The organism is Lampropedia puyangensis (genome assembly GCF_004833285.1).
GTDB lineage: Bacteria > Pseudomonadota > Gammaproteobacteria > Burkholderiales > Burkholderiaceae_C > Lampropedia > Lampropedia puyangensis.
In genome coordinates, this window is record NZ_STFG01000006.1 from 1 (window position 1) to 115,343 (window position 115,343).

At 53.9% G+C, this 115,343-nt stretch carries 93 protein-coding genes, 1 pseudogene and 1 riboswitch (1 of these 95 running past the window's edge); of the genes and pseudogenes, 36 read left to right on the plus strand and 58 right to left on the minus strand.

The genetic code is table 11. From position 1 onward, the window contains the following. A partial coding sequence (locus E9531_RS07270; RefSeq protein WP_158291735.1) for a transposase occupies window positions 1-358 on the plus strand: 358 nt, incomplete at its 5' end. A 57-nt stretch (window positions 359-415) separates the two neighbouring features. On the opposite strand, the gene E9531_RS07275 is transcribed toward E9531_RS07270, so the two are convergent. Further along, entirely contained in the window at window positions 416-1,099 is a 684-nt protein-coding gene (locus tag E9531_RS07275) for a PepSY domain-containing protein (protein ID WP_136573098.1), read from the minus strand. Between the two features lie 116 nt (window positions 1,100-1,215). Here E9531_RS07275 and E9531_RS07280 point away from each other — a divergent pair, with 116 nt between their 5' ends. The 3 genes from E9531_RS07280 to E9531_RS07290 are packed head-to-tail and all read left to right on the plus strand — an operon-like array spanning window position 1,216 to window position 4,067. Further along, complete coding sequence (locus E9531_RS07280; RefSeq protein ID WP_136573099.1) at window positions 1,216-1,962, plus strand: PepSY domain-containing protein; 747 nt, start codon at window positions 1,216-1,218, stop codon at window positions 1,960-1,962. A 60-nt stretch (window positions 1,963-2,022) separates the two neighbouring features. Then, complete coding sequence (locus E9531_RS07285) at window positions 2,023-2,715, plus strand: response regulator transcription factor (RefSeq protein WP_136573100.1); 693 nt, start codon at window positions 2,023-2,025, stop codon at window positions 2,713-2,715. Then, complete coding sequence (locus E9531_RS07290; RefSeq protein ID WP_136573101.1) at window positions 2,712-4,067, plus strand: sensor histidine kinase; 1,356 nt, start codon at window positions 2,712-2,714, stop codon at window positions 4,065-4,067. Before E9531_RS07285 ends, E9531_RS07290 begins: the two co-directional genes overlap by 4 nt. Here the strand turns inward: E9531_RS07290 and ygiD are convergent. Then, window positions 4,056-4,997 carry a 4,5-DOPA-extradiol-dioxygenase gene (gene ygiD / locus E9531_RS07295; protein ID WP_280177181.1) on the minus strand — a complete coding sequence of 314 codons (942 nt, stop codon included), beginning with the start codon at window positions 4,995-4,997 and terminating at the stop codon, window positions 4,056-4,058. The two genes, E9531_RS07290 and ygiD, sit on opposite strands and share 12 nt — an antisense overlap. 216 nt (window positions 4,998-5,213) lie before the next feature. Beyond that, a complete protein-coding gene (locus tag E9531_RS07300; RefSeq protein WP_244610025.1) occupies window positions 5,214-6,140 on the minus strand; it encodes a DMT family transporter in 927 nt (308 codons plus the stop codon). Window positions 6,141-6,395: 255 nt separating this feature from the next. Between E9531_RS07300 and E9531_RS07305 the strand changes: the two genes are divergently transcribed. Further along, window positions 6,396-7,277, plus strand: coding sequence for a CoA transferase (locus E9531_RS07305; protein WP_136573102.1), 882 nt, complete (start codon window positions 6,396-6,398; stop codon window positions 7,275-7,277). On the opposite strand, the gene E9531_RS07310 is transcribed toward E9531_RS07305, so the two are convergent. The 6 genes from E9531_RS07310 to E9531_RS07335 form a co-directional block, all read right to left on the minus strand. After that, on the minus strand, window positions 7,278-8,516 hold the full coding sequence (locus E9531_RS07310; protein ID WP_136573103.1) for a YeeE/YedE thiosulfate transporter family protein: 1,239 nt from the start codon (window positions 8,514-8,516) through the stop codon (window positions 7,278-7,280). Window positions 8,517-8,641: 125 nt separating this feature from the next. Continuing rightward, entirely contained in the window at window positions 8,642-9,583 is a 942-nt protein-coding gene (locus E9531_RS07315; RefSeq protein ID WP_136573104.1) for a sulfurtransferase, read from the minus strand. Window positions 9,584-9,813: 230 nt separating this feature from the next. After that, complete coding sequence (carB, locus tag E9531_RS07320; RefSeq protein WP_136573105.1) at window positions 9,814-13,071, minus strand: carbamoyl-phosphate synthase large subunit; 3,258 nt, start codon at window positions 13,069-13,071, stop codon at window positions 9,814-9,816. 35 nt (window positions 13,072-13,106) lie between these two features. After that, on the minus strand, window positions 13,107-13,478 hold the full coding sequence (locus E9531_RS07325; protein WP_136573106.1) for a hypothetical protein: 372 nt from the start codon (window positions 13,476-13,478) through the stop codon (window positions 13,107-13,109). 92 nt (window positions 13,479-13,570) lie between these two features. Next, window positions 13,571-14,749 (minus strand): glutamine-hydrolyzing carbamoyl-phosphate synthase small subunit, encoded by a 1,179-nt coding sequence (gene carA, locus E9531_RS07330; protein ID WP_136573107.1) that lies wholly within the window; start codon window positions 14,747-14,749, stop codon window positions 13,571-13,573. Window positions 14,750-15,030: 281 nt separating this feature from the next. After that, entirely contained in the window at window positions 15,031-15,789 is a 759-nt protein-coding gene (locus tag E9531_RS07335; RefSeq protein WP_244610026.1) for an HAD family hydrolase, read from the minus strand. Window positions 15,790-15,864: 75 nt separating this feature from the next. Here E9531_RS07335 and dapC point away from each other — a divergent pair, with 75 nt between their 5' ends. The 5 genes from dapC to prmB all read left to right on the plus strand — a co-directional run bounded on the left by dapC (window position 15,865) and on the right by prmB (window position 21,806). Further along, window positions 15,865-17,079, plus strand: a complete 1,215-nt coding sequence (dapC, locus tag E9531_RS07340) for a succinyldiaminopimelate transaminase (RefSeq protein WP_136573108.1) — start codon at window positions 15,865-15,867, stop codon at window positions 17,077-17,079. Between the two features lie 225 nt (window positions 17,080-17,304). Continuing rightward, window positions 17,305-18,138, plus strand: coding sequence for a 2,3,4,5-tetrahydropyridine-2,6-dicarboxylate N-succinyltransferase (gene dapD / locus E9531_RS07345; RefSeq protein ID WP_136573109.1), 834 nt, complete (start codon window positions 17,305-17,307; stop codon window positions 18,136-18,138). A gap of 203 nt (window positions 18,139-18,341) precedes the next feature. Continuing rightward, entirely contained in the window at window positions 18,342-19,514 is a 1,173-nt protein-coding gene (locus tag E9531_RS07350; RefSeq protein ID WP_136573110.1) for a PilT/PilU family type 4a pilus ATPase, read from the plus strand. Between the two features lie 170 nt (window positions 19,515-19,684). After that, window positions 19,685-20,872: a succinyl-diaminopimelate desuccinylase gene (gene dapE, locus E9531_RS07355; protein ID WP_136573111.1), complete on the plus strand. Its 1,188-nt coding sequence runs from the start codon at window positions 19,685-19,687 to the stop codon at window positions 20,870-20,872. A gap of 37 nt (window positions 20,873-20,909) precedes the next feature. Continuing rightward, window positions 20,910-21,806: a 50S ribosomal protein L3 N(5)-glutamine methyltransferase gene (gene prmB / locus E9531_RS07360; RefSeq protein WP_136573112.1), complete on the plus strand. Its 897-nt coding sequence runs from the start codon at window positions 20,910-20,912 to the stop codon at window positions 21,804-21,806. A gap of 63 nt (window positions 21,807-21,869) precedes the next feature. On the opposite strand, the gene E9531_RS07365 is transcribed toward prmB, so the two are convergent. From E9531_RS07365 to E9531_RS07380, 4 genes are read right to left on the minus strand one after another with little or no spacing between them, the layout of a single operon-like run. Further along, complete coding sequence (locus E9531_RS07365; protein WP_136573113.1) at window positions 21,870-23,285, minus strand: sensor histidine kinase; 1,416 nt, start codon at window positions 23,283-23,285, stop codon at window positions 21,870-21,872. Continuing rightward, window positions 23,282-23,992, minus strand: a complete 711-nt coding sequence (locus tag E9531_RS07370) for a response regulator transcription factor (protein ID WP_136573114.1) — start codon at window positions 23,990-23,992, stop codon at window positions 23,282-23,284. The genes E9531_RS07365 and E9531_RS07370 overlap by 4 nt, the downstream gene beginning before the upstream one ends. Window positions 23,993-24,034: 42 nt before the next feature. Further along, window positions 24,035-25,567 carry a tripartite tricarboxylate transporter permease gene (locus E9531_RS07375; RefSeq protein WP_136573115.1) on the minus strand — a complete coding sequence of 511 codons (1,533 nt, stop codon included), beginning with the start codon at window positions 25,565-25,567 and terminating at the stop codon, window positions 24,035-24,037. A gap of 23 nt (window positions 25,568-25,590) precedes the next feature. After that, entirely contained in the window at window positions 25,591-26,037 is a 447-nt protein-coding gene (locus tag E9531_RS07380; protein WP_136573116.1) for a tripartite tricarboxylate transporter TctB family protein, read from the minus strand. Window positions 26,038-26,321: 284 nt separating this feature from the next. Continuing rightward, a riboswitch (S-adenosyl-L-homocysteine riboswitch) is annotated at window positions 26,322-26,448 on the plus strand. Between the two features lie 107 nt (window positions 26,449-26,555). On the opposite strand from E9531_RS07380, the gene ahcY reads away from it, so the two are divergent. The 13 genes from ahcY (at window position 26,556) to E9531_RS07445 (ending at window position 39,066) form a co-directional block, all read left to right on the plus strand. Then, window positions 26,556-28,004: an adenosylhomocysteinase gene (gene ahcY / locus E9531_RS07385; RefSeq protein WP_136573117.1), complete on the plus strand. Its 1,449-nt coding sequence runs from the start codon at window positions 26,556-26,558 to the stop codon at window positions 28,002-28,004. 246 nt (window positions 28,005-28,250) lie between these two features. Continuing rightward, complete coding sequence (locus E9531_RS07390; RefSeq protein ID WP_136573118.1) at window positions 28,251-28,601, plus strand: phage holin family protein; 351 nt, start codon at window positions 28,251-28,253, stop codon at window positions 28,599-28,601. Between the two features lie 80 nt (window positions 28,602-28,681). Further along, window positions 28,682-29,539, plus strand: coding sequence for a methylenetetrahydrofolate reductase [NAD(P)H] (gene metF, locus E9531_RS07395; protein ID WP_136573119.1), 858 nt, complete (start codon window positions 28,682-28,684; stop codon window positions 29,537-29,539). Window positions 29,540-29,796: 257 nt separating this feature from the next. Continuing rightward, complete coding sequence (locus E9531_RS07400) at window positions 29,797-30,450, plus strand: septal ring lytic transglycosylase RlpA family protein (protein ID WP_244610027.1); 654 nt, start codon at window positions 29,797-29,799, stop codon at window positions 30,448-30,450. A gap of 152 nt (window positions 30,451-30,602) precedes the next feature. Continuing rightward, complete coding sequence (gene dusB / locus E9531_RS07405; RefSeq protein WP_136573120.1) at window positions 30,603-31,688, plus strand: tRNA dihydrouridine synthase DusB; 1,086 nt, start codon at window positions 30,603-30,605, stop codon at window positions 31,686-31,688. A gap of 42 nt (window positions 31,689-31,730) precedes the next feature. Beyond that, window positions 31,731-31,973, plus strand: a complete 243-nt coding sequence (locus E9531_RS07410) for a Fis family transcriptional regulator (RefSeq protein ID WP_136573121.1) — start codon at window positions 31,731-31,733, stop codon at window positions 31,971-31,973. Window positions 31,974-32,125: 152 nt separating this feature from the next. Further along, complete coding sequence (locus tag E9531_RS07415) at window positions 32,126-33,115, plus strand: TRAP transporter substrate-binding protein (RefSeq protein WP_170181417.1); 990 nt, start codon at window positions 32,126-32,128, stop codon at window positions 33,113-33,115. Between the two features lie 345 nt (window positions 33,116-33,460). Then, window positions 33,461-33,967 carry a TRAP transporter small permease gene (locus E9531_RS07420; RefSeq protein WP_136573123.1) on the plus strand — a complete coding sequence of 169 codons (507 nt, stop codon included), beginning with the start codon at window positions 33,461-33,463 and terminating at the stop codon, window positions 33,965-33,967. A gap of 46 nt (window positions 33,968-34,013) precedes the next feature. Next, complete coding sequence (locus E9531_RS07425; protein WP_136573124.1) at window positions 34,014-35,288, plus strand: TRAP transporter large permease; 1,275 nt, start codon at window positions 34,014-34,016, stop codon at window positions 35,286-35,288. A gap of 23 nt (window positions 35,289-35,311) precedes the next feature. Then, complete coding sequence (gene aat / locus E9531_RS07430) at window positions 35,312-36,058, plus strand: leucyl/phenylalanyl-tRNA--protein transferase (protein ID WP_136573125.1); 747 nt, start codon at window positions 35,312-35,314, stop codon at window positions 36,056-36,058. 71 nt (window positions 36,059-36,129) lie between these two features. Continuing rightward, window positions 36,130-36,927, plus strand: coding sequence for an arginyltransferase (locus E9531_RS07435; RefSeq protein ID WP_136573126.1), 798 nt, complete (start codon window positions 36,130-36,132; stop codon window positions 36,925-36,927). Window positions 36,928-37,017: 90 nt separating this feature from the next. Next, window positions 37,018-37,800, plus strand: a complete 783-nt coding sequence (locus tag E9531_RS07440) for an IclR family transcriptional regulator (RefSeq protein ID WP_136573127.1) — start codon at window positions 37,018-37,020, stop codon at window positions 37,798-37,800. 96 nt (window positions 37,801-37,896) lie between these two features. Then, window positions 37,897-39,066: a hypothetical protein gene (locus E9531_RS07445; RefSeq protein ID WP_136573128.1), complete on the plus strand. Its 1,170-nt coding sequence runs from the start codon at window positions 37,897-37,899 to the stop codon at window positions 39,064-39,066. Window positions 39,067-39,089: 23 nt separating this feature from the next. Here E9531_RS07445 and E9531_RS07450 read toward each other — a convergent pair whose 3' ends face one another. The 5 genes from E9531_RS07450 to E9531_RS07470 form a co-directional block, all read right to left on the minus strand. Continuing rightward, the gene (locus tag E9531_RS07450; protein ID WP_425293567.1) at window positions 39,090-39,950 is read right to left on the minus strand and encodes a hypothetical protein; all 861 of its coding nucleotides are present in this window, start codon (window positions 39,948-39,950) and stop codon (window positions 39,090-39,092) included. A gap of 103 nt (window positions 39,951-40,053) precedes the next feature. Next, complete coding sequence (locus tag E9531_RS07455; protein ID WP_425293568.1) at window positions 40,054-40,635, minus strand: flavin reductase family protein; 582 nt, start codon at window positions 40,633-40,635, stop codon at window positions 40,054-40,056. A gap of 45 nt (window positions 40,636-40,680) precedes the next feature. After that, a complete protein-coding gene (locus E9531_RS07460; protein ID WP_136573129.1) occupies window positions 40,681-41,988 on the minus strand; it encodes a tryptophan--tRNA ligase in 1,308 nt (435 codons plus the stop codon). A gap of 52 nt (window positions 41,989-42,040) precedes the next feature. Continuing rightward, the gene (locus E9531_RS07465; protein ID WP_136573130.1) at window positions 42,041-42,703 is read right to left on the minus strand and encodes a site-2 protease family protein; all 663 of its coding nucleotides are present in this window, start codon (window positions 42,701-42,703) and stop codon (window positions 42,041-42,043) included. Window positions 42,704-42,796: 93 nt separating this feature from the next. After that, window positions 42,797-43,438, minus strand: a complete 642-nt coding sequence (locus tag E9531_RS07470) for an L-threonylcarbamoyladenylate synthase (RefSeq protein ID WP_136573131.1) — start codon at window positions 43,436-43,438, stop codon at window positions 42,797-42,799. A 188-nt stretch (window positions 43,439-43,626) separates the two neighbouring features. On the opposite strand from E9531_RS07470, the gene dcd reads away from it, so the two are divergent. Further along, on the plus strand, window positions 43,627-44,193 hold the full coding sequence (gene dcd, locus E9531_RS07475; protein WP_136573132.1) for a dCTP deaminase: 567 nt from the start codon (window positions 43,627-43,629) through the stop codon (window positions 44,191-44,193). Window positions 44,194-44,295: 102 nt separating this feature from the next. Here dcd and E9531_RS07480 read toward each other — a convergent pair whose 3' ends face one another. Further along, window positions 44,296-44,664 (minus strand): RnfH family protein, encoded by a 369-nt coding sequence (locus E9531_RS07480; RefSeq protein ID WP_211343395.1) that lies wholly within the window; start codon window positions 44,662-44,664, stop codon window positions 44,296-44,298. An 8-nt stretch (window positions 44,665-44,672) separates the two neighbouring features. Beyond that, complete coding sequence (locus tag E9531_RS07485; RefSeq protein WP_136573133.1) at window positions 44,673-45,131, minus strand: type II toxin-antitoxin system RatA family toxin; 459 nt, start codon at window positions 45,129-45,131, stop codon at window positions 44,673-44,675. 164 nt (window positions 45,132-45,295) lie between these two features. On the opposite strand from E9531_RS07485, the gene smpB reads away from it, so the two are divergent. Then, window positions 45,296-45,772 (plus strand): SsrA-binding protein SmpB, encoded by a 477-nt coding sequence (gene smpB, locus E9531_RS07490; RefSeq protein WP_136573134.1) that lies wholly within the window; start codon window positions 45,296-45,298, stop codon window positions 45,770-45,772. Between the two features lie 105 nt (window positions 45,773-45,877). Here the strand turns inward: smpB and E9531_RS07495 are convergent, their stop codons facing one another. The 3 genes from E9531_RS07495 to E9531_RS07505 all read right to left on the minus strand — a co-directional run bounded on the left by E9531_RS07495 (window position 45,878) and on the right by E9531_RS07505 (window position 52,033). After that, on the minus strand, window positions 45,878-47,071 hold the full coding sequence (locus E9531_RS07495; protein ID WP_136573135.1) for a YncE family protein: 1,194 nt from the start codon (window positions 47,069-47,071) through the stop codon (window positions 45,878-45,880). 160 nt (window positions 47,072-47,231) lie between these two features. Then, a complete protein-coding gene (locus E9531_RS07500) occupies window positions 47,232-49,808 on the minus strand; it encodes a TonB-dependent siderophore receptor (RefSeq protein WP_211343396.1) in 2,577 nt (858 codons plus the stop codon). A 332-nt stretch (window positions 49,809-50,140) separates the two neighbouring features. Next, window positions 50,141-52,033, minus strand: coding sequence for a phosphoenolpyruvate carboxykinase (GTP) (locus E9531_RS07505; protein ID WP_136573136.1), 1,893 nt, complete (start codon window positions 52,031-52,033; stop codon window positions 50,141-50,143). A gap of 364 nt (window positions 52,034-52,397) precedes the next feature. On the opposite strand from E9531_RS07505, the gene E9531_RS07510 reads away from it, so the two are divergent. Further along, a complete protein-coding gene (locus tag E9531_RS07510) occupies window positions 52,398-53,021 on the plus strand; it encodes a YqiA/YcfP family alpha/beta fold hydrolase (protein ID WP_136573137.1) in 624 nt (207 codons plus the stop codon). Between the two features lie 118 nt (window positions 53,022-53,139). Here E9531_RS07510 and E9531_RS07515 read toward each other — a convergent pair whose 3' ends face one another. The 3 genes from E9531_RS07515 to E9531_RS07525 are packed head-to-tail and all read right to left on the minus strand — an operon-like array spanning window position 53,140 to window position 58,971. Further along, window positions 53,140-54,588: an efflux transporter outer membrane subunit gene (locus E9531_RS07515; RefSeq protein ID WP_136573138.1), complete on the minus strand. Its 1,449-nt coding sequence runs from the start codon at window positions 54,586-54,588 to the stop codon at window positions 53,140-53,142. A 7-nt stretch (window positions 54,589-54,595) separates the two neighbouring features. Beyond that, window positions 54,596-57,754: an efflux RND transporter permease subunit gene (locus E9531_RS07520; RefSeq protein ID WP_136573139.1), complete on the minus strand. Its 3,159-nt coding sequence runs from the start codon at window positions 57,752-57,754 to the stop codon at window positions 54,596-54,598. Window positions 57,755-57,768: 14 nt separating this feature from the next. Continuing rightward, window positions 57,769-58,971 (minus strand): efflux RND transporter periplasmic adaptor subunit, encoded by a 1,203-nt coding sequence (locus tag E9531_RS07525; protein ID WP_136573140.1) that lies wholly within the window; start codon window positions 58,969-58,971, stop codon window positions 57,769-57,771. 499 nt (window positions 58,972-59,470) lie between these two features. Here E9531_RS07525 and E9531_RS07530 point away from each other — a divergent pair, with 499 nt between their 5' ends. Then, a complete protein-coding gene (locus tag E9531_RS07530; RefSeq protein WP_136573141.1) occupies window positions 59,471-60,130 on the plus strand; it encodes a TetR family transcriptional regulator in 660 nt (219 codons plus the stop codon). Window positions 60,131-60,159: 29 nt separating this feature from the next. Here E9531_RS07530 and dld read toward each other — a convergent pair whose 3' ends face one another. From dld to lldP, 4 genes are all read right to left on the minus strand, one after another. Further along, window positions 60,160-61,956 (minus strand): D-lactate dehydrogenase, encoded by a 1,797-nt coding sequence (gene dld / locus E9531_RS07535; protein WP_136573142.1) that lies wholly within the window; start codon window positions 61,954-61,956, stop codon window positions 60,160-60,162. A gap of 22 nt (window positions 61,957-61,978) precedes the next feature. Beyond that, the gene (gene lldD / locus E9531_RS07540) at window positions 61,979-63,118 is read right to left on the minus strand and encodes an FMN-dependent L-lactate dehydrogenase LldD (protein ID WP_136573143.1); all 1,140 of its coding nucleotides are present in this window, start codon (window positions 63,116-63,118) and stop codon (window positions 61,979-61,981) included. Window positions 63,119-63,192: 74 nt separating this feature from the next. Beyond that, the gene (gene lldR / locus E9531_RS07545) at window positions 63,193-63,966 is read right to left on the minus strand and encodes a transcriptional regulator LldR (protein ID WP_136573228.1); all 774 of its coding nucleotides are present in this window, start codon (window positions 63,964-63,966) and stop codon (window positions 63,193-63,195) included. Window positions 63,967-63,986: 20 nt separating this feature from the next. Then, complete coding sequence (lldP, locus tag E9531_RS07550) at window positions 63,987-65,669, minus strand: L-lactate permease (RefSeq protein ID WP_136573144.1); 1,683 nt, start codon at window positions 65,667-65,669, stop codon at window positions 63,987-63,989. Window positions 65,670-66,331: 662 nt separating this feature from the next. Here lldP and E9531_RS07555 point away from each other — a divergent pair. Both E9531_RS07555 and E9531_RS07560 read left to right on the plus strand, forming a co-directional pair. After that, window positions 66,332-68,770 carry a membrane-bound PQQ-dependent dehydrogenase, glucose/quinate/shikimate family gene (locus E9531_RS07555; RefSeq protein WP_136573145.1) on the plus strand — a complete coding sequence of 813 codons (2,439 nt, stop codon included), beginning with the start codon at window positions 66,332-66,334 and terminating at the stop codon, window positions 68,768-68,770. Window positions 68,771-68,782: 12 nt separating this feature from the next. After that, a complete protein-coding gene (locus E9531_RS07560) occupies window positions 68,783-69,472 on the plus strand; it encodes a TetR/AcrR family transcriptional regulator (protein WP_136573146.1) in 690 nt (229 codons plus the stop codon). A 118-nt stretch (window positions 69,473-69,590) separates the two neighbouring features. On the opposite strand, the gene E9531_RS07565 is transcribed toward E9531_RS07560, so the two are convergent. The 6 genes and pseudogenes from E9531_RS07565 to phnD (E9531_RS07590) form a co-directional block, all read right to left on the minus strand. Continuing rightward, the gene (locus tag E9531_RS07565; RefSeq protein ID WP_158291736.1) at window positions 69,591-71,771 is read right to left on the minus strand and encodes a TonB-dependent receptor family protein; all 2,181 of its coding nucleotides are present in this window, start codon (window positions 71,769-71,771) and stop codon (window positions 69,591-69,593) included. A gap of 195 nt (window positions 71,772-71,966) precedes the next feature. Further along, window positions 71,967-72,815: a phosphonate ABC transporter, permease protein PhnE gene (gene phnE, locus E9531_RS07570; RefSeq protein WP_244610028.1), complete on the minus strand. Its 849-nt coding sequence runs from the start codon at window positions 72,813-72,815 to the stop codon at window positions 71,967-71,969. Window positions 72,816-72,833: 18 nt separating this feature from the next. After that, window positions 72,834-73,670, minus strand: coding sequence for a phosphonate ABC transporter, permease protein PhnE (gene phnE, locus E9531_RS07575; RefSeq protein ID WP_136573148.1), 837 nt, complete (start codon window positions 73,668-73,670; stop codon window positions 72,834-72,836). 182 nt (window positions 73,671-73,852) lie between these two features. Beyond that, window positions 73,853-74,593: pseudogene (phnC, locus tag E9531_RS07580) on the minus strand (phosphonate ABC transporter ATP-binding protein); the annotation flags it as partial. 57 nt (window positions 74,594-74,650) lie between these two features. After that, entirely contained in the window at window positions 74,651-75,676 is a 1,026-nt protein-coding gene (phnD, locus tag E9531_RS07585; RefSeq protein ID WP_136573150.1) for a phosphate/phosphite/phosphonate ABC transporter substrate-binding protein, read from the minus strand. 147 nt (window positions 75,677-75,823) lie between these two features. Beyond that, on the minus strand, window positions 75,824-76,810 hold the full coding sequence (gene phnD / locus E9531_RS07590) for a phosphate/phosphite/phosphonate ABC transporter substrate-binding protein (protein ID WP_244610029.1): 987 nt from the start codon (window positions 76,808-76,810) through the stop codon (window positions 75,824-75,826). Between the two features lie 124 nt (window positions 76,811-76,934). Between phnD (E9531_RS07590) and E9531_RS07595 the strand changes: the two genes are divergently transcribed. Together E9531_RS07595 and E9531_RS07600 are read left to right on the plus strand one after the other, a co-directional pair. After that, the gene (locus E9531_RS07595; protein WP_136573151.1) at window positions 76,935-77,579 is read left to right on the plus strand and encodes a fused MFS/spermidine synthase; all 645 of its coding nucleotides are present in this window, start codon (window positions 76,935-76,937) and stop codon (window positions 77,577-77,579) included. A gap of 17 nt (window positions 77,580-77,596) precedes the next feature. Next, complete coding sequence (locus tag E9531_RS07600) at window positions 77,597-78,577, plus strand: spermidine synthase (protein ID WP_158291737.1); 981 nt, start codon at window positions 77,597-77,599, stop codon at window positions 78,575-78,577. 144 nt (window positions 78,578-78,721) lie between these two features. Here the strand turns inward: E9531_RS07600 and E9531_RS07605 are convergent, their stop codons facing one another. Continuing rightward, window positions 78,722-80,002, minus strand: a complete 1,281-nt coding sequence (locus E9531_RS07605; protein ID WP_136573153.1) for an anhydro-N-acetylmuramic acid kinase — start codon at window positions 80,000-80,002, stop codon at window positions 78,722-78,724. A gap of 108 nt (window positions 80,003-80,110) precedes the next feature. Between E9531_RS07605 and E9531_RS07610 the strand changes: the two genes are divergently transcribed. Then, on the plus strand, window positions 80,111-82,099 hold the full coding sequence (locus tag E9531_RS07610) for an ABC-F family ATP-binding cassette domain-containing protein (protein WP_136573154.1): 1,989 nt from the start codon (window positions 80,111-80,113) through the stop codon (window positions 82,097-82,099). Window positions 82,100-82,521: 422 nt separating this feature from the next. On the opposite strand, the gene E9531_RS07615 is transcribed toward E9531_RS07610, so the two are convergent. Next, on the minus strand, window positions 82,522-84,678 hold the full coding sequence (locus tag E9531_RS07615) for a RelA/SpoT family protein (protein ID WP_244610037.1): 2,157 nt from the start codon (window positions 84,676-84,678) through the stop codon (window positions 82,522-82,524). A 251-nt stretch (window positions 84,679-84,929) separates the two neighbouring features. Continuing rightward, window positions 84,930-85,895 carry an alpha/beta fold hydrolase gene (locus E9531_RS07620; RefSeq protein WP_244610030.1) on the minus strand — a complete coding sequence of 322 codons (966 nt, stop codon included), beginning with the start codon at window positions 85,893-85,895 and terminating at the stop codon, window positions 84,930-84,932. Between the two features lie 198 nt (window positions 85,896-86,093). Between E9531_RS07620 and E9531_RS07625 the strand changes: the two genes are divergently transcribed. Together E9531_RS07625 and tgt are read left to right on the plus strand one after the other, a co-directional pair. Continuing rightward, on the plus strand, window positions 86,094-86,879 hold the full coding sequence (locus E9531_RS07625) for a 3-hydroxybutyrate dehydrogenase (RefSeq protein ID WP_136573156.1): 786 nt from the start codon (window positions 86,094-86,096) through the stop codon (window positions 86,877-86,879). A gap of 267 nt (window positions 86,880-87,146) precedes the next feature. Further along, window positions 87,147-88,319, plus strand: coding sequence for a tRNA guanosine(34) transglycosylase Tgt (gene tgt, locus E9531_RS07630; RefSeq protein WP_136573232.1), 1,173 nt, complete (start codon window positions 87,147-87,149; stop codon window positions 88,317-88,319). Between the two features lie 48 nt (window positions 88,320-88,367). On the opposite strand, the gene recR is transcribed toward tgt, so the two are convergent. From recR to rimP, 17 genes are all read right to left on the minus strand, one after another. After that, window positions 88,368-88,961: a recombination mediator RecR gene (gene recR / locus E9531_RS07635; RefSeq protein ID WP_136573157.1), complete on the minus strand. Its 594-nt coding sequence runs from the start codon at window positions 88,959-88,961 to the stop codon at window positions 88,368-88,370. A gap of 110 nt (window positions 88,962-89,071) precedes the next feature. Then, window positions 89,072-89,410, minus strand: coding sequence for a YbaB/EbfC family nucleoid-associated protein (locus E9531_RS07640; RefSeq protein ID WP_136573158.1), 339 nt, complete (start codon window positions 89,408-89,410; stop codon window positions 89,072-89,074). Between the two features lie 85 nt (window positions 89,411-89,495). Then, window positions 89,496-91,589, minus strand: a complete 2,094-nt coding sequence (dnaX, locus tag E9531_RS07645) for a DNA polymerase III subunit gamma/tau (RefSeq protein WP_136573159.1) — start codon at window positions 91,587-91,589, stop codon at window positions 89,496-89,498. A 215-nt stretch (window positions 91,590-91,804) separates the two neighbouring features. Beyond that, entirely contained in the window at window positions 91,805-92,998 is a 1,194-nt protein-coding gene (tolA, locus tag E9531_RS07650) for a cell envelope integrity protein TolA (RefSeq protein ID WP_136573160.1), read from the minus strand. Between the two features lie 59 nt (window positions 92,999-93,057). Continuing rightward, entirely contained in the window at window positions 93,058-93,498 is a 441-nt protein-coding gene (locus E9531_RS07655; RefSeq protein WP_136573161.1) for a biopolymer transporter ExbD, read from the minus strand. Between the two features lie 44 nt (window positions 93,499-93,542). Beyond that, window positions 93,543-94,241, minus strand: coding sequence for a protein TolQ (tolQ, locus tag E9531_RS07660; protein WP_136573162.1), 699 nt, complete (start codon window positions 94,239-94,241; stop codon window positions 93,543-93,545). Next, window positions 94,238-94,636 carry a tol-pal system-associated acyl-CoA thioesterase gene (gene ybgC / locus E9531_RS07665; protein ID WP_136573233.1) on the minus strand — a complete coding sequence of 133 codons (399 nt, stop codon included), beginning with the start codon at window positions 94,634-94,636 and terminating at the stop codon, window positions 94,238-94,240. Before ybgC ends, tolQ begins: the two co-directional genes overlap by 4 nt. A 244-nt stretch (window positions 94,637-94,880) precedes the next feature. After that, window positions 94,881-95,276, minus strand: coding sequence for a cytochrome o ubiquinol oxidase subunit IV (gene cyoD, locus E9531_RS07670; protein WP_136573163.1), 396 nt, complete (start codon window positions 95,274-95,276; stop codon window positions 94,881-94,883). Then, window positions 95,273-95,923 (minus strand): cytochrome o ubiquinol oxidase subunit III, encoded by a 651-nt coding sequence (gene cyoC, locus E9531_RS07675; RefSeq protein ID WP_136573164.1) that lies wholly within the window; start codon window positions 95,921-95,923, stop codon window positions 95,273-95,275. The genes cyoD and cyoC overlap by 4 nt, the downstream gene beginning before the upstream one ends. 21 nt (window positions 95,924-95,944) lie before the next feature. Continuing rightward, window positions 95,945-97,972 (minus strand): cytochrome o ubiquinol oxidase subunit I, encoded by a 2,028-nt coding sequence (cyoB, locus tag E9531_RS07680; RefSeq protein ID WP_136573165.1) that lies wholly within the window; start codon window positions 97,970-97,972, stop codon window positions 95,945-95,947. Between the two features lie 17 nt (window positions 97,973-97,989). Next, on the minus strand, window positions 97,990-99,246 hold the full coding sequence (locus tag E9531_RS07685) for a ubiquinol oxidase subunit II (RefSeq protein WP_136573166.1): 1,257 nt from the start codon (window positions 99,244-99,246) through the stop codon (window positions 97,990-97,992). Between the two features lie 304 nt (window positions 99,247-99,550). Continuing rightward, window positions 99,551-101,383, minus strand: a complete 1,833-nt coding sequence (gene typA / locus E9531_RS07690) for a translational GTPase TypA (protein WP_136573167.1) — start codon at window positions 101,381-101,383, stop codon at window positions 99,551-99,553. A gap of 35 nt (window positions 101,384-101,418) precedes the next feature. Beyond that, complete coding sequence (truB, locus tag E9531_RS07695) at window positions 101,419-102,387, minus strand: tRNA pseudouridine(55) synthase TruB (RefSeq protein WP_136573168.1); 969 nt, start codon at window positions 102,385-102,387, stop codon at window positions 101,419-101,421. A gap of 4 nt (window positions 102,388-102,391) precedes the next feature. Continuing rightward, window positions 102,392-102,772, minus strand: a complete 381-nt coding sequence (gene rbfA, locus E9531_RS07700) for a 30S ribosome-binding factor RbfA (RefSeq protein ID WP_136573169.1) — start codon at window positions 102,770-102,772, stop codon at window positions 102,392-102,394. Window positions 102,773-102,792: 20 nt separating this feature from the next. Then, on the minus strand, window positions 102,793-105,642 hold the full coding sequence (gene infB, locus E9531_RS07705) for a translation initiation factor IF-2 (protein WP_136573170.1): 2,850 nt from the start codon (window positions 105,640-105,642) through the stop codon (window positions 102,793-102,795). A gap of 26 nt (window positions 105,643-105,668) precedes the next feature. Continuing rightward, window positions 105,669-107,171: a transcription termination factor NusA gene (nusA, locus tag E9531_RS07710; protein WP_136573171.1), complete on the minus strand. Its 1,503-nt coding sequence runs from the start codon at window positions 107,169-107,171 to the stop codon at window positions 105,669-105,671. 97 nt (window positions 107,172-107,268) lie between these two features. Beyond that, window positions 107,269-107,877 (minus strand): ribosome maturation factor RimP, encoded by a 609-nt coding sequence (gene rimP, locus E9531_RS07715; protein ID WP_136573234.1) that lies wholly within the window; start codon window positions 107,875-107,877, stop codon window positions 107,269-107,271. Window positions 107,878-108,378: 501 nt separating this feature from the next. Here rimP and E9531_RS07720 point away from each other — a divergent pair. Beyond that, on the plus strand, window positions 108,379-108,948 hold the full coding sequence (locus E9531_RS07720) for a DUF2889 domain-containing protein (protein WP_136573172.1): 570 nt from the start codon (window positions 108,379-108,381) through the stop codon (window positions 108,946-108,948). Window positions 108,949-108,961: 13 nt separating this feature from the next. Here E9531_RS07720 and cphA read toward each other — a convergent pair whose 3' ends face one another. Both cphA and E9531_RS07730 read right to left on the minus strand, forming a co-directional pair. Continuing rightward, a complete protein-coding gene (gene cphA, locus E9531_RS07725; protein ID WP_136573173.1) occupies window positions 108,962-111,535 on the minus strand; it encodes a cyanophycin synthetase in 2,574 nt (857 codons plus the stop codon). Window positions 111,536-111,761: 226 nt separating this feature from the next. Then, entirely contained in the window at window positions 111,762-114,101 is a 2,340-nt protein-coding gene (locus tag E9531_RS07730) for a cyanophycin synthetase (protein ID WP_136573174.1), read from the minus strand. 334 nt (window positions 114,102-114,435) lie between these two features. Here E9531_RS07730 and E9531_RS07735 point away from each other — a divergent pair, with 334 nt between their 5' ends. Further along, window positions 114,436-115,343: the 5' end (the start) of a cyanophycin metabolism-associated ABC transporter gene (locus tag E9531_RS07735; protein ID WP_136573175.1), read on the plus strand. It continues 1,345 nt past the right edge of the window; only the first 908 of its 2,253 coding nucleotides appear in the window; the start codon lies at window positions 114,436-114,438; the stop codon falls past the right edge of the window.

The window sequence follows — 115,343 nt, forward strand, 5'->3', positions numbered from 1 at the left end:
TCATGCGATCTCGGTAACAACGGCCAACATCACCGACCGCAAAGGGGCATTGCAAGCGCTTGCCCATAACAAAGCTCGCTTGGATTGCGTGCAAAAGCTATTGGTGGATGCTGCTTATCGTGGCGCACCTTTTGCACTAGCTGCTACTGGTTTGCTTCACGCTTGCACAGAGGTGCAAGTGGTGAAACGAGATCAACTACACACCTTCGCTGTTTTGCCAAAGAGATGGATTGTCGAGCGCAGCTTCGCGTGGTTAGAGAAGAATCGAAGGCTCTGGAAGAACTGTGAGCGATGGCTCAACACCAGCTTGCAGTTCATCCATCTCGCCTTCATCGGATTGTTGTTACGAAGATCGTAAACACGTTCTCAGAATCTTCTTTAGTAGATCCCCTCAATATCCTACGTGCGGCTCACGTTAATCATCCAACTTTTCACGCAACACAGCGCCCGTTTTGGAATCCAGGCGCAACTCAACGCGCTGGCCGACTGGGTTTGTGGCATCCGCGTCCCAGTAGCCATCCTCAAAGTCCAGATCGTGGATACGGGTATAGCCAGCTGCCTCCAACACGCTACGCACTTGTGCAGCAGATAGTACATCGTTGCCCACACCGGGCACCGCCTGCCCCATGCCGTCGACCACTTCACTGAGTACCGCTAAGCTAACAGGGTGCAACGTCAAATCCACTTCAAAGCCAGCGAGGTTATTGGCCTCTGCTTCCCAAAAACCATCATCGAGCTCCACATCACGCACGCGCTGATACCCCAAGTTTTGTAGGTGTTGCACAACTTGTTGGGCTGTGGCCAGATTGTGCTGGGCTTCGGGGCGCCCCACTTCCAGCAATTGGTCATTGGCATCAAGCATCAAGTGCACACGTTTACCATCCCAAGTGGTGCCTTTGGCAGTCCACAAACCATGCTCACGCTTGAGATCATCAATCGCAACATAGCCTTGCGCATTGAGCGTATCCCAAGCTTGGCGTGCATTATCAGCAGCCCATGTTGCACTGCCCAGACCCAATGTGGCAGCAACCAGGCCAACAGCCAACGGCTTGAAGCGATTTACAGAACGAATAGATGCAGTTTTTAGATTGAAATTCATCACGTACCTCTTGGTGGTTGATTAAAACGTGATGCAGTATTTCAAACCTGACTTAAACAAACTCTGAAGCGCCTGTTCATGCTGTGTTTAAGATGTGCACTACAGAATGAAACCTCATGAAAACACTGCGACACCCCTTTTTGGTATGCACCCTGTGCATCGGGCTTTTCGCGCCTGCATGGGCTGACGAGCAACGCAACGTGCGCCAAGCCGTCTCCAGCGGACAATATTTGCCATTGGCCGAAATTCTGAAAATTGTGGAGCAGCATGTCCCGGGTCGCGTGCTGGAAGTGGATCTGGAGGCAGACCGGCAGCAGGGCGCGGTATACGAAGTGGAAGTACTCGATAGTCAAAACCGCAAACGCGAAATCAAGGTGCATGCCGAAACGGGCCAACTGCTCGAACTGGATGATGTTCCCGCCGCCGCGCAAGCCTTGATTCCCTTGCCGACGCTTTTGCGGCAAATTCTGGCCCAGTACCCGGGTCATATCGAGGACGTGGAGCTTGAATCAGGCAGCAACCATCTGGCCGTTTATGAGATTTTGCTGATTCAACACAATGCGCAGCGCTTGGAGCTGGTCGTCGACGCAACAACTGGCCAAATACTACAAGGAGCGCCCAAGGTTGAAAACGCTGTTCAAAGCATGATGGCTTTGCCCGATATTCTCGATTTGCTGCTCAAAACCTATCCTGGCATCGTGCTAGAGGCGGAATTGGAACGCGAGCGCCACCAGCGCAGCAACAGTTGGTACTATGAAATCGACATTCGTCTTAACGACGGCCGCCAGATGGAATTGCATGTGGATACCCACACCGCCAGCGTTCTGCGCGAAAAGATCAAAAATGAGCCCAAGGCGCCTTAAACGTCTTTACTCCTTACTCTTGCCCGGGCGCCATCGGCGCACTCACCTGCTTTTAATTTCATGCGTATTTTGCTCGTTGAAGACGACACTCAATTAGCCCAAAGCCTGCAAGCGCTGCTGCAAGAAGCGGGGTTTGTTGTCGATGTGGCAACTGATGGCAATGACGCCATTTTTGTGGGCGAAACCGAGAGCTACGATGCTGCCGTGCTGGACTTGGGTTTGCCCGGTCTGGACGGTATTTCAGTTCTGCGCCATTGGCGCGAACACGGCAGCCATTTCCCGGTGCTGATTCTCACTGGACGCAGCCGCTGGAGCGACAAGCTCGCAGGCTTTCAAGCCGGGGCAGACGACTACCTCACCAAGCCCTTTATTCACGAAGAAGTCGTGCTGCGCTTGCACGCCCTGTTGCGTCGTAGTCTGCAAGGCAGCGGCGATACGGTGCTCAATGTCGGAAACTTAAGCTACGACACTATTAACCAGCGCTTCACTATAGGGGACGCAGCCATTACGCTAACTGCGCAAGAACACAAAATTCTGGTGTACTTGATGCACCGTCCGGGGGCGACCGTGACACGCACAGAAATCAATGAACACGTTTACTCTCGCGATCTCGATCCTGACTCCAATTCCGTTGATGTACTGATTGGGCGAATCCGTCGCAAAATTGGCAGTGACCGCATTGAAACACAGCGTGGTCTTGGCTTTCGCCTTGCTACGCACCCGTTCTCGGCATCATCATCAACGGCCGCATGACACAAGGCCGAGGCTTAGGGCTCACCACCCGTCTGCTTTTGCTGGGACTGGTGCCCAGCATCATGCTGACGCTGACCTTGGGATGGTTGCTGGACAATAGCATTCGCGAGAGCCTCTATGGCGGCCTTGAACAACGCCTGAATGATCGCGCTGACCGCATTCAAGCCAACATGGTTTTTATGCCCACACAGCAATGGCGCTATGAGGCGGGTCGCAGTAGCGACGAATTTACCCACATTTTTTCTGGCTGGTATTGGGTCTTACAAACACCGGATCAGCAACTGGTATCACGCTCGTTATGGGACGGCACATTGCCCGCCCCACACCATACCGCACCACGAGACATGCTGACCAACACCGACCCTCGTGGCCAAGCCTTGCTCGGCATCACACGCACCATCACACAAGAGCATGGTGCCAGTGCCACACTGTATGTGTATGGCTTGGCTCAAGAAGTCACCAATGACCTCAGCCGCGTGCGCCGTAACCTATGGCTGGGGCTTGCAGCGTTATTGTTCAGCATCACCGTCACGACGCTGATTCAGGTGCGTGTGGGCTTGAAACCGCTACAGTTGCTGCGGCAGCGCCTAGCCGCCTTGCACGACACCCAAACCAATAACACACAGCTTGGCCAAGGTTATGGCCCAGATCTAGACCCGCTGGCCTCCGAAGTAGATGCCCTGCTTGAACGCAATGCGCGGATGGTGGCGCGAGGGCGTGCACATGCTGCAGACCTGAGCCACGCCTTAAAAACCCCATTGGCACGCTTGAGCGCAGAAGCTGCACGCACTGCGCAAGTACCCAGCAGTATGGTGTTAAACCAAGTAAAAAGCATCGATGGTTTGATTGAACGGCACCTCAGTCGCACCAGCGCAGCAGGCGATCACGCCCCTAGCCTTCAAAGCACCGTGCTGTTGCAAGACGTCATTCGCCCTTTGGCACAACTGATGCAGCACATTCGCCCGGAAAAACAACTGGAATGGCAACTGAACATTCCTCCCACATTGCACTGGCGTGGCGACCGTTCAGACTTGGAAGAAATGCTGGGCAATCTAATGGACAACGCCAGTAAATGGGCGCACGCACGCGTGCGCGTTCAAGCCACAGCCTTGCCGCAGAAGAGCCCACAGCACAACCAACTTGTAATGACAGTTGAAGACGATGGCCCAGGAATTGCCACGCACCAACTCGCGCAAGCTGGGAAACGTGGCGAGCGCTTTGACCAAAACACCCCAGGCACAGGACTGGGCCTGTCGATCGTGGCTGATATTGCCCATACCTGGGGCGGCACCCTACTGCTTCACACCAGCGAGCTTGGTGGCTTACGCGCACAAATCACCTTACCGACTTAATCCCCACACGATCGACTGCATAGAAATAGATGCAGCCTGAAAGCCTTCATTAAACACCATGGGCTTTTCTCCCTCATGCACAGCTGCAGCTGCGTACAACAGAGGTAAATAGTGGTCATGGGTGGGGTGCGCCTGTTGCATGACAGAACCCAATTGCTGCACGTTTTGTAATGCGGCCAAATCGCCTTTATCCACCAGCGCATGGACATGACGGTCAAATTCAATCGCCCAATCATAGGCTTGGTTGGCTGCCGCGTCGCGCTGCGTGAGGCGCAGGTTATGCACGATGTTGCCGCTGCCCACAATCAGAACGCCGCGCTCACGCAGAGCGCGCAACTGCAGACCGATTTGGTAATGCTCGTTCAACGGCCTTGCGTAATCCATGCTTAGTTGCACTACTGGGATACGCGCTTCTGGAAACATGGGCAACAGGACGGACCAGGTGCCATGATCCAAACCCCACTCGCTGTGGTCTACCCCTACATCAGGCACCTCAGGTGCGGGGACATGAATGCTACGCGCTAAATTTTTCGCAAAATTTGGTGCCCCTGGCGCCGGGTATTGCATGTCATACAAGGCTTTGGGGAAACCACCAAAGTCATGGATGGTGCGGGGTTTGTCCATGCCGGTCACAAACCAACCACCACGAGTGAGCCAATGGGCTGAGACGCAGAGAATCAACTGCGGTGTCTCTGCCTGCTGCATCAATGCCCGGCCCAACTTTTCCCATTCACTGCGCCACGGGTTGCCGGGCAAGACATTCATAGGACTACCATGGCCCATGAACAGCACAGGCTGGCGTGCAGAAGGCTGGAGACTGGCAAAGGTTTTGTCTAGCCCAGCGGCAGAGACTGGCTGAACCCACTGAGAGCCCAAAGCCATGCCCGCCAAGCTAGGCCAAGAAGCGAGAAGATTGCGGCGAGTCATCATCGGGGGCCTTGTCGTTCGGTTTAATGGGAAAAAATTATAAAAATACGAACGGCATAAACCAAGCCAGTTACTCGCGACGACGTGTTACGAAAACAGCAACAATGCGCTTAATCTTCCGTAATGAATACGCGGCTCTAGGCTCTAGTTTGCGTTGTTGCACGACTGTTCCATACGCCACTTATCGGTGGGTTGTGCATAGTTTGCTCACCCGTTTTTCTAGCGCTTTCGCCCCCAATGCATGACCAGCATTCCAACCACAGCGAAAGCACCGCCAACCGCAAGCGAAAGATCAATCCGCTCCCCCAGCCATAGACTGGAAAAAAGCACTCCAAAAATAGGCACGAGCGAGATGAAAGCGGCCGCTGCACTGGCCCCCAAGGTTTTGACACCATCCAAGAACCAAGCATAAGCCAACACCGTAGCCCCCAGCGCCAGACCGACAATGGACAGCCAAGTCGTCGCAGGCGTCTGTGCCAGCGTGGCCCAAGCTCTGGGGCCTTCGACTACCCAGCTGGCCACAAACAACATGGCTGCCCCCATCAACGCCGTCATGGTGGTAATGCTTAAAGAGTCCATGCTCTGAAGCTGACGACCAATTAAGGTGTAAATGGCCCAACATGCAACGCAGCCCAACACGATCAGCTCGCCTGACCCCATGCCTCCTTGTATCAGCTTCCAAGGCTCACCCACGCTCAATGCTGTCACGGCTCCGACCATAGCCAAGGCCATGCCAAACAAAATTGGGGCGTTGAGCCGTTCGCGCAAAAATACCGCAGCCAACAGCAAGGTCGCTGCGGGATTCAGGGCAATGACCATAGCCGCCCTGCCTGCGGGAACATGCTGCAAACCCCACATAAAAAATAAAGCATACCCAAAAATGCCTGTAGCGGAAGCCATAGCCAATGCCCCCCACTGCCGCAGAGACAGGCGGCCCATGCGCTTCGGGCCTCCGGCATGCAACCACCAAACCATCAGCAGCGTGCTGGCAAATACAAACCGCAAGCACGCACCCAGCAATGGGGGCATGGTCAACACGACCACCCGGCCCATGGGCCAAGATGCCCCCCACAGTGCAGCCATGCCAAGCAAACGTAAATAAACACCCGCGCGCGCTTTGTCAGCAAACACAAGAGATTGAATCATGCAGAAACTGCCATAAGAAAAAAAGTAAGCGCCGCATACAAAGGGTGCTTCGCACCTTGATGGCTTTAGCCACCAAGGTGCGTATTGTGGTGCAGTTCAGTCCATCTTGCCTGCCACCTGAATGCATAGGGATTGCCACTACTGCAAGAGGCAGGACTGCTGCGCTAAAGTCCCACACGATGTGTACGCACCATGCCGTGTACATACGCCCACCGCCTTTTCTGCACATTGACCTTTCAGCACACCATCGTTCGCATGCACCACTCATTCCAAGCTCTTGCTGGCTGTCGCATTGTCAGCCTTGCCTTGAATTTACCTGGCCCTGCGGCTTTAATGCGCCTGTGCGGTATGGGTGCCCATTGCACCAAACTGGAAGCCCCCGCACCACAGGGCCACGCCACCAGTGACCCTATGGGCATGTACGCACCCCATGCATACCGGCAATTGCACGAAGGCATTGTCGTTGTGCATGCTGATCTCAAAACACCTGAAGGCAAAGCCCACTTCAATGACTTGCTCACCCATACTGACGTGCTGATCACGTCGTTTCGTCCGGCTGCATTGGCCCGACTTCAATTGGACTGGGAAACGCTCCATACCCGTCACCCACAGTTAAACCTGGTGCAGATCGTCGGCGCCACAGGCTTACGGGCGAATGAAGCGGGCCATGACCTGACTTACCAAGCTGAGGCTGGCCTAGTGCCTGATTTGAACGTGCCTGCCTCACTCGCAGCAGATATGGCAGGTGCCTTAACAGCGACTGAGGCCGTCTTGCAGACCTTGCTCGCGCGCCAACAAACAGGCACGGGGCAAAGACTAGAGGTTGGTTTGCTTGAAGCAGCCCAATGGCTCTCCATTCCACGCCAATGGGGTATGACAACGCCTGAGGGCATCACAGGCGGAGCCCATGCAGGCTACCGCCTATATGCATGCATGGATGGGCGTGTTGCTATTGCCGCATTGGAACCCCATTTTGCCCAGCGACTGTGGCAACACATCTGCCCCAATACTACTCCTGCAGATATGCTCGATGCGGCCACCCACCAGGCCATCAGCCAGTTTTGCGCCACTCAAACGCGGGCAGCGCTGGAGCAGCTTGCGCAAGAGCATGACATCCCCCTGCTAACACTACCTTGATTACAGCCAACGGGCTTTGATCTTCAAGGCCAGCCCGATCGTGGCGAACATGGCGGCGCCAAAGACCCAGCCAGACACGGCCCCAGCCTGGCTACCTGAGAGCAATGTGCCCACAGTGCAGCCCAGCCCCACCATCGCACCCCACCCAAGCAGCAAGCCACCACTCAAACCCCGCACTACATCGCGTGCACCAGGGATTTTGAAGACAAATTGCCGACTGAGAAAAGCTGCTGCAAACGCCCCACCAACAATACCTGTGAGCAGCACTGCATTTGGCATCAGCCAAGTTGATTGCGGAGTGGTCGAGCAACCGGCAAAACCATCCAAGCCGTGCATGGTGGCAGGAATCCAGCCTTGTGCATCTGCCCATTGGCGCGAAGCCGTGCCCAAAAATGCCGTTACGCCCAACGGCTTCATGCGGATGATGGCCAGCACCCCTACCAAGCCCACTACCAAACCACCAGTCCAATAAGGCCAACGCCCTTGCCACAGCTGCGCCCAGACCTGGTGCAAATTCGGTACAGAAGCCGCCGCCGAAATGCGGCCCTGCGTCGCCTGAGCTTGCTTGTGATGGTCAACCTGCTGGCCTAGCTGTGCATTCGCTACTTTCTGTTGGTACAGGGGCGATGCAAAACCGCGCCACAAGTACACGACCACGGCTACCAATACCGCCAACTGCACCACCAGTGCCCCACCGTAGCCAAGGTGTGCAGGCAGCCACACCACAGGCGCATCGGCAATGGCCAAGCTGTAGAGCCCATTCCAGCTTTTAAAACCCACCACAAACCCCATGGCCGTCCCAATCAACGCAAAAGGGGAAACAGTCGATCCCTCCGATAAGCGATACCAGTGGGCACTAATGCATGACCCCGACACGACCATACCTAAACCAAAGGCAGCGCCGGCCAACAACAACACCCAACTGACTGGTCCGATGTGTATATCTGGCGGCAAGCGCCCGGCCGCAGGATTGACGATCCACCCACCTAACACAGCGGTATAGCCAATCAAACCAATCGCCACAGCCAAAACGATAGCCAGCATGCCGCGTGGGTCGCGGTTTTCAAACCAGTCTCTGGCGTGGCAATAAAAGCAAAACCGGCTACGCTGAAATGCCACTCCCAACGCCACGCCGCAAGTCAGTGCAAACACCAACGTGGCGCCTCCCGCTTGCGCCTGCAGCCATGTGCCCCATAGCAGCAGCAAGCTCCATACGCCCCATGAAGCAACTCTTTGCATCCCTGATTCCTTCTGTGACTACACCACGAAAAAAACGCCCACCGAAGTGGGCGCAATACACCTTGCTCAGAAACTTGCCGCAAGCTGTGCAACAACGCAACCAGCCTGCAGCCCCATACTTGCTTTTATTTGGCCGCCCACACCGTACCACTGGGGTTGCTAACCGGCACGCCCACGGCATTGCCGTATTCCGTCCATGAGCCGTCGTAGTTTTTCACGTTGTAGCCCAGAATTTTTGACAGGGCAAACCATGTGTGGCTAGAGCGCTCTCCAATACGGCAGTAAGTGATGATGGGTTTAGAACCATCCAAACCCACAGCCCCGTAAATCTTCTTCAGCTCCTCTGCAGACTTGAAGGTGCCATCCTTATTCACCGCCTGACCCCAAGGCACATTCACGGCACCAGGCACATGGCCTGCGCGAATGGCCAACTCCTGCACTCCTGCTGGTGCAAAAATCTTGCCGCTGTATTCGTCGGCCGAGCGAATGTCGACCAATTTGGCGTCGCTGGTACCTTCAGCCGCAGCCAAGGTATCACTCAAACGCGCACGCAAGTTGGTGTTGATACCACTGACCGTATAGCTTGTTTTGCCGTATTCAGGCACACGATTGTTCAAAGCGCGGCTCTCAGCTTCCCACTTCACACGGCCACCATCGAGCAGTTTGACGTTTTTCACACCATAAATATCAAAAACCCAGGCACCCCACGCGGCAAACCAGTTATTAGTGTCACCGTACAGCACCACGGTGGTGTCGTTACCCACGCCAGACTGAGACAGTAGCTTTTCAAAATTTTCTTTGGAAACAATATCGCGTCGCACCGTGTCATTCAAATCGGTGTGCCAAGAAAAATTCACCGCCCCCGGGATGTGCCCACGCTCATACACACCAGGATTGACACTGACTTCAATCACGCGGATTTTGTCGTTATCGAGATTGTTGGCCAGCCATTCCGTTGTCACCAATGGCCCTTCAGGAACTGGTGTCGCGGCATTCGCAGCACTTGCAATAGCCAAAGTCCCCACCAGTGCAGAAGCACGTAACCATGTTTGCAGCGTTGTATTCATTGGCTCGCATCCTTTCAATTTGTTTCGATATTTGAACTTGGACGCAACTATAGAAAACAAGCGATCAAACACCAACCAATCATTTCTCATGACGTTATGCAGCAGGGCCATAAGCGCTGCTGCGCTTGCTTCTGCGCCATTTCACCGTGTTTGAAATGCACAAATCAACATGAAAATAAACATAAAAAAAGAGGCCTCAAAAGGCCTCTTCTGCTTAGCGTTGCAACAGGTTATTGCGCCAGCATAGCGTGCATTTCCTGAACAGAAATCACGTCCAAGTCGTGCAAGGACTTCATGCCTTCCACAGCTGCTTCTGCACCAAAGATGGTAGTGAACATCGTTACACGGCCTTGCAATGCCGAAGTACGGATGGAGCGGGAGTCGGCAATTGCATTGCGACGTTCTTCCACGGTGTTGATGATCAAGGCCACTTCGCCATTTTTGATCATGTCAACAATGTGCGGGCGGCCTTCAGCCACTTTATTGACCACGCGCACCGTGATACCAGCCGCTTCAATGGCAGCGGCCGTGCCGCGTGTCGCACTGATCTCAAACCCCATGGCAGCCAAATCTTTGGCAATGGCCACAGCCCGGGCTTTGTCGGCATCGCGCACAGTCAGGAAAACCAAGCCACTTTCAGGCAAGCGGGTGCCGGCTCCCAACTGGCTCTTGACGTAGGCTTCACCAAAGGTTTTGCCCACACCCATCACTTCACCAGTGGACTTCATCTCTGGGCCTAAGATCGGATCGACCCCAGGAAACTTGACGAATGGGAACACAGCCTCTTTCACACTGAAATACGGCGGCACCACTTCTTCAGTTACACCTTGCTCTGCCAAGCTTTGGCCAGCCATGCAGCGCGCAGCGATTTTGGCCAATGGCAAACCTGTGGCCTTACCCACGAAAGGTACAGTACGCGAAGCGCGTGGATTGACTTCCAAAACGTAAATCACGTCTTGTTTGTCTGCGCCTTCACCGATTTCTTGAATGGCGAACTGCACATTCATCAAACCAACTACGTTCAACCCTTCAGCCATGGCAGCAGTCTGGCGTTTCAACTCATCCACCGTGGCTTTAGAGAGGTAGTACGGTGGCAGGGAACAACCGGAGTCACCGGAGTGCACCCCCGCTTGTTCAATGTGCTCCATCACACCACCGATCAGAACTTGACCGGTCGCATCGCGCACGCAATCGACATCGCACTCGATCGCGTTGCGCAAGAAGCTATCAAGCAGCACAGGCGAGTCATTGCTCACTTGCACGGCTTCACGCATATAGCGCTCCAGGCTACTGCGTTCATGCACGATTTCCATCGCACGGCCACCCAGCACGTAGGACGGACGCACCACCAAGGGGTAGCCGATTTCTTCGGCTTTTTCCAAGGCTTCGGCTTCAGTACGCGCAGTCGCATTCGGTGGCTGGCGCAGCTTCAAGTCCTGCAGCAAGTGCTGGAAACGCTCACGGTCCTCTGCCGCATCAATCATGTCAGGGGTTGTGCCAATAATCGGCACGCCATTGGCCTCCAGACCCAGAGCCAACTTCAGAGGCGTTTGGCCGCCGTACTGCACGATCACACCAACAGGTTTTTCCAGATCCGCGATCTCCAGCACGTCTTCAAGCGTCAGCGGCTCAAAATACAAGCGATCAGAGGTATCGTAATCAGTCGATACGGTTTCAGGGTTGCAGTTGACCATGATGGTCTCGTAACCGTCTTCGCGCATGGCCAAAGCGGCATGCACACAGCAGTAATCAAACTCAATCCCTTGGCCAATACGGTTCGGACCACCTCCGAGAACCATGATTTTTTTCTTGTCGGTAGGCGCGGCCTCACATTCCTCGTCATAGGTGGAGTACATGTAGGCGGTATTGGTCGAAAATTCCGCCGCACAGGTATCTACCCGCTTATAGACTGGGCGCACGCCCAAGGCATGGCGTGCCTTGCGCACCTCATGCTCGTTGGTATGCAATAGCTTGGCCAAACGGCGATCAGAGAAGCCCTTCTGCTTGAGTACACGGAAGGTCTCTTGGTCGACTGCAGCAAGAGCGGCAGCACCTTTGTCTTCATAAAGCTTATCCAGTTGCAATTCGATCTTCACGATCTCTTCAATCTGGATCAGAAACCATTTGTCGATCTTGGTGATGTTGTGCACTTCATCCAAAGACCAGCCCGCAGCAAACGCATCGCCCACGTACCAGATGCGCGATGGGCCAGGTTCGCCCAGCTCACGCTCCAGCACTTCGCGGTCTTGGGTTTTTTCATTCATACCGTCCACACCCACTTCCAGGCCACGCAAGGCTTTCTGGAAGGACTCCTGGAAGGTACGGCCCATGGCCATGACTTCACCGACTGACTTCATTTGCGTCGTCAAGCGGTCATCGGCCTGAGGGAATTTCTCAAACGCAAAACGCGGTACTTTGGTGACCACGTAGTCAATAGTCGGCTCGAACGATGCCGGTGTTGCACCACCAGTGATATCGTTTTTCAACTCATCCAAAGTAAAGCCCACAGCCAGCTTGGCTGCAATTTTCGCAATAGGGAATCCGGTCGCCTTCGATGCCAGCGCAGATGAGCGCGATACACGCGGATTCATCTCAATGACGATCATGCGGCCATCTTTAGGATTGACGGAGAACTGCACGTTCGAGCCACCAGTATCGACCCCAATCTCACGCAACACGGCCAGAGAGGCATCGCGCATGATCTGGTATTCCTTGTCGGTCAAGGTTTGGGCAGGGGCGACAGTGATCGAGTCGCCGGTGTGCACGCCCATGGGGTCCAAGTTCTCGATGGAGCAGACGATGATGCAGTTGTCTTTGGTGTCACGCACCACTTCCATCTCGTACTCTTTCCACCCCAAGAGCGACTCTTCAATCAACAGCTCATTGGTAGGAGAGGCTTCCAGACCGCGTTTACAAATGGTCTCGAATTCTTCTGCGTTGTAAGCAATACCACCGCCTGTACCACCCAGCGTAAAGCTGGGGCGAATCACCGTTGGGAAGCCCACGGTTTTTTGCACATCCCAAGCTTCTTGCATGCTGTGCGCAATGCCTGAACGTGCGGAGCCCAGTCCAATGCGCGTCATTGCATCTTTGAACTTCAAGCGGTCTTCGGCTTTGTCGATGGCTTCAGGCTTGGCGCCAATCAACTCCACTTTGTATTTATTCAATACACCATTGCGCCACAAATCCAGCGCACAGTTCAGCGCAGTCTGGCCACCCATAGTTGGCAAGATCGCATCTGGACGCTCTTTGGCAATAATTTTCTCCACCGTTTGCCAAGTGATAGGCTCGATGTACGTGACATCGGCCGTGGCTGGGTCGGTCATGATCGTGGCAGGATTGCTGTTGATCAAAACAACCTTGTAGCCTTCCTCGCGCAGGGCTTTACAGGCCTGAACACCGGAGTAGTCGAACTCACAGGCTTGGCCAATCACAATAGGACCAGCGCCGATGATGAGAATGGATTGAATATCGGTTCTTTTAGGCATAGTTCAGCGCCAACGGCGCTCTCCAACAAGATGTTTCAAGCCACACCACTGAGGGTGCGGGACTTGATGTGCTCAAGCAATTTTTCAATACGCTCTGGCTGCACTTTTTTCTGCATCAACTGCAGCATGCCTTCACCCTCAGCAATAGGGCGCAGCACATCCACCTCAGGTGGATAAAAAGTGGCATCCCACTCCAGTAACTCCTGGTCAAACTCCTCATCAGTCCAATTCTTGCCTTTGGCAATGAACACCACCAAAGGCATGGCTTTTTTCTCAATAAAAGCTTTCTTGTACGGTTTTTGCGCCCAACGCTCACCAAACCACTGTTTTGCTCCAGGCTCCAAAGTGAGCATGCGTTTGGCAATCGCCTTTTCCAGTGCCGCAGAAGGGAAGCTAAACAGTTTCATAAAGCCAATAATTGATTAAAAGTAGTGAAATGAAAAGAAGTAATCGATGGGCCGCAGCAAAATTAAGCTTCACACAGCCCACCACAGCAGCCTTAACTGGCAGCGGTTTGACGGCGCATAAGCGCAACAAACTGATCAAACAAATACGCAATATCGTGCGGCCCGGGGGACGCCTCTGGATGCCCCTGAAAACACAAGGCGGGCTTCTCCGTATGGGCCAGCCCCTGCACCGTGCCATCAAACAAGCTGCTGTGCGTCACACGCACGGTCGCTGGCAAAGATTGCGCATCAACCGCAAAACCATGGTTTTGGCTGGTGATACTGACCCGTCCGGAGTCATGGTCTTTGACGGGATGGTTTGCGCCATGGTGGCCGAATTTCATTTTGAAGGTTTTGGCACCTAATGCCAAAGCCATGATCTGGTGGCCCAAGCAAATACCAAAGGTGGGGATACCACTGTCAATCGATTCACGCGCTGCTTGCACCGCGTATGTGCAAGGCTCCGGATCACCTGGGCCATTGGAGAAAAACACACCATCGGGCTGCAAAGCCTTGACTTGCTCAAACGGTGTTTGAGCAGGCACGACTGTCACGCGACAGCCTTTTTCAGCCAAGATACGCAGGATGTTGTGTTTAACGCCGAAGTCATACGCCACCACATGAAAGCGTGGCGCAGTCTGTGAACCGTAGCCTTCGCCCAAAGTCCAGGTGGTTTGTGTCCACTCGTAGGACTTGTCGGTCGTGACGACCTTAGCCAAATCCAAACCACTCATATTGGGCGCAGCCTGGGCCTTTTGCACTGCTTCTTTAATCACCGTTTCGGTGACAGCCTCGCCCGCAGCCAAAGCCACGATGCATCCATTTTGCGCACCGTGCTCACGCAAATGGCGCGTCAACTTCCGCGTATCCACGTTGGCAATAGCCACAATATGGTGCTGCACCAAATAGTCTGACAACGACTGGTTTTGGCGAAAGTTGCTGGCCAACAATGGAAGATTCTTGATCACCAAGCCTGCCGCATAGGCTTTGCTTGATTCACTGTCTTCATCGTTAGTGCCGTAATTGCCGATATGGGGATATGTCAGCGTCACAATTTGCTGGCAGTAGCTGGGATCCGTCAAGATCTCTTGGTAGCCGGTCAAGGAGGTGTTGAACACCACCTCACCAGTTGTGGAGCCAGAAGCGCCCACAGCATTGCCAATGAAAATTGTGCCATCTGCGAGCGCCAAAATAGCGGCGGGAAGATTTCCCTGCTGGAGAGACAAGAGCACGCGATTACCTCGAAAAGGAAGCCAAGAAGTTCCCACCAAACAATATGAATATGGCCGGCACCGGTGGGCAGCAACTGACAGGCATTCAAAATGCAGGCTGGCAGCCTCCACCAAACGCACGCACACAATTCCTTAATGAATTGGCCCAGCGCGCCTCAGGCACCGCCCCGTATCGCGCCCACATTCAAAGACGCAAAAAGGGTATCAAAAGCGCCAAAAAAGGCGCAGCTTGGTGTGGAAACAGGGTAGATAAACCTGCCAATTATAGCCGAGGACTTACTTTAACCGCAGACAAGTTGACGCAAAGAATCCAAATCCGCAATCTGATGGGGCACGATATGAGGATGCCTCCAATCCTGCCGCTCACGATTGAGCCAACTCGCCTGCATACCCGCCTGCAATGCCCCCACCACATCCAAAACGGGGTCATCACCAACATGCAACACCTGAGATGGCTGCACCCCAACGCGGCGTGCAGCCATCTCAAAAATTCTTCCGTCAGGCTTTAACACCCCAGCTTCGCGTGCAGGAACACTGGCAGCAAAATACTGACCTATAGGCATATCCAGCACATTGGCATTGCCGTTACTCAACGCTACCAAAGGAAAACGGCGCGACAAAGCAACTAAAGCTTGCTCTACTTCAGGAAACAGATCCACCTGCTGACGAACGGCAAAAAAAGTCGCGAACCCTTGTTCTGCCAAGGACTCATCATCGCCCGCTAACGACAGCGCTCGGGCAATCATTTGTTTACGCAAAAAAGAAAAGTCGTGCGCTTGCGCCACAAACTCGGCCTTCACCTGCTCGCGAATGGTTTGCGCCACCCCTTCTTGCTGCCAATAGATTGCAGTTGCAGGGGCGAATTGCTGCATCCAAGCCAGCAAAGCAGCTTCAGCTTTTCGAATGGTGGGCCAAACAGGCCACAAGGTGTCATCCAAATCCAGGCTAATTGCCTGAATCTGCGACACATTGAGTTGGGCAATAGCATGCGATACGGTCATTTGCCAAGCATAGCTCAGGATCAAACCCTTTGTTTGCATAGCGTTACCGCCAAACAGTAAAAGCCACCCAAGAAGCCCCCAGCAACGTCCCAACCAGCGCGATAATGCGCAACCATGAATCCAAGACTCGATCGCCTCAATCCCTACCCATTTGAGCGCCTGCGCCAACTGTTTGCAGAGGTGCAGCCTAATGCGCACTTACGCCCTATCAGCTTGGGCATTGGAGAGCCACGACATGCCACACCAGCATTCGTGCTACAAGCCTACCAACAGGCACTACACTCCCCCACTGATGGACTGGCCAGCTACCCGGCTACCGCAGGAACACCGGCGCTGCGACAGGCTTTCGCAAAATGGCTGGGGCAACGCTATCGCGTTCAGGTCGATGCGCTGACGCAAACACTACCAGTCAATGGCTCACGCGAAGCGCTGTTTGCACTCACTCAAACTGTGGTGAACCCAAATCAGCGCGATGCGATTGTGGTGTGTCCCAATCCGTTCTACCAAATTTACGAAGGCGCGGCCTTACTGGCTGGCGCAACGCCTTACTTCGCCAACAGCGCCCCTGCGCGCAACTTTGCCGTGGATTGGGATTCTGTACCCGCTGATATTTGGGCGCGAACGCAACTCTTGTTTGTGTGCTCCCCCGGCAACCCTACAGGCGCAGTGATGCCGCTCAGTGAATGGGAAAAGCTCTTTGCCCTCAGTGACCAATATGGTTTTGTAATCGCCAGCGATGAGTGCTATAGCGAAATTTACTTCCAGGAAGAAGCCCCTTTAGGCGGCCTAGAAGCAGCCCGCCAACTGGGGCGGCATGACTGGAAAAATTTGGTCATTTTGACCAGCCTCTCCAAACGCAGCAACGTCCCAGGTATGCGCAGCGGCTTTGTCGCGGGCGATGCCTCTATCCTCAAACAATTTTTACTCTACCGAACCTACCATGGTTGCGCCATGGCTCCTCCAGTGCAAGCAGCCAGCATCGCTGCTTGGAACGATGAGGCGCACGTACAGGAAAACCGAGACCTCTATCGGCAGAAATTCGCTGAAGTCACCCCCATCCTCAGCGAAGTACTGGATGTTCGCTTACCCGACGCCAGCTTTTACCTCTGGGCCGCCATTCCTGCCTCGCTAGGGATGAGTGACACGGCATTTGCCAAAGCCCTCTACCAAGAGCAGGCTGTAACCGTCCTTCCAGGAAGCTACTTGGCGCGCGAAGCGCCAGCGGGCAATCCGGGCGCAGGGCGAATTCGCATGGCCTTGGTGGCAGAAACAGCGGAGTGCCTTGAAGCAGCGCGCCGCATTGCCGCCTTTGTTCATCAACACAACTGACGCTGAACCCAACCAACAAGTCGGCATTCACCATAGTGACCTCGTTTACACTCGAAGCCCTATGCCTCAATAGTGAACCTTGCATGCCTGCCGCATGGCGCAAGCACTTACAAATCTGTTGAGCGAATCCCCCACTCCGACACATCAGGTGCAAGCATTACCTGCGCTGATGTTGAGGCTCTGACTCCAGCCAATTTTTTAAACTTTAATCAACACACCTCAGCCATGACACAAGCTCTGCAAACTTTGATCGAAAACGCTTGGGAAGAGCGCACATCCTTTTCCCCCTCTTCGGCCCCTACCGATGTCCGCAATGCTGTGGAGGACGTAATCAACCAACTTGATACAGGCACATTGCGCGTAGCCAGCCGTAGTGGCGTGGGCAACTGGACCGTTCACCAGTGGATCAAAAAAGCCGTGCTGCTGTCCTTCCGCCTCAACGACAACGAAGTGATGCAAGCAGGACAATTGGGCTTCTATGACAAAGTGCCCACCAAATTCTCAGGCCTCTCGCAACAAGAACTGGCTGCTACAGGTGTACGCGTAGTGCCTCCTGCCGTGGCACGTCGCGGCAGCTTCATTGCCAAAGGTGCCATTTTGATGCCTTCCTACACCAACATCGGCGCGTATGTGGACGAAGGCACCATGGTGGACACATGGGCCACTGTAGGCTCTTGCGCTCAAGTGGGTAAGAATGTGCACCTCTCTGGCGGCGTTGGTTTGGGCGGCGTGCTGGAGCCTCTTCAAGCCAACCCCACCATCATTGAAGACAACTGCTTTATTGGCGCTCGCTCGGAAATCGTTGAAGGCGTGATCGTGGAGGAAAATTCCGTGGTTTCCATGGGCGTCTATATCGGCCAATCGACCCCCATTTTCAACCGTGAGACCGGCGAAATCACCTTTGGCCGCGTGCCTGCTGGCTCAGTAGTGGTCTCGGGCAATTTGCCCAAAAAAACCAAAGACGGCAAGGACTACTCCATGTACGCTGCCATCATCGTCAAGACCGTCGATGCCAAGACCCGCTCGACCACCAGCTTGAACGACTTGCTGCGCGACTAAGCCCCTCACCCGACATGCTCAGACAAGCTTTGCGCATGTCGGCTGCAGATTCATCAGCACACGCAGCCCCGTCCTGACTATTGCTCGCACATCCAACCATGCATTAGTGAACACTCGATCGTGTGGCTGCTGCGGCCATAGAAAATGGTACATTGGCTGCCTATTCTGATATTTACTTACAAAAACGCTTTTGAGGAGTCGCCATGCCGGCAATGGAACGTTTGTTGAAGATGATGGCGGACAATAAAGCGTCCGACTTGTATTTATCGGCAAATGCACCGGTGATGGTGAAGGTTCGCGGTGAAACGCTGCCCGTCAATAACCAACTCCTCTCCAGCGATGCCCCACTGAAATTACTCAGTGAGATTGTCTCTGCTGAACGCATTGAAGAGCTCCATGCTACTGGTGAGTTAAACGTGGGCGTCCCTTTGGCTGGTGTTGGTCGTTTTCGCGTCAGCGCCATGCGCCAGCGCGGCTCCTACGCCATCGTTATCCGCTTCATCCCGAGCGAAATTCCTGACTTAAGCCTGCTGAGATTGCCTCCCGTGATGGAATCTCTGTGCATGGAAAGGCGCGGCTTGATTCTCCTGGTAGGTGCCACCGGCTCAGGCAAAAGCACTACCATAGCCTCCATGATGGATCTGCGCAACAAGCGCACGGCCAACCATATCCTCACCATCGAGGATCCTATTGAGTACGAATTCACCAACCGCCGCAGTATCGTGAACCAACGCGAGGTCGGTTCTGACACCGAGTCGCTGCGCATCGGCTTGAAAAACGCGCTGCGCCAAGCTCCTGATGTCATTCAGATTGGTGAAATTCGAGATCGCGAAACCATGTCTGCAGCCCTTGCCTATGCGCAATCGGGCCACTTGTGCATCTCCACGCTGCACGCCAACAATTCTTACCACGCACTCAACCGGATTTTGAGTTTCTACCCTGTCGAAGTACGCCCCACCATGCTTGGAGACTTGGCTGCCACGCTCAAAGCCATCGTCTCCCAACGGCTGCTGCGCGGGCTTGATGGAGAGCGCATTCCAGCCGTTGAAGTCATGCTCAACACCAAGCTGGTATCCGAGTTGATTGAAGCCAGTGATTTTTCTGCCATTCGCGATGCTATGCAGCAATCCATGTCAGAAGGCTCTCAAACTTTTGAAGAGTCATTGGCCTTCATGGTCGCCGAAGGCTTGATTGACCGCAAAGAGGCCTTTGACGCGGCCGACTCCCCGACCAACCTGATGTGGCGCCTGCAAAACGACTTCGCCATGGCCGCCAATGCCGCAAAAGCCCGGGCCGAGGTTGAAGAAGAAAATGATGATGGGCCATCATTCACCGAATTCACTTTGGACGTGCGCGAATCAAACTCAAACGCCTGAACACCCATCCCCGCACTTTAGGCGCAACAACCATCTAAAGTGCCCCGGCAAATTCAGCAAACAGCAAGGTGCCAATCGGTTACGATCGGCACCTTGTTTCAGTTAGCGCCAGCGCGGTGTTTGCTTGCATTTCCGCAAAGCCAAACCGTGCAAATTACTCGATATTCCGCATGAGCCTCACGCCTGACACCCTCTCGCACACAGCCCACCACAATACCCTCGCATTGCTCAAAACATTGGTTGCCAAAGCTTCGGTCACACCAAACGATGCTGATTGCCTGCAGTTAATTGGTAAACGCTTGCAGGCACTGGGCTTTTCGCTTGAATGGATGCATGCAGGCCCCACCAGCGCTCCTGTTAGTAACCTATGGGCCACGCGCGCGGCCAGCACGGATGGTGCGCCAACCTTGGTGTTTGCAGGGCACACCGACGTAGTGCCCACTGGCCCGCTCGACCAATGGACGAGCCCACCATTTGAACCCACTGAACGCGACGGCCGCTTGTTTGGGCGTGGCACCAGCGATATGAAGGCCTCCATTGCAGCATTCATTGTTGCGGTGGAGCAATTGCTTGCAGAGCAACCACAACTGCCATTGCGCTTGGCCCTTCTTCTCACCAGCGACGAAGAAGGCCCAGCCATTGACGGCACCACCCACGTCATTGAAACCCTGCGCGCGCGCGGGGAACGTCTGGATTACTGCGTTGTGGGTGAGCCCACAGCAGTCACCCACACAGGGGACATGATTAAAAACGGCCGACGAGGCTCATTAAGCGGCCGCTTAACGGTTAAAGGCATTCAGGGCCACATTGCCTATCCACATCTGGCACGCAATCCGGTACACCAAGCCGTTCCGGCACTGACCGCACTGGCGGCCACCGAATGGGATCAAGGCAATGCCTTTTTTCCGCCAACGAGCTGGCAAATCAGCAACATCAAAGCCGGTACAGGTGCAACTAATGTGATCCCTGGGGATGTAGTGGTCGATTTCAATTTTCGCTTCAGCACCGAGTCAACCCCAGACAATTTGCGCCAGCGTGTTCATGCCGTACTCGACCAGCATGGTTTGGAATACCAATTGGACTGGACCCTGGGAGGAAGCCCTTTTTTGACACCGCCAGGCACTTTGGTCGTTGCTGCGCAACAAGCCATTTCAGATGTTACCGGTTTGAGCACAGAGCTATCCACTACAGGCGGCACCAGTGATGGCCGTTTCATTGCGACGCTGTGCCCTCAAGTCATTGAGTTAGGCCCGCCCAATGACAGCATCCACAAAGTGGATGAAAACATCTCTCTGAGCGAACTTGCACCACTGGCATTGATCTACATGCGCTTGCTGCAAAACCTGGCTCACGCCTGACTCAAAACCACCCTATTCACTCTCAGCCACTGTCCACATGAGTTCAACAACGCCCATTACCTTGCGTCAATCCATTGCTACTGCAGCTGCGGAACTGGAGACAGCTAACGTGGCCTTTGGGCATGGCACTGACAACGCCTACGACGAGGCCGCTTGGTTGGTGCTATGGGCACTGCAACTGCCGCTTGACAGTGATCTTGAAGGAAACACTGGCGACACGCTTTTGGACTCAACACAGCTGCAGCGCATTGCAGACCTCACGCACAAACGCATTACTTTGCGCAAACCAGCAGCGTACCTCACACAAGAGGCATGGCTGTACGGAGTGCCCTTTTACATTGACGAACGCAGCATCGTTCCGCGCAGTCTGATTGCTGGGCCTATTGCAGATGGCACGCTGGACCACTGGCTCAGTGACCGCACGCACCGCGTACTCGATATTTGCACAGGCAATGGCAGCTTGGCTATCCTCGCGGCTCTGGCCTGGCCTGAGGTTCAAGTTGATGCCGTAGACATTTCCAGCGACGCCTTGGATGTTGCTCGCATCAATATTGAAAAACACGACTTGGTGCAACGCATTCGTTTAATCGAATCGAACAGCCTCAACGCCTTAAGCCCGCAAGACCAATACGATTTGGTGTTGTGCAACCCACCCTACGTCAACAGTGCCAGCATGGCCGCTTTGCCACAAGAATACTTGGCCGAGCCTGCACTTGCGCTTGCAGGAGGGGCTGACGGCATGGACTTTATCCGCCCCTTACTGCAACAACTCCCTCAGCACATGACCGAAGAGGCTATTGTGGTGCTCGAAATTGGCAATGAGCGTGGCTATTTCGAACAGAGTTTCCCTCAACTCAATCCGATTTGGTTAGACACCAACGGCAACCACGACGCTGTACTGGTGCTTACTAAAAAAGACTTGCTACTGATTTAAAGCTGAGGCGAGCGCACATTGGCGCATCAAAAGCTAACGCCCCATAAATACCCCAAATAACACTTATTGGCGCCTAACCAATGGCAGCCAAACACTGGCCTTCAGACCCCGCCCACCTTCACCCGAGTCAAGCTGCAGGTGTGAGCCCAGCAAGCGCGCATACCGCGCCACCAAAAACAAACCCAAGCCAGCCCCCTGCCCAAGCAATTCCCCATCACTACCCTGGGTAGAGCGTTGCATCATTGCCGTGCGAACAGAAGCAGGAATTCCAGGACCATCATCTTCCACCGAGACGCTGCACATACGCGTGCGCGGATTGACATTCACCGCCACAGTCACTGTATGGCCCCCATAACGCAAGGCGTTATCAATCAAGTTGTCCAGTAAGCCGGTGAGCAAAGCGCTATCTGCTTGTACCCAACATCCCTGCGCCTCGCTCTCATCCAAACCTTGCGCGCCTAAGTCCACGCCTTGGCTATCGGCTTTATCCAAATGGCGTAAAACAGTTTGGCGCACCAAATCAGCCAAATCGACATCAACAATATGCAGCGCAACTTGGTCTTCATCGAGCATCGCCAAATCCAGTAATTGATTGACCAGCCTTGCAGCACGTTCTGTACTCGACACAATCTGGCTCAGTTGTTCACGCTGCACAGCCGGGTCTTGCCCAACCAAACCAAATTCGGCCATAGCCTTGATACCCGCCAACGGGGTGCGTAACTCATGCGCAACATTGCCGGCAAACTCACGTTGCGTTGCGATATTACGATCGAGCCGGTCAATCAAGTCATTCAAGGCCTTGCCCACCTGCTCAACTTCGCGGCTTGTGGTTGCCACTGTCAGTGGGGACAGGTCTTTGGCATCCCTCACCAACAGCGCATCATGCAGTTGTGCCAGAGGTTGCAAATCACGTTCTATCCGATCCCATAACCAAATGGCCAACGGGAAAAGCATCAACAAAATTGGTAGTGAACCAAACCACATCAAACGCTGCACCAAGTGGTTACGCGCTTGCGTGGTATGGGCGACCACTACAAAGTATTTACCATCCCCAATCGAATGCCGCAAAGCAATGGTGCGCATGGGCTTTTGCGCATACCGAATGAAGCCGTAACGGTACTCTTGAAAATAACTCGGCAAAAATGCCTCTTCCAAGTGCGCACCGATGACAGATTGGCCATTGGCATTGAGGATAGCGTACATCACAGTCTCGACTGGCTCATACAGCACGTTGCCAATCTCGTGCTCATCCAGATCCAGCTTTAAAGTGCCGTCATCTTGTTGTTGCAAACGGGCCGCCAGCGCATGCGCATGATCGAGCAAGGTGCGGTCAAAAACACGCCCGGTGAAATCTTTGGCCACACCGACCATTACAGCAGTGGCACACAGCCATGTCACGATCAAGGGGAGGAGCACGTTGCGCAACATGCGGTTGCGCAACAAAGGGGCTTGCTTGATGATCGCCTGCACCTGGCTCATGTCCCCGTGCTCTCAGCTTCCAGTAAATAGCCAATACCGCGTAGAGTGCGAATGGCTGCGCCACTGCCCACTAATTTCTTGCGCAAGCGAGAGATAAAGGCTTCAAGCGCGTTATCCCCCAAAGAATCATCAAAACCAGATAACTTGTCCGACAGGCTTCGCTTATTGACCACATGCCCCGGCGGAGTCATCAGCTCCCACAGCACCTCGAACTCCCTGGCGGGCAAGTCCATCAGTTTTCCTGCAATCGAAAAGCGCCTGGCACGTCGGTCAAGCTCAAGTTGGCCCAACACCACCAAGTCTTCCGTCCCTCGGCTGCGTCGAACCAAGGCGCGCAAGCGTGCCTCCACTTCCGCCAAGTCAAATGGTTTGCCTAAATAATCATCTGCACCAGCATCCAGGCCGTCAATACGTTCTTCCGTACGGTTGCGCGCCGTCAAAACCAGTACGGGAGTACTGTCTCCCCGCGCGCGCGCCTCACGTAAAAGGACCAAGCCATTAGCTGCCTCAACAGCGTGACGTTGCGTGATACTCGCCTGCGCGGGCAGATTCAAATCAAGCAGCACGGCGTCGAAAGGCTGTACTTCCCACAAATGCCGTGCGTCTTGCACATTCGAGGCCGCATCCACTCGGTGGCCAGCCATCTCCAGGCTGCGCTTCATCACTTCACGCAGCACGGAGTCGTCTTCAACTAAAAGAATTCGCATAGCAAGAAAGGATACCAGCACTGGCTGGACATCTGCGCCGACTTAGACCGCTTCAGCCAGCTTCTCTGCGGTATCCAACTGCTGTTTCGAGCGAACCGCTCCACGCACAGTAGTCCACACGGCCCACAGCAGCAGAGCAGCGGTAATGGCCAATAGCGAAGCACTGATAGGGCGTTGCACGAAAATGGAGGGATCGCCACGAGAAATCAGCATTGCTCGGCGCAAATACTCCTCCAACATCGGTCCAAGAATGTAGCCGAGCAGCAAGGGCGCGGGTTCAAAACGCAAGACCATCAAGGCGTAGCCCATGATGCCGAGCACCGCAACCGAATAAATATCGAAAACGTTGTTATTGACGCTGTAAACCCCCAAGGCAACAAACACCAAAATCGCCGGATACATCCAGGCAAATGGAATTCTGAGCAAGGCCACCCATAAACCAATGGTGGGCAAATTCAAGATCACCAGCATGATGTTGCCAATCGCAAAGCTCACCACAAGGCCCCAGAACATTTCAGGTTGCTCAGTGATAAACATCGGCCCCGGCTGAATGCCATGGATGATCAACGCTCCCAACATCACCGCCATCACGGCATCGCCAGGAATCCCCAATGACAAAGAGGGAATGAATGCCGTCTGAGCGGCTGCGTTGTTGGCCGATTCGGGAGCGCAAATCCCTTCAATGGCCCCTTTGCCAAAGCGGCTAGGATCTTTCGCAACGCGCTTCTCAATAGCATAAGACAAGAACGCCGCAATAGACGGTCCAACACCTGGCAAAGCGCCCAAAGCGGCCCCCAAACCAGAGCCACGCACCATCGGCATGACCGTTGCGTTGAACTCCTCCTTCGAAGGAACCATAGAACGCAAAGGTACCTTGGCAATCTTGCCACTCACATCAGCCGAATTAATGCACCGCACCACCTCAGCCACGCCAAAAAGCCCCATTGCCAAGGCCACCAAACTAATTCCATCCATCAACTCAGGCACACCGAAGTAATAACGTGGAACACCAGAATTTACATCCGTGCCGATCATGCCTAGCAGCAAGCCAAACACCACCATCGACAAGCCTTTGGCCGCAGAGCCAGAGCTGATAGACGAAGCTGCCACCAACCCCAGCAACATCATGGAAAAGAATTCTGCAGGTCCAAAGCTCAAGCCGATATTGGCAATCATGGGGGAAAACAGCGTCATGAGGATCAAACCGCTCATAGCCCCGACCAATGAAGCGATGGTCGTCACAAACAACGCAATCCCTGCTTTGCCCTTTTTGGCCATCGGATAGCCATCCAAGCACGTCACGGCCGAAGAAGGCGTACCAGGCAAGTTCAACAGAATCGATGCCGTAGATCCGCCGTATTGCGCGCCGTAATACACGCCTGCCAGCATGATGATGGCCGCAGTTGGCGGAATATGGTAGGTGAGCGGCAACAACAGAGAAATGGCAGCCAATGCGCCAATGCCAGGCAGAACACCCACCACCGTGCCCAAGAAGACACCAAAAAAGCAATACCACAGCGTGACAGGCTCAATAGCCACCTGCAATCCAAGCCACAAATTTCCAAGCAATTCCATGCGATTGACTCCTTATTTATGCCTTACAGGCTCCATGGCCAAATGGGCAACACCATTTGCAAGCTAATGGGAAAAATCAACGTCGTCAGCAAAGCGACAACCGCGCAAACACACATGCGTGTACGCAAGGCCATTTTGGAAGGCACTAGCGAAAGCAAAGCGGCTACAAATGACGCGATAACCACGCCCAGGGGATACAAAGCAGCAGCAAAAATCACAATGGCCAGCACACTCCAAAACAGATTTCCCCACTGCACCACAACCGCACTGCCTTTGCGCCAGCAGGCCGGCAAAGCCACCAAAATGCCTAGTACGGCCAATGTCCATCCCAGCGCCACCGGAAAGTAACCCGGCCCCATGCGAGCCGTTGTTCCCATATCGTATTGGCCGCCGTAAATAGCAAAAAACAAACCTGTCGCCGTCATCAGCAAACCGCCAATGATGTCGTGTAAGTCTCTGGTCACTTTCATGTTCTCAAGCACTCCACATCTAAAAAAACATTCGCATCTGAACGATGGCAACCTGCAGTTGGCATGGCACATACCCCAAGGGCATCGCACCCAAACCGCACATTCCAGCGCTCAAGCACGCTTTTTCTGCCTGCAGGCTACAGCCCGCAAATTACCGGAGCGCAAGAATAAAAAAAACACCTGACCAGCGCCTGAGTACACCCCATTTCTAGGGAAATCCCCGAGCGAAGACAGCACTAAACATCACGCAAAGGAGTGGTGATGCCATCAGCGTATAATCGCCCTCCTCCGAGGAGCGTTGCAGCAGCCCCATTCACGCGTGGCTGCGAGGCTCGGACTTCATGCATAGCGCTTGCCTAGCCTCTTTCAACAGATGAAGCAGCGGTGCATTCGCAACGACGCTCAACCGCCTGCCTGCGCAGGCAGGAACAGCGCCTCTCCTCCTCGCATACTGAGTCAAGGCCTCCTTCCTGCGCGCAGCGGTCATTCACCTGTTGCACAGAAAGCGAGTTTTAACCATGAACGCTCATACCGATAACTTGGCGCAGCAAAGCGTCATTGCCGATCCTGCACTGGCTGCATGGGGTCGTAAAGAAATCAAGATTGCCGAAACCGAAATGCCCGGTTTGATGGCCATCCGTGAAGAGTACGCAGTCCAGCAGCCCCTCAAAGGCGCACGCATTACCGGCAGCTTGCACATGACCATTCAAACAGCCGTGCTGATTGAAACCCTGCAAGCCTTGGGGGCGACCGTGCGCTGGGCCTCCTGCAATATTTACTCCACCCAAGACCATGCAGCAGCTGCTATTGCGCTGAACCAGGCCGATAGCGGCAAAGGCACCCCCGTGTTTGCCGTCAAAGGCGAGACCCTGGAAGATTACTGGGACTACACACACCGCATTTTTGAATTCGCCGCCAAGGGTGAAGCCGGTGAAGGCCCAAACATGATCTTGGACGATGGCGGCGATGCCACCCTGCTGTTGCATCTGGGTAAACGCGCAGAAAAAGACATCAGCGTGCTGGCCAACCCGAAAAGCGAAGAAGAGCGCATCTTGTTTGCGGCCATCAAAGCCAAGCTCGCACAAGACGACAGCTGGTATTCACGCAAAGCAGCAGAAATTGTTGGTGTGACCGAAGAAACCACCACCGGTGTGCACCGTTTGAACGAGATGTCTGCCAAAGGCGAACTGCTGTTCCGCGCTGTGAACGTGAACGACTCTGTCACCAAGAGCAAGTTCGATAACCTGTATGGCTGCCGCGAATCGCTGGTAGACGGTATCAAACGCGCTACTGATGTGATGATTGCCGGAAAAATTGCAGTCATCGCAGGCTACGGCGATGTGGGCAAAGGCTGCGCCCAAGCCATGGCTGCTTTGCGCGCACAAGTGTGGGTCACAGAAATCGATCCGATCTGCGCATTGCAAGCCGCCATGGAAGGCTACAAGGTCGTGACCATGGAATACGCCGCAGACAAGGCAGATATTTTCGTAACGACTACAGGCAACAAGGATGTGATTCGCCATGCACACATGGCTGCCATGAAAAACGAGACGATTGTTTGCAACATTGGCCACTTCGACAACGAGATTGATGTCGCTTCACTGGAGCAGTACCAGTGGGAAGAAATCAAGCCGCAAGTTGACCACATCATCTTCCCTGATGGCAAGCGTATTACATTGCTGGCAAAAGGCCGCTTGGTCAACCTTGGCTGCGCTACGGGCCATCCTAGCTACGTCATGAGCTCCTCTTTTGCGAACCAAACACTGGCGCAAATTGAACTGTTTACTAAACCTGACCAGTATGAAGTAGGTAAGGTTTATGTTCTGCCCAAGCACCTGGATGAACACGTCGCACGCCTGCAGTTGTCCAAACTAGGGGTTGAGTTGACTGTTCTCTCGGACGAACAAGCCGCTTACATTGGCGTGCAAAAACAAGGCCCATACAAGCCAGACACCTACCGCTACTAAGAGAAGAGCGGCTCACACAACCCAGCAAACCGAAGGTTTGCGGTTGAGACTAGGAGCAAAACCACATGCAGTACGAGTAGTACGACACGGTTTTGCAACGGCGTATCAAGGGTTGTGTTAGTCGCTCTAAGTCGGCCATTGCGCGAGTAACAGAACACTAGCCAGCGCCAAGCAAAACGCTTATTCTATTTCTCGCGCGCAGCGCATGCCTTCGCTGCCCCATCAACTTGTGAAAGGTATTTGGCCATGCTTGAACTTTTAGTGGTTTGGTTACTTAGTGCCCTGGCACTGATGCTGGTGGCTTATCTGCTGCCAGGCGTGCATATCAAAAACTACCAATCTGCCCTTATTGCGGCCGTCATTCTGGGCCTCATTAATGCGGTATTGCGCCCACTACTTGCCTTCATCACCTTCCCTTTAACTGTACTGACATTGGGTTTGTTTTACCTGGTGCTCAATGGACTGTTGTTCTGGCTCGCAGGCAGTATCAGCCGCGGCTTCAAAGTCGATGGTTTCTGGGCTGGCGTTTTCGGCGTCATCTTGTACAGCGTGATCAACTGGGCGTTGAGCAGCGTCGTCCCGTTCACCCCCAACTAATTTCTTTTTGCCCCGTTCTGCCAATCTCCGTTTGCACTCCGATTTGTGCAAAGTATGGACAGATGCGGCCCTTGCAGTTCATGACCCCTACTTCTTCTAACACCGTGCAGCGCATCCCGCTCAGCCTTGAATTCTTCCCCCCAAAAACGCAAGCAGGTGCGCAAAAATTGCGTGATACCCGCACAGAGCTCTACGTGCTCCACCCCGAGTTTTGTTCCGTCACCTATGGTGCTGGCGGCTCAACCCAAGCAGGCACCTTCACCACCGTGGCGGAAATTCTGGCAGAGGGCCAAGCAGCCGCATCGCACTTCTCCTGCATCGGCGCAACCCACGAAAAAGTACGTGCAGAGCTACAAGAACTCAAGACCATGGGGGTCAATCGCATCGTGGCATTGCGTGGCGATTTACCCAGTGGTTACGGAATCGGGGGGCAATTCCACTATGCGAGTGACTTGGTCGCCTTCATTCGCGCAGAAACGGGCGAGCATTTCCACATTGAGGTCGCGGCCTATCCAGAAATGCACCCCCAGGCCCATTCACCACAAAAAGACCTGCAAGCTTTTGCCGCAAAAGTGCAAGCCGGGGCCAACTCTGCCATTACCCAGTATTTTTTCAATGCGGACGCGTACCTGCGTTTCCGCGACGACACACACAGACTAGGGCTAAACATCCCCATTGTCCCGGGGATCATGCCCGTGATGGGCGCAAGCCAACTGCTGCGATTCTCTGATGCATGCGGCGCCGAAGTGCCGCGTTGGATGCGCACACGGCTGCAATCTTTTGGCGATGATGTGAACTCTATTCGCGCCTTTGGACTCGATGCAGTAACTGCACTCTGTGAGCGCCTCATTCGTGAAGGCGCCCCAAGCCTGCACTTTTACACCATGAACCAAAGTCCACTGGTACTTGAGATATCCAAACGTTTGCACTTGATCTGATACCTCCCTCAAACAACACCATCTCCCCTTTGAGAAAGAAAGGATCGTCACGAGCCATTGATGCACAGGCCCGAAGCCAAGTCAGCATGCACTTTCAAAAAAAGCGCAGCCATAGCCAATTGGATTGCTAACTAGCATATCCTGCAGCGCGCCTGTGAACATCCCATCGGTCAAAGTGGCCCCTCCAGCCACCTCAGCAGGCCTGTGCCAGCGTACTCAGCCCCCCCACGGCTTGATGCGTGCTCGTCAACGTTTACATGCCGTCCATTACTTTCGCCCACTATCGCCGTGTGCTCTCGCGCATCCACCGCTGCGCCTGGCTACTCTGCGCCTTACTGGTAGCGGCCTGCACCGTCCCACAAAAAGAAACCACAACGCCACTTGAGGCAACACGGTTTCTTGACATGGACATCATGCCACCCGTGTATGAACTGCTGCTACCCCCCTCTGCCATGCCCTCGCACTTAGGCCTGCGCGCATCAAACGAATCCGTGAATGCCAACCTCACACCCGGTTTTCACGATTGGCAGTTGCCTGAGCCACAAGACCTCTACCAAACGGGCCAAGCCTCTTGGTATGGCGATAAATTCCATGGTCGCCTCACAGCCAATGGTGAGCGCTACAACATGAACGCCATGACCGCAGCACACCGCTCATTACCGTTTGGTACCGAGGTATGCGTCAGAGGCTTGCTAACGGGTAAGGAAGTGCTGGTTCGCATCAACGACCGTGGCCCTTACGTCGGCAGACGCATCATTGACCTCAGCCGTGCTGCTGCAGAGTCACTGGGCATGCTCTCGCAAGGCTTGAAAACAGTGGCCATCTGGATTCCTGATGACAACGGCCCCGCTTGTGGCAATGGCAAAGCGCCGCTCGAAGGCAAAGGGCTGCCACCGCCCACCAACCCATGAGTAAAAGACGCAGACTTGGCTACCTTGTGCGCGGCACGCTAACAAGCATCCCAACAACAGCAGCAGCTTCTGCCAAGACAGCAACCGCTTTAGCGTAGCATCATGGCATGTACTGTCTGGCGCCTTAACACTCCCACACCACAAACACCCTCATGCAAATCGGTTCCATCACATTGGCTAACAACTTGTTTGTTGCCCCCATGGCAGGCGTGACAGACCGGCCCTTTCGCATGCTGTGCAGGCAGCTGGGGGCGGGGTACGCTGTCAGTGAGATGGTGACCTCTCAGCCGCATCTGTACGCCAGTCTCAAAACCTCGCGCCGAGCCAACCACGAAGGGGAGCCAGGGCCGATCGCAGTACAAATTGCAGGCACAGAAGCGGCCATGATGGCCGACGCCGCGCGCTACAACATAGAACGCGGCGCACAAATCATCGATATCAACATGGGCTGCCCAGCCAAAAAAGTGTGCAACGCATGGGCCGGTTCGGCATTGATGCAAAACGAACCCCTTGCCGTTGCGATTGCAGAGGCTGTTGTGCAGGCTTGCTTGCCGTATGGGGTCCCCGTCACGCTGAAAATGCGAACAGGCTGGTCAACCGAGCACAAAAATGCCATCCATCTTGCCAAAGCCTTTGAAGGGGTTGGCATCCAGATGCTCACAGTACACGGTAGAACCCGCGAACAAGGCTACAAAGGGCATGCCGAATATGCAACCGTTCGTGCCGTGAAAGAGGCTGTGGCCATCCCAGTCGTCGCCAACGGCGATATCACCCATAGTGAAAAAGCAAAACAAGTCTTGCAAGACACCGGTGCGGACGCCCTGATGATTGGGCGTGCAGCCCAAGGAAAACCGTGGATCTTTCGAGAAATCGCCCATTACCTTGCCACAGGCGAGCATTTACCAGCACCCGCAACGCAAACAGTTCGGCAATGGTTACTTGACCATCTTCAAGAACATTACAGTCTCTATGGTGAGCACACAGGCGTTCGTTCGGCGCGCAAACACATTGGCTGGTATCTCAAGGGCATCCCTGGAAGTGAAACCCTGCGTGCGCGCATCAATGCCCAAGAAAACTGTGCAGAGCAATGGCAAACGGTGGCCGACTTCCTGTCTGCACTGGCGCAATCGCACCCCATATGGCCCACGCAGGCAATACCTGCTACAGATATGCGGCCCAATGCATTGCAAGAAGATTGCGCCCCCACTGCCGATTGCGCCACGCTAGCTGCGGTATAGTGCCGCCTCCCCAAGAATGCCCCGACAAAAAGGGCCACGTGTATGAAGCCCAATATCAGTGAATGTGTCCGAGAAAATTTGCAGCAGTATTTCGAAGACTTGGACGGTCAAGACCCTGCGAATGTGTACGAGATGGTGATACATCTCGTGGAAAAACCCATACTCGAAGAGATCATGGAGCGTGCCAACCATAACCAGTCGCGTGCTGCGCAATGGTTGGGCCTAAACCGCAACACATTGCGTAAAAAACTGCAGCACCATGCCTTGCTGGATAGCGAATCCTAAGCCCCTTTAGGGCAACTGCTACTGGTGGCAGAAACAATTTGGCGTTACATTCCATGCGTTTTATCGGGCCAGACCTTGCGCGCACAGCAAGATCTGGCCTCGCACGTTTTTATTCAATTTCTTTTTCACACGGAGCCCTCATGAAGTCCTTCATCCGTAAAAGCGCACAATGGTTCTCGCCTGCATTAGTAGGCGCAGTAGCAGCCGCAGCCATCACAGTAAGCACTCCAGCCAGCGCAGAAACCACACTCAAAATGGCTTATGCCCTGAGCCAGCAATCCCATTACGGTGCTGCTGGCAATGCATTTGCAAAAACACTGGATGAAGGCAGTGGCGGCAAATACAAAGTCCAGCAATTTGCCAACAGTGCACTGGGTGGCGAACGCGAAGTGATTGAAGGCCTGCAATTGGGCACGATTGATGTGGCCGTGCTCTCCACTGGTGCCACCATGAACTTTGTGCCCTCTGCCGCAGTGTTTGACGTGCCTTTCCTGCTGCGCGATTTGGATCACGCCCGCAAAGTCCTCGATGGCGAGATCGGCCAGAACATGCTTGCAGAATTCAACAAGCGCGGTCTGATCGCACTGGCTTGGGGTGAGCAAGGCTTTCGCCACTTGACCAACAATGTGCGCGCAGTGAAAACGCCTGCAGATGCCAAAGGCCTGAAAATTCGTACCACCGAAAACCAACTGCACATTGCTGCATTTCGTGAAATTGGCATCTTGCCAACACCTATGGCATGGCCCGAAGTGATGACTGCCCTGCAGCAAGGCACGATTGATGGACAAGAAAACCCCTTGTCTGTGATCACTTCGGCCAAATTGTCGCAAGTACAAAAATACCTGTCCTTAACAGGCCATGTCTACGCGCCAGCCGTCATCATCGTGTCCCCTTCAGTGTATGAAAGCCTGTCTGATCAAGACAAGGCACTGCTCCAAAAAGCAGGCAAAGATGCAGGTCAGGCCATGCGTGACTACGTCTCTAACGTTGAAACCTCAGGTGTTGAGCAGCTCAAAGCGGAAGGAATGGAAGTTTCTGAAGTGGACCGCGCAGCCTTTGCCAAAGCCGTTGAGCCTGCATACAAGGACTACAACAAACGTTTTGGCGAAAAACTGATTGAGCAAATCCGCAATACACAGTAATTTCTCCTTATCACCAACGGCTGCGGACATCTGCAGCCATGAAGGGCGGAGCAGACTTGTTGCGATGATTGTCGCGATATCGGTCTAAAATCCGCCCTTCGTCGTCTTTGGCACCCCAGACCCGCAGCCCACCCCGCCGCGTATCTAGCATGTGCACCATTAGCCATGGTGAATTTCAGGCAGCCTCACAACAGGCCACCCTGCCAGTGATTGACGTGATGTTTGCAGCCTTTGTCGTTGGACTTCAACGCCTCAAGACTTTGCTGCCAGCTACCTTTTGCATACTCCTCGAGCCGTAGCCACTGTGAGGCATGGCTTACTTATATTGAGGCGGAGACTACATCCATGACTCTCATCCATCGTATTGACAAGGCCTTGTTCGGCTTGGTCTCCGTCGTGGCGCAAGCGCTGCTCTGGCTGGCTGTTGCTACCGGTTTTTTTCAGGTGGTGTCGCGTTTTGTCTTGCACTCGCCTCTCGACTGGAGCGAAGTCCTGACGCGCGCAGCCATTATCTGGGCGGTGATGCTGGGCGTTGCATTGGCATTTCGCCAAGGCTCCATGATTGCAGTCGAGTTTTTGCGCGAAAAACTCCGTGGCAAAGCCAAATGCTTGTTGGAAGGCATCGTCAATCTCACTTGCATTGGCTTCTTGGTTTTCCTGGCCTGGATGGGGGGCCAAATGACTTATCGCGTCCGTTTTCAAAGCGTTGCCGGACTTGAAGTCTCCATTTCTTGGGTGTACCTAGCCATTCCAGTAGGCGCTGGCCTGGCAGCGCTGGCCTTACTGCTGCGCTGGCTCACGCCCGATGCGCCCGCCTCACAAGCGCCCGTGCGAAACGATGCGCAAGGCTGATCTTGCATCTTGACCTCCAACTGAACACATACTTTAAGGACCCATCATGCCGCAGTTGATGATTGTCTCGATGATGATTTTCTTTGCCTTGTCATTGCCTGTAGCTGTGGCTATTGGTTTGTCGAGCATTACAGGAATTGCTTATGCAGGAATCAATTGGCTGGTTGTGCCCCAGCAATTGTTCGCTGCCCTAGACAAATTTCCCCTCATGGCTATTCCATTTTTTATCCTTGCAGGCAACTTGATGGAAGCAGGTGGAATTTCCCAACGGATGGTGGATTTCGCCAAAAGCTTAGTGGGCGGTATTCAAGGCGGGTTGGCCATCACCTGCGTGCTGACTTGCATGATTTTTGCTGCAGTGGCAGGCTCATCCGTGGCCACGACCTTTGCCGTTGGCGCCATTCTGATTCCTGCGATGGTCAAACACGGCTACCCCACGCCGTTCGCGGCCTCGCTACAAGCCACGGCCGCTGAACTAGGGGTGATCATTCCCCCTTCAGTTCCGATGATTCTCTACGCAGTATCGACTGAAACATCCACAGGTGAAGTGTTTATTGGCGGTGTAATTCCGGGCTTGCTGATTGGCGTAGCCTTGATTCTCTATGTCTGGCTCTACGCACGCAAACATGGTTTGGGCAAAAATGACGGGCAAGACCGCATGGCCGTGTGGCCTGCATTCAAACGCTCTTGGTTGGCACTGCTGATGCCTGTGATCATCTTGGGCGGCATTTATGGCGGGATTTTTACTCCCACAGAAGCCTCAGTCGTTGCTGTAGTGTATGCCTTGCTGGTCAGTGTTTTCATCTACCGCACCTTAAGCTTCAAGGCACTATCACCCGTATTTCACCGCTCTGTTGTGGGCACGGCAGTGATCATGTTCATCATTGCAAACGCTGGAGTCTTCAGCTTTTTGCTTAACCGCTCAGGAGTACCTGACATGCTGGGTCAGTGGCTTGGCGGTCTCTTTGACAGCAAGTACCTGTTCTTGCTCGGAGTCAACATTGCGCTGTTCATCATTGGCATGTTCATTGAAACGTCCGCGTCTATCGTGGTACTGGCCCCCCTATTGTTACCCGTGGCCGTTCAATTTGGGGTCGATCCGGTGCACTTTGGCATCATCATGATCGTGAACTTGGCCCTCGGCATGGTGACTCCACCCATGGGGGTCAATCTATTTGCCGCGTGCTCTATCGCCAAAATATCGCTGGAGCAAATGATCAAACCTTTGGTGCCCTTTGTCTGCGTTATTTTGTGCTGCCTCATGTTGATCACCTACATCCCAGAGCTCTCACTCTACCTTCGTGATGTGATTTATCGCTGACCAGTACAACGAATACCCCCGCCATGAGTGCATCTGAATGCCCCGCTTTTGCTTTTCTGGAGCCAGGTGACCCATTCCCTGTGCATGGCACAGTCACCGAGGAGTTGGGCCCCTTGGCGGTAGGGGCTGACCTATCGGTCTCTACGCTCAAGGCAGCGTATTCGCAAGGCATCTTTCCCTGGTACTCATCAGGGCCTATTTTGTGGTGGTCACCGCATCCGCGCATGGTGCTGCAAACCGCGCAGTTTCACCTCTCCAGTTCCTTGCGCAAAACCATTGCACGCCTGCATCAGGCAGGGCGCTTGCATATACAGGTTGATGCGCACTTTCAGACCGTCATTCAACGCTGTGCTCGCACGCCCCGCGAAGGCCAAAATGGCACGTGGATTGTGCAGGACATGCAAAATGCCTACTACGACCTGCACCTGGCCGGATTTGCGCACAGTGTGGAAACATGGCTCGATGGCGAATTAGCAGGAGGCCTGTACTGCGTGCATATCGGACAGGCCGTTTTTGGCGAATCCATGTTCAGTTTGAAAAGCGACGCCTCAAAAATCGCCTTGGCGGCACTAGTCGCCTTATGCCGCAAATACGCCATGCCCTTGATTGATTGCCAACAAAACACGGCACATCTGGCCTCATTGGGGGCCGCCGAAATGGACCGCAGCACGTTCTTGGCACACATCAGTACGCTTACTGCACAGCAACAAACCGAGTGGGCCTTTTCCCCTGCCGACTGGCACTACCTGCACCCGCACATTCTCCGATAACCTGCACGGTATACCAGCGCGCTTGGCGCGGACTTTTACGCAAAGCAGAACTTGCCGATAATGACTTTGTCATGAACGAATCTGCCCATTACCCCCTGCAGTTCTATGCGACGGCGCCCTACCCGTGCAGCTATTTGCCTGCACAAACAGCCCGCTCACAAGTGGCCTCGCCTGGGGAACTGGTCGACGGTCGCGTTTATTCCTTGTTGGTGGAACGCGGATTTCGCCGCAGCGGCCTCTTTACTTACCGCCCCTATTGTGATGCTTGCCAAGCCTGCCAAACGCTACGCATCCCGGTGGATGCATTCACCCCCACACGCAGCCAGCGCCGCGCCTGGCGTGACCATGCCCACTTGCAAGCTCGCCTGCTACCGCCAGAACTGCAGCCCGCGCACTATGCGCTGTACCAGCGCTACCTGAAAGCTCGGCATAGTCAGGCAGGCATGGACAACGACGATCCCGCCGATTACGAACAGTTTTTGCTCAGCAGTCGGGTCGATACACGCTTGCTGGAGTTTTCAGAAACAGCGCTAGATGCCACGCGCGCACCGATCTTGCGCATGGTCAGCGTTGTCGACGTGCTAGACAAAGGCATCTCTGCGGTCTATACGTTTTATGACACCGATGCCGCCAAAGGCATGGGCACGTACTCCATTCTCTGGTTAATCCAATGGGCCAAACGTTTAGGCCTGCCTTACGTGTATTTGGGTTACTGGATTGCAGACAGTGCCAAAATGGCCTACAAAGCTAACTTTCATCCCCATGAGATTCTGCAGGCCGGCACATGGATTCGTGTGCATGGCAGCAAGGCAGTAAATACAAAAAGCCAAGACCCCGCAAGCACGGTAATCAAGGGATCTGCCTCCTGAAAGACAGTCTTGGGGCTGTTCATGGGCTCCAAGGCATTTCTCATGCCAGAACGGCTGTAAGATAAGCCCATCATCAGCCCTTCTAACGCCATGCGCCCTACCGAAGCCACTGCCCGGCACACTCCCAGCATTCAAGTGTTTGAACGCATGTATGCGATCTTGGATTTTCTGGCCGGTCATTCACAAGCGGTGTCACTCAAAGACATCAGCGAGGCGACGGGGCTGCACCCATCTACCACGCACCGCATTCTTAATGACTTGGTGTTGGGCCGTTTAGTCGAACGCCCCGAATCAGGCTCGTACCGCTTGGGTTTGCGTTTGCTGGAATTGGGCAATTTGGTCAAGGCGCGGCTAAGCGTGCGGGACGTCGCCCTACCATTGATGCGAGAGCTGCATCGCACCACGCAGCAGGCCATCAATCTATCCATTCACCAAGGCGATGAAATCGTTTATATCGAGCGTGCGTTCAGTGAGCGCTCAGGCATGCAGGTGGTGCGTGCCATTGGCGGGCATGCCCCTTTGCACCTGACATCGACAGGCAAGCTCTTTCTAGCGGCGCAAGACCCGCACTGGGTACGCAACTATGCAGCGCGCACCGGATTAGCAGGCAACACACGCAACAGCATCACCAAGCTTGATGTGCTCGAACGCGAACTCCACCGTGTGCGCCAAAGCGGTGTCGCCCAAGACAAGGAAGAGCTGGAGCTGGGCGTGAACTGCATTGCTTCAGGGATCTACGATGACCAGGGCAAAATGATTGCAGGCCTGTCCATTTCTGCTCCTACAGGCCGCCTTGAGGAGAGTTGGGTAGCCAAACTGCAAGCCACTGTGCGCGAAATTTCAACAGCCTTGGGCAACCCCACTCGCCCCTAAAAAGCTGCATGCCGATATATACCGCAAATTGGCAGCGCTGCTATGTCAACGCAGCACCGTCCCCAACACCTGCTGATTTTTTGTGAACAGCTGAGCATGGAATCAGATGTATCGCCTGAAAACAGCCTGCCGCTAAGCGCCTTGCTGGCTCGCCAAGGCAGTAAAAATGCATTCTGGCTACTGCACGAAATCCATTCCGCGCTGACCACACACCTCACACAAACCAAGCAAGCACTGCCACCAGCGTGGCAACCATGGTGGAGCCTGATCCGCTTCAGCCTCGGCGTGCAATCCATTGCAGTGTGGCTGCGTGATGAGCGCAGCCAATTGCAACGCATACACGCCTTGGCCGCATTATCACAACAAGAAGCATTGGCAGACATTCTCAGCGAAGCCCTGCAAGGGCAAGCCCAAGCAGCCACCAGCATCACCTTCAGTCAACTCGGTGCTGAAGACATTTGCCTATCCATTCAAGACGGATCGTCGCACCACTATGAAAATCAAGACTGGAGCAGTACCGATACGCTGATTGCACTGGCCTGCGACGGTTTTACCCAAACGGTGGCAGCACTCATTACGGCAGAGCAAGACAAACTTCCTCTCCCGGCTGTCTCCGCTTGTACAAAGCTAGGAGCACAACTGACCAATGAAGCGAATGCCGACTCCATTGCGTTGCCCTGCGCATTACGGCAAACGTTACGCCTTACCCGTCTTGCCGCACGCAGCCTAGGTGTGCAAGGTGAGGTGACCCACTTGCCCATTCGGCACACGCCGGGCGATGCGATGGACAGTGCATTGCTGGAGTTTTACACTACGCTCTGGCCTGACGATGTCATACATGCCTTGCTAACGGCCTACAGTGCCTTTGATGGCGGACACTGGTTCTGCCATGGCGAAACCGTTGGCCTCACGCTGTTTCCTATTCAGATTTGGCAAGAACAACAGCAGCGCATGCTCGAACACGCTTATGCGCATGCATGGCACGAGCAGCAAAACGAAGTACCCGAATGGCTCAAGCATGCCGTGTGCTTCGCACAAAATGGAGCCGAAAGCGAATATTGGATCCTGATCACGCAAGGACATTTACGTGGCTGTGTTCTGCTTTCAGAAACAGATGCATGGAATGCACAACCGCGCTTTGCCAGTGTGGCTGAGTTCTTCACAGCCCTGCATGCAGCCCCAGAACGAATTCTCAATGCAAGTGGCAACCTGCACTTCAAATGGCAAGGTCAGTTGTATGAAGCTGTTGGTCTGGCTTCGCCTTAACCTAACAGTCAAAGAAAGCGTGTTTATTGCGCTGAGGTAGCCGCTGTAGCAGCCGTTGCCAACGCATCAACAGGCAGAAATTGCATCAATGGCCCGCCCACCAAACCTTGCCCATAGCCAATGGCCGCGCGGCGGTACTTCTCCGTTCCATACACAGCCATCAAATCTAAACGCGCAATCACTTTGCTCATTTCTCGCTCGAAGCTCAAGTTACGCTCCGCAGCCCCCATCTCATTGGCCAAAAGCAAAGGTGAACCGTCAGTTTTCTTGCGGGTGGCCAAAATCCATGAAGCGATTTCCATATTGCGCGCTGCGTTGTATATCGCTTGGGAATTGAGACCATCAATCATGGTGAAAAAGGTTTTTCCGCCATGCGCAGCAATCACCGTATCTGCAGCAGAGTAAATGAACGCGGCGACACGATCGTCGGCAAACTCCGCATCCAAAGCCCGCGACAGGGCCTTCACGTCACGCGCTTGCCCCAGCGGGGCCCAACCTTGGCGATTGAGCACGGTCAAGCGCACAAACTCCATCGCAGCTTCACGCGAGTCGGCTGTTTTAGGCCATTCACTGGGGTTGCGCTTGTAGAGCTTATCCATCAAAGAAAACAGGCTCTCGAGGTTTTGCTGCATTGCCAAGGTCGCCATGCGGTTGGTATCTGATTGCACCAACTCACCCTTGCCAAAGCGCTCGCCCTCTACCTCGCCATAAGGCGCTGGCGTGCTTGTGCAGGCAGCCAACACAACAGAACACCACCCCATCGCCAGTAACCGTGCGTAATAACGCCAAGCTCCCAAACGCAAGCCCTCCACTGCGCTGCGCGTGCAGTGTTCAAAAAAGCAAAAAAAGAGGAGTCGTTCATCACGCATGGTGCGGGCGATCATAGCAGCCGCGCGCACCAGCCACAATGCCCAAACCGCAAACGCTGGCGCAATACAAAGACGTTGACATTGCCCCCATAACGCGACACGCACCCCACAACAACACTCAGTGATTGAACCCGTGCCGGTGCAGTATTCCGCGGTGAAACAACAGCGGGGTTGTTAACGTCAAATCGCGATCGTGGTCGGTCCCATTCTGTGCGGCAGAAGCAGCTGCCTGCTGATGGCCAACACGCTGAACTTGTCCAATGAAGATGGTGTGGTCTCCTGCCAGATGTTCAGCGTAACGCTTGCATTCAAACCAAGCCAATGCCCCAGACAACAGTGGCAAACCACCAGTTCCTCGCGTGATGGGCACATTCAAAAAGCGGTCGGGGCTGCGCGATGCAAACTGCATCGCCAGATCATGCTGATGGGCGGCCAGCACATTCACAACAAAGCCTTTGCTGTTCAAAAACGCGTCCCGACTGCCTGCCGTATTGACCAAACTCCATAGGATCAACGGCGGCTCCAACGACACCGCAGAAAAAGAATTGATGGTCAACCCAACGGGTACGCCTGCTGCATCCACAGTAGTGACGACCGTCACACCAGTGGCGAACATGCCTAAGGCATCGCGCAGTTGGCGCGACGAGAAATCGCCCTGCAGCAAAGCCGATGGCTCCATTATGTGGATCGGCTCCGTCATGCGCATCCTCCGGCGCAAGCACTCATTGGCGCCTGCAAGCACTGATCAATCCTGCGCATGCGTAGCCACCAAAGCGTCCAATGCCTGCAGCAACTCAGGGGTGCGTTCATAGGCTTGCAATTGCGCCTGCAATGCATCCAGCGCCTGAACTCCATCAAGCTTGAGCGACTTGACTGCAGCCCCTGCATCACGCCCAGACGCATACGCTTTGCTTTGCAGCAAGAGCTCGCCCTTGGCTGTTGCCAACTTAAAATAGAACTGCCCATCCGACTCACGGTACTGCTTGATTTGCGGAACTGAATCTGCTGCTTTGTCCGTGGCAGGCACAGCAATCAAGGCGGTACGCAAATCACGCAAGCCCACGGCCTTTTTCAATTCAGCCAAATACGGTGTGGCCACTGCCCGGGCCTTTTCTGCACCTTGCAACAAGATGGTTTCAATCTTGGCAGGATCAGCCACCAACTCATCAAACACCGCCCGCATGGGGCTCAGTTCTGCATCAATGTGCTCAAACAATTGCTGTTTGGCGTCTCCCCATGCAATGCCTGCTTCAAAGGCTTGTTGCATGCTGGCTGTTTCCTGCTCTGTAGCAAAGGCTTGGTAGATTTGGAAAATGGCAGAACCTTCGCTCTCTTTAGGCTCGCCAGGCATGCGTGAATCTGTAGCGATGCCCATGATGAGCTTGCGCAACTGCTCACGCGGCGTGAACAACGGGATGGTGTTGCCGTAGCTTTTACTCATCTTGCGGCCATCAAGACCTGGCAATGTTGCAACGTGCTCATCCACCACAGCTTCTGGCGGCACGAGCAACTCTTGCCCGTGACCATAAATGTGGTTGAAGCTGGCCGCCATATCACGCGCCATTTCAATGTGCTGCACCTGATCGCGCCCCACAGGGACTTTGTGCGCCTTGAACATCATGATGTCCGCAGCCATCAAAACCGGGTACATGAACAGGCCTGCCGTAACATCAGCGTCTGGGTCTAAACCTGCTTCAGCATTTTTGTCGACCGCTGCTTTATAGGCATGCGCGCGGTTAAGCAACCCTTTGCCTGTGACGCAGGTCAACAACCATGACAGCTGGGGTATTTCTGGAATGTCAGACTGGCGATAAAACGTGGCTTTATCGGTATCCAAGCCACACGCAATCCATGTAGCGGCAATCTCCAGGGTCGATTGCTGCGTTTGCGCGGGGTTTTGCGATTTGATCAGGCTATGCAAATCAGCCAAGAAATAAAAGTTATCAACATCACTGCCACTTTGCGAGCGCACAGAAGGCCGAATAGCCCCTGCATAGTTGCCCAAGTGAGGAATACCAGAAGGCGTAATACCAGTCAGAAAACGAGTTGTCATACTCAAGCGTCAATCACATCAAAAATTCGTAAACATCACGTCCAGCGCTTTGTTAAGCACCAAGCGCCCAGCGTACAGGCATGAGCACGATCTCAGCGAACCAGCTCACCAAAGGTGTGAGCCAGAAACGATCAAGAAAGCCCACCAACAGCAAGCCCACCACGATGAAAAAACCAAAAGGCTCCAAGCGCGCCAACAGACTGGCCGGTTTGTAAGGCAGCAGCCCCACCGCGATACGGCCACCATCGAGCGGGGGCAAAGGAAAAAGGTTGAGTACGGCCAAAACCAGGTTGACCATCACACCGGTGCGTGCCATCCCGATAAAGAAGTCTTCATACAACCCCAGCGCCAGCATGACTGCCAGCAACAGCGCCCACAACACGGCCTGAAATAGGTTGGACAAAGGCCCCGCCAACGCAATCCAGATCATGTCTTGCTTGGGGTTCTTTAAATTACGTGAATTAATGGGCACTGGCTTGGCATAGCCAAACATAAACCCACCATTGGTCGCAAAAAACAAAATCAAGGGCATCACGATGGTGCCCAAGGGATCAATATGTTTGAGGGGATTGAGCGTGATGCGCCCAAGCATTTCAGCCGTGCGGTCACCAAATCGGCGCGCCATATAGCCGTGCGCGGCTTCATGCAGCGTAATGGCCAGCAACAGGGGAAGGGCCATCATTGCGATGGCTTGAATGGTAGTAGAGGAATTCACGGCAGAGATTTTCGCAGAAGTTACAAGCACGCACGCAGGTGCTGGCCAATTCTCCAATGTGTGGAGCACATGTGGCCAGCAGCAGGATAGTCGTTACAAAGACAAGCCCAACTTGTCCAAGTCCCCCTGCCCTGCACGCAGCACTGTGGCGTCGCCTCCGCCGTCCATCGTGGTCAGATCGAGCACCGTGGTCGGTTTCACGGCGACAGAGCCGGCATCCACAATGGCGCCTAGCTCTTTTTCCAACTGCTCTCGAATCTCGGCCGGATCGCTCAGTGGAATCTCGTCACCAGGCAAAATCAGGGTACTTGCCAGCAAAGGCGCGCCTAATAAATCCAGCAGTTCGCGAACAACTGGGTAATCGGGCACCCGCAAACCTATGGTTTTGCGCTGAGGGTGGCTCACGCGACGCGGCACCTCTTTGCTTGCTTCCAGTACAAATGTGTAAGGACCTGGCGTGGCTTGCTTGAGCAAGCGAAACTGGCGGTTGTCCACCTTGGCGTAGCTGGCCAATTCAGACAAGTCTTTGCAAATCAACGTCAACAAATGCTTGTCATCAACGCCGCGAATACGGCGTACGTGGTCTACCGCATTTTTGTCATCCAGCACGCATACTAAGGCATAGCTAGAGTCGGTAGGAATGGCCAATACCTGCCCTTGCTGCAGCAAGGCCGCCGCTTGCTTGAGCAGGCGTGGCTGAGGATTTTGCGGATGCACTTCAAAATATTGCGCCATATGCGTGGGCCATTGTGATCAAAAGAGGCAATTTTGCCCCAGAACGCGGCAACAAGCCGCGTGCCCAAACCTTTGCACTCACTGGCTATGGCCACAGCTGGCGAACTAACACTACAATTTGCCACTTCATTTCATGCATGCAGTGCGTTATTGCATGCCACACAAGACCCCCATCAAGGCAGTACGCAATGAGTATCAAAAGCGATAAATGGATCAGAAAAATGGCCGAAGAGCACGGCATGATTGAACCATTTGAGCCAGGACAAGTGCGCCAAATGGATGGCCAGAAAATCATCAGCTATGGCACCAGCAGCTACGGCTACGACATCCGCTGCGCACGTGAATTCAAAGTATTCACGAACATCCATAGCACGGTGGTGGATCCCAAAAATTTTGACGAAAAAAGCTTCGTCGATTTTGAGGATGATTACTGCATCATCCCTCCCAACAGTTTTGCGCTGGCACGCACAGTGGAATACTTCCGCATTCCCCGCAATGTGTTGACTGTGTGCTTGGGTAAAAGCACATATGCCCGTTGCGGCATCATCGTCAACGTCACGCCATTCGAGCCAGAGTGGGAAGGCTATGTCACGCTGGAATTTTCCAACACCACACCGCTGCCAGCCAAAATATATGCAGGCGAAGGCTGTGCGCAGGTCTTGTTCTTTGAAGGTGACGAACCCCCTGAAGTCAGTTACAAAGACCGTGGCGGGAAGTACCAAGGCCAACATGGCGTTACCCTGCCAAGAACCTGAATACGCCCTCCAGCAAAAGGCCCGCTCATGCGGGCTTTTTGCTGGGAGAAAATAACAGCGACCTGCGCGCCAACGTAGAGGAGCAACAGCAGCGCATCCCCTTCAATAGCCTGGCTTGGCATTGTCACGGCGTTTAGAAAACAAGCCCGCACCGCGGGCCCCTTGTTTGGCAAAACGCTCACGTCTGGCAACCTTAGGATCCACTAGCAACTCTCGGTAAGCCTCCACGCGATCTCCATCTTGCAGCACATGCTCTGGCGGCAGCACTCGCCCCCAAACACCCCACTGCCAATTCGGTAGTGAACAAGCATGCTGCGCAGGCTCTTGCTGCACCCGCGCCAGTGCAGCTTCAGCCGCTTGCCCCAACGTCGTTCCGACAGCCAAGTGCTGCACCCATGACTGCACAGCACGCGGCCCCAAGCACACATGTACTTCTACGGCAATCATGGTTTGTGAATTCGGTTGCTCCATGGAATTATTCAGCGCGAAGGCTGGTATAGGCTTTGCGCCCGCTTAACAAAGGCCTCGACCATGGTGTTGGCAATTTTGTCAAACACGGGCCCCACCACCATACGCAACGCCATAGAGTCAAAGTCGTAGCGCAGCACCAAACCCACCTTGCAGGCCTGTGATTGCTCAGCCGATTGACCGCCCACAGGCTGAAACGTCCACTCGCCCTCCAAGGTTGAAAATGGCCCTTTGACAAGTTTCATGTGCACCTTCTCTTGCCCCACATGGGTATTGCGCGTGACAAAGGATTGGCGCAACTTGGAAATCGCGATGCCCACCTCTGCCGTCATGCCTGATGCATGCTCTTCGATCACTTGCGCATGGTCGCACCAAGGCAAAAACTCAGGGTAGCGTGCCACATCAGTGACCAAGCCAAACATCTGTGCAGGACTAAACCAGACCAAGGCCGACTTCTCAACTTGTTTCATTCCAAACGCCAAGGGGGAAAGAATGCCGCCAAACCAACACACCCTCTACAGGCTTTGCATACAATGCGTGGTTTCGCTGCGTAATTCGTGGGATATTTGCGAAATAGTCGCAGATTTTACTGCCCACAACCTTGACGCAGCAGGAGCACTTCCCTAATCACACCATGGCCACCAAGAATAAAGCCCCCAGCAGCCGCATTGCAGAGAACAAACGCGCTTTCTTCAATTACTTTATTGAAGAGCGTTTTGAAGCCGGCATGGTGCTCTATGGCTGGGAAGTCAAAGCCCTGCGCAGCGGCAAAGCCCAGCTCACCGATGCCTACGTTCTGATTCGTGAAGGAGAAATCTTTCTGATCGGAGGGCAAATCAACCCTTTGCGCACAGCCTCCACCCATGTGCGCACTGAACCTGACCGCACTAAAAAGCTGCTACTCAAGAAAGACGAGATCAAGCGTCTGATCGGCAAAGTTGAGCAAAAGGGCTATACCTTGGTGCCGCTGCATTTGTACTGGAAAAATGGCTTTGTTAAATGCGAGATTGCGCTGGCCAAAGGCAAGGCCGAGTACGACAAACGCGCCACCATCAAAGACCGTGAAGGCAAGCGCGAGGTAGAGCGTGCCATGAAATCACGCAATCGCTGATTGGCAGCGATTGCGTTTATCAAACAAAGCACTTGCCCAGTTCGCAGCAGGCTGCGTGTTGAGAAGAGTGCCCCCTCATCTGAAATGTGCGGATGCAGCGATTCCCTAGCGGGAAGTGGCAGAAAGCCCCCCATCAGGCACACGCGACAAATCGAAACGTACCACGCTGTCTTGGTTGTTCTTGCGCCAGGCCGGGTGTTTCGCGTTTGGAGACTTCACAGTCACATACAACACCTGTCCATCAGGAGAAAGAGCCAAACTATTGGGGTGCACAGGCACATCGAAACGCTGCTTCACGGCAAACGTGCGCGCATCCAGGATAGTCACAACACCTATTCCCGAAGGCTGGCTGCTGGAAACACCGCGCGAAGAGGTGATGACTTCGTTGCGCACGGGGTTGTAGACCACATCAAGCAACCCCAAACCTTCAATGCCCACCTTGGATACGAATTGCCCTGTCGTGAGATCCAAAACATACAACTGATCGGTATTGGCATCGGTCGCAAACAAGCGCTGGCCCTTGCTATCCAACGCCAGATTGACGAAGAAGTGCTTAGCCCCTGCCCCGGTATTGTCAGCACTGTCGCCCGTGCTGAATGTGCGCATGACGCGCCCGGTGTCTGGATCAATCGCCAACACCTCATGCTGACCAGCCTGCCCAACATAAAGCACATTGCTAACCGAATCATAAGCGGCACCGGCCGTCCACAACCCTTCGCTGGCCACGGTATGCGTCAAAGTATTTGAGGCCGTATCCACAATCCAGACCATGCCCGGCTCGCTAGGGCTAGTCACGAAAACACGGTTGCGCTGTGCATCCACAATAACCTTTCGGGTGTGGGCATACGTGGTCACACCCTTGTCGTTCACACTTGGCTGTGCCAATTGAATCTGCCCTTTGACCATACCACTCATGGCATCTACCACGGTCAACGCCCCCTCCCTCGTATTGCCGACAAACAGTGTTTGAGTGGCTTGGTTCAGCCCCAAGGCATAACTACGTCTTGGCGTCTGGATAGTTTGCAGCGTTTGCAAAGTGCGGGCATCCAACCGATGCAGCAAGCCCCCTCCTTGTGCGTTGCCATCGCCAACAGTAGCCACAAAAATAGATAAGCCATCAGCCGCAGTGCTGATTTCGTAAATACCGTGAAACTGGTCTTGGCGCAAAACTGGCGCTGCAGCAAGCGACGCAACAGCAGTGTTGACCGGAGCGTTCAACTGTTGCGAAGTCTGGCAAGCAGCCAACACAGCAGCCAGTGCAACAGGAATGACAAAGCGAGTAATAGAGAAGGCGTACATAAGCGGTAATCCAGTGAAAAAAACGACCTGTATGGCGATAGAGGCGAAGCCCGCGCGATAACGCTATCGCACAGCACAGCACAGCACAGCAACCTCAGCCCAACACATTGAGCGTTGTCAGAACGTGTTTAAAAGCTCCACACAGTGGTGCAAGCAGCGTTTAGAAAGAGGCCCGTAAGCTCAGCATCACATTGCGTGGGTCACCGTAATGGCTGCTGTTCACCAAGTTCCCGATAGAAGTGTAGTAACGCTTATCGAACATGTTGTTGAAGTTCAGTGCCAATTGCCATTGGTCATTCACTTGATAGCGCACGTAGCTGTTCCATACTGCACGGCCTGGTGCATTAATCCTCACCGCACCTATCTTGCGATAAGAAGCGCTTTGTGTATCCACGCCACCACCAACGGTAAAGGCATTCAACGCACCGGGCAGGCGGTATGTCGTCCAAACACGCAACAGGTGCTTGGGTGTGTAGGTGTTGAAGTCAAGCCCTTCATTGTTGATGTCGCGCTCGTAGGTATTGCGATTGAAGGTATAGCCAGCAAACACATTCCAGCCACGCGTGAGTTCACCGCTGATCTCAGCATCAAAACCTTGACTGCGCACGCGGCCATCATCGCTGTAGCAGTAATAACCATCGCGGCAATCAGGCCCGGAAGCGATGTCTTCTGTCGCACGGTTCTTCTGATCCACGCGATACAAGGCAAAGGACGTATTCGCTCTGCCACCCCACAACTGCCCTTTAACACCCATCTCATAGGTGGAGCCTCGAATCGGCTTGAGGTTATTGCCCGCAGCATCGAGTGACCACTGTGGGTTAAAAATATCGGCATAGCTGGCATAAGCCGACCAATCGGTATTGAGTGCGTAAATCACACCTGCAAATGGCATAAAACGGTTGTTGTCCTGCAGCGTAGAGGACGGATTAGCCACCCCTGCAGTAGTCACCGTCGTATCCCAAATCGTTTTATACGATCCCATACGCCCGCCAAGCACCAACTTCAGTGGCTCACTCAGCTGCAAACGCAGAGCCCCATAGGCGCCGATCTGGCGCGTTGTTGCCAATCGATTTTCAGTATTGGCGTAGCGGATTTCGTCATCACCAGGCTCGGCTCTGTATGGGTCAGGAGCAAACACATCAATAGGCACGAATGGTGTCTTCGAGCTGTAGTCGGTATTCACCCGGGTGTGGTTGTAGCTGGTGCCCAGCACCACTTCATGCTGGCGACCCAGCACCTCAAAAGCGCCCGTCACGTTCGCATCAATGCCCCACGCTTTCTGACTTGCATCGGTCATGAGTGAGACGGTTCCGCCCTGCGTGCTGCCCGGCACAATAGTGCGCTGCGAAGCGGCGTATTTCAGGAAAAGGTCTTCCTGCACGTGAATTGCCGACACCTTGGCGCGCCATTGGTCGTTGAATTGGTGCGACAAGTCGGCATAAACCGTTTTGGTTGCATTGTCTTGGCGGTTCCATGCTGCCCCCAAAAAGGTCGAACGCGGCAAATCTATATCTGTCCCGTTGTTGTAACGCGGCAAGCCAGAGATAAAGGGGCGCCCTTTGAACGTTTCATAGCTGGCACCGATGCTGGCTTGCGTTTGGGTTGAAAGATCGTATTCCACCGTGCCATACAACGTGTTGTTGCGGTGATTGACTTGATCGATAAAAGAGTGCCCTCTATCTGTATCGATCACGGCACGTGCACGCAAAGAGCCATCTGCATTCAGTGCAGCACTGCCATCGACTTGTGCGCCATAACGGTCCCATGAGCCGGCCTTAGCGGTAGCGTTCACACCACCTTGGCGCAAAGGACGCTTGCGAGCCAGATTGATGGCGCCACCGGGGTCCCCGCCGCCCTGCAGCAAGCCAGCAGAACCGCGCAAAATCTCAGCGCGGTCGTAAATAGCAGTGCCACCGTTGTAGTTGCTGGAGCGACCGTACAAACGCTGTACGTTAACCCCGTCGTACTGCAACATCGTGATGTCGAAGCCACGTGAGTAAATGTACTTGCCGCCCTGTGGGCTTTGCAGCAAGGTAATCCCAGTCGTACTCTCCAGCGCGTCGTAGACCGAGGTGGCATTTTGCTCATCCATCAATTGGCGCGTGACCACACTGACCGACTGAGGAATATCCTTCAAGGCCTGCTCGCCTTTGCCGATGCTGACTGCTCGGGCCGCATAACTGCCGGTGCCATCGGTGCTCACACCTAAGGTACTGGCAGTCACCTCGACCGTGGGCAATGTATGTGAATCCGCACTTCTATCCTGAGTCGATACCGACCTGCCCACCACGACATAGCTGCCATTGGTTTGCCGTACCGCCTGCAGATTGTGGCGGCCAAGCAAGGCGGCAAACCCCTCTGCGACGCTATAACTGTTATTGAGGCCGCTGCTTTGCTTGCCTGCAACCAATGTGCCGTCTACCGTCAGCTCAACCCCTGCTGCACTGGCAAACGCGCGCAAAGCTTCAGACAGTGAACTGGCAGGGATGCTGTAGTGCTGAGCACTTGTGGCCTGGTTCGCTGGCGCGCTCGAATTTGACTGAGCTTGGGCCGCTGCAGGCACCAGCGACAACCCCAGCACACTTATGCCCATGCCTACAAACAAGGCATACCGTACCGCCACAGCCAACACGCCGGGCTGGCTTGGCAAGCTGATCGCATGCGCCGTTGCTCTGTGGATGCTGCGGCAGTTACTCCTGCCCTCGTTGGGCGCAATCGCGCGGTATGGTGATGCCATAAAGAGGTTCCTTTTGCTGAGATGGTGTGTGGGCAAGAGGCCAGCCCGCCCCACGCGATCGCATATAGCGATGCGCCGTGCAGGCATGAATTGCCCCACTCATCTTGTTTTCCGTATGAACACGGCTAAACCTCAATGGTTTTATGCAACAAATTGAAACAAGAACACTCGCAAAGACCCCAAAAGCCCATTGCACGCCGCCCCAACATACCCTCGACTCAAGCAATCAAGCCCCGCCCCCTTGCCTTCAACGCATGGGAAACGGGGCTTCATCATGACGCCCAAAATGGATAGAGGTTCAATGGCAGTACTGTTGGACAATACTGCATTCGTCAGGCCGCATGCTCGGTGCTTTGCGCTGCCAACGCATCCCCCCAACGCGCCCGCACTTGCTGCAGTACTGGGGGCAGGCCTTGTCCCAATTGTTTAAACAGGGCATCGTGCAACTGCAACTCTTGCATCCAGTCTCCCGCATCCATGCCGGTCACAGTGGCAAACTGCGTTTCATCAAAAGCCAGGCCACTCCAATTGATCTCGCTGTATTGCGGACTGATGCCCAAAAGATTCTCCGCCCCATCTGCACGCCCCTCCAGGCGATCCACCATCCATGCCAGCACGCGCATATTGTCGCCATAGCCTGGCCAGACGAATTGGCCACTGTCATTTTTGCGGAACCAATTGACACAGAAAATCGAAGGCAGCTTAGTGCCCGCATGGCGCTGTATAGCGTCTCCTGTTTGGAGCCAGTGGGCGAAGTACTCTCCCATGTTGTAGCCACAAAACGGCAGCATGGCAAAAGGATCGCGACGCACGACCCCTTGGGCTCCAAAGGCTGCGGCTGTAGTCTCAGAACCCATGGTGGCTGCCATGTATACGCCTTCGGTCCAATTGCGCGCCTGCGTGACCAAAGGCACGGTCGTGGAGCGCCGGCCACCAAACAAAAATGCATCGATTGTGACACCCGCTGGATCATCCCATGCGGCATCCAACGCTGGGTTATTCGTCGCAGCCACCGTAAAGCGTGCATTTGGGTGTGCGGCCTTCGCTCCGGTTTCCTGAGCGATAGCTGGCGTCCAGTCCTTGCCCTGCCAGTCAATTAAATGCGCAGGCACATGGCCGGCGTCTTTTTCCATGCCTTCCCACCAAACATCACCATCATCGGTCAATGCCACATTAGTGAAAATCACGTTCTTATTCAGACTCTTCATGCAATTGGGATTGGTCAGCATGTTGGTACCCGGCGCCACGCCAAAATACCCAGCCTCTGGATTGATGGCACGCAAGCTACCGTCGGCCTGCGGCTTGATCCAAGCAATGTCATCGCCAATAGTAGTAATGCGCCAACCTTCAAACGCCGCAGGAGGCACCAGCATTGAAAAATTGGTTTTACCGCAGGCAGAAGGAAAGGCTGCAGCCACATGGTATTTCTGCCCTTGTGGGTTTTCCACTCCCACAATCAGCATGTGCTCGGCAAGCCATCCCTCATCACGCCCCATGTTTGAAGCAATGCGCAATGCGAAGCACTTCTTGCCCAACAAAGCATTGCCACCATAGCCAGAGCCATACGACCAGATTTCGCGTGACTGCGGGTAATGCACGATGTACTTGGTTTCAGGATTGCAAGGCCACGCGGTTTGGTCTTTCTCCCCCGGCTGCAACGGAGCGCCAACAGTATGCATACAGGGCACAAACGCCCCTTCATTTCCCAATACGTCCAGCGCACCGTGGCCCATACGGGTCATCAACTTCATGTTAACGGCGACGTAGGCACTATCTGTCAATTGCACGCCAATATGCGCAATGGGGCTGCCCAATGGCCCCATGGAAAAAGGCACCACATACATGGTGCGCCCTGCCATGCAGCCATCAAACAAGGGCTGCAAAATAGCCCGCATTTCAGCCGGAGCCTTCCAATTGTTGGTAGGGCCAGCGTCTTCCTCGCGTTCGGAACAGATGAACGTGCAATCTTCCACACGCGCAACATCAGAAGGGTCAGTACGTGCCAAAAATGAATTCGCACGTTTGGCTGGGTTAAGCCGAATGAAGGTACCGGCAGCAACCAGCTCATCACACAGTTGCTGGTACTCATGATCACTGCCGTCGCACCACTGAATTTTTTCTGGCTTGCATAAAGCCGCCATCTCGGCAACCCAATGCAACAGCTTGGTATGTTCAACGGTATTTGGTGCTGCTACTTGCTGCTGAAGCTTAGTCAAATCGCTCATGTCTCTCTCCTTAATGATTTGAATGGTGAATTCTGCTGGCAGCGCCTGTTCGTCGCCTCCCCACCGCCAAGCGACGGTCAAAGAAGCAAATAAACACCATCGCTAAGCATTAACGATGCTTACTGCCTTATCTCAACGCACTCTGCGAGCAGGCTTTGAATTCGGTCTAAGTGCCTGTTCTACGATGAGCAGGCCAGGACACAACGTACACCTGTGTGCTTGCCTGCCTCTGCAATTCATTCTAGAGTTCGCCTCACGGCAGAGGTATTGGCCTTTTCCCGATAGCGGCCTACACCATCAGTGTTGCGCCATTGGGCAACCAATCCCCACACAACACCCCAATTGCTGCAATAAAGGATGGGATATGCATGCTGAAACCACACATTTGACCCACTTGCTGTACTTGCATGGGTTCCGTTCGTCACCCCAATCGGCCAAAGCGCAACAAACACGGGCTTGGTTTGCTACGAACTACCCCGAAGTGGTTGTGGAAATTCCTGCATTACCGCCCTCCCCCCACGAGGCAGCACAGTTCATGCAAGCGATCCTCAACAACTGGCCGCAGCGCAGCTTGGCCGTTATGGGTTCGTCGTTAGGAGGCTACTACGCCAGTTGGGTCAGCGCGCAATGGCATTGCCCAGCCGTGTTATTGAACCCGGCCGTCAATCCTGCGCGAGACCTGCAAGCCTATATTGGCGAACAAACCGCTTGGCACAATCCAGAAGAAGCCTTTTATTTCAAACCAGAATACATTGAGCAACTGCGTGAGCTCGACTGCGCAAACAACGCCGCAACAGCACCGCAATTGGCCTTGATCGCACAAGGCGATGAGGTGCTGGACTGGCAGGAAATGGTGCAACGTTACCCTCACGCAAAGCGCATCGTGCTCGAAGGCAGCAACCACGCTTTGAGTGACACGTTTGAAAGCCACTTGCCTGAAATAGCGGATTTTTTATATCGGCTGGGCCAACCAGCAAGTGCGATTTGAATACACCAAATCAGCCCCAATCCAGTGCAAATTGAGTCCTGCTCAAATAAAAAAAGTGGCATCAACGCAATCACGTTGATGCCACTTTTATCTTTCAGAACAATGCCTTTTTAGGTCTTCACCCTTCTTGCGCAGTAGAAGTCGCTGCGGGGGTAGACAAGTCCGCCTCTGCATCCCAGCCACCGCCCAAGACGCGGTACAGCTCAACGCGATTGGCCAATAGCGTTGCACGGGTTTGCAATACTGCTTGCTGAGCGCTAAAGAGAGAGCGCTGCGCATCGAGCGCATCCAAGAAGCTGGCAACACCGCTGCGGTAGAGCAAATCTGACAACTCGTAGCGTTTTTGCTCCGCCGTTACCAAATCTTGTTGCGCCTGCAATTGCTCACCCAACGTTGCGCGCCCTGCCAAGGCATCAGAGACCTCAGAAAAAGCCGATTGGATCGCCTTTTCATACTGCGCGACAGCTATATCGCGCGCCACTTCTGCACCTTCCAAGCGCGCACGATTGCGCCCAGCATCAAAAATGGGCAATAAAGCCTGCGGAGCAATCGACCACCCGAACGTGCCGCTTGAGAACAGATCAGACAAATGGCTGCTGACTGAGCCAGCACTGGCCGTCAATGAAATGCTAGGGAAGAACGCCGCACGCGCAGCACCAATATTGGCATTGGCCGAACGTAAACTCCACTCAGCCTGCTGAATGTCAGGGCGGCGAATCAGCAAATCTGAAGGCAAGCCCGCAGGCACATCAGCAAAGATATCCAGTGGCAATGTTGAAGTGGCCAGCAGCTGAGGATCAATCTCTTGCCCGACCAACAGCGTCAATGCATTGATTGCCTGCGCCTTGGCACGCTTTTGCTCAGCCAACGTCGCTCTGGCACTTGCACTGAGCGATTCAACCTGGCGCAACTCCAATGCCGAAGCAACACCATTGTCAAAACGCAACTGGGTCAACTTCTGCGACTCTTGGCGCGTGGTCAAGGTCTGCTCGGTCAGCTCCACCATCGCCGTAGCCGTTTGCATATTCAGCCATGCACTGGCTACACCTGCAATCAAGCTGGTTTGCACCGCTTCGCGTGCATAGGCGGTACTGAGAAATTGGGCGCGGGCGGCTTCGGTCAAGCTGGCCAGACGACCAAAAAAGTCAATCTCCCACGCACTCACCATCAAGCCACCACTGTAAGTTGAGGTGATAGACGAGTCATCCCCACTGCTTTGGCGTTGCCCTGTAACGCCCGCACTGATGGTTGGGAAAGGCCCCGCCCCCGCCAGGCTGTATTGGGCACGCGCTTGCGCAATGGCCAGTGTGGCCACGCGCAAATCACGGTTGTTGCGCAATGACTGCTCAATCAGTGCACGCAAATTGGCATCCTCAACAAACGCTTGCCATTGCTGCAACGCTTGGCCTTGCCCACCTTGGAGACCTTGGTCGTCCAAACCGTTGGTTGGCCATTGCGCTGAAACGGGCGGCTCAGGCCGTTCATACGAAGGCATCATGGAGCACCCCGCCATGAACGCGGCCAAGGCCAAAGGAGCAAGAGTTCGTCCGAATGAAGATGTAGTCATGTTTGTCTTACGCATGGTGCACAGGCTCCTGTGTTGGCAACGCAACGGAGGCGTCATCCTGCTCGCGGGGTTTGCCATTACCAAAAATTTTCCGCACCACGACATAGAAGATCGGTACGAACAACAACGCAAAGATCGTTCCCGTGATCATGCCGCCAATCACACCAGTACCAATGGTGCGCTGACTTGCTGAACTGGCGCCTGAGGCCAGATACAGAGGCACAACGCCAAAAGTGAAAGCCAGTGATGTCATCAAAATCGGACGGAAACGCAGATGCGCAGCCTGCAATGCGGCTTCAATCGCAGACATGCCCTGTGCCTGCAAATCCTTGGCGAACTCGATAATCAAAATCGCGTTCTTGGCCGACAAGCCGATGATAGTGACCAAACCAATCTGGAAGTACACATCACGCGGGATGCTGTGCAGGGCTACTGCGCCAACAACCCCCAGCACCCCCAGCGGCACAACCAAAATCACAGCCAGCGGGATTGACCAGCTTTCATACAAAGCAGCCAAGCAGAGAAATACCGCCAAGATCGAGAACAGGTATAGCACCATACCGGTGGAGCCTGCGAGCTTTTCTTCACGCGATTGCCCGGTCCATTCGTAGCCAAAGCCCTCTGGCAATTGCGCAACTAGCTTCTCCATTTCAGCCATGGCTTCGCCAGTAGAGAAGCCTGCAGCGGCATCACCCGTGATCTTCATGGCAGGATAGCCGTTGTATCGCACGCCCTGCATTGGGCCAGAAACCCAATCGGCCGTAGCGAACGATGACATCGGAACCGCAACACCAGCGTTGTTAAGCACGGTCAAAGCCAAAATATCTTCAGGCTGCATACGGGCCTCAGGAACAGCCTGCACCATCACGCGCTGCAAGCGGCCACGACTCAAAAAGTCATTCACATAGCTCGAACCCAGCAGCGTAGACAACGCGCGGTTGACCGTAGAGAAATCAACGCCCATGGCCTGCGCCTTATCACGGTCAATCTCAAGCTTCAGTTGGGGCGCATCCTCCAAACCATCGGGACGAACACCTGTTAGCACTTTGCTTTGCGAAGCCATGCCCAACAGCATGTTGCGCGCATTCACCAAGGCGTCGTGACCTTGTGCGCCGCGATCCTGCAAACGCAAGTCAAAACCTGATGCATTGCCCAATGCAGGAATTGGGGGTGGAGACAGCGTAAACATGAAGGCATCACGGAACTGCATCAACGTGCCTTTGGCTCGCTCGGCTAACGCAGAGGCTGAATGCTCTGCACCTTTGCGCTCATCCCAATCTTTGAGTGTCACAAATTGCAGTGCCGCATTTTGACCTTGGCCTGAGAAAGAAAAGCCCAAGATAGACACCACGTTCTGCACTTCAGGTTGCTTGCTGAAAAAGTCTTCAGCCGCTTTGATCGCTTCAAGCGTGCGCTGTTGCGTTGCGCCTGGCGGCAACTGGACGTTGTTAACAACATAGCCTTGGTCTTCATTGGGCAGGAACGACGATGGCAGGCGCTGGTAAATCAACGCCACAGCCGCACCAATGGCCAAATACAACCCCATCATGATCCATGCATGGCGAACCAAACCGCCCATGGCCCCTTCGTAGCGCTTGGCTGTACTGGTAAAGCTGCGATTGAACCAACCAAAGAAGCCACGTTTTTCCATGTGGTGGCCTGCCTCGACCGGTTTAAGGAAGGAGGCACACAACGCAGGCGTCAGAGACAGCGCCAAGAAAGCCGAGAAGGCAATCGATGTCACCATCGTGATCGAAAACTGGCGATAAATATTACCGATAGAGCCGCCGAAGAATGCCAGTGGCACAAACACGGCAATCAGCACCAAAGTCACCCCAATGATGGCGCCCGAGATTTGTCCCATGGCTTTGCGCGACGCAGCCAACGGAGAAAGCCCTTCCTCACTCATGATGCGCTCGACGTTCTCCACCACGATGATGGCATCATCCACCACAATCCCGATCACCAGCACCATACCGAACATAGACAACACGTTCAGTGAAAAGCCCGCTGCGTAGAGCACGCCAAGGGTTCCAAGCAAAGCAATCGGCACCACAATTGTAGGAATCAAGGTATAGCGCCAGTTCTGCAAGAACAAGAACATCACAACGAACACCAAAGCAATCGCTTCAATCAAAGTGTGCGCAACCTGCTCCATCGAAATATCAATGAACTTGGAAGTGTCATAAGGCACCAGCCACTCAACCCCTTTAGGGAAAAAGGCCTGCTGTTCAGCCATGCGCTCACGGACAGCTTGGGAGGTTGACAGGGCATTGCCATCATTGGACAACTGCACCCCGATAGCCACAGCAGGTTTCCCATTCAAACGGGACCCGAACGCATAGGTTTCAATACCCATCTCGACGTTGGCCACATCCTTGAGACGCACCACCGAACCATCCGCGTTGGCGCGCAATACGATGTCTTGGAACTGCTCAACATTGGTGAGCTGTCCATCAACCACCACAGTGGCAGAAATGGTCTGCCCTGTGGCGTTAGGCAAATCGCCCAGCGAACCAGCGGAAACCTGCGCGTTCTGTGCAGCAATCGCTGCCGTGACCTCTGCTGCGGACAAGTTAAAACCCGTGAGCTTGGCTGGATCAATCCAGATACGCATGGCACGTTCAGCCGCAAACATTTGTGCTTTACCAACGCCAGGAGTGCGCTGAATCGTCGGCATCACGTTGCGTGAAACGTAATCGCTCAGGTCATGCACACTGACATCGTCGCTGGTGGAAATCAGTCCAACCACCATCAAGAAGTTGGAAGAGGCTTTTTCCACCTGAATCCCTTGCTGCGTTACAGCAGCAGGCAAGCGGGGAGTCGCTTGCGTCAAACGGTTTTGCACATCCACCTGCGCCAAATCGGCATTGGTGCCTGGCTCAAAACTCAGCGTAATTTCACCACGGCCGTTAGCCTGGCTAGTCGACTCCATGTACACCAGACCGGGCGAGCCATTCATTTCACGCTCAATCACGGCCAGCACAGTTTCTTCCAACACCTGAGCAGAAGCACCAGGATAAGCGGCGGAGATTGAAATCGTAGGCGGCGCCACAGTCGGGTACTGCGCCACTGGCAGTTGCTTGTATGAAACCAAGCCGATGACGATAATGAACAGCGCCACCACCCACGCAAAAATGGGCCTATCAATAAAAAACTTTGCCATTGTTGCGGCTCCTTTTACTGCTGGGCAGCAGGCTCAGCTGCAGGAGTGACGGTCGCAGCACTGGCACCAACAGGCGTCCACGGAACAGGCTTGACCTTCACACTAGGCGGCAGCATCTGCAGAATCTGGAAACCATCGACCATCACTTGCTCACCAGCTTCCAACCCACTTTCAATCAGCCAACGGTTGCCGCTAGCTGCACGCACTTTTACTGGTTTGACATGGCGATTGCCTTCTGCATCCACCACCGTAACCGTGTCGCCTTGTTGCGTGCGGGTCACTGCTTGCTGGGGAACAGCAATGGCGTTGGCTAGTTGTGCTTGCTCAATCTTAACGCGCACATACATGCCGGGAAGCAGCAATCCATCTGCATTAGGCACTTCTGCACGAAGCGTCACTTGGCCAGTGGCGGGGTCTACTGACAAGTCGGAGAAAAGCAACTTGCCTTCGGCGCCATACTCAGAGCCATCTTCGAGCACGATTTGCACGCGCGCAGCATTCTCACCATCCACCTTGAGCAGGTGACCTTGTTGCATCTGCTTTTGGAGATTCAGCGCATCTGTACTCGACTGGGTAAAGTTCACATACACAGGGTTGACTTGCTGAATGACGGCCAACGCAGTGGCACTGCTTTGCCCGACCAAAGCCCCCTCAGTAACCAAAGCCTGACCAATACGGCCTGAAATAGGGGCCGTCACGCTGGCATAGCCTAAGTTGATTTCTGCCGTTTGCACTGCAGCGCGGCTAGCTGCCACATCTGCCTGAGCGGCTTTGAATGCCGCATCGGCATTGTCAAAATCCTGCTGGCTGATCGCATTCACGGCAACCAAAGGACGGTAGCGGTCTGCCAATGTTTTGGCTTGTGCCAAGTTGGCCTGAGCCTTGGCCAAGGTTGCCTTGGCACTTTGCAGATTGGCTTGGTATGGCGCGGCGTCAATTTTGAATAGCAACTGTCCAGCTTTGACGTTGCTGCCTTCTTTGAATACCCGCTCCTGCACGATGCCATCGACTCGGGCACGCACTTGTGCAACGCGCGAGGCTTCAACACGGCCAGGCAATTGAGTCACCATTCCCACTGTCTCAGGTGTTGCAATCACCACCCCCACATTGGGGCTGGGCATTTGCTGCTCTCCACCTGCGGGGGCCTGAGCTGCATTTTCGTCTTTACCCGGCAAGCAACCTGTCAGCAACACTGCCAATCCTAAACAGGACAACATGCTTGGGATACGAACCCGTTTGATCTGCGTGTTGATTTGATGGCTCAATGATCGTGAATGCGAGAGTACCTGCATACGGAGAAACCTTTTTTGGACGCTTAAAGAACAGTGGAAGATGTAGGCTTTGCACGGGAACTAGGCAAGACTGGCATGAACGCCTCATCCTGCCTCCTTTGAGTTGCGCAACCATGGCACCACTCGGCAAAAATATCGCATCCTATCGCCATCGCAGGCTTACGCACAAAAATGGTTATTCGATTACAGAATGCGACTGAACCCAACGGTTCGTTGCCAGAGGCCCAAGGGGAAACAACTAAGGTTTAACCCTGCAAAGCTTGAGTCAAGTGCGGGAGTATACATACATTCATGAATGTATATTGGATAATATCCTTACCGGATCGGCAATACACCAACACAGCAAACACCGTGCCTGCATCTCTATGGTGCGTGTACTGCATGACAGTTTGATCTCTGTGGCAACACTTCATCGCAATTTCTCATGGCACGCAAAACAAAAGAAGATGCGCAGGCAATGCGCAACCACATTCTGGATGCCGCAGAACGGCTATTCGACAGCCAAGGGGTTTCGCGCACCACACTGCAAGCCATTGCCAACGACGTTGGCGCCACACGAGGGGCTGTGTATTGGCATTTCAAAGACAAGGCAGACCTGTTCAATGCCATGATGGCGCGTATTGAATGGCCAATGGATAAAGAAGCTTTGTGCCGCCAAGACCCTGAGAGCGAGTTGCACAAAATTCCGCCCCTAGTGTCCTTGCGCAATGTCGTGTTGGATTGTCTTGGCACCATCGCGAATAACGACCAAGTGCGCCGGCTACTCAATATCTGCCACTACCAAATTGAGCTCACGGAAGACATGTATGCCGTGCGCCAGCGTATGCTGCAAGCGCACGACGATTTTTATGAGCGTCACCTGCAAGCCTTCTCACACCCGCATATCACGCCGCATCTTCAGCATGGCATGACAGCCCATTTCATGGCCTCTACCTTGCAAAACGCTGTGCTTGGTTTGATTGCAACCTGGCTGCTAGACCCACAAGCCTTCGACTTGGTGAGCACTGGCGACTCCATGATGGACTTGATCCTGCGAGGAGCAGGTCTTGACCCGCAATGGGCAAGACTGGACGCTACTACGTAGCGCACAGCCAAGCCAACATCATAAGAGGACTACTCCTCTCGGTACGCATCGCCCCATTGCGGGCTATCGCAACACTCACCCCAGCCGCGCGCTTTACTGGTGTGCCCGATTCCAGGATTGAAGGTATTGGTTGGATCAAGCGCACGGTAAAAACCAGCCAAAGCAGGCTTGGCTACATACAGATGGCCGACATTGTGCTCTGCCGGGTACTCAGCACGACGGGCATCAAGAAGTGCCCACATGCGGTGCTCCATATCAATCGGATCAACCCCTTTCTTGACGATGTAATCCTGATGGAACACATGGCAGAAGAAATGACCGTAGTAAAGCTTGTGGATGATCTCACCTTCCATTTCAGCAGGCAATTGCTCCACCCAATCGCGGTCATTGCGGCGTAATGCCACATCTAACGCCACAATATCCTGCACCTCTTTTTGGTGCGCTTCGCGGTAGCGAATCGCCGCCCCAGCAATCGCGAAGCGGTGCAAAAATGCTTTACGCCCCTCTTCTGCATCACACTCAAAATACGCACCACTATCACTGGCACCAAAGTATGCGTTCAAAAAATCCCGCGCAGCATCTGCCGTGTCGTTGGAGACGCGCACCAACAAGTGGTGCTCAAATCGGTCTCGCCACTGCGTCATGCGTGCAGGCAGGTGGCTAGGCAGCCGATCAGTGACCGCTTGCGCCACTTTGTCACTCACGCCTCGCAAGCCAAACCGTTCAAAAAAACCATCCACACGGCTTTTCATGGCAAATGCTTTGGGCACTTTCGCGGTACCGAACCGGTCAATCAGCAAAAAAGTGTCTTTGCCATATTTTTCGCCAATATCGTAGGCCGTGCGGTGGATGTACTCTCCTGCAATCGGCAAGCGTGGCAGTTGCGTCAGCATATGGCGGCGCACTTGCGTCAAGTCATTTGGATCATTGCTGCCAATATAAAAAACAGTGCTTGGCTCTTTAGGGAAGGTATCAAGTCGCACCGCAAACAAGCATAACTTGCCTGCTGAACCGGATGCCTCAAACAAACGCGAAGGATCAGCATTAAAACGTGCTGGTGTATCCGCATCGACTTGGCGCACATCTTCGCTATAGCGGGGATCAGAAGCGGCTAGCCCGGTGTCATTGTGGATATCGGCAGCCGTGTACTGCCCATTTTGCAAACGCGTGAGAATCTCTTCAGGCGTACCCCCCAAATCAATCCCCAAGTGGTTGACCAGCTCCAGCGAACCGTCCGCACGCACCTGCGCATAGAGTGCCAACTGCGTATAGGCCGGGCCCCGGCGTACCAAAGCGCCACCCGAGTTGTTGCAAATCCCCCCCAATACAGAAGCACCAATACACGAAGAGCCAATAACCGAATGCGGCTCCCGATTGAAGGGCGCTAAGGTTTGCTCCAATCGATCCAAAGTGGCGCCGGGTAAACACACCACTTGCGCCCCTTCGTTGATCACTTGTACCCCAGGAATGCGCAATGTGCTGATCAGCACAATGTCACGGTCGTATTGATTTCCATCTGGAGTAGACCCCCCAGTCAAGCCAGTATTGGCAGCCTGCATGATGACAATACGATCAGCCGCCACCGCAGTTTGCAACACTTGCCATTGCTCCCACAGCGATGCGGGCTGCACAACGGCCAGCACAGCACCCTCGCCAGTGCGATGCCCTTTACGAAAGCGCCGGGTACTTTGCTCATCAGTCAGCACATGGGCCTGGCCCACAACTCGGCGCAGTTGCGCCAAGAGACTGTCCGCCGATACCGTCTGCGTTACTCCACCAATAGGCTGCTTACTAGAAACGATGGAAGAATTTGAACCAGAAACCATGTTGATCTTTCTTTGGCAAAACTCAGGCTGACTGCACCAGTAAATCGGGCGTGATGTCTGCGACTTTATTCACGCTGGTCAATGTCATTGCCACGCGCATTTCCTTCTCAAACAAGTCCAGCACATGCGATACACCATCCTGCCCCGCAGCAGCCAAGGCATAAATGAAGGCGCGACCAATCATGGTGCAATCGGCCCCCAAAGCCAGCATGCGCACCACATCCAACCCATTGCGTACCCCTGAGTCGGCCAGAATTTTGATCTGTCCCTTCACCGCATCGGCAATCGCAGGCAATGCGCGCGCAGAAGACAGCACACCATCTAACTGACGGCCGCCATGGTTGGAAACAATGATGCCATCGGCACCAAAACGTACAGCATCCTTGGCATCTTCAGGATCCAAAATGCCTTTGATCAGCATGGGGCCCTTCCAGAACTCGCGAATCCACTCCAAATCTTTCCATGAAATGGATGGATCGAAATTGGCACCCAAATACCCCATGTAATCTTCCAGCCCTACCGCCTTACCCATGTACTTGGAAATGTTGCCCAAATCATGGGGTTTGCCGTGCACCCCAACATTCCATGCCCAATGCGGGTGAGTGACGGCCTGCCAATAGCGACGCATAGCAGCGTTGGGGCCGCTCATGCCAGAGTGGGCGTCGCGATAGCGAGCGCCCGGTACTGGCATGTCTACGGTGAATACCAGCGCAGAGCAGCCCGCAGCTTGCGCGCGCTCAAGCGCATTTTTCATAAAACCGCGGTCTTTGAGCACGTACAACTGAAACCACATGGGCCGCCCCAACTTAGGGGCCACTTCTTCAATTGGACAAACAGATACGGTCGACATACAAAACGGAATACCTTTTTTGTCCGCTGCATGTGCTGCTTGCACCTCTCCGCGCTGGGCATACATCCCTGTCAAACCAACAGGCGACAAGGCCACTGGAATGGAAAGTTTTTCGCCAAACAGCTCAATACTGGTATCGAGCTGGCTCATATCCTTGAGCACCCGCTGACGCAAGGCTACATCAGCCAAGTCGTCGACATTGCGACGCAGTGTTTTCTCGGCATAAGCTCCGCCGTCAATATAGTGAAAAAGAAATGGGGGTAGACGCTTTTGCGCCGCTGCGCGGTAATCACTTGGTGAAGAAATAATCATGTTCGCTCTTTCTACAACTCCATGCATGACATCAAATCAATACCATCAATACATAGGAGCAACCACAGCCCTTGTTACTTGATCACTAAAGGGCTGCGCATTTCATCCGGTAAATTGCTGTAACGCCTCTGCCGCGCTTCATCATCGTCATACCGTCTCACGGTATCGCGTACAAAGTTCAAATGCTCCTCAATCAGCCCTTTAGCCCTGGGGGCATCCCCATCCAAAATGGCATTGAGCAACTGCTCATGCTGCACAGTCAAATCTTCAATGGCTTCAGTCGTTGCCAGCATGAACATGGTTTTTCTGTTTTGTTCAACAGTAGACAGAACCAGTTCAAACAAACTGTGCATAACACGCAGCAGCACCACATTGTGTGATGCTTGCGCGATAGCCAAATGGAATTGCGCATCAGCCTTTGCAGACAACTCTTTATTGCCATGCCGCTGATGCATCAACATCACATCAAAACTATGGCGAATCCGGTCTTTATCGGCTTGTGTCGCACGCAGAGCCGCATGCCACGCAGTCGCACTCTCGAGTGCAGTGCGCGCTTCCAGCACATCGTACCGATAGACTGGATCACGGGCGAGCAACGCGGCCAAAGGCTCGAAGGTATCCGTCAACAAGAAGGCTTGGTTGTGCTCTTGAATATACGTGCCATCGCCCCGTCGACTGACCAATACGCCTTGGCTAACCAATTTCTGAATCGCTTCCCGCAAAGATGAGCGAGACACACCAAGTTGCTCAGCCAATTGGCGCTCTGCAGGCATTCGCTTGCCTGGCTCCCATTGGCCGTTTTTCACTAAATCATGCAGTCGCAAAGCAACTTGGTCTGCCAATCGCATCATCTTGCGTCAATCACCCATCAATGCCCAGGAATCATCCATGGGAAAACATATGCTTGCAGGGTCGTCATGATGCCGATGATGGCAGCGAATGCCAAACTATGTTTGACCGTGAAACGGAACAAATCAGACTCACGCCCAGCCAATCCAACAGCAGCACAGGCAATGGCAATCGATTGAGGAGAAATCATCTTGCCAGTCACCCCCCCTGTTGTGTTGGCAGCGACCATCAACACCTCTGGCAGATTCAGCTGCTGGGCAGTCGTAGCCTGCAATGCACCAAATAATGCGTTGGCAGATGTATCTGATCCAGTCAAGAAAACACCAATCCACCCCAAAAACGGCGAGAAGAATGTAAATGCACTACCCGTATGCGCCAAAGCCAAAGCCAAAGTCGTCGACAAACCAGAATAATTGGCAATGAAAGCAAAGGCAAGCACCATACCAATGGAGTAAATAGGCAGTGCCAGTTCCTTGAGCGTCTCGCCTGCGGTTTCAATCGCCTTAGCAGGCTTGAGGCCCAAGAAAACGATCGAGATCAATGCGGCGATCAAAATAGCCGTTCCTGTCGCTGAAAACCAGTTGAAAGAATACACCGCGCCATAGGGTGTTGCCGAAGCCACCACAGGTGGCATCTTCTGCACCAGATTATGCAATGCAGGAACCGGAATACTCACGACCCAGCTGGCCAATGCGCCATTGGCAGCAAAAAGCGCTTTGAAAGGCTTCAAACTCCAAACAGTCACCATGGCGGTCAAGATAATGAACGGTGACCATGCCTTGATAACCTTGGCAAATGTCAGCTCGACCTGTTTTGCATTAGCAACCGCAGACGCTGCGGCCACAGAACCTTCTCCAGCCTCCGTTTCAAAACGGAAGATGCGTTTAGGTTGCCAAACTTTCAGGAACAACGTCAACACAATCAATGACGCAATGGCTGAAGTGATATCAGGCAATTCAGGGCCAATGTAATTGGCCGTCAGGAACTGCACCACCGCAAAGGTTCCACCACCAACCAATACGGCAGGCCAAGTCTCTTTCACCCCGCGCCAGCCGTCCATGATGGCCATGAGCCAAAACAGCACGAGAACTGTCATGAATGGCAATTGGCGACCTGCCATCTGGCTGATCTCCATTGCGTCCACACCAGACACTTGCCCTGCCACAATAATTGGAATTCCCATAGCGCCAAATGCCACAGGCGCAGTGTTTCCAATCAAACACAAACCTGCTGCATACAGCGGTTTAAAGCCTAGACCAACGAGAAGGGCTGCAGTAATAGCCACTGGCGCGCCGAATCCAGCGGCGCCTTCCAAAAATGCCCCAAAACAAAATCCAACCAAGATTAGCTGCAACCGCTGGTCAGGCGTAATGGACAGAATGGATGAACGAATGACATCAAACTGCCCAGTCTTTACAGAGACCTTATAAAGAAACACTGCAGCCACAATGATCCAGGCAATCGGCCATAAGCCATAGAAGAAGCCATAAACGGCGGAAGCCAACGCATTGGCCACCGGCATTCCATAAAAAAGAAGAGCAACGCCTAATGCCAAAACGACGGTAATCGTCCCCGCAACATAACCTTTAAGCCGCAGCTTGGTTAACGCCAAGAAAAAGAAAATGATCGGAATCAACGCGATCAAAGCGGAAATCCAGATGTTTCCCGCTGGGTCATAGTTTTGCTGCCAGAGATGTTCCATTGCCTGACTACCTCAGTTTTAGGAGAAAAGAAGAGCGTCCACCACAAGACGCACAGTGGCGTGCTCCTGCAATAGTTGCAAACCTCTTTTCCTGGGCAAAGATCCAGCTTGGCTAGCCAAATCTCGCATGCGCTCCAAGCCAAAACCAACCTGATATGGAGTGGCGTTGCAAAACGACTGACCGAGAAAAGAGGCAAAGTACCCATCGCACATTGGTCTGACCAATAAAATTAATACGAGGGCGCGCAATTTTAATAATCCCTCTATGAGGCCATCCAAAAGGGTTAACCCTTAAGAAACAAGCAATAGCACCACTTTATTTAAATTGGTCTGACCTATAAAGCCATACATTCAAAAATTGAAAAAATATTTACATCAAGACGCACTCATACTATTCATCGAATCTAAGCCCTTCACCCCTTCAGCTTCACTCGTCAATACAGCAGCAGCCTCGAAGTCTTATATAAGATACAATAATACCGAACGGTACAGTACACCTGCGTCGTTATTGGTTTAGCCCAAAGAGACGGCAAGCATTGACGCTTGTGGTCAATACTTATCTTGAACACTCGAGGGGTGCAGGCACAAGCTGTCGCACTCCCCTTTTGCGATTCAAGCGTAGGTCGAGGCATTGGCATGTCCCCTTTCTGAGGATCTATTGAATGACAACTGTGAAGCAAGACGCAGTGACACAGCCCACTAGCCGGGTCTGGTCGTTGCGCATTTTTGGCGTTCTAGTCGCCTTAATTGGCCTGACATTGGCTGGCGGTGGTATCGAGCTGATTGGTTTGGGTGGTTCGTGGTACTACCTGCTGGCAGGGATAGGGTTGTTGATTGCTGGAGCGTTATTGGCCCTGCGAAAAACACTTGGAGCATGGATTTTTACCCTCGTGATGGTGGCCACCATCATTTGGGCCTTGGCCGAAGTGGGTTTGCGTTTTTGGCCGCTGATGCCACGTTTAGCTCCTTTTGCAGTACTGGCATTCGTGTTGGCATTGCTATTGCCATCGCTAGCTGGGCCTGGCATCAAACGGACATCCGGGGTATTGGCTGGCATATTGGGCTTGGTCTTGATCGCTGGCGGGGTCTCGGTATTCCAAGAGCACGGTGTGACACAAGCACAGGTGCAGCCTCAAAACGATCCCATCAAGATCGAGACCGATGGCAATGCCTCAGCTTGGCAATACTATGGCCGCACACCTGCGGGCACACGGTTTGCACCATTTGATCAAATCGACCAGAACAATGCGAAAGACTTGCAAGTGGCCTGGACCTTCAGGACCGGAGAAGACTCAGTCGGTGCATCGGAGTTCCAAAACACTCCAACCCAAATTGGCGACACGGTGTACGTTTGTACGCCATTAAACAAGGTCATTGCACTCGATGCTGAAACCGGGAAAGAGCGTTGGCGGTTCGACCCCAAAGTACAAGATCGCAAAACATGGAATCGTTGCCGCGGTGTTGGGTATTACGAGCCTGCAGCGGTGAAACAACCCTACAACTTTGCCGAAGATGCGGCATTCCACGCATCCCGCGCGACCCAAACCACAAGCGACGGTCAATGCGCAGGCCGCATCGTGCTCACCACCATTGATGCACGCATGATCGAGCTGGATGCTAAAACAGGCCAACCTTGCGAAGATTTCGGCCATGGCGGCACAGTAGATTTGAGCACTGGCTTGGGCAAAACGGATTACGACGGCGTGCTCTGGTGGTATCTCACCTCTGCACCCACCGTGGCGAACAATATGATTGTGCTCGGTGGCTGGGTGTTCGATGGCCGTGATGTGAATGAGCCATCTGGTGTAGTACGCGGCTTCAGTGCGGATACCGGAGAGTTGATCTGGGCTTGGGACATGGGCCAACCAGAAATCACCAAACTCCCTCCTGAAGGAGGTGCCTATTCACGCGGTACACCCAACGTATGGTCTACCCCGGCATTCGACGAGAAATTAGGTTTGGTGTATCTGCCAACAGGCAACCAACAACCAGACTTTTGGGGTGGTGACCGCCCAGAAAGCACAGAAAAACACTCCTCAGCCGTAGTGGCACTAGACATTGCCACAGGGCGCGTCAAGTGGGTCTACCAAACCGTGCACCACGACATTTGGGACTATGACATTGCCTCGCAACCTGCACTCTATGACATCCCCGATGGCAAGGGCGGCAGCACCCCAGCACTGATCCAGCTGACTAAGCGCGGTCAGATTTTCATGCTAGATCGCCGCACCGGCCAGCCGATTACAAAGGTAGAAGAGAAACCTGTTCCGCAAACAGTAGCCAAAGGCGACTGGGTCGCCAAGACCCAGCCGTACTCAACAGGCATGCCCGCTTTAGGGGCCGAGCCGTTGACCGAAGCGGACATGTGGGGCGCAACTTTTTTTGACCAGCTGGCATGCCGCATTGCCTTCCGCAAGCTCAACTATGAAGGCGAATTTACCGCCCCATCCACCAAGCCAACCCTGCTCTACCCTGGCTACTACGGTGGCTTCAACTGGGGCAGTGCCTCTATTGATGAACGCAATGGCTACCTGTTCGTCAACGACATTCGCATGCCACAGGTGGTACAACTGGAGCCACATGAGTCAGTCGATCCATCAAAGTTGGTGGCTGGACATGGCGTGGGTAGCACCTACCCGATGAATGGCACCCCCTTTGTCATCGACCATCGCGCATTCAACTCCCCATTGGGCATTCCTTGCCATGCGCCACCATGGGGTGTGTTCGCTGCAATCGACCTCAAAACCCAGCAATTGGTGTGGGAACGTCCAGCAGGCACCGTGGAAGATGCGGTAGTCAACGGTATCAAAGCCAAGCTGCCCGTACCACTGGGAATGCCAACGCTCGGTGGTGGCGTCAGCACCGCTTCAGGCTTGGTTTTCTATGCGGGCACGCAAGACTACTACCTGCGTGCACTGGATATTGCGACAGGCGAAGAAGTCTGGAAAGGACGTTTACCAGTGGGTGGGCAAGCAACGCCCATGAGCTATATCTCACCAGAAAGCGGTCGCCAATTTGTAGTGATAGCCGCTGGTGGTGCTCGACAATCTCCCGACAGAGGTGATTACGTGATAGCTTACGCGCTTCCCAAGAAGCCTTAAGCCACCACCTTGATGACCGCAGCCAATCCAAGAAAAAAAACAACCGTTAAAACAACCGAATCCCCCGTTTTAACCAGGCGCGGTCAACAGCGGCAGGAAGTGCTTCTGGCAGTGGCAGCCGAGCACTTCCTCAGCCACGGTTATCAAGGCAGCAGCCTCGATGCCATCATTGCCCAGGCAGGAGGCTCCAAAGGAGCCATTTATCGCCACTTCAATGGCAAAGAAGGCTTATTTTCTGCAGTCGTAGAGCAGCTTTGCTACGAATTCCTGACTGACCTACGTGCCATTGATGTGCGCGAGTGCGCCCTACCCGATGGACTGCGGATGGTGCTGCTGGAATTGGTGCATGTGCTGGCCCAGCCACGCCATGCTGCGTTCTATCGGCTCATCGTTGCTGGCTCTGCGCAATTTCCTGACGCGGGAAAAACCTGGTATGAACACGGCCCTGCCCGCTGGTTCGATGTGTTGATGCAACTGTTCAACCACCAGCGCGAACAAGGTATCGTCACCAGCGATATTCCGATTGAACACATTGCCCGCATACTGTTTGACGCCGTGCTCAGCAACCTCACCACACAGTTCGTTATTCTGGGCAAGCCCATTGAGGTAGAAGAAACAACGCCGCTGATTGAGGAATTAATCAGCATGACACAGGCACGGTTTGCCGTGCGTAGTGCCAATGCGGGCCTTGCCCCCCCTTAGCCGACTTAACGGCCAAAAGCAAGCCGCTCAAACGAGCGGCCAGCAAAAACTAAGCGTTGCCCCGCATGCCAGCGACTGCATGCAGGAATCATGTATAGAGATATATCGGGTCAGCTTCTTAAAACTGCCAGGTTGCCGTCAGCCCGGTACTCCACTGGCGCCCCGCGGCAGGCTCATAAAAACGGCTGTTGCCATCGTTCACGATGACCGAACCTACATAGTCTTTATCCTGCGCATTATCAACGCGGGCAAACCACTGCCATCGCCATGCGCCCTGCTTCCATGCATACCCCCCGGATAGCCCCAGTGTTGCAAAGCCATTGGCAAATTCAGCATTGGCATCATTAACCGCAATGCGGCTCAGGGCCTGCACATCCGCACCAGCCTGCCAGCCGGTATCCGGCGCCCAGCGCACGCTGGCGTAAGCACTTTGTTGTGGCACACCCGGGATACGCTTGCCTGACCAAGCCGCACCCGCATCTTGCCCATAACGCGCCCGCGTATAGGTGTAGGCAAAATCCAGTTGCGCATGTTCCAGCCAACTTTGGCGATACGACAGCTCCACCCCTTTTCGACTGGTTTTGGCCGCATTGCGGAAGCTGCCTTTACCGTTGTTGTTCTCGGCACTGACTATGTCCTGCTTGGTATCAATTTGAAAGACTGCAGCGGTTACCAAGCCTTGTGGATGAACACGCCATTTGCTACCCAACTCCCACGAAGTACTGCGTGCAGGCTTCAGGTCGAGATTGAGGCCCAACTGTTGTTGGCCCGCGGCATCCCGTGGGCGGTATGCCAGCTCATTGGCTGTAGGGGTCTCAAATCCGCGCCCGGCAGAAGCATAGAAACTCCAAGCCTCGGTCGGCTGCCAACGGATCGCCGCCGACGGCAGCCATGCGCTGTACCGGGTCGATCCACTGTCATCACCGTTGCTCAAATACAGGTCTCGCGAACGGAATCGGACTTGGCTATAGCGCAAAGCACCATCCACACTCCATTGTGGCGACAGCCACACCGTCGCCTGCGCATAGGGGTCAAGACTATTCACACGGTTGGTCTCGTCGCGGCGCATCGCACCTTTGACACCGTAGCTGGTATTGGCCGGGCGAATGAAGTTCTCATAACCACTGCGCGCATCTTTGAGTGCGTCGTAACTCAAACCAGTCACCAACAACGCGTCATACCCAGCCACTTGCAATGCGCTGGTCAAGCGTGCCTCTGCCCCGCCATAGTCTCTATTGAGGTCAATCACCCCACCGGAATGCCCGGCATTGTTGATCTGCGCCGCACTTGGAATGGATTGGTACTGCCGATTGCTGCGCTGGCCGTAATAGCCCATGACATGCAGTTGCTGGTCCGCATTGAGCTTCTTGTCCCACACCAAGCCTACTTGCGATTGGCGCACCGTTTTACGCGTATCAAACTGCACTGCGGTAGGGCTTTGGCGCCGGTCTTGTAGCATTTGCGCTCGGGTTTGACCCAGCGGATCTTGAGCCTGAACATCCACATGGTTGAGCACAATCTTCAAGCGACTGCCGTCGTGCAAGCCAATCCCTAACTTGGCATTAGCCAAGCCTTTTTGCGCTTGAGCTTGCTGGCGATAACCATCCGTGTCGAAACGGGTGGTGCTTAGACTGTAGTTCTGCACACCGACCTGCGCGTCGGTCGCCCCCTGAACGCGCAGCCCCCAGCGGCGCATGCCATCACTCCCGGCTGCTGCACTGGTTGTGATCGACGCGGGCCCCTGCCCATCTTGGGTGTACGCCAACAGCACACCGCCGGAAGCGTTGCCGTACATACCTGAAAGCGGGCCATTGAGCACCTCCATCCGATCCAACGTGAACAAATCAATATGTGAAGTCTGCGACTGCCCATCAGGCATGGTGGCCGGCACATCATCCACGTAAACACGAATGCCACGCACGCCAAATGTTGAGCGCGCACCAAAGCCGCGCATGATCAATTGCACATCTTGTGCGTAATTCTGGCGGTTGCGTACCTGCAAGCCTGGAACGGCCGCCAATCCCTCAGACAAATTGACTTGTACGTTCCGCTCAAAAGCAATGCCGTCAACAACTTGAATGGAGGCTGGCGCTTGCCACTGCGTGGTGTTTTGCCGCGTGGCTGTCACCGTCACTTCATCGAGCGTCTTGCCATCGCTTTGAACGCGCGTCTGCGTATCTGTGGTGGTTTGTGCCAGCACAACTCCAGCGCCACTGGCCAGCACCATACTGACAGCGCATTGGAGTAAAGAGGGGCGTGCAGGAACAAAGAGGCGGGGACGAAGACGCAAAATTTGCATAAAAAACGATCTATGAATGGCGGGGCAAACACCTGCCCGCTGGCTTGTGCATTCTAGGCATTCAGGCATACAAAACCAGAGGCGACTGAGACACATGGCATCACGCCAAAAAGTGTACCAATCGGTATTTTAAGCAATAAGCCATCATCCGCAGCATCAACAAGGTCAAGTGCAATGTCCCATGGCTCCATCCAATCAGATCAGTTTTTTGCGAACCTTGGCCGTCAACCATTCACTCAAAACCACCGTGGCCAAAATAGCCAACAAAATCAGTGTCACTTTCGGCCATGCGAGCGTGCCCAATGCGGCCTCCAGTTTCACCCCAATGCCACCAGCTCCCACTAAACCTAATACAGTGGATTCGCGGATATTGATGTCCCATCGAAACAAACTCACCCCCGCCAACGTGGGCGCAGTTTGCGGCGCAATCGCCCAAGCCATCACTTGTACGCGACTGGCGCCTGTCGATTCGATTGCTTCAACCTGTTTGGCATCAATCTCTTCGATCGCCTCGTACATCAACTTGCCGATAAAGCCGATCGAGCGCAACGCAATTGAAATGATGCCGGCCAAAACACCCGGCCCCAAAATCGCCACCAACAGCAACGCCCAAATGAGCGAATTGATGGAGCGCGAGCCCACAATCACCAGCAAAGCCAAAGGCCGCACAAAGCGCACACTTGGCGTGGTGTTGCGGGCCGCTAAAAAGGCCACCGGCAATGCCAAGGCCATCCCGAGCAAAGTCCCCAGTGTTGCAATATTCAGTGTTTCCCACATGGGTTGAACAATCTCACGCGCAAAGCCCCAATCGGGCGGCAACATACGTGCACCCACGTCCTGTACTTGGCGCGGCGCATCGGTCACAAAAGCCCAGATGGTGTCTTTGGTCATCACCTGAAATGCCCAGGAAACCAAAGCCAAACCGAGCACCCAGGCCATAAAAAGCAGTACTTCTTGCTTGACGCTGCGCTTGCGCCAAAAGGCAGACGTACGCAGAGGCTCTGGTGGTGAAGGAAAAGAAGATGCCATGGTTGGTGTGTTCATAGTACGGATCCTCCTGCCTTAATCAAACCGTTTGCGAATCCAGCCTGATGCGTACTCGGCCAACATCACAACGGCAATGATCACCACAATCACGGCAGCAGCCGTATTGAACTCATAGCGGTCCATGGCCGTATTGAGCGTGGCACCAATGCCGCCAGCGCCCACAATACCGACTACAGCTGACTCACGAAAATTGATATCCAGCCGGTACAAGGACAACCCCACCAGCCGCGGCAGCACCTGTGGGTACACAGCAAACACCAGCATCTGGCCATAGCTGGCCCCGGTGGCACGCAAGGCTTCCAACTGGCTTGAGCGCACCTCTTCCATATCTTCTGCCAGCAACTTGGCCATGAAGCCCACGGTCGCAATCGTCAGTGTCAGAAAGCCTGCAAAAGGGCCGAAACCAAACATCACCACCATGAAAATGGCAATGATGATTTCGTTGAGTGTGCGCGAAAGCGCAACGATCGTGCGGCACAAAAAATACACAGGAGCGGGCGCCAAGTTACGCGCGGCGCCCACCGCAACGGGAATAGACAAAACCACCCCCAACGCCGTGGACGTCAAGGCCATGGTCAGACTTTCAACAAAGCCCGTCAAAATGTCATGCTTGCGCGTTAGAAAATCAGGTTGTGCAAAAGCAGCCACAAAGCGCCAGCCACGCTCCAAACCTTCAGAGACTCGCAGCCAGTTCACCTCCAACGATCCAACTGCAGCCACCAGCCAAGCAAAAGCGACCAACGCCAGTCCGTAGCGCCACCACGGATTAGCAATCAAGGCGGGGCGCCGCCACTGTGTCGGCCATTCAGAGTGGCCAGACGCCACCAAAGAATCTGAAGCAGACACTCTCATGGTGTAACCACCTGCGCTGCCATCAAGGGCTTGGTGTTACCGGCCGACAAATGGCCTGAGTCCAACGCCAGCAAAGCCGCTGTGCCTGATGCCCGTTCTTGTTGAAGTGGGCTCTCCACAACCTCATCCTCCAGCGCACCATCCTGAGCGGCGTTGGTTTGCATGTTGCGGGTAATCGCAGACCAGTCCTCATCGCCATAAATGCGGGTAAGCACCACAGCATCCATGCCACTGGCAGGGCCGTCATAAACAATTTCGCCTGATTTCAGCCCCACGATGCGCGGCAAATACTGCGTTGCCAGCACCACGTCATGGATATTGACAATAGCAGCCAAACCACGCTCTGCACACAACTCCATGATCAGACGCATCACTTGGCGAGAGGTCTTGGGATCGAGACTGGCAGTAGGCTCATCCACCAACAACAGACGCGGCTGCTGCATCAGCGCACGGGCAATTCCCACCCGCTGGCGCTGCCCCCCAGACAAGGCATCGGCACGCTTGTTTTCCATGCCTGCCAACCCTACCCGGTCTAATAATTCAAAGGCACGCGCAATGTCATTGCCATCAAATCGGCGCGCCCAACTCTTCCAAAACCCGGTATAGCCCAACCGACCAGACAGAAGGTTTTCCATCACCGTCAGGCGCTCAACCAGTGCATATTCTTGAAAAATCATGCCAATTTGGCGCCTTGCGCGGCGCAAACCTCTGCCGGACACATGGGCCAAATCCACCCCATCCAGCGCGATGCGACCTGCCGTAGGCGTAACCAGTCGGTTCACACACCGAATCAACGTGGATTTACCCGCACCTGAAGGCCCGATCAAGCCGACTACTTCACCGGCGCGCAGTTCCAAAGAAACGCCTTTGAGCGCCACATCGCTGTTGGGGTAGCGCTTCTGCAAGGAGTCAATCACCAACATCACAAATCCATTCTTCAAGCCATCAACGCTACCGCAGGGCAGATTGCTAACCCGCCTTCAACGGCACGTCGTGGACTGGCCCATGGCCGCATCCACATCACGCACAATTTGCCACTGTGTCAGGTAGCTGATGGGAACAAAACGTTGTTGGGGTGGCTCGCTTGCACCGAATTCACGCTGCAATGCGGAACCCTCCCAGTCGAAAGTAAAAAAAGCCTTTTCAATGGCTTGTGCCAACTCTGGTTTCAAGTCATGCGCGTAGCCGTAGGCTGGCGTTGGAAAAGGGTCTGACTCATACAACACCCGAATGGAATCGAGCTGCACTACGCCACGTCCGGCCATGCGCCGTGCAATTCCACTGGCCACCGCCGCTGCGTCATAGTCCCGGTGCACCACGCCCAAAATCGAGTTGTCATGTTTGCCAGAAAAAACGGCTTGGTAGTCTTGCCCTTGGCGTAATCCAAACTGTTTCTCCAGCACCGCTGCAGGAGCTTTGTAGCCAGAGTTAGACGACTCGGAGGTAAACGCCAAGCGTTTGCCTTTCACATCAGCCACATGCTGCAATGGGCTGTCATTGCGGGTGATGATTTGCATGCGATAGCCAAAGCGGCCATCGTTGGCCGTCATCATCGCAAAAGGCACAAACCCTGCGCAATTAACCGCCAAAGGAACCGCCCCTGTTGCAAACGCAGCCACATGCAAACGCCCCGCCCGCATCGCCTCAATTTCAGAGGCATTGCTTTGCACCGCAAAGTACTGCACCCTTTTTCCCGTCACATCGGCTAAATGCGCCAAAAAACCCTTCCAAACATCGGCAAACACTGCCGGATCCTCTGCGGGGCTGAAAGCGAACACCAACGTCGTGGGGTCACGCCATTGGGCTGCATCCTCAGGACGATCTGCTACCAAATCGCCATTGGCATCCTGGTATCGACCATCCAGAGCTGATGCAGTGTGCACAGGAGCCATCAGCGCAGCTATGGCAGTGGCAGTGGTCGCGAGTGCAACCAATGCCGTACGATAAGCGGCTCTCTGGCGCACAACGCGGCCCGCAGGCACAGGAGAAGAAAAGGCAGAGTCCATAGTCGTTCGTATTGATGCAAAAGAGCGCAGCTGCGCCAAAACGCGCATGCTATGCCGATTGCCATACGGTGACAACCATACGCAGCCAAATCAGCGTCAGCGCATAGATCGCGCCCCTCTCACACTTCGCCTGACTTCTTGCACACTTTATTTGCAGCTGTATGCCACCCCCATAGCCTGGTCGATGTCACGCACCACTTGCCAATGCTCTTTGTAAGTAATGGGCAAGAACTTCTCTTGTGGCGGCTCAGAGGTATTGAACTCTTTGGCCAAGCCTGAGCCTTCCCAATTGAAAGTGAAGAATGCTTCTTTCACTTTTTCAGCCAACTCAGGCTTGAGGTTGTACACATAGCCATATCCCGTGGTCGGAAAGGTTTGTGACTTGTAGATCGTCACCGTTTGTGCTGGCTTGACCACATCGCGCGCTTGCATGCGCTGGAGCACAGAATTGGCAATTGCAGCGGCCGGATAGTCTTTGTTTGCAACACCGATGATGGAGTTGTCGTGTTTACCAGAAAACACGGGCTCATAGTCTTTGCCCGCTTCCATCTTGAATTCTTCGCGCAGCAATGCCGACGGCGCTTTGTAACCCGAGTTGGATGTCTCCGAGGTAAAAGCCAACTTTTTGCCTTTGATGTCTTGCACCTTTTCAATCCCGCTGGCTGGATAGGTGATGATTTCCATCTCATAGCCATAACGGTCATCGTTGGACGCCATCATGGTGAATGGCACAAAACCCGCGCAATTGACTGCCAGTGGGTTGGAGCCGGTATTAAAACCTGCCACATGCAAGCGGCCCGCACGCATGGCCTCTAACTGAGCCGCGTTGTTCTGCACCGGGAAAAACTGCACTTTTTTGCCTGTGGTTTTCGCCAAATGATCCAGAAATTCTTGCCAGACCTTGGCATACACCGCAGGGTCTTCCACAGGGGTATAGGCAAACACCAAAGTGTCGGGATCGATCCACAGCTTGGGATCAGTTGGTGCATCGGCCACCAAATCACCATTGGCATCTGTAAACCGGGAATCCAGTGCATGGGCTTGTGCGCCCAAGACCATGGCAGCGCCAGCGCATGCGGCACTCAGCCATGTACGCAAGCTGCGCGGGGTGCTGTTGTCTGTGCGTGTGAACATCTCGTCAATCCTGTGTAGCTGTGATGAAAAACACGCAGAATAAAAAGCCTCTGTGACAAGCGCATGAATACCCACATGACCAGGGTTTGGCTTATGCACGTTTCGCATGTGCACAATAGCGGCCATGCCGCAGTCCCTTACTCCCGCCCTGTCTTGCGCCCAAGTGCGTTACGTCGTCTTTGCTGCCTCCTGGGCATCGTTTGCCACCATGGCAGTAGAAATGCTGTTCGCTCGCATCGTGGCGTCTTACTTTGGCAGCGGCATCGCGGTGTGGGGCAGCATCATCACGGTTTTATTACTGGCCATGGCCGCTGGGTATTTATGGGGAGGAAAGCTCTCGCAGCGCAGCGTTGTGCACCCCACGCGGTTTTACCAACTGCTGTTGTGGCTGGCATGCACCCTCGTGCCCATGGTGCTGATTTCAGACCTTATCTTGTCTGAAATCACATATTGGATGACCGACTCTCGCTATGGCAGCTTGCTGGGCGCCAGTCTATTGCTGGCAGCACCCGGCTGGTTTGCAGGCAGCTTAACGCCTTATGCCATGCGTCTGATCGTCACGCGTGTAGAAGAAGCTGGTGCCCGGGCTGGCCTACTCAGTGCCATGACCACGCTGGGGGCTGCAGCCGGAACCATCTTGCCTTCCTACTACTTGGTGCTCTGGTGGGAAATCAATACGATTTTGTTGGGCTTGGTCATCATGACTGCGGCCATTGCTGGCCTACCATGGTTGCTGTGGTCCAACACTGCAGCGCCAGCACTCAAGTGAGCGCACAGTCCCTCGCCATGCGCCAATCTTCACTCTTACTCTGTTGTTGGCTACGCTTGCCATCTTTAATGGCATGGGCTGCGCTGATTGGTATCTTCTGCACGTTGAAGCCGCAAGCGGCACTTGCAACCCAGCCGTTTCAAACGGCCTCCACAACCTCCAACAACCAGCAAGCGCCAAGTCTGGAAACCCGTTTGATGGAGGACACGTTTGCGCTGCAAACCATCGTTCGCGGACAGCACGTAGATGTCATGGTGATGGAAGGGGCGGCCTTTCGGTGCATGAGCTTTGACCGGCGCAGCCTCTACCAAAGTTGCATGTTCAAAGCGCAACCGAATGCATTGGCACTGGAATACACGCGCGGCCTGCTAGCGGGCATGCGATTGCTGCGCAAACCGCCACAAAAATTATTGCTTATCGGCATGGGAGGCGGCTCGATTGCCAAAGCGGTGATGCATGACTACCCGGAGGTACAGCTCGATGTGGTCGAACTCGACCCTGCTGTTGTACAAGTTGCACGCGATTGGTTTGCCTTTACACCCAGCGCACAAGTGACTGTGTACGAAATGGATGCGCGGGTATTTGTACGCCAGCAACTGCGTAAAAATGCCGCCTACGACTTGATCATGCTTGATGCTTTTGACCATGACTACATTCCTGAGCATTTGCTGACAGTGGAATTTCTCCAACAAGTGCGCCAGCTTCTGACCACAGGCGGCATTGTGGCCGCCAACACCTTCGCGCGCGGGCGCTTACTGCCTCATGAAGAAGCCACATGGCAAGCCGTTTTCCCGCACCTGTGGCGAGCCCAGCGCCTGATGAATGACATCTTGTACGCTGCCATAGAGCCGCTGGTACAGTCACCCCAGAGCGATGCACTGCAAGACCAGCTTACCGGCCCCTGGCAACAATACCCAGCCTCTGAAGTGCCACGCAGCGCTGCCAGACCACTAACCGATCAATGGTCGCCCACCAATATCCTGCGTACGCAACCATGACAGCGTGATGAATTGGCCACAAGAATCCACAATCGCTGTGGATAAAGTTGTGCATAAGGTGGGCGCCTCCTAGGGATTGCCCTATAGCGGTCTGTCCATCGCTTAAAAAGTAGGCATTTATGCTTGGCAGCTCGGCTCCCACATTCACGCCGGATAGATAGCCCCCAGAACTCTCTCTCCACGGGCATGCGTAGCGGCAGGCACATTACCGGGTAAGCCCAACATGCATTGACGTGCTAACCATGCAAAAGCCGCTGCTTCCACTTGCTCCGGGCCAAGCCCCCACTCCAGGGTACTGTGCACAGCGACTGGCTCGCCCAGCAGCAATTGCAAATGCTGTGCAATGCGCTCCATCAGATAAGTATTGAACGCGCCACCACCGCACACCCCCACGCTGCGCTGACCTTGTTGATAACGGACAAATGTTTGGGCCACTGTCACTGCGGTCAATTCCACCAGCGTGGCTTGAACATCCTCAGGGGAAAACGCTTGTGCGGGGACCTGCAACTCCAAATGCGCTTGCAGCCACGACATATTGAACAGATCCAGCCCCGTGCTTTTAGGCGCGGGTGCATGGAAATATGGCTCTTGCATGCATTGCGCCAGCAACGCCTGCTGCACCGAACCACTGGCGGCCCACTGCCCATGCCGGTCAAAAGGCTGCCCGGTATGCACCTGGCACCATGCATCTAATAAGGTATTGGCAGGGCCGCTATCAAAGCCCATGGTCTGCCCTTGGCTATCAATCAAACTCCAGTTGGCAATCCCCCCTAGATTCAACACAGCAACACCAAGGCCAGATTGCCCAAATAACGCACGATGAAACGCAGGCACCAACGGGGCCCCTTGACCGCCTGCTGCCATATCGCGACGGCGAAAATCTGCCACCACGGCAATGCCCGTCTGTTCAGCCAGCCATGCCGGGTTATTGAGTTGAATCGTATAGCGGCCAACAGCCTGAGCCTGCTCAGCCAAATGGGCATGTGGGCAAAGACTACTAAGCGCAGCAATAGCGCCAGCCTCCCCGCGCACGCTGGGTTGATGCCGCACCGTTTGACCATGCGCGCCTATGGCCACCACGTCTGCTGCGGCCACTCCGGTTTGAGCGCATAAAGCCTGAACAGCTTGGGCATAACGCTGAGCCAGCGCATTTTCAGCCAGCGCCGCCCGGTGCAGCTCATCAGCTCCAGGTGCATTCAGTTGCTTGAGCCACGCCACTAGAGGACCCTCGAATGGCACATGCGCATGTCCAGCCACTTCAATCTGCTCCAAGCGCCCTCCCATCACTGCGCCCTCACGTGGAGAGAACCGCGCCAGCACAGCATCCACGCCATCCAAAGACGTGCCAGACATCAAACCCACATACCAGCCTTGTGCCAACGCTGGTACAGGCGCACTCTGTAGCGCACGGGTGTTTTCTGGCATGTTGATTCCTTCTAAAAATGGACTGATTCTGCAGTTTGAACGTAAAACCAATTGTGGCAGAAGCACATCTCGCCACAAACTACAGCAACACCCTTGATAATGCCGCCCATGATTACATTGAAGGAATTGGTGCTGCGCCGAGGCACCAAAGTGCTTTTAGACGGCGTGAACGTGACCATTCAACCAGGTGAGAAAGCGGCCCTGGTGGGTCGTAATGGCGCTGGAAAATCCACTCTGTTCGCATTACTGAACGGCAGCCTCCATGAAGATGGCGGCAGTTTCTTCATGCCCGCAGGCTGGCGCATGGCACAAGTGGCACAAAACATGCCAGAAACTGGCGAAAGTGCCACCGATTTCGTGCTCGATGGTGATAGTCGCCTGAGTGAGCTGAATGTGCGACTGCAAGCGGCTGAAACCGCCAACGACGGCATTGCCATAGCGCAAGTGCATGCAGAACTAGCCGACGCCGGCGCCTACGATGCACGCGCACGTGCGCAAGCCTTGATTTTAGGCTTGGGCTTTCAGCCCGATCAACTCGAGCGCCCGGTCAACAGCTTCTCCGGTGGCTGGCGTATGCGCCTGCAACTGGCCAGAGCCTTGATGAGCCCCAGCGATTTGCTTTTGCTCGATGAGCCCACCAACCACTTGGATTTAGACGCCCTCATTTGGCTTGAAGGCTGGCTCTCACGTTACCCTGGTACGTTGCTGGTGATCAGCCATGACCGGGAATTCCTTGATGCCACCACCCAAGTGACACTGCACTTGGACCACCAAAACATCACCCGCTATGGCGGCAACTACAGCTTCTTTGAAGAGCAACGCGCGCTCAAACTGGAGCAACAGCAAGCAGCCTTTACGCGGCAGCAAGACAAAATTGCACACCTGCAAAAATTCATTGACCGCTTCAAAGCCAAAGCCACCAAAGCCCGACAGGCACAAAGCCGCGTCAAAGCGCTCGAACGCATGGAACGGGTTGCGCCTGTGCTGGCTGAGGCCGAATTCAGCTTTGAGTTCAAAGAACCCATGGCTCTACCCAACCCCATGCTGGTGGTGAAAAACGCTGACATGGGCTACAGCAACAAAGAAGGCAGTGAACGCAAAACCATTCTGCACAACGTCAGCCTTTCCGTTCAGGCAGGTCAACGCATTGGTATTTTGGGGGCCAACGGACAAGGTAAATCAACCCTGATCAAGTCCATTGTGGGCGACACCCCACTGATCGCAGGAGAGATCACCCAGGGCAAAGGTCTCACCATTGGTTACTTTGCGCAGCAAGAATTAGACGTGCTGCATGAATCGGACAATCCGCTAGAACACTTCATCCGCTTGGCGCGCAGTTATGGCGCCACCCCTCCCAATCCCGCGCGCGAGCAAGACTTGCGCAATTTTCTGGGTAGCTTCAATTTCAGCGGCGACATGGTGGCCCAACCAATCGGCACCATGAGCGGTGGGGAAAAAGCGCGCTTGGTGTTGGCAATGCTGGTATGGCAACGCCCCGGCCTGCTGTTGCTTGACGAACCAACCAACCATTTGGATTTGGCCACCCGCGAAGCACTCGGCATGGCACTGAACAGTTTTGAAGGCACCTTAATGCTGGTGAGCCATGACCGCGCGCTACTGCGCACTGTCAGCGACCAGTTCTGGCTGGTCAGCCAAGGCAAAGTTCAAGACTTCGAAGGCGATTTGGAAGACTACCAACGCCATGTACTGCAGCAGCAAAAAGAACTGCGCGCCCAGTTGGATGCAAAAAAAGAAGCACCGAAAACCAGCGGCAGCAGCAATACGACAGCCACTGCAGAGGTTGCTCCAGCTACAAACATGCGCGAGCAAAGACGCCTGGATGCCCAAAACAGGCAAAAACTGGCCGAAAAAACCCAACCGTTGAAGAAAAAAATTCAGGCATTAGAAAAAAAGATGGCCGATGCAGAAAATGCAAAAGCAGCACTTGAAGCCGCGCTAGGCGCAGAAAGCACACCGCAGCAATGGGCTGAATCAGGCAAAAAAATCAAAACATTACAAGAAGATATTGAAGCTGCAGAAGAAGAGTGGCTCACTCTTTCAGAAGAGCTCCAGACACTGACACAAGCAGCTCAATGATAAATTTTTAAAAATTTGATTTTTTTGAGCGCGGCATGTCAACGCATCCTCAAAGGGCACGTTAAAGGATCATCTGTCATCTTTTTGAGGAACAAGACATGAATACGATGAACACACAAATTTGGCCTGACGACGAACGCGATCGCAAGCGTTAATGTGCCGAGGGCGATTGGCAAAGTGGGTTAGCCGCTCACGAAAGGTCAGCAAGATCAATGCCAATACCCCCGATCTGCGAGAGCACAACATGGATGCCAATACACGCTGAAGACCTCGATAGTGGTTGCCACACGAAAATGCTTGTATTCCTGGTGGAATAGGCTTTAGAACTCGAACAACATACGAAAATACTTCAAACCCCGCCTTGGCGGGGTTTATTTATGTCTGCAAGCCATCACCAAGGTTGCTTTCATTCATTCTCGCGGTTACTTACGACGAGCAGATCGCACTCCCTGTACCTGTGCTACCGCAGCCAATACGCCTTGCAGGCGCGTGGCATTTTGGATCTCCACAGTAAACGTCATGGTGGCGGTTGATTTGTGACTCCGGGTTTGCACACCAATCACATTGGTACGTTCGCGGGTGAACACATCGGAAATATCGCGCAACAATCCTTGGCGGTCCTGCGCCTCGACATGGATATCAACCGGGTACACGGACTGCGAAGCACCTGCGCCTTGCGCATGGCCAGCATCACTCCATTGCACATCAATAACCCGCTCAGGCGTGGTCTCCAGCATTTTCTGGAAATTCGGGCAGTCACTACGGTGAATTCCCACGCCTTTTCCACGCGTAATAAAACCACCAATGTCATCAGGCGGCGCTGGCATGCAACATTTGGCTAAATGGGTCATCAGAGAATCCATTCCCACCACCAACACCTTACCACTGCCGGTATTGCGCGGTTTACGCAATACCACGTCATCGCCAGCTTGGGCATCCTCAGGCTGCGCGGGGTGCAGCAGCACTTCCAACGTGCGTAGGGAAAACTCATCTTTGCCGACCATTTCGAAAAATGCGTCGGTGGATTTGAAACCCAGCTGCCCTGCAATGTCTTCCAGTTTGAGTGCTGTCTTCCCTTCGCGCTGGAGCACTTTTTCAACGATGTCACGCCCTTTGGCGATCGTGTCTTGCAATGCCTGCGCATTGAACCACGCACGAACTTTCGATCGCGCTCGCTGGCTGCAAAGGTAACCCAAGTCTTTATTGAGCCAATCTCGCGAGGGCCCCCCCTCCTTAGCCGCCGTAATTTCCACTGTCTGCCCATTTTGCAGTGGCGTATTCAAGGCCACCATCACGCCATCGATCTTGGCGCCACGGCACCTGTGCCCCAAATTGGTGTGCACGGTATAGGCAAAATCCACAGGGGTCGCCCCTTTGGGCAGTTCCACAATGGATGCGTTAGGGGTCATGACATAAATGCGGTCATCAAAGAGGCCCAGTGCCCGCACCTCATCGCTATCGGCAAACTCACGCTCCCACGCCAACAACTGACGCAAAACCGCAATCTTGGAGTCGTATTCGCCAGTAGCTGAAACGCCTGCGTAGCCTTTGGTTCCGGCCTCTTTGTAAGCCCAGTGCGCAGCCACACCATTCTCTGCATGGTCATGCATCGCTTGGGTGCGGATTTGAATTTCAACCGCCCGCCCCTCTTCATCACGCACAACCGTGTGCAGCGACTGGTAACCATTGGGCTTGGGTTTGGCGATGTAATCATCGAATTCGGCTTCGACAGGCGTGAATCGGGTATGCACCCAACTCAGGGTTTCGTAGCAGTCCTCCACCGTTTGCACGATGATGCGCATCGCCCGGATATCGAAGAGCTGATCGAACTCCAGTGACTTCCCGCGCATCTTTTTAACGATGCTGTAAATGTGCTTTGGTCGCCCTTGCACCGTAGCCTGAATATGACGCTCTTGCAGTTGCTCGCACACAGTATCGCAAAGCGTTTGCATGTAATGCTCACGCTCGCGGCGCTTTTCATCGAGCTGTTTGGCCACTTCGCGGTAGGTATCAGGCTCCAGAAAGCGGAACGCCAAATCCTCCAATTCCCATTTGAGCTGCCAAATGCCCAGCCGATTGGCCAGCGGTGCAAAAACGTACAAGCTCTCTTCGGCCAACAGCCGATCAATCGGCACTTTTGAATTGGCGTGGTAGCGCAAGGTTTGCAAGCGCGAGGCCAAACGAATCAGTACCACACGCAGGTCACGCGAAAACGCCAGCAACATCTTGCGCACTGTTTCCGTGTGCTCAATCTTGGCTTCACCGCTTTTACGTGCTCCTGACCCACTACGAGCCTGCCCCTGCACTTGCATCAACTTGGAGGTTTCTAGCGCCAAAGACGCATAAGTCTCCCCAAAACGGCGCGCAATGGCCTCGTGCGGGTTGCTCAAGTGGAACGAGGCATAAATCAGATAGGTGGCCGCCTGCATAGCTTCAGAGCCACCAATCTCATCGAGAATCCGCGCCACTGCATGCGCATGGTCGAGAACATTCTCACCATTGCGCAGCGTTTCATCAGTCAATAAGGGCTCTGCAAATGCCTTGGCCCTGGCCAGCATGTTGGCCTGCTTGGGCAGCATGGCAGTGGCTGCACTGAGCAGCAATGGCTCGCGGCCCCGCCCTTCCTGCGATGGCGCAAGAAGCGGCTGAGGGGTGTCTGCGATCGGTAAATTCATAAGCTTCAAATCAACGGCAAGACTATACGCCTAAGTTTTGTCAAATCGATGTCGATTCACTGGCTGCAGGCGGCGCAATATTTGTTAAATGGGCGTCCATTTGTCACAGCTATCGCCGCAACAATTGCTCTCTAGGCATGCACCATCATTTCACGTCAAGGTGTATCCAGCAAGAAGCGCACCACAGCCTCCACTTGGTCGTCTTGTACCAAAGTGGGGGCATGGCCTACCCCAGCAAATTCGACCACCTGCGCTCTGGGGCCACGCGCTGCCATGGCTGCAGCCGTCGCCACGCTGAGCAGATCCGAATCCTTGCCGCGTAGCAATAAAGTTTTTGCGCTCACCTGATCGTACAAAGACCACAACGTAGCCTCACCTGCTTTGGAGGCCTCTTGCGTCAAAGCTTGGTAAGGCACTGCAATAGCCGGGTCGTAATGGGTCGTGACACTTCCATCTTCTAACTGCCTAAACATGGCTTGCGACAAAGCCAGCCACTGTGCATCAGTATGTGGACCAAAACCAGCAGCAATGCTGCGCAAATAGGCAGCCCCTTCTTCCACAGAGCCGTATTGGCCGGACTTGCCTAAATACTGCCCAATACGCATTAAGGAAGACCATTCAATCACGGGCCCTACATCGTTGAGCACCAATTTGCCTACTGGTATTGGCAAACCGGGCAATGTGACAAAACCCAAGCCAATCAGCCCCCCCATACTGGTACCAACCCAATCGAGTTGACTAATCGGCTGCCCTTGGTTTTGAGCCTCCTGGACCAATTGCCCCATCAAAGACAACATATCTCCTACATAGGCAGGAATTTGGTAGCCCTGCGGGTCAGCCAGCCAATCACTGCGGCCGCGCCCCACGATATCAGGGCAAATCACCCGAGCCTTGGTACTCAAATGCTGAGCCAACACATCAAAATCACGCCCAGTTCTGGTCAAACCATGCACGGCCAGCACCACATGGCTATTGTCATGGGTATTCTCAGCAGGCCAATCCCAATAGGCCATACGATGCGCGACCGCACTGGCTAAGCCGTTAGGGCCAGTCTTGCTTGCTCCTGGACACTGCACATAGCGCAGGACTGGCTGCTTGGGTGTTGTGGATGTAATCGGCATAGTTCTGGTCTCCTTTATTCTCTCATGCACCTATTGCCCCCCCTAAAAGGGAAAAGCGTAAGTGCGGCAATGGATTTCACCCATCCTCCCATCACCTGAAAAACTGCGCGAGAATGGCAATGATTGCATGCAGTTCAACAACGCGCTTGCGTGGATTGATCAACGTTTTTCACATCCTAATTGATATGGAGGTAGTCGATGTCTTTAAAAGGAAAAACCGCCTTAGTGACAGGTTCCACCAGCGGCATTGGTCTGGGTATAGCCCAAGTATTGGCAGCGCAAGGCGCCAATATTGTGATCAACGGGTTTGGCGACCATGAAAGCCCAAGTCAGCAAATCCTCCAAGCTGGAGCAACGCACAACATTCGCACCGCTTTCCATGGCGCCGACCTGAGTAAGCCTGCAGAAATCGAAGACCTGATTGCTTTTGGCGGCAAAGAGTTTGGACACATCGACATTCTGGTCAATAACGCAGGCATTCAGCACACCTCACCTATTGACAGTTTCCCTGTTGACCGCTGGGACGCCATTATTGCGATCAACCTCAACAGCGTCTTCCACACCACGCGCTTGGCCCTGCCTGCTATGCGCAAGGCCAATTGGGGCCGTATCATCAATATCGCATCGGTTCATGGCTTAGTCGGCTCGGCAGACAAATCGGCCTATGTCGCAGCCAAACACGGTGTGGTCGGCTTTACCAAAGTCGCCGCACTAGAAACGGCGACAACCGGCATCACGGTCAACGCTATTTGTCCAGGCTGGGTACTGACACCATTGGTGCAAAAGCAAATTGATGCACTGGCACAAAAAAATGGCGTCAGCAATGAAGAGGCCACCAAAGAGCTGCTGCAAGCCAAGGAACCGTCACTTAAGTTCACCACCCCTGAAGAGCTAGGTGCACTGGCTGCCTTTTTCTGCTCGCCTGCAGGCGACAACATCCGTGGTGTCGCTTGGAACATGGATGGTGGTTGGGTCGCACAATAAGCCCCTGGCCACGCTCCCCTCCCATTCATTCTCAGGTCAAGCACCAGCGCATGCTGGTGCTTTTTTTATATGTCGTATGTAAAAAAATACGGTTGCAAATACAAGTGCACCAGCATTGCAAGTCAGCAGGAAACCCAGTGGCGCCACATGGCACTCAGGCATAGCGCATAATTTCGCCATTTCTGCACCTTGGCGCACGAAAGCAGATGATTGGATATCCACGAACCATCGCCGCGCCAAGGCCCCGCTTTTCCAACGACTTTCTTCATGTTGCAATTCGATCTCCTCGCAACCGATGCCTCCAGCCACGCTCGTCGCGGCCAACTCACCCTCAACCATGGTGTCGTTCAGACCCCTATTTTCATGCCTGTCGGCACTTACGGGACCGTCAAAGGAGTGATGCCGCGCAGCCTTGAAGAGATGGGCGCGCAAATCATTCTGGGCAACACCTTTCACCTATGGATGCGCCCTGGCCTGGACGTAATGGCTTCGTTCGGCGGCTTGCATGCCTTTGAACAATGGCATAAACCGATTCTGACGGACAGCGGCGGCTTTCAAGTGTGGAGTCTTGGCGACATGCGCAAGATCACAGAAGAAGGCGTGCATTTCGCATCTCCCGTCAATGGTGACAAACTATTCATGTCGCCAGAAGTCAGCATGCAAATCCAAACCGCATTGAACTCTGACATTGTGATGCAGCTGGATGAATGCACACCTTATGAAACCAAAGGCCACATCACTACGGAAGATGAAGCGCGCCGCTCAATGGAGATGAGCATCCGTTGGGCCAAACGCAGCCAAAATGAATTTGCACGATTGAACAACCCCAATGCCTTGTTCGGCATTGTGCAAGGCGGCATGTTTGAACATTTGCGCCAAGAATCTTTGGAGCAGTTGGTGGCACTGGACTTCCCTGGTTACGCGGTAGGCGGCGTCAGCGTGGGAGAGCCCAAAGAAGATATGCGCCGCATCATGGCCCACACCCCGCACCGTCTGCCAGCGCATAAACCGCGTTACTTGATGGGCGTAGGCACCCCGGAAGACTTGGTGGAAGGTGTGGCCAGCGGGGTAGATATGTTTGACTGCGTCATGCCCACGCGCAACGCCCGCAATGGAACAGTATTCACCCGCTATGGCGATTTAAAAGTGCGCAATGCCCGCCATAAACAAGACCATCAGCCGCTGGACACCAGCTGCAGCTGCCATGCTTGCGCTGGCGTTAGCGGAATCAGCTGGGATAAAGGCGGTCGCGCCGGGTTCTCCCGCGCGTACCTACACCATTTAGACCGTTGTGGTGAAATGCTTGGCCCCATGCTGACAACCATCCACAACCTGCATTACTACTTGAATCTCATGCAGGAAGTGCGCGATGCGCTTGAGCACAACCGCTTCAGCGCCTTCCGCCAGCAATTTGCAACCGACAGATCCAGAGGAATCTAAAAAACAAAAACGCAGCAGCTGCATCATGGCTGCTGCGGGCACGCAGCATCAATGCCGATCTGCCAATGCATGGGCGATTGTGCCCAAATCCACGAACTCCAGCTCCCCCCCGGCAGGCACACCACGGGCAATACGTGTGCTTCTGATGCCGCGCTTAGCCAAGCCTTGCGCAATCACATGGGCGGTCGCTTGACCTTCTGCCGTGAAACTGGTCGCAATGATGACCTCTTCAATCACACCATTGCTGGCACGCTCCATCAAATGCGATAAGCCTAACTCAGCAATTCCCACTCCATCCAATGGGCTTAAGCGGCCCTGCAATACAAAGTACAAGCCCTCATACGCGCCAGTGCGCTCCATGACGGCTTGGTCTGATGGCGTCTCCACCACACACAACCGGGTCTGGTCACGACTGGGATCAGAACAAGTGCTGCAAATCGCCTCTTCTGTGAAGGTATAGCAACGCTCACAGTGGCGCACGTTTTGCACCGCAGTCTGTAAGGCTTGCGACAAACGCAGCGCACCGTCACGGTCATGCTGCAGCAAGTGGTAAGCCATGCGGGCTGCTGATTTGACGCCCACTCCTGGTAATTGCCGCAAAGCTTGCACCAGGTGCTCAAGGCTTTTGGTGTTGTGATCCACAAAACTCCTGAAAAACTACGGCTAAATGGCTACATATGACAGGCATCAAGCAAAGTCCTCAGCAACGCTGATTGCTCCAAATGCTTGCACACTGCCAATGCAACAACCATTTAAAACGGCAGTTTGAAGCCACCCAAGCCCCCCATTCCACCCATCCCTGCGGTGAGTTTGCCCATTTTTTCCTGTTCCACTTCAGCGGCTTTGCGTACCGCAGCATTGAACGCTGCAGCAACCAAGTCTTCCAGCATATCCTTGTCGTCAGCCAACAAGCTAGGATCAATCGTGATGCGCTTGACTTCATGTTTAGCCGTCATCAGCACCTTCACCAGCCCCGCCCCCGATTCGCCTTCAACCTCAATGGTTGCCAATTCTTCTTGGGCTTTTTTCAGGTTGTCTTGCATCGCTTGTGCTTGCTTTAACAAGCCTGCCATTTGTCCTTTGTTGAACATGGTATTTCCTTCTCAATCGTGATGGGTTCAAAAACAAGAAAGCAACGCGGCACTGCTGGCACCGCGCTGCCCAATTCAACGTGTCTCAATGTCGCACGTCAATAGAAATAGGTTTTATGCTGCCTGGCACAATCTCCGCCCCTAAATGGCTTTGCAACCATTGCACACGGACGTCGTTTTCAACAATGCTCTGTGCAATATCTTGCGCACGGCGTTTGTCCGCTTCCATCTGGAGCATCAAACTGGCACTGACCTCGCCATATTCCAGCGTTAAAGTACCAGGAACCTCGGCGGCTTGAAGAATCGCTTGCAACTTACCTCGTAAGTTCTCATTCATCAAACTTTGGTTGTTGATGCGCAAATGTACGCCGTTGGCATCACGCTTTTGCGCCTGCGATTGCTGGGCCAACTCACGCACCAACGACACCAGGGTGCCTTGCTCATTCAACTGCCGCACCAAACTCTGCCACCATTGTTGTAGCGCAGGATCAGCAGCACTTGCGCCATGTGACACCGCCACTGCAGCCACTGGCCGCACGGTAGTGGCCAGCGTATCTTCTGCAGGAGCAGTTTCAGTCTGCGCCAAAGCATCGCCTGGAGAGGCTATGACAACAGGCGCATCAACCGCCACCAGCAGTTCAGGCGCCAATTCGACTGCTTTTTCTTGTGAAGCTTGCGCAGGCCATGCCACAACAGCGCTCTCTTGTTCCTCCCAAGGCAAAGCCTCCCTTGGCGCATGCTGCGAAGGTACCAGCTCGGCGAACTGAACCTCTTGCAATACTGGCTCAACGTTGTGTTCTGCATCGAGCGCCGCAGTCACCGGTTTAGTCTGTGCCGCACTGTCAAGCGCTGCAGTGTCCACCTCAACCATGTGGCTGCGCTCAACAGGTTCGACCTTCTGCTCATTTGGTGGAGAAGTTTCTGCAAGAGGGGGCTGAATCGTTTCTGCCGTGCTTGCTGCTGCGCCCTGCTCACAAGCTACTGATGATGACGATGCCGAACCTGACAAGCTATCGCCGTGGTTCGCATTGCCACCACCACCACCACCACCACCTGCAACGGGCGTTGATCCGGGAGGCGCTTTAAATGCCAACAGTCTCAACAGCACCATCACCAGGCCTGAATACTCATCAGGGGCCAAGCCCAGCTCTTCACGCCCTTTCAAACAAAAGGTGTAGAGCAATTGGGTTTCATCGGGCGGCAACTTACCAGCCAACTCAAGCAGCGGCTGTAAATCCACATCATCGCCACTGTCCCAGGCACTGGAAGGTACGCTTTGGTACAGCGCCATCTTCTGTAGTGCTAAGGCCATGTCTTCGAGCAAAGAAGCCGCAGGAATGCCTTGCTGGCGCAAGGTATCAGCCAAGGAAACAATCGCAACGCCATCGGCAGCTGCCAAGGCCCCAATCATCTCAAGCACATAGCGCTTATCCACCACACCCAACATTTGTCGCACGGTAGATTCTTGTAGAGCCCCATTGCCATAGGCAATGGCTTGATCTGTCAAGGACAGCGCATCACGCATCGAACCGCGTGCCGCACGAGCCAAAAGCTGCAAGCTCGCACGGTCTTGTGCAACCGCCTCTTTTTCAAGCACATGCTGCAAATGCTCTGTGATGGTTTGAGGCGCCATAGGCCGCAAATTGAACTGTAAACAGCGAGAAAGCACCGTCACCGGAACCTTCTGCGGATCCGTCGTGGCCAACACGAATTTCAAATATTCAGGCGGCTCCTCCAACGTCTTTAACATGGCATTGAATGCCGTGTTGGAGAGCATGTGCACCTCATCAATCATGAAGACTTTGAAGCGGCCTTGCACTGGCTTGTAGACCGCCTGCTCCATCAAACTCTGTACTTCCTCAACTCCACGATTGGATGCTGCATCCAACTCGGTGTAATCGACAAAACGACCCGCATCAATATCCCGGCAAGCTTGGCAAACTCCACATGGATGCGGGGTAATCGTCCCTTGCCCGTCTGGGCCCTGGCAGTTGAGTGACTTGGCCAAGATGCGCGACACCGTGGTTTTCCCAACACCTCGCGTGCCGGTAAACAAATACGCATGGTGCAACCGTTGCTGGGCAAGCGCATTAGAGAGCGCTTTCACGACGTGTTCCTGCCCCACCATTTCATCAAAATTATGGGGGCGATATTTGCGAGCAAGCACCAGATAAGACATAGCTTGGCATTCTAACTGTTGCACTGCAAATGCCCGGCATTTGCATGGTTGATATAAAAGCTCAGCACCCTAAGAACGGGTTTAGGATCTTAAGGCAGACCGGATTGAAATCCAAAAGCTTTAAGCGCACGCTCTTCACAAAGCAGCGTCAATGCCGATGCCACCGCAACGGCAAATACCCGGTGCAGAGCCCGTACTTACTAGGCGATCAAATTTTAATCATTCGGTTTAAACACCAAAACAGCTGAAGGCACCGAACGGCCATTGTCTAACGGCAACTTCTGAGTTTTATCAATCGCTCGCAGTACAGCCTCATCCCATGCAGCATTGCCACTGGACTTCACAATCCGACGGCCGGTGACTTTACCTGTGCTGTCCATTCGCACTTCAACTTCGGCCGATGGATTCCCAACAATCGCGGCAGGAAAAACAATATTGGGACGTACTGCAGCACGAACCTGCCCACCCCAGCCTGCCGATGGGCCTGAAGACTGCAATGCGGAGCCCGAAGCATTAGCCCCACCGCTGGCACCGGCCATGCCTCGAATATTTTGCAATTGCGCAGCGCGCCTGGCTTCCGCTTCTGCGGCCTCTTTCTTCGCCGCCGCCTCCTGCGCCGCTTTTTTCTTGGCCGCAGCCTCTTGTTCGGCTTTTTTCTTGGCCGCCGCTTCTTCTTCCTGTTTTTTCTTCAGTGCAGCCTCTTCTGCCGCTTTCTTCTTGGCCGCTTCTTCAGCAGCCTTTTTCTTAGCTGCCTCTTCTGCGGCCTTTTTCTGCGCAGCAGCCTCCTGATCCTGCTTGCGTTTTTGCGCCTCTTGCTCTTGCTCTTTCTTCTGGCGCGCGGCATCCTCTGCCGCCTTTTTATTCGCAGCCTCAGTCTCTTCCTGTTTCTTTTTACGTGCGGCCTCCTCCACAGCCTTTTTCTTCGCTGCAGCCTCTTCTGCTTGCTTATGCGCTTGGGCCTCCAACTCCTCTTGACGCTTACGCTCGGCTTCCTCACGTTTTTTGCGCTCAATCACCAATTGTGGATTGGGCTGAGGAGCAACCTGCTGCACAGGGGCTGGAACTGGCGCAGGTGCTGGTGGAGGTGCCGAAGGAGGGGGCGGTGGTGGCGGTGGCGGTGGCGGTGGCGGTTCAGGAACAGGATCTGGCTCAACCACAGGCTCAGGAGGTTTTGGCACCTCCTGAGGCGGTGTTGGTGGTGCGGGTGGCGCTGCAGGGGCCGCCTCTTGTGGCAACTCTGACCAAACCTCAGCTTCCAAAACGGAGTCCACAGGGCGCTGCCAACTCACGCCGACTAATGCGCCAATCAAACCGACATGCACCAACACGGCCAAGGCCACTGCGCGCAAGCGCATCGGAGGCTGAGGTGGCAGCAATGGTTCGTTACTCAAAGGAGGAAGTGCTGGCATGAAACGGAGATAAAAAAATTGTCAGCGAACAAAAAGTGCTCAACTATCAGTCCATGGGCTTATTTTTGATTTAAAAGAAAAGCCACCCGCTTGATCTGCGCCTCTTGCAAAGCGGTCATGGTATTCATCACATACTCGTAGCTGGCTTGCTTGTCACCCACAATAACAATGGCAAATTGCTCTTGCGTTTTACCTTGTTCAAGCTGTTTGGCCTGCCACTCACGCGCCAACTCTTTTACCTGCTCTAGCGTAGCGGTCTGCTTGCCTTGGCCAGTAATTTCCCATTCCATTTTCCCGGTCGGGTCCACGTACACGCGCGCTGTCTCAGGCGGCGTCTGATCTGCTTTACCAACCGTGGGCGCATTGATCACGCCTGGTGTCACCATGGGGGCCGTCACCATGAAGATAATCAACAATACCAACATCACATCAATGAAGGGCACCATATTGATTTCATTGACGGTGCGACGCCCTCTTCCACGTCTTGCTATGCCTGCCATTGCAGCGTCCTCCTTGAAAATAAGCTCACTACGAGCGAAGCTGCTCAGTGACCAGACGGAGACTGCGTCGCACCCAAGTTGCGCTGCAAGATATTGGTAAATTCATCGCCAAAGGTTTCCATGCGGATGGCTGTGCGATCCACATCACGGCTAAAACGGTTATAGGCTACTACGGCAGGAATAGCGGTAAACAAGCCCATGGCAGTGGCCACCAACGCTTCCGCAATCCCTGGAGCTACGGTAGCGAGTGAAATCTGCTCCATTCCCGCGAAACCCGTGAAGGCATGCATGATCCCCCAAACGGTACCAAACAAACCAACATAAGGTGCAATAGAACCAACGGTACCCAAGAATGAAAGGCCGTTTTCCAAGGCATCCATTTCGCGATTGAAGCTGGCCATCATGGCTCTGCGCGATCCATCAAGCAGCGTATTCGCATTGTGAATCTGGCGCTCACGGAGTTTATGGAATTCACGCATACCATTAGCAAACATGCGCTCCAACGGGCCAGAAGTACGGGCATTTTGTACTGCCGCAGTGTAGAGATCATTAAGACTGGCCCCTGACCAGAAATCTTCTTCAAACTCACCATTGAGTTTGCGCGCATCTTTGAGCAGCATGGACTTCTTGAAAATAGTGGCCCAACTCGCAATCGAGCCAACCACCAGAATCACCATTACGGCCTGCACCACCCAACTGGCGTTGAGGATGAGGTGCGTTATCGACATGTCTTGAGCGTTCATAAGAACAAATTGTGTACGTTTTCAGGAATTCGGCTTGCGCGAACAGTCACACTGTCCACCCACCCAATGCGCACTTGAGCATCACACAGTAGTGTGCCACCTTCTTGCGCCTCGTCATGCCGATAAATGTGTTGCTGCATAGTCATGGAGGCACGCCCCCTCTCTACCACGGACGCAGTCACCCATAACCAATCATCTAGCCGTGCCGGCTGCAAATACCGCAACGACAAGTTGGTTACGACAAACATACCGCCCAATTGTTCCCGAGCTTGTTGCTGACCTATCCCCTTGCTTCGCAGCCATTCACTGCGGGCCCGCTCCATAAACTTGATGTAATTGGCATGGTAAACAATACCTCCCGCATCGGTATCTTCCCAATACACCCTGAGATGCATTCCGTAGTGCGAAAAAATGGATTCTTTCACTTGCTCATCCACCCTTATTTTCTATATGGATTGGTCCACTATCACGACCGGCTCGTTATTCTAGAGAGATTCAATTATGAGGATAAAACAATTTGCAGATCATGGATTTGCACACCACACTTTAAGTTTCGCAAACACAGACAAAGCACAAATAACACATAAAAAAACAACCCGCACAAGGCGGGTTGTTTTTTTATAGCAGTCTGCCAACTCTTTATTTAGACAGATCCGTAGCACTAGGTGGAATGAAAGACGAATTTCCCATCGTATGGGGCATCATGTGTTCTTCTAGGTTGCGCATGACCCAAATAGAGCCAACCAGCGCAATCACCAAAGTAATGATCGTAAAGATCATGGCCATGAAAGACCAACCACCTTCAGTGTTGGGCTTCATATGCAGGAAATACACCACATGAACGATCACCTGCACCACTGCAAATGCCAAAATCCAACCGACTGTTGCTGTCTTGCTGTCGAGCACATCGCCCATCACCAACCAAAACGGAATCACAGTCAAGATCACCGCAAGGACAAAACCTACGACGTAGTCCTTCAGCGTACCGTGTGGAGCTCCACCATCAGTGTGGTGGTCATGGTTATGTTGGCTCATCCTACGACTCCAATCAGATAAACATAAGAAAACACGATGATCCAGATCACATCCAAGAAGTGCCAAAACATGGACAGACACATCAAACGGCGTTGATTGGCTTCATTCAAACGGTGTTTACGCAATTGAAACACCAGCACAATCAACCAAATCAAGCCAAACGTAACGTGCAATCCGTGCGTACCTACCAACGTGAAAAAGGCTGAAAGAAACGCACTGCGTTGTGGAGTTGCCCCCAAGTGAACCAAGTGCTGAAACTCGTAAATTTCAATAGCCAAGAACGCCAAGCCAAACACCGCCGTGATCAACAACCATTTGATAGTTCCAGCCACATTGCCTTTGTAGGACTGCAACATAGCAAACCCAAAGGTAATGGAAGAGAACAACAGCATAAATGTGTTGAGCAAGATCAGTTTGAGATCAAACAAATCAGCAGGTGATGGGCCCGCTGCATAGTTGCGGCCCAAGACGGCATATACAGCAAACAGGATTGCAAAGATGAGACAGTCGCTCATCAGGTAAATCCAGAAGCCGATACCAGTGGTGTTATTGGTATGACCATGGCCATCATCATGACCGTGGTGCGGATCTTCATGAACGAAGAATTCGCGCTGCCCTGCAGGCGCGTGTGCGGTTGTTACTGACATAGTTTGCTGCACTCCGAGCGATCAAGTTCTTGCACTGGCAGCGAGTTGCTGCGTGCGCGCATCTTCGATTTCCTGCACTTCTTTGGCAGGAATATAGTAATCCCTGTCGTAATTGAAGGTGTGGTAAATCGACAAACCAATAATGGCCACGAATGTGAGGATAGCCAGCCACCACACATAGAAGATCATGGCAAAACCAAAGACTACGCTAATAACACTGAGGACAACGCCCATGCCGGTGTACTTAGGCATATGGATTGGAACGAAACCAGACACTGGACGAACCGCACCGTGTTTTTTCATATCCCACCAAGCGTCCAAATCGTGCACACGAGGCGAGAACGCAAAATTGTAGGCAGGCGGAGGAGAAGACGTTGCCCACTCCAAAGTACGACCATCACCCCAAGAGTCACCAGTCAAATCACGGGTCTTCTCACGTTGGAGCCAGCCCACCACGATAGAAAGCACGAAGGCCAAGATACCAGCGCCGATCAACAAACCGCCCAGCAAAGCCACGACAAAGTATGGCTGCAAGGACGTATCAGCAAATTGGCTGATACGGCGAGTCACGCCCATCAAACCCATGATGTAAAGCGGTGTGAACGCCACCCAGAAACCAATGAACCAGCACCAGAAAGACACCTTGCCCCAAAACGCATTCATCTTGTAGCCAAACGCTTTCGGGAACCAAAATGTCAAGCCTGCGAACAAGCCAAACACAACGCCACCAATGATGGTGTTATGGAAGTGGGCAATCAAGAACAAGCTGTTGTGCAACACAAAGTCAGCGGCAGGAATTGCCAGCATCACACCAGTCATGCCACCGATAGCGAAAGTGACCATGAAACCCAGCGTCCAGTACATCGGCACTTCCATGCGGACGCGACCTTTGTACATCGTGAACAACCAGTTGAAAATCTTGGCTCCCGTTGGAATCGAGATGATCATCGTGGCAATGCCGAAGAAGGCATTCACATTCGCCCCTGCCCCCATGGTGAAGAAGTGGTGCAACCACACCAAATAAGACAACACCGTGATAGCCATCGTTGCAAACACCATGGAGGTGTAGCCGAAGAGACGTTTTTTCGTCAGTACAGGAACGATTTCAGAGAAGATACCAAAGGCTGGCAAAACCAAGATATAGACCTCAGGGTGACCCCAGATCCAGATCAGGTTGACATACATCATTGGGCTGCCACCCAACTGGTTAGTAAAGAAGTTCGTACCCAGATAACGATCCAAAGTCAACAACACCAGTGTTGCTGTCAGGATCGGAAAAGTCGCCACAATCAGCATGTTTGCGCCAAATGCAGTCCATGTGAACACAGGCATTTTCATCAATGTCATGCCAGGCGCACGCATGCGGATGATCGTCACCAGCATGTTGATACCTGAAAGCGTGGTACCCACACCAGCGATGTTCAATGACCACAGGTAGTAATCCATCCCTGTTCCTGGGCTGTAATCAATACCAGACAGTGGCGGGTAAGCCAACCAACCGGTTTGCGCAAACTCACCGACAAACAGAGAGATCATCACTAAAACAGCACCAGCAGTAGTCATCCAGAAACTGAAGTTATTCAGAAACGGGAACGCCACGTCGCGTGCACCAATTTGTAGCGGAACCAAATAGTTAAAGAAAGCCGTAACTAATGGCATAGCCACAAAGAAAATCATGATGACCGCGTGAACGGTAAACACCTGATCGTAGTGGTGGGCATTGAGATACCCTTCGCCTCCGCCTGAGGCCAAGGCTTGCTGTAAACGCATCATCAAGGCATCAGCAAAACCGCGCAGCAGCATCACGATCCCCAAGATCGCATACATGATGCCGATTTTTTTGTGGTCAATCGTCGTGAACCATTCTTTCCACAAATAGCCCCACAGGCGGAACTTGGTAATCAAAGCCAAAAGCGCAAGACCACCGAGCATTACCCCGATGAAGGTCGCCATAACGACGGGCTCCTTCAACATAGGGAATGTGACATGGTCAAACGTAATGCGCCCAAGTAACGGGCTCACGTTTTCATTAAAAAAAGCAGCTGACATTGTTCTAGCTTCCAGTATCAGAGTGCAGTGGAAACAGCACCCGTGTTGGCACTGATCTTTTGAGTGGACACTGCGCCATGCGCGCCTGCATCCTCGTTTTTAGCCGTATCAAATGGTGAGCGCACCAAGTCAGCAGTTGTAGAGTCTGGCGTGCACACAAAGGTGCCAGGAATAATGCCGGAGAACTTCACCAAATCCAATTGGGTCTTCAGCGTGCGGCGGCTGTCATAACGCAGACGCTTGAGGTTATCCAGGCTATCAACACCAGCACCACCGGCTGTATCAATAGCCATCATTTCATCCATGCACATAGAGCCAGGGCGAGCGCACAGATTCAAAATCGCGTGGTACATATCAACCTCTACGTTGGCATAGTGACGTGTACCGAAGTACTGCACAAAACCACGTTCATTGGTCTGATCTGCCACATCCAAGGCCATGTACTCCTTACGATCAAGCGTTTGCGGTGATTGACGAACCTGCTCAACCCACTGATCAAAGCCTTGCTGGCTCATCCCAGTGAAGTCAAAGTGCATTTGACTAAAACCCCAACCGGTGTAATTAGCAGAGAAGCCTTTGTATACACCCTCTTCATTCATGACTGCGTGCAACTTGGTTCGCATGCCCGGCATAGCATAGACCTGACCTGCCAACGCGGGGATGTAGAACGAATTCATCGCAGAAACTGAGGTGAGCGTAAAGTCAATTGGCGTATTGACTGGCGCAGCCAACTCATTCACGGTGGCTATACCGTAGTCCGGGTAAATGAAGAGCCATTTCCAATCCAATGCGGCCACCTCAACACGCAAAGGCTTGACATCAACAGTCTTCTCATTGACACGCCCCGGATCGATAACCGCAGCCGTCATGCGTTTGACTGCCCCCAAGTTTTCATTCACACCGGCGATGGCGGTATCTTTATCGATACGTGCCAGAGGGCGGTATGGATCCAGCAAGTGCGACGAACCCCATGTCACCAACGCCAGCACAATAATGATGGCAATCGGAGCGCCCCAGATCAACACTTCCAATTTGTTGGAATGGTAAAAATCAGGGTCATATTCCGCATTAGCCGATGCGCGGTACTTCCACGCGTAATACAACGTGGCGATGATCACCGGAACGATGATCAACAGCATGACATAGACAGAGAACAGCAACAGGTTACTTTGTTGCTTGGCAACATAGCCCGATGGGTTGATCACCGTCCAGTTACAGCCCGATAGCAGCGACGTCGCTGCCGCTGCTGCGACAAGGGGAATCGTTTTTTTCATGCACACCTCAAGAGAAGATATTCCCAACAAAACAAGCCCAATAGAAAGCCTTTAGTTAAAAAAACAAAGACAATCCGGCCTGATGGAAAGGCAGGCCGGATTCTATCCCTTTTCATTGAACTTTCGATGCTAGAGAAGCTCAGCAGCAGCTTTTCCTGCAAGCTAAAAGCCTATGCCACAGGCAAAAAAACTACCTATAGCGACCCAAACCCTCTATGGGCTTGGGATACCTCACATGACCTGCACTGCCCCCCCCAAGTCACTAGACGAAGTACTAGCAGAACGAAAAACAAAGAATAGTCGATTAGGACAGTGCGGAATTCTTCGCACGCTTGCGGTCACTTTCTTTCAAGTGACGTTTGCGCAAACGAATCGAGGTTGGGGTAATTTCTACCAACTCGTCGTCATCAATGAATTCCACCGCGTATTCCAACGACAAATCGATAGGAGGGGTGATTTTGATCGCATCTTCCTTGCCACTAACACGGAAGTTGGTCAGCTGCTTGGTACGTGTCGCATTCACCACCAGGTCGTTGTCTCGGCTGTGAATACCCACGATCATGCCTTCATACACAGGATCACCAGCTTTAACGAACATGCGGCCGCGGTCGTCGAGCTTGCCCAGTGCGTAGGTAAAGATTTCGCCATCATCCATCGAGATCAGCACGCCGTTTTTGCGGCCACCGATTTCACCGGCATAAGCTTCGTAGCTGTCGAAGATGTTGGAGATCAAGCCCGAGCCACGTGTCAAGTTCAAGAACTCGTTGGTGAAACCAATCAGACCACGGGCAGGAATGCGGTATTCCAGACGCACACGGCCACGGCCATCGGATTCCATGTTAACCAGCTCGCCTTTACGCTCACCCAAAGCTTGCATCACGCCGCCTTGGTGGCCTTCTTCGATATCAGCCGTCACCATTTCGAATGGTTCATGGGTTTCGCCATTGACTTCACGGAACACCACGCGTGGCTTAGACACTGCCAGCTCGTAGCCTTCACGACGCATTTCTTCCAGCAAGATGGTCAAGTGCAACTCACCACGACCAGACACTTCAAAAATACCGTCTTCGTCGGTTTCTTTAACGCGCAAAGCGACGTTGGAACGCAATTCTTTTTGCAAACGGTCCCAAATTTGGCGGCTGGTGACGAACTTGCCTTCACGACCAGCCAATGGGCTGGTGTTCACGCAGAAATTCATGGTCAAAGTTGGCTCGTCGATTTTCAACATTGGCATTGGCTGTGGATTGGCCACGTCGGTGATGGTTTCACCGATGCCGATGTTTTCAATACCATTGACCAGCACGATGTCGCTAGGGCCTGCTTCAGTGGCTTGCACGCGCTCCAGCCCCTGGAAGGTCAGCACCTGATTGACACGGCCTTTGTAAGTGCCACCGTCCACGCCTTTGGCAACCAGCACGTCCATGCCGGGCTTCAAGGTGCCTTGGGTAATACGGCCCACACCGATACGGCCAACGAACGTGGAGTAATCCAACGCTGAGATTTGCAATTGCAAAGGCGCAGTTGCATCGCCTTTGACAGATGGCACATGGCGCAAGATGGTGTCAAACAAAGGCGCCATGTCAGTGCCCCATTTTTCACCTGGCTCGCCCTCTTCCAGCGACGACCAGCCGTTGATACCGGAGGCATACACCACAGGGAAGTCCAACTGCTCGTCAGTCGCACCCAGTTTGTCGAACAGATCGAACGCGGCATTGACCACTTTGTCTGGGTTCGCGCCTGGCTTGTCCACTTTGTTGACGACCACGATGGGCTTCAGACCTAAGGCCAAGGCTTTCTTGGTCACAAAACGCGTTTGTGGCATTGGACCTTCTTGGGCGTCGATCAACAACACCACGCCGTCCACCATAGACAGCGCACGTTCCACTTCACCACCGAAGTCCGCGTGACCGGGTGTGTCGAGGATGTTGATGTGGGTGCCATTCCAGTTGACCGCACAGTTTTTGGCCAAAATCGTGATGCCGCGCTCACGTTCAATAGCGTGGTTATCCATCACGGTGTCGACCACTTTTTCGTGCTCTTCAAACGTGCCGCTTTGGCGCAGCAATTGGTCAACCATGGTGGTCTTACCATGGTCAACGTGGGCAATGATGGCTATGTTGCGAATTTCTTTAGTCATGGTCGTCTTTGGAAAAATCTAAAAATCGGAGGGATTCAGGTATTTAGCAAGCTCTGGGCCTGCACCAATGTTTGCTGTATCTCAATGGGGCTGAGCAAACGGTCTGGGATGAGTTCGCCGGTTTGCACATGGGCAACTCCCAGCAAGGCCCTGGGTGCGATACCGAATACGGCAGCCGATGGCATATCAGGCCACGTGCCGCGTCTGCGCACACCACTGAGAAAGCGTCCCGCATCCGAGGCGTCCAATTCAATGGGCACATGATGCGACAAAAGTATTTCGGTTGGATGCAGCGCTGCCATGCGCTGTGCCTCAGGCATGGCCTCCAAGGCTTCCAGCGTGATGGCTTGATCGACATGCAGGCCGCCGGTCTCGACTCTGCGCAGCAAAGTCAAATGTCCGCCGCAACCCAGTGCATTGCCAATGTCTTCACCCAAAGTACGGATGTAAGTGCCTTTGGAGCATTGCACCAGCAAGCGCAGATAAGGCGCCTCGCCTTGCAACTCCATCTCCAGCAATTCCAGCTTATGAATCGTCACGTGGCGCGCTTCGCGCTCCACGCTCACGCCTTCACGGGCGTATTCATAAAGGGCTTTGCCGTCTTTTTTCAACGCGCTGTGCATCGGCGGGACTTGGGTGATCGGCCCCATAAAGGCATCGAGCACTTCCACCACCTGCCCTACGCTGCAATGCACGGGCCGCAGCTCAACCACCTCGCCTTCGGCATCGGCGGTAGTGGTGGTCACGCCCAATCGCACTACGGTTTCGTAGGTCTTGTCCGCTTCCAACTGCAGCTGGCTGAATTTCGTAGCCGCCCCAAAACACAGCGGCAAGATGCCGCTGGCCAATGGATCGAGCGTGCCGGTATGACCGGCTTTTTCGGCGCGCAGCAACCACTTGGCTTTTTGCAAAGCTTGGTTGCTGGAAAGCCCCAGAGGTTTATCGAGCAGCAACACCCCATGCACAGGGCGCCGCTGCACCCTGACACGGGTAGGCGCTGTCATTGGCTTACTCCGCTTCTTCTTTGCCGCGCGACTCGACCGCTTTGGCGATCAAAGCATTCATGTCAGCAGCCCGCTCAGGTGTGCGGTCAAAAATAAAGTGCAAAGTCGGCACAGTGTGAATGTGCAGACGCTTGAACAAGCCGTTGCGCAAAAAGCCTGCAGCCTGGTTCAAAGCGTCCACGGTTTCCTGCGCATCGCCCACCAAAATGCTCACGAACACTTTGGCATGGGCGTAGTCAGGCGTGACCTCCACGCTCTGAATGGTGACCATGCCCACGCGTGGGTCTTTCAATTCACGCGCGATCAAATCGCTCAGATCACGTTGAATTTGGTCGGCCACCCGGTAGCCGCGATTGATGGTGGGGTTCTTGCGATGCGTCGCCATAAATCACCTTGCCTGCACGCTTACAGCGTACGCGCAATCTCCTTGATTTCGAAGAATTCGAGCTGATCGCCTTCTTTGATATCGTTGTAGTTGCGCAGTTTGATACCACACTCGAACCCCTCACGCACTTCTTTGACATCGTCTTTGATGCGACGCAGCGATTCGACTTCGCCGGTGTAGACCACCACGTTGTCACGCAGCAAGCGGAAGTTCGAATGACGAGTAACAAAACCAGAGGTAATGTAGGAACCTGCCACCGTACCAATTTTCGAGGCCACGAACACGGTGCGAATTTCGGCCGAACCGATAACCTCTTCACGGCGCTCAGGAGCCAACATGCCGGACATCGCTGTTTTCAACTCGTCCACAGCGTCATAGATGATGCCGTAGTAACGGATGTCCACATCGTTGGACTCGGCCAGTTTGCGCGCGCCAGCGTCGGCACGGACGTTGAAACCGATCACGATACCGCCAGAGGCAATCGCCAAGTTGACGTCGGATTCGCTGATGCCACCCACGCCGGAGTACACCACCTGCACCTTGACCTCGTCGGTCGAGAGCTTGAGCAGCGACTGCGACAACGCTTCTTGCGAACCTTGCACGTCGGCCTTGATGAGGATTGGCAAAGTTTTGACTTCGCCAGCCGTCATATCGGCAAACATATTTTCCAGCTTGGCCGCTTGTTGCTTGGCCAGCTTGGTGTTGCGGAAGCGACCAGCGCGGTAAGTGGCGATTTCACGGGCACGGCGCTCATCACTCATGACCATGAAGTCATCACCAGCTTGTGGCACTTCGGTCAAACCTTGGATTTCCACCGGGATGGATGGACCGGCTGATTCCACGCGGGAGCCGTTTTCGTCCAGCATCGCACGTACACGGCCATAGGTTTGGCCAGCCAGCACGATATCGCCCACTTTAAGCGTACCGGACTGCACCAACACGGTGGCCACAGGGCCGCGGCCTTTGTCCAGCTGCGCTTCAATGACCAAACCTTTGGCCATCGCGTCCACCGGAGCCTTCAACTCCAGCACTTCGGCTTGCAACAATACTTGTTCGAGCAATTCATCAATGCCCATGCCGGTTTTAGACGACACAGCGATGAATGGCGAGTCACCACCGTACTCTTCTGGCACGACCGATTCGCTGACCAACTCGCCCTTGACCTTCTCAAAGTTGGCATCGGGTTTATCGGCCTTGGTGATCGCCACCACAATCGGCACACCAGCAGCTTTGGCGTGTTTAATCGCTTCTTTGGTCTGAGGCATCACCCCATCATCAGCAGCCACGACCAAAATCACGATATCAGTCGCCTGAGCACCACGCGCACGCATAGCCGTGAAAGCCTCGTGGCCCGGGGTATCTAGGAACGACACGATCCCGCGTGGAGTTTCCACATGGTAAGCACCAATATGCTGGGTAATACCACCGGCTTCGCCTGAAGCGACTTTAGTGCGACGGATGTAGTCCAACAACGAAGTTTTACCGTGATCCACGTGGCCCATGACGGTTACCACAGGAGCGCGTGTGACTTGCTCAGCTTGGTATTGTGTTGTTTCGACTTCAGTAAATGCTTCTGGATCATCCAGTGTGGCAGGAATGGCTTTATGGCCCATTTCTTCCACCACGATCATAGCTGTATCTTGATCGAGGGGTTGGTTGATCGTCACCATCTGCCCCATTTTCATCAAAGATTTGATGACTTCAGAAGCCTTGATCGCCATTTTGTGCGCCAACTCGGCCACGGTAATGGTTTCAGGCACATGCACATCCAGCACGCGCGCTTCAACAGGCTGCTGCGGCTCATTGCGGCGCTGGTCACGGCGATCACCACCGCGCTTACCACCTTTGCCACCAGCCTTCCAATTGTTACCTGCCCCCGAACGCCCTACGCTGGCTGTCGTATCGCCACGGGTCTTGATTTCCTTGCGGCGGCCATCATCGGATGTCCAGCTGGAGGAGAGATCGGAAGACTTGACTTCTTTGACTTTGGCCCCTGCACCAGCAGTTGCGGAGGCGCCGCCTTTTTTCTTATCTGTCGTTTCCGGCTTAGACAATGTACCTTTTTTTGCATCAGCCGCCGCAGCTGGTTCTTCAGGCTTCTTAGCCACCAGCACTTTGCGCGGAGCCGACATCATCGAGCGAATAGCGGCAGCTTCCGCCTCCGCCTTGCGGCGGCGAGCTTCCAAGTCTGTCGCACGCTTGGCTTCTTCAGCGGCGCGTGCCTTGGACTCTTCTTCCGCTTTACGTCTGCCTTCTTCTTGCTCTTTCAGGCGCTGGGCAGCACCATCCTTTTGCTCTTGCAAAACCTGTTTTTTCTCCGCTACTTCACGGGCCTTTTTCTGGGCCTCTTGGCGAGCATATTCCGCCGCACGCTCTTCGGCCTCACGCTCTTTGCGCTCACGCTCTTCGCGTTCAAGCCGCTCTTTGGCTAGCGCATCCTCCTGCTGGCGCAGGGACTCTGCGTTGCGCAATGCTTCTTCCTCGCGGCGCACCAACTCCTGGTCTTGCTGCTGGACTTCTTCAACCTCATGCACACTCGTATCCGCTTCTGGCGCGTCGGCCTCTGTTGCATCGTCACGTTTCACAAACGTGCGTTTTTTGCGTGTCACCACATTAATGGTGCGTGCTTTTCCAGTCGCATCGGACTGTTTGATAGCGCTGGTTGAACGCTTGGTCAGCGTGATTTTTCGGCGGTCATCAGCATGACCTGTCACACTCTTCAAATGATCCAAATAGCGCTGCTTATCGGCATCGCTCAACACTTCGTTCAACGATGATTTTTCAATGCCTGCATCTTTGAGTTGCTGCAACACCACTTCAGGTGCTTGCTTGATCTCTGCGGCGAATTCTGTAACGGTATTAGTCGACATAAATCTGCGATTGCCCTCCCTGATACTCAAGCCTGACCGGCCTGATCTTCGCCATCAAACCAATGTGCACGCGCCTTCATAATCAGCGCCGTTGCAGCCTGCTCATCCATCCCACCAATCTGCACCAACTCATCAGTTGCCAAATCGGCCAAATCGTCACGCGTCAACACTTCGTTTTCAGCCAATTTGGCTAACAAATCTGCATCCACGCCTTCCAAATCACGCAAATCTTGCGCCACCTGGGAAACACTTTGCTCTCGCGCAATGTCTTGGGTCAACAAGGCGTTCTTGGCACGTGCCCGCAACTCATTGACCGTATCCTCATCAAAATCCTCGATTTCAAGCATTTCTTGCAAAGGCACATACGCAACTTCTTCCAGCGTAGTAAATCCTTCAGCAATCAAGGAGTCAGCAATCTCTTGATCCACATCCAACTTCTGCATGAACAAATCACGAATTTGTCCATCTTCGCTGGCCTGCTTCTCTGCAGACTCATTCGGATCCATGATGTTGATCTTCCAGCCTGTCAAATCGGATGCCAAACGCACGTTTTGCCCACCACGCCCAATCGCATTGGCCAAATTCTCTTCATCGACCACCACATCCATGGAGTGCGATTCCTCATCCACATAAATGGATTGCACCTGGGCTGGAGACAATGCACCAATCACAAACTCAGCCGGATCTTCTGACCACAAGACCACGTCCACCTTCTCTCCAGCAAGCTCATTGGTTACCGCGTTGACGCGCGTAGCGCGCATCCCCACACTGGTGCCAATTGGATCGACACGCTGGTCATGTGAAACCACTGCAATCTTGGCGCGAGAACCCGCATCGCGTGCGCAGGACTTGATCTCGACCACCCCTTGACCAATTTCAGGCACCTCATTACGAAAGAGTTCAATCATGAATTCAGGCGCCGTGCGTGAAAGCTGAATAGCAGGGCCGCGCAACTCAGGATTCACTTCCATGATCATGGCCCGCACACGATCACCGCTACGCAGGTTCTCCTTAGGAATCATGTGGGAGCGACGCAGACGTGCCTCAATACGCCCACTTTCGACAATAGCATCGCCACCTTTATCGATACGCTTGATCGTGCCCGAAAAAATCTTCTCACCATGAGAGAGAAAATCATTGAGCAACATTTCACGCTCGGCCTCACGAATCTTCTGCAAGATCACTTGCTTCGCAGCCATTGCACCAATACGACCAATCGGAATAGACTCCACCGATTCTTCAATGTAATCACCCACTTGCAGTGCAGGATCGCGATCCTGCGCCTCCATCAGCAACTCTTCTGCATCAGGATTCTGCAACCCTGCATCATCAGGCACAACCAACCAACGGCGCGCAGTTTCATAGTTGCCACTATCGCGGTCAATATGAACCCGAATATCCACATCTTCCTTGTAGAGCTTCTTGGTGGCCTGAGCCAGCGCTTGCTCAATCGCACCAAAAACCACATCGCGCTCTACATTTTTTTCAAGTGAAATGGCATCCACCAGCATCAACAATTCGCGATTCATGAACAACTCCTGCAGCCCGCGGGCTCCTATTTCATCTATCTAATTAACCGCCACAGTCGCCACTAACACCACGAACGACCATCAGCACCTTGCGATGTCACTTGACCGATCGCCCCTTGAAACTCACGATAGGGGCCAAGCGCACCTCCTTCACCTCATCCAACGTAAAGCCCAAAGCCTGCGCTGGCGGCGGAACATATTTCTTACTCACTTTCTGGCCCGGTTTGCGTTCAGGCTCATCGACCCAAACCACCTGCCAGCCGTCACCTTGCTCCGCAGGAAACAACTCCCCGCGGAAACGTTTACGGTTGGCACTTACCTGACCTTGCGCCGCTGAACCAATAGGCATCTTCAGCACCACATCCACAACTTGCCCCGTAAAACGACGCAAATCCTTCTCATCACGAAGCAAACGATCAATTCCAGGAGATGAGACCTCCAGGCGAGCGTAGTCAGCGCCATCGACTTCCAGCGCAAACTGCAACTGGCGCGTAACTACTTCACAGTCTTCAACCGTAATCGGGCGCTGCACCTGCACAGCCTCCTCACTAGGATTCAACGCCGCTGCATCACCATCAGCAATCTGAGGTTCTTGCCAAGGGTGATCAATCGTGACACGCAGCAACCCTCCGGTAGAGCGCTCCACCTCCACCAGATCAAAACCCAGACCAGAAACAGTCTGCTCAATCACTTGCTGCAATGCCAAATCAAACCCCATTTCCAGCGGACGCCAAGCTAACGCCCACCCTAATTTGCAAAAACAAAAAAACAAAAACCCGCAGGCGGCGAAACCTCGGGTCAGCCAGTGCTTGCTACTGCACCACTACCAAACTGTTTGAAGAACACCCTGGCAAATCCAATCCCTTTCGCCCCTACCAATACGCAAAGCAGACAGATAGGAACAAAAAAGGCGGCCCCTATTGTCCGCCTCCCAGCCTAGTCATCGCCAGATTCAGTCAGTCGCCGCCATTGGCGGCACGCACCGAAAACGTATTTGGTCGAATGCAAAACACTTCGCATTGTAGCCGCAAACCACTTTTCAAGCAAAGACTCTCTTGGATGTTTCGTATAGGCGACACCTATCCCTCCCAAGTCTCTGCATGATATCCATCAACCCTTCACCTCCAGCAAAAACCTGCACGACATACTCCACGCCAAGTCTCGCCATAATGAATGCATTCACCACTTACAACACAGCAGCCACACGATGAGCATCCCCACCCCCGTAGAGCGCAAGCTGGCACACACCCGCACCGTATCTTTTCAAGGCTTTGAACGCAGCGATGGTCTCTGGGACATCGAAGCCGAGATGATGGACACCAAGCCATTTGCGTTTGATTTGAGCGATAGGCATCGCCTGGAGGCAGGACAACCTGTGCACCACATGCACATTCGCATCACCATTGACCACCGGCTGATCGTGCAAGACATACACACATCCATGCAAGCTTATCCACACTCAGTCTGCATAAAAGCCGATCAACATATGCGCAAAATGATTGGTTGCACAATGATGAAAGGCTGGCGCAAAAGTATCGAAACCCACCTTGGCGGCATTGAGGGCTGCACCCACATGCGCGAACTCCTGTTCAATATGGCCACAGCCGCATTTCAAACATTGGCCCCCAAAGCATTGGCAAGCTACCGCACGCCCTCCGAAAATCCAAACAGACCACCTCCTCCGCATTTAGGAGGCTGTATGACATGGGATTTCAAAGGCCCGACAGTCAAGGCAATTTACCCAGTCTATTTCGACTGGCCCAATCGCACCAAATGATGGTCGCATAAGTTCAGGATGCCAAGGCACGCAAATGCGCCAAAGCCTCGTCCACCTGATCGATTAGCACCAAACAAAAATCACCAGGCTGCAGTCGAGCCATAGCGTTATCGATAGCCAGCATTTCTCCGCGCACCTCTTGCATGTGCTTGATACGGTAGCCGGGCTCTTGACTCACGCGCTCAAAGCCTTCTCGCAGCAATGCCATCACCTCTCCATCGCCACGCCCACGTTGCGCGGCATCTTGGTAAATCACAGCCTCATCAAAGGCAGGCGCCAAAATACTGGTTTGCACGCGAATATCCTCGTCACGGCGATCCCCCGCGGCACTAATCACCAACACGCGCTTGCCCGCAGGTGTTGCCTCCACCACTTGCACCAAAGCCTTCATGGCATCAGGGTTGTGGCCATAGTCAGCCACCACAGTGGCGCCATTGATTTTGAAGGTATTGAACCGCCCCGGTGCATTGTCCGTATCGCTAGCAAAACTGGCCAATCCACGGCGAATGGTCTCTGAAGGCAAACCCAATGCCCATGCAGCAGCCACTGCGGCCATCACGTTCTGAACTTGGAAACCAATACGTCCATTGTTTGTAATAGGCACTTCAGCCAGAGGAATACTGTCGCGCCAAGCACCCTCAGTCGCAACAATGGCTTCACCCTCCACAAACACGCTGCGCTTGCCTTGCGAGCGATGGGTCGCCAATACAGGATGGTGCTTGTCCATTGAGAAGAAAATAGTCTCAGCAGCCGTTGTGCTTGCCATCGCAGCCACCAAAGGATCTTGCGCATTGAGTACCGCATAGCCTTTGGGTGAAATGTTACGCACAGTCACCCCTTTGACCTGAGCCAGTTCCTCCACAGTTTGGATGTAATTCATCCCCAAGTGGTCGCCCTCGCCAATATTGGTTACCACGGCCACTTGGCTTTGGTCAAACCCCAAACCTTCACGCAGCACACCTCCGCGTGCAACTTCCAGCACAGCAGCATCCACCTCCGGATGGAACAATACATTGCGCGCACTGCGCGGGCCACTGCAATCGCCACTCTCGATTTGTTTGCCGTTGATGTAAATCCCATCAGTATTGGTCATTCCCGTGGTAAGGCCATGCGCCATCAACAAATGCGCCAACAAACGTGAAGTCGTTGTCTTCCCATTTGTGCCAGTCACCGTAATCACAGGAATGCGTCCGTTGTTGCCCTTTTCAAACAGCATGTCAACCACATACTTGCCAATAGGGCGCGGCTGACCATACGAAGGCGCCAAGTGCATGCGCAAACCAGGTGCGGCATTGACCTCTACCACCCCGCCAGCCTGCTCTTCCAATGGCCGCTCCACGGTTTCGCACACCACATCCACACCACAAATATCCAACCCCACCATTTGCGCAGCGGCAATGGCGCTGGCTGCCACAGAAGGATGCACCGAATCCGTCACATCCGTCGCAGAACCGCCCGTACTGAGGTTGGCGTTGTGTCGCAAAACAACCTTCTGGCCTTTTTCAGGAATGGCATCTGGCGTAAGTTGCTGCAAGTCCAACTGCCCCAAAGCAATATCGTCGAGACGAATGCGGGTTAAGGAGGTAGCATGGCCATCACTGCGACGCGGATCCAGATTCACCATATCGACCAACTGGCGCACCGTGTGCTCACCATCGCCAATCACTTGTGGTGGCTCGCGCCGAGCCGCCGCTGCCAGACGATTACCCACCACCAACAAACGGTAATCATGGCCGGGCAAATACTTTTCCACCATCACCACACCGTACTTGGCTGCAGCACGGTAAGCAGCATCCAGCTCTGCACGGGTGTTGATATTGACCGTCACCCCTTTGCCCTGATTGCCATCTTGAGGCTTGGCTACAACAGGCAACCCCACTTCTTGGGCCACGATCCACGCATCATCGGGCGACTCCACCGGACGACCAAACGGCACAGGAACACCTGCAGCCATTAAAAGCTTTTTGGTGAGCTCCTTATCTTGCGCAATCGATTCAGCAACCGTGCTGGTGGCATCCACCTCTGCGGCCTGAATGCGGCGCTGCTTGGAGCCCCAACCAAACTGAACGAGCGAGCCGCGAGTGAGCCTGCGCATAGGAATACCCCGCGCCAAAGCCGCTTGGGCAATCGAGCCCGTACTGGGGCCAAGGCGCTCATGCTCATCCTTGTCTCGCAAGGCATGAATGACAGCCGCTGTATCAAAGGTCCGTCCATCCAATGCCGCACGCACCAAAGCCTCAGCATGCTCAATCGCCAAGCGCCCAACGGACTCTTCCTTGTACTCAACAATTACCTGAAAGACGCCCGCATCAGGCGTGGGCACTGTACGTGCAAAACCAATGGCGACCCCTGCTTCCTGCTGCAATACAGCTGCAGCAAACTGCAACACATGCGCCAAAGAGACTGGACCACTATCCTCTGCACCAGGAGTACCCACAGCAGGAAATAGTGCGCGCAAACGCGCTAAAAAGCCGTCCATCTGGTTGATATCCAACTCATCACTGGTGCACTGCACTGTGGTCAACATCGCTGTTTTACGAGTCCACAGATTAGGGCCACGCAAAGCACGGGTGCGCAAAATTTCCATGACTGACAACCTTTTGATATGCCTAGAGAATTCAAGACAGATACAGCACTGCCACTTTATGAGCCGCACCTACTGCATGACGCACTCACCATGTACGAACGGCGCGTCAAATTGAATTCATCCAACAAAAATGCGAAAAAATATAGACCGAACCGCCTTTACTACACTCAATGGGCCATCAACACATGGCCACGCATCCCAAAGCGATTCCAATCAAACCTCATGCTTATTCCACCACCCGATTCACTGGCTGCACCCCTGGCAACCGCGGATCAAATGTACGAATGCCAGCACCAATGAGTTCTGGCGCAGTCCCCATGGCCCAAGCAATCGCAGTACTGGCAAGCAACTGCGTAGGCTGCAACCCCAAGGTGCAAGCATGCTGACTCAAGGCCTGCCAGCCCTCAATGCATTCACTGCCGGACTCACTCCACAACTCAATCGCATCACCGCGCACCAACACCCAACGCGACCCCGCAGCACTATCCAGAGCAGCTGCGTCCTCACCATCGTCTTTACCCTGCTCTGTTTTATCGCGTGCCTGTTGCGCTTGCTGCGCCTTCCAACGCGCAAAAGCCTCCGCATCGGTGGCATAAAACACCACACCGCCATCACTCAAGCGCGCCAAATCAGCCACTTGCGCATCGTCTGCATTGAGAATGGCCACACCACTGGATAACACCACGTCCACTTGGGTGCGTAACACGCGGGTCATCTGGTCTTTTTCCTGAATATCAAAATCGACCAATTCTTCATGCCCCGCCATGTCAGAAACGACACCGATATGGCAGCGGTCGTAGGACAAGCCCTCGGCCAAAATGCTCCGAGGGCTGTTTTCAATCACAGCGACCTCAATCTGCTGATTCATCAGCAAACGGTTGCCAGCCTCCCAATGGTCACTCTGGCGTCTATCCACGCAGCGCTTATCCAGAAAAATCCCTTGGCGACACGCCACCCCCGTGTGCTTGCCCGATAAATGCAAGAGCCAAGCCACTAGACGCGCAATGCCAGTTGTGCCATGGCGCCCTGAAATTCCAATAATCGGGATACGACCAGCCGCATCAACCCCATCTTGCACAGCGGGGACTGGAAATAGATGTTCCACAATCGCCTGCCCCACCGGCTGAGGCGACCCCACAGCAGGTTTCAGGTGCATTAACAACCCCGGCCCTGCATTCACCTCAATAATCGCCCCACCTTGAGCGGCCAATGGCATAGCAATGTCTTGCGCCATCACATCCACGCCCGCAATATCCAATCCCACCACTTTGGCCGCCAAAGCCGCTGCCTCAGCCGTTTCGGGATGCACATCGTCGGTGCAATCCACGACCAAAGTACTGCTACGCTGGATCAGCACCAGCTTACCGCTGGCGGGCACACTTTCAGGCGTCAACTCTTGCGCTTTGAGTTCATGCAAGATATCCGCTTGTCGCACATCCACGGGCTGCAAACGGAACGTGGTACTCAAATCATCAGGTACCGGCTTCACGGCTGAACTGTCTTTGGCTGCGATCTGGGGCTTTCTGCGCGGGTCACTGTTGACTTGCTTGTCAATCAGCTGCGCCACACTCGACTGACCATCGCCTGTGACCTTGAGTGATTCGCTTCGCGCTGCCGCAACCACCTTGCCACCAACTACTAATAGCCGATGCTCGTTGCCGGGCACCATACGCTCAACCATGACTTCGTAGCCGTGTGGCTCTGCTGCTGTCCAGGCGGCCTCCACCTCTGCCTGCGTGCGTAGATTCACGAATACGCCACGGTTGCGCGACGCATCCGAAGGTTTTACCACCACTGGCACACCAATATCTTGTGCAGCCTCCCATGCCTCTGCCGGGCTTTCTGCCACTTGCCACTCAGGCACCGGCACACCACAGATCTGGATCAAGGTCTTAGTCATATCCTTGTCGTTGGCGATTCCTTCGGCAATGGCACTGGTATTGGCCGTCTCGGTGGTCCAAATCCGCTTTTGCGCCGAACCATAGCCTAACTGCACCAAATTGCCGTCATTGAGCCGGAACGCCGGGATACGCCGCTCAAACGCAGCATCCACAATGGCTGCAGTACTCGGCCCCAAGTACCGCTCTTCGATCACCTCGCGAATAGCAGACACGGCAAGCGCCACATCAAAAGACTGGTCATTAATGGCCGCCATAATCAGACGATGCCCCTCGCGCAATGCCACGCGCGCAACCTGCTCATCCTTGGCGCGAAACACCATTCGATAAACGCCATATTGAGACGTGCTTCGTGTTTGCCCAAATGCCGTAGGCATGCCCGCCAAATTGAGCAACTCAATAATGATGTGCTCCAGGATGTGGCCTGGCCAGGTGCCTTCATCAAGGCGCATCAAAAAACCGCCACGCTCGCCTACACCGCAATGGTGCTCGACCAAGCCTGGCAACCATGTCTTCAGGCGCTCAGGAAATCCGGGGATTTTGTTGGAAGGATACTCTTCCAGCTCCCCCAAATCCAACCAGACCTCCAGTACCTCGCGGTATGTCCAAATACTGGGGCCACGCAGGTAGTTCACGCGCAATAGCGCAATATCCTTGAATGTGGGCATAGAGGGATCGAGACCTTCTCAGAAAAATAATTCAACGATCAAATTTGAAATTCGCAATTTTTTGTTTCAGCGGCCTTAAACAGGCCCCGAAAGGAATGCTTGAGGCCATTGCAAACAAACAGGCGAATTTTGGCACGTCTGGACTGGCCCGCTGACAGAAAAACCGTGTCAACAAAACCACAACGCTGCGCGTTCTTAAGGCCAAAGCCAGCCAGCAAAGGCCACTTTTTCATGGTGGCAAAGCGACTGTGCGATTGCTTGAAAACTTTATGCATTTATCGACCCATAACGCTGACGCTGATGGCAAGATACAGGCTAAAGGCAAAAATTAAAAATGACTTCTGCTTCATCGCTTTCCACCCCCATCGCGGCCAACCAAACACCACCAGAACCTGTACTGGCACAGGGTGAAAACGTCTTGTGCGCACTCTTCGTTGACTTGAGTGAAGACTTGCGCTTTAGTCAAGCCAAACTCGTGCTGACAGACAAAGCCCTGCTGAGCTGGCAACAAGGTCAAACCACCTGGCAACGCTGGCCAGTTGATGGACAGCACCAACTGCGCTTTTCTGAGCACGCAGGGCTGGTCACACTTAGCCTGCACACCCCAGCACAGCGTTTAGCAGTGTGGTACTTAACGCAACAAGGCAGCGTACAAACCCAACGGTTGGTCGAATGCTTTAAAGCCCATTTTCTAATGGACATGCAAAGCGCCTTGCGCGTGCAAGACATGTCCACTTGCTCAAGCTGTGGCGCTGCCCTGCCTTTGGATGACTCACACTGCACGGCTTGCGCTGAGAAAGACGAAGAAAAAGAAGTCTCCAGCTGGGTCTTATTGCGCTTGCTGCGTTTTGCAAAACCGTATCGCAAGCTTATCGCCTTGGGTTTTACACTGACACTGGCCTCCACTGCCGCTACGCTGGTGCCTCCGTACCTGACGATCCCGCTGATGGATGACATTCTCATCCCTTACCAATCGGGCGCTCCGATTGACCCACATCTCGTCTCCTTTTACCTCGGAGCCTTACTGGTTTCTGCCATCGTGGCCTGGATTTTGGGCTGGAGCCGCACCTACGTCCTGTCACTGGTATCAGAGCGCATCGGCTCTGATTTGCGCACCACGACCTTCAACCATCTGATGCGCCTGTCGCTGGACTATTTCAGCAACCGCCGCACGGGGGACTTGATCGCGCGTATCGGCTCTGAAACGGATCGCATCAACACATTCCTTTCGCTGCACGCACT

Excerpts from the sequence above, each read along its gene's own strand:
- E9531_RS07275 (WP_136573098.1), bottom strand. The coding sequence starts at position 1,099 with ATGAATTTCAATCTAAAAACTGCATCTATTCGTTCTGTAAATCGCTTC.
- E9531_RS07280 (WP_136573099.1), top strand. The coding sequence starts at position 1,216 with ATGAAAACACTGCGACACCCCTTTTTGGTATGCACCCTGTGCATCGGG.
- E9531_RS07285 (WP_136573100.1), top strand. The coding sequence starts at position 2,023 with ATGCGTATTTTGCTCGTTGAAGACGACACTCAATTAGCCCAAAGCCTG.
- E9531_RS07290 (WP_136573101.1), top strand. The coding sequence starts at position 2,712 with ATGACACAAGGCCGAGGCTTAGGGCTCACCACCCGTCTGCTTTTGCTG.
- ygiD (WP_280177181.1), bottom strand. The coding sequence starts at position 4,997 with ATGATGACTCGCCGCAATCTTCTCGCTTCTTGGCCTAGCTTGGCGGGC.
- E9531_RS07300 (WP_244610025.1), bottom strand. The coding sequence starts at position 6,140 with ATGATTCAATCTCTTGTGTTTGCTGACAAAGCGCGCGCGGGTGTTTAT.
- E9531_RS07305 (WP_136573102.1), top strand. The coding sequence starts at position 6,396 with ATGCACCACTCATTCCAAGCTCTTGCTGGCTGTCGCATTGTCAGCCTT.
- E9531_RS07310 (WP_136573103.1), bottom strand. The coding sequence starts at position 8,516 with ATGCAAAGAGTTGCTTCATGGGGCGTATGGAGCTTGCTGCTGCTATGG.
- E9531_RS07315 (WP_136573104.1), bottom strand. The coding sequence starts at position 9,583 with ATGAATACAACGCTGCAAACATGGTTACGTGCTTCTGCACTGGTGGGG.
- carB (WP_136573105.1), bottom strand. The coding sequence starts at position 13,071 with ATGCCTAAAAGAACCGATATTCAATCCATTCTCATCATCGGCGCTGGT.
- E9531_RS07325 (WP_136573106.1), bottom strand. The coding sequence starts at position 13,478 with ATGAAACTGTTTAGCTTCCCTTCTGCGGCACTGGAAAAGGCGATTGCC.
- E9531_RS07335 (WP_244610026.1), bottom strand. The coding sequence starts at position 15,789 with ATGCAAACAAAGGGTTTGATCCTGAGCTATGCTTGGCAAATGACCGTA.
- dapC (WP_136573108.1), top strand. The coding sequence starts at position 15,865 with ATGAATCCAAGACTCGATCGCCTCAATCCCTACCCATTTGAGCGCCTG.
- dapD (WP_136573109.1), top strand. The coding sequence starts at position 17,305 with ATGACACAAGCTCTGCAAACTTTGATCGAAAACGCTTGGGAAGAGCGC.
- E9531_RS07350 (WP_136573110.1), top strand. The coding sequence starts at position 18,342 with ATGCCGGCAATGGAACGTTTGTTGAAGATGATGGCGGACAATAAAGCG.
- dapE (WP_136573111.1), top strand. The coding sequence starts at position 19,685 with ATGAGCCTCACGCCTGACACCCTCTCGCACACAGCCCACCACAATACC.
- prmB (WP_136573112.1), top strand. The coding sequence starts at position 20,910 with ATGAGTTCAACAACGCCCATTACCTTGCGTCAATCCATTGCTACTGCA.
- E9531_RS07365 (WP_136573113.1), bottom strand. The coding sequence starts at position 23,285 with ATGAGCCAGGTGCAGGCGATCATCAAGCAAGCCCCTTTGTTGCGCAAC.
- E9531_RS07370 (WP_136573114.1), bottom strand. The coding sequence starts at position 23,992 with ATGCGAATTCTTTTAGTTGAAGACGACTCCGTGCTGCGTGAAGTGATG.
- E9531_RS07375 (WP_136573115.1), bottom strand. The coding sequence starts at position 25,567 with ATGGAATTGCTTGGAAATTTGTGGCTTGGATTGCAGGTGGCTATTGAG.
- E9531_RS07380 (WP_136573116.1), bottom strand. The coding sequence starts at position 26,037 with ATGAAAGTGACCAGAGACTTACACGACATCATTGGCGGTTTGCTGATG.
- ahcY (WP_136573117.1), top strand. The coding sequence starts at position 26,556 with ATGAACGCTCATACCGATAACTTGGCGCAGCAAAGCGTCATTGCCGAT.
- E9531_RS07390 (WP_136573118.1), top strand. The coding sequence starts at position 28,251 with ATGCTTGAACTTTTAGTGGTTTGGTTACTTAGTGCCCTGGCACTGATG.
- metF (WP_136573119.1), top strand. The coding sequence starts at position 28,682 with ATGACCCCTACTTCTTCTAACACCGTGCAGCGCATCCCGCTCAGCCTT.
- E9531_RS07400 (WP_244610027.1), top strand. The coding sequence starts at position 29,797 with ATGCCGTCCATTACTTTCGCCCACTATCGCCGTGTGCTCTCGCGCATC.
- dusB (WP_136573120.1), top strand. The coding sequence starts at position 30,603 with ATGCAAATCGGTTCCATCACATTGGCTAACAACTTGTTTGTTGCCCCC.
- E9531_RS07410 (WP_136573121.1), top strand. The coding sequence starts at position 31,731 with ATGAAGCCCAATATCAGTGAATGTGTCCGAGAAAATTTGCAGCAGTAT.
- E9531_RS07420 (WP_136573123.1), top strand. The coding sequence starts at position 33,461 with ATGACTCTCATCCATCGTATTGACAAGGCCTTGTTCGGCTTGGTCTCC.
- E9531_RS07425 (WP_136573124.1), top strand. The coding sequence starts at position 34,014 with ATGCCGCAGTTGATGATTGTCTCGATGATGATTTTCTTTGCCTTGTCA.
- aat (WP_136573125.1), top strand. The coding sequence starts at position 35,312 with ATGAGTGCATCTGAATGCCCCGCTTTTGCTTTTCTGGAGCCAGGTGAC.
- E9531_RS07435 (WP_136573126.1), top strand. The coding sequence starts at position 36,130 with ATGAACGAATCTGCCCATTACCCCCTGCAGTTCTATGCGACGGCGCCC.
- E9531_RS07440 (WP_136573127.1), top strand. The coding sequence starts at position 37,018 with ATGCGCCCTACCGAAGCCACTGCCCGGCACACTCCCAGCATTCAAGTG.
- E9531_RS07445 (WP_136573128.1), top strand. The coding sequence starts at position 37,897 with ATGGAATCAGATGTATCGCCTGAAAACAGCCTGCCGCTAAGCGCCTTG.
- E9531_RS07450 (WP_425293567.1), bottom strand. The coding sequence starts at position 39,950 with ATGATCGCCCGCACCATGCGTGATGAACGACTCCTCTTTTTTTGCTTT.
- E9531_RS07455 (WP_425293568.1), bottom strand. The coding sequence starts at position 40,635 with ATGACGGAGCCGATCCACATAATGGAGCCATCGGCTTTGCTGCAGGGC.
- E9531_RS07460 (WP_136573129.1), bottom strand. The coding sequence starts at position 41,988 with ATGACAACTCGTTTTCTGACTGGTATTACGCCTTCTGGTATTCCTCAC.
- E9531_RS07470 (WP_136573131.1), bottom strand. The coding sequence starts at position 43,438 with ATGGCGCAATATTTTGAAGTGCATCCGCAAAATCCTCAGCCACGCCTG.
- dcd (WP_136573132.1), top strand. The coding sequence starts at position 43,627 with ATGAGTATCAAAAGCGATAAATGGATCAGAAAAATGGCCGAAGAGCAC.
- E9531_RS07480 (WP_211343395.1), bottom strand. The coding sequence starts at position 44,664 with ATGGAGCAACCGAATTCACAAACCATGATTGCCGTAGAAGTACATGTG.
- E9531_RS07485 (WP_136573133.1), bottom strand. The coding sequence starts at position 45,131 with ATGAAACAAGTTGAGAAGTCGGCCTTGGTCTGGTTTAGTCCTGCACAG.
- smpB (WP_136573134.1), top strand. The coding sequence starts at position 45,296 with ATGGCCACCAAGAATAAAGCCCCCAGCAGCCGCATTGCAGAGAACAAA.
- E9531_RS07495 (WP_136573135.1), bottom strand. The coding sequence starts at position 47,071 with ATGTACGCCTTCTCTATTACTCGCTTTGTCATTCCTGTTGCACTGGCT.
- E9531_RS07500 (WP_211343396.1), bottom strand. The coding sequence starts at position 49,808 with ATGGCATCACCATACCGCGCGATTGCGCCCAACGAGGGCAGGAGTAAC.
- E9531_RS07505 (WP_136573136.1), bottom strand. The coding sequence starts at position 52,033 with ATGAGCGATTTGACTAAGCTTCAGCAGCAAGTAGCAGCACCAAATACC.
- E9531_RS07510 (WP_136573137.1), top strand. The coding sequence starts at position 52,398 with ATGCATGCTGAAACCACACATTTGACCCACTTGCTGTACTTGCATGGG.
- E9531_RS07515 (WP_136573138.1), bottom strand. The coding sequence starts at position 54,588 with ATGACTACATCTTCATTCGGACGAACTCTTGCTCCTTTGGCCTTGGCC.
- E9531_RS07520 (WP_136573139.1), bottom strand. The coding sequence starts at position 57,754 with ATGGCAAAGTTTTTTATTGATAGGCCCATTTTTGCGTGGGTGGTGGCG.
- E9531_RS07525 (WP_136573140.1), bottom strand. The coding sequence starts at position 58,971 with ATGTTGTCCTGTTTAGGATTGGCAGTGTTGCTGACAGGTTGCTTGCCG.
- E9531_RS07530 (WP_136573141.1), top strand. The coding sequence starts at position 59,471 with ATGGCACGCAAAACAAAAGAAGATGCGCAGGCAATGCGCAACCACATT.
- dld (WP_136573142.1), bottom strand. The coding sequence starts at position 61,956 with ATGGTTTCTGGTTCAAATTCTTCCATCGTTTCTAGTAAGCAGCCTATT.
- lldD (WP_136573143.1), bottom strand. The coding sequence starts at position 63,118 with ATGATTATTTCTTCACCAAGTGATTACCGCGCAGCGGCGCAAAAGCGT.
- lldR (WP_136573228.1), bottom strand. The coding sequence starts at position 63,966 with ATGCGATTGGCAGACCAAGTTGCTTTGCGACTGCATGATTTAGTGAAA.
- lldP (WP_136573144.1), bottom strand. The coding sequence starts at position 65,669 with ATGGAACATCTCTGGCAGCAAAACTATGACCCAGCGGGAAACATCTGG.
- E9531_RS07555 (WP_136573145.1), top strand. The coding sequence starts at position 66,332 with ATGACAACTGTGAAGCAAGACGCAGTGACACAGCCCACTAGCCGGGTC.
- E9531_RS07560 (WP_136573146.1), top strand. The coding sequence starts at position 68,783 with ATGACCGCAGCCAATCCAAGAAAAAAAACAACCGTTAAAACAACCGAA.
- E9531_RS07565 (WP_158291736.1), bottom strand. The coding sequence starts at position 71,771 with ATGCAAATTTTGCGTCTTCGTCCCCGCCTCTTTGTTCCTGCACGCCCC.
- phnE (WP_244610028.1), bottom strand. The coding sequence starts at position 72,815 with ATGAACACACCAACCATGGCATCTTCTTTTCCTTCACCACCAGAGCCT.
- phnE (WP_136573148.1), bottom strand. The coding sequence starts at position 73,670 with ATGAGAGTGTCTGCTTCAGATTCTTTGGTGGCGTCTGGCCACTCTGAA.
- phnD (WP_136573150.1), bottom strand. The coding sequence starts at position 75,676 with ATGGACTCTGCCTTTTCTTCTCCTGTGCCTGCGGGCCGCGTTGTGCGC.
- phnD (WP_244610029.1), bottom strand. The coding sequence starts at position 76,810 with ATGTTCACACGCACAGACAACAGCACCCCGCGCAGCTTGCGTACATGG.
- E9531_RS07595 (WP_136573151.1), top strand. The coding sequence starts at position 76,935 with ATGCCGCAGTCCCTTACTCCCGCCCTGTCTTGCGCCCAAGTGCGTTAC.
- E9531_RS07600 (WP_158291737.1), top strand. The coding sequence starts at position 77,597 with ATGCGCCAATCTTCACTCTTACTCTGTTGTTGGCTACGCTTGCCATCT.
- E9531_RS07605 (WP_136573153.1), bottom strand. The coding sequence starts at position 80,002 with ATGCCAGAAAACACCCGTGCGCTACAGAGTGCGCCTGTACCAGCGTTG.
- E9531_RS07610 (WP_136573154.1), top strand. The coding sequence starts at position 80,111 with ATGATTACATTGAAGGAATTGGTGCTGCGCCGAGGCACCAAAGTGCTT.
- E9531_RS07615 (WP_244610037.1), bottom strand. The coding sequence starts at position 84,678 with ATGCTGCCCAAGCAGGCCAACATGCTGGCCAGGGCCAAGGCATTTGCA.
- E9531_RS07620 (WP_244610030.1), bottom strand. The coding sequence starts at position 85,895 with ATGCCGATTACATCCACAACACCCAAGCAGCCAGTCCTGCGCTATGTG.
- E9531_RS07625 (WP_136573156.1), top strand. The coding sequence starts at position 86,094 with ATGTCTTTAAAAGGAAAAACCGCCTTAGTGACAGGTTCCACCAGCGGC.
- tgt (WP_136573232.1), top strand. The coding sequence starts at position 87,147 with ATGTTGCAATTCGATCTCCTCGCAACCGATGCCTCCAGCCACGCTCGT.
- E9531_RS07640 (WP_136573158.1), bottom strand. The coding sequence starts at position 89,410 with ATGTTCAACAAAGGACAAATGGCAGGCTTGTTAAAGCAAGCACAAGCG.
- dnaX (WP_136573159.1), bottom strand. The coding sequence starts at position 91,589 with ATGTCTTATCTGGTGCTTGCTCGCAAATATCGCCCCCATAATTTTGAT.
- tolA (WP_136573160.1), bottom strand. The coding sequence starts at position 92,998 with ATGCCAGCACTTCCTCCTTTGAGTAACGAACCATTGCTGCCACCTCAG.
- E9531_RS07655 (WP_136573161.1), bottom strand. The coding sequence starts at position 93,498 with ATGGCAGGCATAGCAAGACGTGGAAGAGGGCGTCGCACCGTCAATGAA.
- tolQ (WP_136573162.1), bottom strand. The coding sequence starts at position 94,241 with ATGAACGCTCAAGACATGTCGATAACGCACCTCATCCTCAACGCCAGT.
- ybgC (WP_136573233.1), bottom strand. The coding sequence starts at position 94,636 with ATGCATCTCAGGGTGTATTGGGAAGATACCGATGCGGGAGGTATTGTT.
- cyoD (WP_136573163.1), bottom strand. The coding sequence starts at position 95,276 with ATGAGCCAACATAACCATGACCACCACACTGATGGTGGAGCTCCACAC.
- cyoC (WP_136573164.1), bottom strand. The coding sequence starts at position 95,923 with ATGTCAGTAACAACCGCACACGCGCCTGCAGGGCAGCGCGAATTCTTC.
- cyoB (WP_136573165.1), bottom strand. The coding sequence starts at position 97,972 with ATGTCAGCTGCTTTTTTTAATGAAAACGTGAGCCCGTTACTTGGGCGC.
- E9531_RS07685 (WP_136573166.1), bottom strand. The coding sequence starts at position 99,246 with ATGAAAAAAACGATTCCCCTTGTCGCAGCAGCGGCAGCGACGTCGCTG.
- typA (WP_136573167.1), bottom strand. The coding sequence starts at position 101,383 with ATGACTAAAGAAATTCGCAACATAGCCATCATTGCCCACGTTGACCAT.
- truB (WP_136573168.1), bottom strand. The coding sequence starts at position 102,387 with ATGACAGCGCCTACCCGTGTCAGGGTGCAGCGGCGCCCTGTGCATGGG.
- rbfA (WP_136573169.1), bottom strand. The coding sequence starts at position 102,772 with ATGGCGACGCATCGCAAGAACCCCACCATCAATCGCGGCTACCGGGTG.
- infB (WP_136573170.1), bottom strand. The coding sequence starts at position 105,642 with ATGTCGACTAATACCGTTACAGAATTCGCCGCAGAGATCAAGCAAGCA.
- nusA (WP_136573171.1), bottom strand. The coding sequence starts at position 107,171 with ATGAATCGCGAATTGTTGATGCTGGTGGATGCCATTTCACTTGAAAAA.
- E9531_RS07720 (WP_136573172.1), top strand. The coding sequence starts at position 108,379 with ATGAGCATCCCCACCCCCGTAGAGCGCAAGCTGGCACACACCCGCACC.
- cphA (WP_136573173.1), bottom strand. The coding sequence starts at position 111,535 with ATGGAAATTTTGCGCACCCGTGCTTTGCGTGGCCCTAATCTGTGGACT.
- E9531_RS07730 (WP_136573174.1), bottom strand. The coding sequence starts at position 114,101 with ATGCCCACATTCAAGGATATTGCGCTATTGCGCGTGAACTACCTGCGT.